Annotated in this window: 95 protein-coding genes, 1 tRNA gene and 1 pseudogene (1 of these 97 running past the window's edge); 57 read left to right on the forward strand and 40 right to left on the reverse strand. The window is 63.2% G+C overall.

What is annotated here, in order from left to right; all coding sequences use genetic code 11:
- Both IVB46_RS40940 and IVB46_RS44985 read right to left on the reverse strand, forming a co-directional pair.
- A pseudogene (locus IVB46_RS40940) lies at window positions 1–105 on the reverse strand (DUF1194 domain-containing protein); the annotation flags it as partial.
- Between the two features lie 93 nt (window positions 106–198).
- The gene (locus IVB46_RS44985) at window positions 199–327 is read right to left on the reverse strand and encodes a hypothetical protein (protein WP_256468713.1); all 129 of its coding nucleotides are present in this window, start codon (window positions 325–327) and stop codon (window positions 199–201) included.
- Between the two features lie 198 nt (window positions 328–525).
- Here IVB46_RS44985 and IVB46_RS45170 point away from each other — a divergent pair, with 198 nt between their 5' ends.
- The 7 genes from IVB46_RS45170 to IVB46_RS40975 all read left to right on the forward strand — a co-directional run bounded on the left by IVB46_RS45170 (window position 526) and on the right by IVB46_RS40975 (window position 11,351).
- Window positions 526–3,738 carry a DUF3237 family protein gene (locus IVB46_RS45170; protein WP_247314645.1) on the forward strand — a complete coding sequence of 1,071 codons (3,213 nt, stop codon included), beginning with the start codon at window positions 526–528 and terminating at the stop codon, window positions 3,736–3,738.
- Between the two features lie 672 nt (window positions 3,739–4,410).
- On the forward strand, window positions 4,411–5,286 hold the full coding sequence (locus tag IVB46_RS44990) for a DUF3237 domain-containing protein (RefSeq protein ID WP_256468719.1): 876 nt from the start codon (window positions 4,411–4,413) through the stop codon (window positions 5,284–5,286).
- Window positions 5,287–5,412: 126 nt separating this feature from the next.
- A complete protein-coding gene (locus IVB46_RS40955; protein ID WP_247314641.1) occupies window positions 5,413–6,312 on the forward strand; it encodes a family 1 encapsulin nanocompartment shell protein in 900 nt (299 codons plus the stop codon).
- Between the two features lie 128 nt (window positions 6,313–6,440).
- On the forward strand, window positions 6,441–6,947 hold the full coding sequence (locus IVB46_RS40960) for a hypothetical protein (RefSeq protein WP_247345454.1): 507 nt from the start codon (window positions 6,441–6,443) through the stop codon (window positions 6,945–6,947).
- Between the two features lie 286 nt (window positions 6,948–7,233).
- Window positions 7,234–10,200 carry an FAD-dependent oxidoreductase gene (locus tag IVB46_RS40965; RefSeq protein WP_256468714.1) on the forward strand — a complete coding sequence of 989 codons (2,967 nt, stop codon included), beginning with the start codon at window positions 7,234–7,236 and terminating at the stop codon, window positions 10,198–10,200.
- Window positions 10,201–10,388: 188 nt separating this feature from the next.
- On the forward strand, window positions 10,389–11,087 hold the full coding sequence (locus tag IVB46_RS40970) for a VOC family protein (RefSeq protein WP_247314635.1): 699 nt from the start codon (window positions 10,389–10,391) through the stop codon (window positions 11,085–11,087).
- Between the two features lie 9 nt (window positions 11,088–11,096).
- Complete coding sequence (locus IVB46_RS40975; RefSeq protein WP_208084989.1) at window positions 11,097–11,351, forward strand: hypothetical protein; 255 nt, start codon at window positions 11,097–11,099, stop codon at window positions 11,349–11,351.
- Here the strand turns inward: IVB46_RS40975 and IVB46_RS40980 are convergent.
- Window positions 11,341–14,724 carry an adenylate/guanylate cyclase domain-containing protein gene (locus IVB46_RS40980; protein ID WP_247314632.1) on the reverse strand — a complete coding sequence of 1,128 codons (3,384 nt, stop codon included), beginning with the start codon at window positions 14,722–14,724 and terminating at the stop codon, window positions 11,341–11,343. The two genes, IVB46_RS40975 and IVB46_RS40980, sit on opposite strands and share 11 nt — an antisense overlap.
- Window positions 14,725–15,085: 361 nt before the next feature.
- Between IVB46_RS40980 and IVB46_RS40985 the strand changes: the two genes are divergently transcribed.
- Entirely contained in the window at window positions 15,086–15,640 is a 555-nt protein-coding gene (locus IVB46_RS40985) for a helix-turn-helix domain-containing protein (RefSeq protein ID WP_247314630.1), read from the forward strand.
- 70 nt (window positions 15,641–15,710) lie between these two features.
- A complete protein-coding gene (locus IVB46_RS40990; RefSeq protein ID WP_247314629.1) occupies window positions 15,711–16,109 on the forward strand; it encodes an ester cyclase in 399 nt (132 codons plus the stop codon).
- A 142-nt stretch (window positions 16,110–16,251) separates the two neighbouring features.
- Here IVB46_RS40990 and IVB46_RS40995 read toward each other — a convergent pair.
- Window positions 16,252–16,327, reverse strand: a tRNA-Ile gene (locus IVB46_RS40995).
- Window positions 16,328–16,671: 344 nt separating this feature from the next.
- A complete protein-coding gene (locus IVB46_RS41000) occupies window positions 16,672–17,649 on the reverse strand; it encodes a tripartite tricarboxylate transporter substrate binding protein (RefSeq protein ID WP_247345458.1) in 978 nt (325 codons plus the stop codon).
- Between the two features lie 107 nt (window positions 17,650–17,756).
- Here IVB46_RS41000 and IVB46_RS41005 point away from each other — a divergent pair, with 107 nt between their 5' ends.
- A complete protein-coding gene (locus tag IVB46_RS41005; RefSeq protein ID WP_247314625.1) occupies window positions 17,757–18,734 on the forward strand; it encodes a TAXI family TRAP transporter solute-binding subunit in 978 nt (325 codons plus the stop codon).
- Window positions 18,735–18,804: 70 nt separating this feature from the next.
- Here the strand turns inward: IVB46_RS41005 and IVB46_RS41010 are convergent, their stop codons facing one another.
- Together IVB46_RS41010 and IVB46_RS41015 are read right to left on the reverse strand one after the other, a co-directional pair.
- Complete coding sequence (locus tag IVB46_RS41010) at window positions 18,805–20,034, reverse strand: ABC transporter substrate-binding protein (RefSeq protein ID WP_247314623.1); 1,230 nt, start codon at window positions 20,032–20,034, stop codon at window positions 18,805–18,807.
- A 98-nt stretch (window positions 20,035–20,132) separates the two neighbouring features.
- A complete protein-coding gene (locus IVB46_RS41015; RefSeq protein ID WP_247314621.1) occupies window positions 20,133–21,026 on the reverse strand; it encodes a helix-turn-helix transcriptional regulator in 894 nt (297 codons plus the stop codon).
- A 324-nt stretch (window positions 21,027–21,350) separates the two neighbouring features.
- Here IVB46_RS41015 and IVB46_RS41020 point away from each other — a divergent pair, with 324 nt between their 5' ends.
- From IVB46_RS41020 to IVB46_RS41035, 4 genes are read left to right on the forward strand one after another with little or no spacing between them, the layout of a single operon-like run.
- Window positions 21,351–22,184 carry a substrate-binding domain-containing protein gene (locus IVB46_RS41020; protein WP_063985272.1) on the forward strand — a complete coding sequence of 278 codons (834 nt, stop codon included), beginning with the start codon at window positions 21,351–21,353 and terminating at the stop codon, window positions 22,182–22,184.
- Between the two features lie 54 nt (window positions 22,185–22,238).
- Window positions 22,239–23,357 carry a molybdopterin-binding protein gene (locus IVB46_RS41025; protein ID WP_247314620.1) on the forward strand — a complete coding sequence of 373 codons (1,119 nt, stop codon included), beginning with the start codon at window positions 22,239–22,241 and terminating at the stop codon, window positions 23,355–23,357.
- A 12-nt stretch (window positions 23,358–23,369) separates the two neighbouring features.
- On the forward strand, window positions 23,370–25,319 hold the full coding sequence (locus tag IVB46_RS41030) for a molybdopterin biosynthesis protein (RefSeq protein ID WP_247345461.1): 1,950 nt from the start codon (window positions 23,370–23,372) through the stop codon (window positions 25,317–25,319).
- A 51-nt stretch (window positions 25,320–25,370) separates the two neighbouring features.
- On the forward strand, window positions 25,371–26,501 hold the full coding sequence (locus tag IVB46_RS41035; RefSeq protein WP_247314617.1) for an FAD-dependent monooxygenase: 1,131 nt from the start codon (window positions 25,371–25,373) through the stop codon (window positions 26,499–26,501).
- A 33-nt stretch (window positions 26,502–26,534) separates the two neighbouring features.
- On the opposite strand, the gene mobA is transcribed toward IVB46_RS41035, so the two are convergent.
- On the reverse strand, window positions 26,535–27,176 hold the full coding sequence (mobA, locus tag IVB46_RS41040; RefSeq protein ID WP_247314615.1) for a molybdenum cofactor guanylyltransferase MobA: 642 nt from the start codon (window positions 27,174–27,176) through the stop codon (window positions 26,535–26,537).
- A complete protein-coding gene (gene fdhD, locus IVB46_RS41045) occupies window positions 27,157–28,047 on the reverse strand; it encodes a formate dehydrogenase accessory sulfurtransferase FdhD (RefSeq protein ID WP_247314614.1) in 891 nt (296 codons plus the stop codon). Before fdhD ends, mobA begins: the two co-directional genes overlap by 20 nt.
- A 107-nt stretch (window positions 28,048–28,154) precedes the next feature.
- Here fdhD and mobB point away from each other — a divergent pair, with 107 nt between their 5' ends.
- The 8 genes from mobB (at window position 28,155) to ybaK (ending at window position 37,954) form a co-directional block, all read left to right on the forward strand.
- On the forward strand, window positions 28,155–28,682 hold the full coding sequence (gene mobB / locus IVB46_RS41050; protein ID WP_071916302.1) for a molybdopterin-guanine dinucleotide biosynthesis protein B: 528 nt from the start codon (window positions 28,155–28,157) through the stop codon (window positions 28,680–28,682).
- Between the two features lie 9 nt (window positions 28,683–28,691).
- On the forward strand, window positions 28,692–29,948 hold the full coding sequence (glp, locus tag IVB46_RS41055; protein WP_247314612.1) for a gephyrin-like molybdotransferase Glp: 1,257 nt from the start codon (window positions 28,692–28,694) through the stop codon (window positions 29,946–29,948).
- 43 nt (window positions 29,949–29,991) lie between these two features.
- Entirely contained in the window at window positions 29,992–30,255 is a 264-nt protein-coding gene (locus tag IVB46_RS41060) for a sulfurtransferase TusA family protein (protein WP_014497569.1), read from the forward strand.
- Window positions 30,256–30,574: 319 nt separating this feature from the next.
- Window positions 30,575–32,230: an OFA family MFS transporter gene (locus IVB46_RS41065; protein ID WP_247314609.1), complete on the forward strand. Its 1,656-nt coding sequence runs from the start codon at window positions 30,575–30,577 to the stop codon at window positions 32,228–32,230.
- 110 nt (window positions 32,231–32,340) lie between these two features.
- The gene (locus IVB46_RS41070; RefSeq protein ID WP_063985265.1) at window positions 32,341–32,613 is read left to right on the forward strand and encodes a hypothetical protein; all 273 of its coding nucleotides are present in this window, start codon (window positions 32,341–32,343) and stop codon (window positions 32,611–32,613) included.
- 152 nt (window positions 32,614–32,765) lie between these two features.
- A complete protein-coding gene (locus tag IVB46_RS41075; RefSeq protein WP_247314606.1) occupies window positions 32,766–34,469 on the forward strand; it encodes an NADH-ubiquinone oxidoreductase-F iron-sulfur binding region domain-containing protein in 1,704 nt (567 codons plus the stop codon).
- Window positions 34,466–37,234 carry a formate dehydrogenase subunit alpha gene (gene fdhF / locus IVB46_RS41080; protein ID WP_247314605.1) on the forward strand — a complete coding sequence of 923 codons (2,769 nt, stop codon included), beginning with the start codon at window positions 34,466–34,468 and terminating at the stop codon, window positions 37,232–37,234. Before IVB46_RS41075 ends, fdhF begins: the two co-directional genes overlap by 4 nt.
- A gap of 246 nt (window positions 37,235–37,480) precedes the next feature.
- Entirely contained in the window at window positions 37,481–37,954 is a 474-nt protein-coding gene (gene ybaK, locus IVB46_RS41085) for a Cys-tRNA(Pro) deacylase (RefSeq protein WP_247314603.1), read from the forward strand.
- A gap of 10 nt (window positions 37,955–37,964) precedes the next feature.
- Here ybaK and IVB46_RS41090 read toward each other — a convergent pair whose 3' ends face one another.
- On the reverse strand, window positions 37,965–38,648 hold the full coding sequence (locus IVB46_RS41090) for a GntR family transcriptional regulator (RefSeq protein ID WP_247314601.1): 684 nt from the start codon (window positions 38,646–38,648) through the stop codon (window positions 37,965–37,967).
- Window positions 38,649–38,798: 150 nt separating this feature from the next.
- Here IVB46_RS41090 and tcuA point away from each other — a divergent pair, with 150 nt between their 5' ends.
- From tcuA to IVB46_RS41110, 4 genes are all read left to right on the forward strand, one after another.
- The gene (gene tcuA / locus IVB46_RS41095) at window positions 38,799–40,190 is read left to right on the forward strand and encodes an FAD-dependent tricarballylate dehydrogenase TcuA (protein WP_247345464.1); all 1,392 of its coding nucleotides are present in this window, start codon (window positions 38,799–38,801) and stop codon (window positions 40,188–40,190) included.
- On the forward strand, window positions 40,177–41,283 hold the full coding sequence (gene tcuB, locus IVB46_RS41100; RefSeq protein WP_247345467.1) for a tricarballylate utilization 4Fe-4S protein TcuB: 1,107 nt from the start codon (window positions 40,177–40,179) through the stop codon (window positions 41,281–41,283). The genes tcuA and tcuB overlap by 14 nt, the downstream gene beginning before the upstream one ends.
- Window positions 41,284–41,353: 70 nt before the next feature.
- Window positions 41,354–41,512, forward strand: a complete 159-nt coding sequence (locus IVB46_RS41105) for a DUF5993 family protein (RefSeq protein WP_247314595.1) — start codon at window positions 41,354–41,356, stop codon at window positions 41,510–41,512.
- A 10-nt stretch (window positions 41,513–41,522) separates the two neighbouring features.
- The gene (locus IVB46_RS41110; protein WP_247345471.1) at window positions 41,523–42,089 is read left to right on the forward strand and encodes a disulfide bond formation protein B; all 567 of its coding nucleotides are present in this window, start codon (window positions 41,523–41,525) and stop codon (window positions 42,087–42,089) included.
- Here IVB46_RS41110 and IVB46_RS41115 read toward each other — a convergent pair.
- Window positions 42,082–42,774, reverse strand: coding sequence for an alpha/beta fold hydrolase (locus tag IVB46_RS41115; protein WP_247314591.1), 693 nt, complete (start codon window positions 42,772–42,774; stop codon window positions 42,082–42,084). The two genes, IVB46_RS41110 and IVB46_RS41115, sit on opposite strands and share 8 nt — an antisense overlap.
- Window positions 42,737–46,171, reverse strand: coding sequence for an acyl-[ACP]--phospholipid O-acyltransferase (locus tag IVB46_RS41120; RefSeq protein WP_247345474.1), 3,435 nt, complete (start codon window positions 46,169–46,171; stop codon window positions 42,737–42,739). Before IVB46_RS41120 ends, IVB46_RS41115 begins: the two co-directional genes overlap by 38 nt.
- Before the next feature lie 679 nt (window positions 46,172–46,850).
- Between IVB46_RS41120 and IVB46_RS41125 the strand changes: the two genes are divergently transcribed.
- Window positions 46,851–47,483, forward strand: coding sequence for a TetR/AcrR family transcriptional regulator (locus IVB46_RS41125; protein ID WP_231145213.1), 633 nt, complete (start codon window positions 46,851–46,853; stop codon window positions 47,481–47,483).
- A 13-nt stretch (window positions 47,484–47,496) separates the two neighbouring features.
- Here the strand turns inward: IVB46_RS41125 and IVB46_RS41130 are convergent, their stop codons facing one another.
- The 4 genes from IVB46_RS41130 to IVB46_RS41145 form a co-directional block, all read right to left on the reverse strand.
- Window positions 47,497–50,091, reverse strand: coding sequence for an autotransporter domain-containing protein (locus IVB46_RS41130; protein ID WP_247314588.1), 2,595 nt, complete (start codon window positions 50,089–50,091; stop codon window positions 47,497–47,499).
- 310 nt (window positions 50,092–50,401) lie between these two features.
- Window positions 50,402–51,715 (reverse strand): GGDEF domain-containing protein, encoded by a 1,314-nt coding sequence (locus tag IVB46_RS41135; protein ID WP_247314586.1) that lies wholly within the window; start codon window positions 51,713–51,715, stop codon window positions 50,402–50,404.
- Between the two features lie 246 nt (window positions 51,716–51,961).
- Window positions 51,962–53,266, reverse strand: a complete 1,305-nt coding sequence (pncB, locus tag IVB46_RS41140) for a nicotinate phosphoribosyltransferase (RefSeq protein WP_041955082.1) — start codon at window positions 53,264–53,266, stop codon at window positions 51,962–51,964.
- Window positions 53,267–53,346: 80 nt separating this feature from the next.
- Entirely contained in the window at window positions 53,347–54,276 is a 930-nt protein-coding gene (locus tag IVB46_RS41145; RefSeq protein WP_167768130.1) for a LysR family transcriptional regulator, read from the reverse strand.
- A gap of 95 nt (window positions 54,277–54,371) precedes the next feature.
- On the opposite strand from IVB46_RS41145, the gene pcaH reads away from it, so the two are divergent.
- Both pcaH and pcaG read left to right on the forward strand, forming a co-directional pair.
- On the forward strand, window positions 54,372–55,154 hold the full coding sequence (gene pcaH, locus IVB46_RS41150) for a protocatechuate 3,4-dioxygenase subunit beta (RefSeq protein WP_041955084.1): 783 nt from the start codon (window positions 54,372–54,374) through the stop codon (window positions 55,152–55,154).
- 4 nt (window positions 55,155–55,158) lie between these two features.
- A complete protein-coding gene (pcaG, locus tag IVB46_RS41155) occupies window positions 55,159–55,785 on the forward strand; it encodes a protocatechuate 3,4-dioxygenase subunit alpha (RefSeq protein WP_247314583.1) in 627 nt (208 codons plus the stop codon).
- A gap of 24 nt (window positions 55,786–55,809) precedes the next feature.
- Here pcaG and IVB46_RS41160 read toward each other — a convergent pair whose 3' ends face one another.
- Window positions 55,810–56,424: an NYN domain-containing protein gene (locus tag IVB46_RS41160; RefSeq protein ID WP_247314582.1), complete on the reverse strand. Its 615-nt coding sequence runs from the start codon at window positions 56,422–56,424 to the stop codon at window positions 55,810–55,812.
- Window positions 56,425–56,744: 320 nt separating this feature from the next.
- A complete protein-coding gene (locus tag IVB46_RS41165) occupies window positions 56,745–57,650 on the reverse strand; it encodes a helix-turn-helix domain-containing protein (protein ID WP_038936366.1) in 906 nt (301 codons plus the stop codon).
- A 51-nt stretch (window positions 57,651–57,701) separates the two neighbouring features.
- Between IVB46_RS41165 and pobA the strand changes: the two genes are divergently transcribed.
- Window positions 57,702–58,874 carry a 4-hydroxybenzoate 3-monooxygenase gene (pobA, locus tag IVB46_RS41170; RefSeq protein WP_231144289.1) on the forward strand — a complete coding sequence of 391 codons (1,173 nt, stop codon included), beginning with the start codon at window positions 57,702–57,704 and terminating at the stop codon, window positions 58,872–58,874.
- Window positions 58,875–59,051: 177 nt separating this feature from the next.
- Complete coding sequence (locus IVB46_RS41175; protein ID WP_247345478.1) at window positions 59,052–60,116, forward strand: SDR family oxidoreductase; 1,065 nt, start codon at window positions 59,052–59,054, stop codon at window positions 60,114–60,116.
- A gap of 26 nt (window positions 60,117–60,142) precedes the next feature.
- Here the strand turns inward: IVB46_RS41175 and IVB46_RS41180 are convergent, their stop codons facing one another.
- The 3 genes from IVB46_RS41180 to IVB46_RS41190 form a co-directional block, all read right to left on the reverse strand.
- A complete protein-coding gene (locus IVB46_RS41180) occupies window positions 60,143–62,293 on the reverse strand; it encodes an adenylate/guanylate cyclase domain-containing protein (RefSeq protein ID WP_247314577.1) in 2,151 nt (716 codons plus the stop codon).
- Window positions 62,294–62,311: 18 nt separating this feature from the next.
- Entirely contained in the window at window positions 62,312–62,983 is a 672-nt protein-coding gene (locus IVB46_RS41185) for a hypothetical protein (RefSeq protein WP_247314575.1), read from the reverse strand.
- 188 nt (window positions 62,984–63,171) lie between these two features.
- Window positions 63,172–64,311 (reverse strand): HD domain-containing phosphohydrolase, encoded by a 1,140-nt coding sequence (locus tag IVB46_RS41190; protein ID WP_247314573.1) that lies wholly within the window; start codon window positions 64,309–64,311, stop codon window positions 63,172–63,174.
- A 286-nt stretch (window positions 64,312–64,597) separates the two neighbouring features.
- Between IVB46_RS41190 and IVB46_RS41195 the strand changes: the two genes are divergently transcribed.
- The 12 genes from IVB46_RS41195 to IVB46_RS41250 all read left to right on the forward strand — a co-directional run bounded on the left by IVB46_RS41195 (window position 64,598) and on the right by IVB46_RS41250 (window position 76,775).
- Window positions 64,598–64,921: an STAS domain-containing protein gene (locus IVB46_RS41195; protein WP_247314571.1), complete on the forward strand. Its 324-nt coding sequence runs from the start codon at window positions 64,598–64,600 to the stop codon at window positions 64,919–64,921.
- Complete coding sequence (locus IVB46_RS41200) at window positions 64,921–65,286, forward strand: response regulator (RefSeq protein ID WP_008142319.1); 366 nt, start codon at window positions 64,921–64,923, stop codon at window positions 65,284–65,286. The genes IVB46_RS41195 and IVB46_RS41200 overlap by 1 nt, the downstream gene beginning before the upstream one ends.
- Window positions 65,283–67,370: a chemotaxis protein CheA gene (locus IVB46_RS41205; protein ID WP_247314569.1), complete on the forward strand. Its 2,088-nt coding sequence runs from the start codon at window positions 65,283–65,285 to the stop codon at window positions 67,368–67,370. Before IVB46_RS41200 ends, IVB46_RS41205 begins: the two co-directional genes overlap by 4 nt.
- Complete coding sequence (locus IVB46_RS41210; RefSeq protein WP_247314567.1) at window positions 67,370–67,825, forward strand: chemotaxis protein CheW; 456 nt, start codon at window positions 67,370–67,372, stop codon at window positions 67,823–67,825. The genes IVB46_RS41205 and IVB46_RS41210 overlap by 1 nt, the downstream gene beginning before the upstream one ends.
- A gap of 37 nt (window positions 67,826–67,862) precedes the next feature.
- A complete protein-coding gene (locus IVB46_RS41215; RefSeq protein ID WP_247314565.1) occupies window positions 67,863–69,560 on the forward strand; it encodes a methyl-accepting chemotaxis protein in 1,698 nt (565 codons plus the stop codon).
- Between the two features lie 36 nt (window positions 69,561–69,596).
- Window positions 69,597–70,073 carry a chemotaxis protein CheW gene (locus IVB46_RS41220; protein WP_063985241.1) on the forward strand — a complete coding sequence of 159 codons (477 nt, stop codon included), beginning with the start codon at window positions 69,597–69,599 and terminating at the stop codon, window positions 70,071–70,073.
- Window positions 70,074–70,133: 60 nt separating this feature from the next.
- Window positions 70,134–71,936, forward strand: coding sequence for a methyl-accepting chemotaxis protein (locus IVB46_RS41225; protein ID WP_247314563.1), 1,803 nt, complete (start codon window positions 70,134–70,136; stop codon window positions 71,934–71,936).
- A 138-nt stretch (window positions 71,937–72,074) separates the two neighbouring features.
- Window positions 72,075–72,929: a CheR family methyltransferase gene (locus IVB46_RS41230; protein ID WP_071916273.1), complete on the forward strand. Its 855-nt coding sequence runs from the start codon at window positions 72,075–72,077 to the stop codon at window positions 72,927–72,929.
- A gap of 16 nt (window positions 72,930–72,945) precedes the next feature.
- Window positions 72,946–74,037, forward strand: a complete 1,092-nt coding sequence (locus tag IVB46_RS41235; RefSeq protein WP_247314560.1) for a chemotaxis response regulator protein-glutamate methylesterase — start codon at window positions 72,946–72,948, stop codon at window positions 74,035–74,037.
- A gap of 5 nt (window positions 74,038–74,042) precedes the next feature.
- Window positions 74,043–75,770 (forward strand): chemotaxis protein, encoded by a 1,728-nt coding sequence (locus IVB46_RS41240; protein ID WP_247314558.1) that lies wholly within the window; start codon window positions 74,043–74,045, stop codon window positions 75,768–75,770.
- A 149-nt stretch (window positions 75,771–75,919) separates the two neighbouring features.
- The gene (locus tag IVB46_RS41245; RefSeq protein WP_247314556.1) at window positions 75,920–76,366 is read left to right on the forward strand and encodes a hypothetical protein; all 447 of its coding nucleotides are present in this window, start codon (window positions 75,920–75,922) and stop codon (window positions 76,364–76,366) included.
- A gap of 124 nt (window positions 76,367–76,490) precedes the next feature.
- Window positions 76,491–76,775, forward strand: a complete 285-nt coding sequence (locus IVB46_RS41250; protein WP_247314554.1) for a hypothetical protein — start codon at window positions 76,491–76,493, stop codon at window positions 76,773–76,775.
- 20 nt (window positions 76,776–76,795) lie between these two features.
- Here the strand turns inward: IVB46_RS41250 and IVB46_RS41255 are convergent, their stop codons facing one another.
- From IVB46_RS41255 to IVB46_RS41265, 3 genes are all read right to left on the reverse strand, one after another.
- Complete coding sequence (locus IVB46_RS41255; protein ID WP_014497531.1) at window positions 76,796–77,161, reverse strand: VanZ family protein; 366 nt, start codon at window positions 77,159–77,161, stop codon at window positions 76,796–76,798.
- Window positions 77,162–77,660: 499 nt separating this feature from the next.
- Window positions 77,661–77,912 carry a hypothetical protein gene (locus IVB46_RS41260; RefSeq protein WP_014497530.1) on the reverse strand — a complete coding sequence of 84 codons (252 nt, stop codon included), beginning with the start codon at window positions 77,910–77,912 and terminating at the stop codon, window positions 77,661–77,663.
- A gap of 224 nt (window positions 77,913–78,136) precedes the next feature.
- Window positions 78,137–78,310, reverse strand: coding sequence for a hypothetical protein (locus IVB46_RS41265; protein ID WP_166103634.1), 174 nt, complete (start codon window positions 78,308–78,310; stop codon window positions 78,137–78,139).
- Between the two features lie 765 nt (window positions 78,311–79,075).
- Here IVB46_RS41265 and IVB46_RS41270 point away from each other — a divergent pair.
- The 3 genes from IVB46_RS41270 (at window position 79,076) to IVB46_RS41280 (ending at window position 80,571) form a co-directional block, all read left to right on the forward strand.
- Entirely contained in the window at window positions 79,076–79,459 is a 384-nt protein-coding gene (locus IVB46_RS41270) for a hypothetical protein (RefSeq protein ID WP_247314550.1), read from the forward strand.
- A 392-nt stretch (window positions 79,460–79,851) separates the two neighbouring features.
- A complete protein-coding gene (locus tag IVB46_RS41275; RefSeq protein WP_063985233.1) occupies window positions 79,852–80,097 on the forward strand; it encodes a hypothetical protein in 246 nt (81 codons plus the stop codon).
- A 51-nt stretch (window positions 80,098–80,148) separates the two neighbouring features.
- A complete protein-coding gene (locus IVB46_RS41280; protein WP_028159056.1) occupies window positions 80,149–80,571 on the forward strand; it encodes a hypothetical protein in 423 nt (140 codons plus the stop codon).
- Window positions 80,572–80,599: 28 nt separating this feature from the next.
- Here IVB46_RS41280 and IVB46_RS41285 read toward each other — a convergent pair whose 3' ends face one another.
- Window positions 80,600–81,334: a metallophosphoesterase family protein gene (locus IVB46_RS41285; RefSeq protein ID WP_028154250.1), complete on the reverse strand. Its 735-nt coding sequence runs from the start codon at window positions 81,332–81,334 to the stop codon at window positions 80,600–80,602.
- A gap of 112 nt (window positions 81,335–81,446) precedes the next feature.
- Window positions 81,447–81,770, reverse strand: coding sequence for a hypothetical protein (locus IVB46_RS41290; RefSeq protein WP_167768126.1), 324 nt, complete (start codon window positions 81,768–81,770; stop codon window positions 81,447–81,449).
- A gap of 345 nt (window positions 81,771–82,115) precedes the next feature.
- Between IVB46_RS41290 and IVB46_RS41295 the strand changes: the two genes are divergently transcribed.
- The 3 genes from IVB46_RS41295 to IVB46_RS41305 all read left to right on the forward strand — a co-directional run bounded on the left by IVB46_RS41295 (window position 82,116) and on the right by IVB46_RS41305 (window position 85,971).
- Window positions 82,116–83,540 carry an undecaprenyl-phosphate glucose phosphotransferase gene (locus IVB46_RS41295; RefSeq protein WP_249807775.1) on the forward strand — a complete coding sequence of 475 codons (1,425 nt, stop codon included), beginning with the start codon at window positions 82,116–82,118 and terminating at the stop codon, window positions 83,538–83,540.
- Between the two features lie 142 nt (window positions 83,541–83,682).
- Complete coding sequence (locus IVB46_RS41300; RefSeq protein ID WP_247314545.1) at window positions 83,683–84,777, forward strand: hypothetical protein; 1,095 nt, start codon at window positions 83,683–83,685, stop codon at window positions 84,775–84,777.
- A 33-nt stretch (window positions 84,778–84,810) separates the two neighbouring features.
- On the forward strand, window positions 84,811–85,971 hold the full coding sequence (locus IVB46_RS41305) for an acyltransferase (protein WP_085402142.1): 1,161 nt from the start codon (window positions 84,811–84,813) through the stop codon (window positions 85,969–85,971).
- A gap of 1 nt (window position 85,972) precedes the next feature.
- Here IVB46_RS41305 and IVB46_RS41310 read toward each other — a convergent pair whose 3' ends face one another.
- The 6 genes from IVB46_RS41310 to IVB46_RS41335 all read right to left on the reverse strand — a co-directional run bounded on the left by IVB46_RS41310 (window position 85,973) and on the right by IVB46_RS41335 (window position 92,805).
- A complete protein-coding gene (locus IVB46_RS41310; RefSeq protein WP_247314543.1) occupies window positions 85,973–86,773 on the reverse strand; it encodes a hypothetical protein in 801 nt (266 codons plus the stop codon).
- On the reverse strand, window positions 86,757–88,967 hold the full coding sequence (locus IVB46_RS41315) for a GNVR domain-containing protein (RefSeq protein ID WP_063985227.1): 2,211 nt from the start codon (window positions 88,965–88,967) through the stop codon (window positions 86,757–86,759). The genes IVB46_RS41310 and IVB46_RS41315 overlap by 17 nt, the downstream gene beginning before the upstream one ends.
- A gap of 20 nt (window positions 88,968–88,987) precedes the next feature.
- The gene (locus tag IVB46_RS41320) at window positions 88,988–89,509 is read right to left on the reverse strand and encodes a hypothetical protein (protein WP_247314542.1); all 522 of its coding nucleotides are present in this window, start codon (window positions 89,507–89,509) and stop codon (window positions 88,988–88,990) included.
- A 419-nt stretch (window positions 89,510–89,928) separates the two neighbouring features.
- On the reverse strand, window positions 89,929–90,570 hold the full coding sequence (locus IVB46_RS41325; protein ID WP_247314540.1) for a transglutaminase-like cysteine peptidase: 642 nt from the start codon (window positions 90,568–90,570) through the stop codon (window positions 89,929–89,931).
- Window positions 90,571–90,714: 144 nt separating this feature from the next.
- On the reverse strand, window positions 90,715–91,365 hold the full coding sequence (locus IVB46_RS41330; RefSeq protein WP_247314538.1) for a hypothetical protein: 651 nt from the start codon (window positions 91,363–91,365) through the stop codon (window positions 90,715–90,717).
- A 39-nt stretch (window positions 91,366–91,404) separates the two neighbouring features.
- A complete protein-coding gene (locus IVB46_RS41335; RefSeq protein ID WP_247314536.1) occupies window positions 91,405–92,805 on the reverse strand; it encodes an O-antigen ligase family protein in 1,401 nt (466 codons plus the stop codon).
- 347 nt (window positions 92,806–93,152) lie between these two features.
- Here IVB46_RS41335 and IVB46_RS41340 point away from each other — a divergent pair, with 347 nt between their 5' ends.
- The 6 genes from IVB46_RS41340 to IVB46_RS41365 all read left to right on the forward strand — a co-directional run bounded on the left by IVB46_RS41340 (window position 93,153) and on the right by IVB46_RS41365 (window position 99,794).
- Window positions 93,153–94,343 (forward strand): acyltransferase, encoded by a 1,191-nt coding sequence (locus IVB46_RS41340; RefSeq protein WP_247314534.1) that lies wholly within the window; start codon window positions 93,153–93,155, stop codon window positions 94,341–94,343.
- Between the two features lie 5 nt (window positions 94,344–94,348).
- Window positions 94,349–95,701 (forward strand): hypothetical protein, encoded by a 1,353-nt coding sequence (locus IVB46_RS41345; protein WP_247314532.1) that lies wholly within the window; start codon window positions 94,349–94,351, stop codon window positions 95,699–95,701.
- 88 nt (window positions 95,702–95,789) lie between these two features.
- Window positions 95,790–96,842 (forward strand): acyltransferase, encoded by a 1,053-nt coding sequence (locus tag IVB46_RS41350; protein WP_247314530.1) that lies wholly within the window; start codon window positions 95,790–95,792, stop codon window positions 96,840–96,842.
- Window positions 96,843–96,890: 48 nt separating this feature from the next.
- Entirely contained in the window at window positions 96,891–98,345 is a 1,455-nt protein-coding gene (locus tag IVB46_RS41355; protein WP_247345482.1) for a lipopolysaccharide biosynthesis protein, read from the forward strand.
- 13 nt (window positions 98,346–98,358) lie between these two features.
- Window positions 98,359–98,928, forward strand: coding sequence for a serine acetyltransferase (locus IVB46_RS41360; protein ID WP_247314526.1), 570 nt, complete (start codon window positions 98,359–98,361; stop codon window positions 98,926–98,928).
- Window positions 98,929–99,056: 128 nt separating this feature from the next.
- Window positions 99,057–99,794, forward strand: coding sequence for a methyltransferase domain-containing protein (locus IVB46_RS41365; RefSeq protein WP_247314524.1), 738 nt, complete (start codon window positions 99,057–99,059; stop codon window positions 99,792–99,794).
- Window positions 99,795–99,852: 58 nt separating this feature from the next.
- Here IVB46_RS41365 and IVB46_RS41370 read toward each other — a convergent pair whose 3' ends face one another.
- Entirely contained in the window at window positions 99,853–104,214 is a 4,362-nt protein-coding gene (locus IVB46_RS41370) for an RHS repeat protein (protein WP_247314522.1), read from the reverse strand.
- A gap of 964 nt (window positions 104,215–105,178) precedes the next feature.
- On the opposite strand from IVB46_RS41370, the gene IVB46_RS41375 reads away from it, so the two are divergent.
- Entirely contained in the window at window positions 105,179–106,402 is a 1,224-nt protein-coding gene (locus IVB46_RS41375) for a glycosyltransferase family 4 protein (protein WP_247314520.1), read from the forward strand.
- Window positions 106,403–106,404: 2 nt separating this feature from the next.
- Here IVB46_RS41375 and IVB46_RS41380 read toward each other — a convergent pair whose 3' ends face one another.
- From IVB46_RS41380 to IVB46_RS41400, 5 genes are all read right to left on the reverse strand, one after another.
- Window positions 106,405–107,796, reverse strand: a complete 1,392-nt coding sequence (locus IVB46_RS41380) for a hypothetical protein (protein WP_247314519.1) — start codon at window positions 107,794–107,796, stop codon at window positions 106,405–106,407.
- Window positions 107,797–107,867: 71 nt separating this feature from the next.
- On the reverse strand, window positions 107,868–109,079 hold the full coding sequence (locus IVB46_RS41385; RefSeq protein ID WP_166350071.1) for a glycosyltransferase family 4 protein: 1,212 nt from the start codon (window positions 109,077–109,079) through the stop codon (window positions 107,868–107,870).
- A 57-nt stretch (window positions 109,080–109,136) separates the two neighbouring features.
- Window positions 109,137–110,483 (reverse strand): glycosyltransferase family 4 protein, encoded by a 1,347-nt coding sequence (locus IVB46_RS41390; RefSeq protein WP_247314517.1) that lies wholly within the window; start codon window positions 110,481–110,483, stop codon window positions 109,137–109,139.
- Entirely contained in the window at window positions 110,366–111,658 is a 1,293-nt protein-coding gene (locus tag IVB46_RS41395) for a hypothetical protein (protein WP_247314666.1), read from the reverse strand. Before IVB46_RS41395 ends, IVB46_RS41390 begins: the two co-directional genes overlap by 118 nt.
- 160 nt (window positions 111,659–111,818) lie before the next feature.
- The gene (locus IVB46_RS41400; protein ID WP_247345485.1) at window positions 111,819–113,042 is read right to left on the reverse strand and encodes a polysaccharide biosynthesis/export family protein; all 1,224 of its coding nucleotides are present in this window, start codon (window positions 113,040–113,042) and stop codon (window positions 111,819–111,821) included.
- Window positions 113,043–113,584: 542 nt separating this feature from the next.
- On the opposite strand from IVB46_RS41400, the gene IVB46_RS41405 reads away from it, so the two are divergent.
- Window positions 113,585–113,728, forward strand: coding sequence for a hypothetical protein (locus IVB46_RS41405; RefSeq protein ID WP_166084269.1), 144 nt, complete (start codon window positions 113,585–113,587; stop codon window positions 113,726–113,728).
- An 11-nt stretch (window positions 113,729–113,739) separates the two neighbouring features.
- Here the strand turns inward: IVB46_RS41405 and IVB46_RS41410 are convergent, their stop codons facing one another.
- Together IVB46_RS41410 and IVB46_RS41415 are read right to left on the reverse strand one after the other, a co-directional pair.
- The gene (locus tag IVB46_RS41410; protein WP_081369340.1) at window positions 113,740–114,900 is read right to left on the reverse strand and encodes a glycosyltransferase; all 1,161 of its coding nucleotides are present in this window, start codon (window positions 114,898–114,900) and stop codon (window positions 113,740–113,742) included.
- 98 nt (window positions 114,901–114,998) lie between these two features.
- Window positions 114,999–115,343 carry the 3' end of a glycosyltransferase family 1 protein gene (locus IVB46_RS41415; protein ID WP_247314513.1) on the reverse strand. It continues 771 nt past the right edge of the window, so only the last 345 of its 1,116 coding nucleotides appear in the window; its start codon lies beyond the right edge, outside the window — the gene reads right to left on this strand; the stop codon is at window positions 114,999–115,001.

Genomic DNA, 115,343 nt, shown 5'->3' on the forward strand with positions numbered 1-115,343 from the left:
GTTGTTAGACCCATCGCCGGAAATGTCGATGACGCGCCGCAACCCGCGATACGGATTCTCTTCGAACAGCTGCAGTGCGAAATTAATCGCACCGGAAATTGAGGTCGCGCGGCCGCGACCTCATGTGCCGCTAATGCAAGCCACCGCCCGCGCGGACTTGCGGGCTAGGCTTTCTGTTGGCGCTGGCGGCGTTGCTGTTTACACCTCCAGAAATTCCTCGCCGACGAAAGGGCCCACGCCGATCTGGCCGATCGCCTGGACATGTTTTGCCCTGCGAGACCAGGACATTCGACCTACCGCAGGCTTCGCGACGATCTCTTCGGGCATGTAGCGTTTTTGCCGTAGTCCTCCTTGAGGCCCAACACATACCTCAAGTCGGATCACTTCCAGGAGGTGGATAAGTGTGGCATTCGCAAGGACCAGCAGGATATTATAAATTCCGACATTCGCGCTCAGGAATAATGGTTCGAACGGACAAAGCGGCGCGGCTCCTGGCGCGGTTCATTCTATTCAAGGGAGACCAGCGTGGGCACAGCGATTCGTAGCAGCGGAATGATCCGCGAGGCCTCTCGGCTCGCCGCAGCCGGCGAGCTCGGAAATTCGGATGTCATTCGACTCTTGCAGATTCCTCATAGCAAAGAGGACGTTCAAGAAGTCCTTCGCACCTTCGAGCAGCAACTGTCCCGAGAAGCGAAGAGCAAGTTGACTTTGGACGCGTTCGTGCCGCCACCGTCCGATGTCGATAATGAGCGGTACGAACCACTCTTCGACAAGTACATCATCACGGGCAAGACCTATACGACCGCCAGCGGCGCAGTCGTGCCGAATGAGCTTCAGTATTATAACGGTCAAATGGTGCACCTCTACGGCGAGTGCTCCAATGTACCTCTCGTGAATGCCGCATTGGCCGGCAGTGGCTACAGGCCGATAACCTTGAAGTACGCGGACGGCAGGCACGCGGCTGTCGCACAGCTCTGGTCGAATAAGTTCACCGACACCTCGATCGGGCCGTATGCCGCTATGTTCATAGTGGTTGCTGCCGTGGCGGACAACGCTCCCGAAAGCCAGGCGTCCCTGAAGGCGGCCTCCAACGGCGCATCGAGCGTGCTTGTGATGCTTGATGGATCGTTCGATCCCGCAGCAGCGGTGTATGAGAACAAAGCGCGGATGTACATGTTCCGACTGCTCGATACGACCCAGGTTGCGATCGACGTCGGCCGCGAGCGCATGGGTACCGACAAGCGGCCCGGGACCATCGACATGGCGTGCATCGGTCGCCGGCTTCACTTGTCGATCAAAGACCAGCACAGACGTGGCGTCGTCCAGGGAGACCTGGCGCTTACCGGGGATCCGACGGCATACGAGTCAGTGGTAGCTCAGGCGGCCAAAACAGCCGGCGTCACGCTGCAGGCGCTTCCGCGCGGTGCCGAATGCGTCTACCCGGCGGTCGCGCGCATCGGGCAGGGGCCGGTCGTTTGCTGGCAGTGGCGAAGCGATGTCGCCCCTCGGCTGCAGCCGGTGATGCCAGGATCTTTGCACTTCGACCGGAGTTCGGAAGAAGGTCGGACCCTTCTCGCATGGGGCTTCACGCCCAAAGTGCTGGGTTTTTTTCCCAAGGTGCGGGGGGTGATCACCGGCCTGGCGGATCAGACCCCGCGTTGCGCCCGCGACAGTTCGGCTGCATGCGAGGGAATGGCAAACGCCGGCTCGCGCCTTCGTTGGGGGGCATCCGAAGAGGCCGCCTCTGCCCCATTCCGCTTGGCTTGGAATACGAGCTTCCTCGGATCATTGAAGGTGGTGCTCCGCAAAGAATTGGTCGGCCCAATGTCCGACGGCCTCCGGGTCAATTGGCACATCACGGAAGGGACCTTCGTTGGGCCGGGTCACGATGCCGTCGTGTTACCCGGCGCGGCGGACTGGATGCATATCCGCCCGGATGGAATTGCGATCGTCAACGTCCGGGCGTGTTTCGAGACGCGGGACCGTGTTCGCGTGTACGGCGCCTACGGCGGGGTCGCCGATTTTGGTCCCGACGGCTACGCTCGGGCGCTGCGCGGTGAGTATGACCAGCAAATCTCCGCCGTGGTCACACCGACATATGAGACTGCGGATCCGAGGCTCGAATGGCTCAACCGCGTCCAGTGCATCGGTGTGGGGAAGGTGGACATGAGCGCGCTTCGCGCGCAGTTCGACATGTACGTGGTGCGGGTGGGGGAGCGAGCACAAGAGGCGTCCAGCGCTGCAGCACAGTCACCGATACCGGAGCAGATCATCACCGCGGTTGAACGTTTTCGCGCCGCGATTCCTGCCAATTTCGATCCGATCTACGTCGAGAAAGTCGTCATACCGTTCTTCCTGACGAACGTTTACGAAGGGGAGCGGCCCCTGTTGCCAATGATTGACCTTAATTTCAGTAAGGAGAATGCACTCCCTCGTGATCGTTTTGGTCTCATCTATCGTGACTGGAAACCGACCCCTGAGGAGGGCGTGATGGTTTTCCTGCAAGGTCTCGAGAAGCGGGGTGAGAATAATCTTCGCAAGCGAATCTATTTTTCGGCGGTGACGCCCGATCTCTATAAGCCGATGTACTGCGCCAAAGTTACAGCTTTTTTTGACAAGCTCTTAGATCAGAAATTCGCTGACAGGCCATTCATGCAGCATTACCTCGACCACTATTTCGACCTCTATTGGGACCTTCACCTTGGACTTGTTGGCAGCGATATTCCCCGTGAGGTTCGTGAAATAGGAGCGGCGTTCAATACAGTCTTTGCGTATCGGGATCCCTTGCTGCCAATTACCTACCAAAACTATATGAAGGTTCGTGAGCTTCAGGATTTTCTCAAATCGTGGATCGGCAAACGCATCGACGATATCCAATCGGGCAAAATCAAAAATCCCGAGAGAACCATGGCCTGGCATTGGCTGAAGAATGCCCAGGACGGCGGTCATTTCAGCAAGAAGGACATGGTCATTGAGTGCCTCCACGATTTCGTCGCGCTAAGCCAATGGGGCAATGCGATTTTCCGGGTCATGTCGCTCCTGTCGGAAGACCGTGGCGATCAGGCCGTGCGGGCGTCATTTCAGAAAACAATGAGCGGAAATTTCGACGCTGCCGGGGGCGCGTCCTTCTCGCCACTTGAGCTATTCGTAATGGAATTGTTTCGCGTGATTTCGCCGAACAGTGGCAGCGTCTCCACCATCCATGATACGAGATCAAGCGGGGGGTCTCCGCAGCAAAAGTTGGGCCTACCGTTTGAACGGGACAGCTATGTATCCACGCCGCATGCCAGCACCAGCCTGGATCCGGTTCACTGGACGGATCCAAATACGTTCGATCCGCAACGGTATCTCCGCGTCCCGACCAGCGCGCAGATCAACGATGACAAGTGTCGGCAAATCGGCCTGGCACGGTGCCCGTTCGACATCACCAATTTCAAGGTCAAGGACGGACGAAACGCCCATATTACAAATAGCGGCTTCGGCACCTTATTTGTCGTTGCGGACGAACGAAGCTATCCGGTTTGTGACTATGCCGGCTTTGCTCCGTTCGGCTTTGGATACCGACGATGTGCGGGTGAACGACTGACAATTCTCGTATTTGAGGATTTTTTGCGAAAGGTCTGGCGCGACAAGATCGCGTTTCGGAAGCTTGATCTGGCAAATCCTGCTCGCGTACCAGTCGGACTGGACGCAGTGATCCAAGACGATATCGGGTTCTACAGATCCGCCTTGCGATAGCGTATCGCGCCGCTGGCAAGCGGTTTTTCGCCGTCGCAAGCGGGCTGGCGCCGGCGTGGGGAGATCCACCAGGTTGCCCAACTACCGGCAGCAGCCCCTGTCCTGTACACGCAATACAATGTAGTCTATTAGACAGAACCAGGATCCGAAGTCGGTCGAGCAAATGCAAGGCAAATGCTATGGATCGAAAAGCGCGGTCGAAGACTCGGGGCTCTCTCCTCCGGGGGCGTTGCCGCTGTCGCGTTTACCGGGACTTGCCGATGCGGCTGGCGTCCAGACCGGGGCGGCCCAAAAGCGCGGCCTTCTTCGACAACCTTTTGACGCGCTTCAATCGGTACGCCAAAACGCTGCGCGCTCGGGAGACTCCTCGGTGCGGCAGGCGGCGGCTTGCACACCCCCCATGGTGACCAATCCCGGCGATCTCATTGCGCGCGCACTCGAAATCCTCGCCGAGGAAGACGAAGCATGGCGGGTGCGCCGGGGTCTCGATCTCACGCCGCGGAGCGTCCGGTGAATTCCCCGTCGCGCGGATTCGTCGATAGACGGCCGTGCGTTTTCGCGGAAGCTGCGGCAAAGCCCTCGCCTATTCCGGCGTGTGACCGGTTTCTTCCGGCGCCTTCCCTGACGCTGCAAACGGATGAAGCTTTAGCTACGGCAGCATGCATGCCTTCGATGCAGCGCGCACGGGACGGCTCGGAGTTGCGATGGGGCGAGGCGGATACGCCCGTGCCGCCCGCGGTGATTTCTCCGGGAACCCCGGCATCGGTCACGGTAGCGGTCTCTCCAGTGCGGCCGGGTCACGCTGTCACGGTAGAGTACCGGGTGAACGGAGGCCCGGTCCGCCAGGCAATCGGGCAATCCGCGCCGCGCGTCCACGGTGCGAACGGTCGGCTATTCCGGGCGCTCCTGCCGGGCCAATCCGGCGGAACGGTGAAGTTTCTGCCGGTGCTTGGCTTTGCCGGCCAGCCGATCTCTCCGCGCCTACGGGAGTCCGCCAAATGTCCCCGGTATCAGGTGGGTTGCGGAGCGGCCCCGGTCGAGACCGCTGCTCTACCTGCGGGCGAGCCTCGCTGGGACTGGGATGCCACGTTCCTCTGGGCCGGCACGGTGGCCATCCGTACGGAGGTAATAGGCGTTATGCCGGATGGACTGCGGATCAACTTGCACGTCACGGAAGGACGCTTCGTTGGGCCGCGCTTCGAGGGGATCGTCCGGCCCGGCGGGGTCAACTGGCTGCGCATCCGCAAGGACGGTGTTGGAATAGTCAACGTGACGGAGTGTCTGCAGACGCGGTCTGGTGCGCGGATCGATTGCTTGTATGATGGCGTCCTTGACCTGGGTGCGGACGGCTACGCACGCGCCATCCGCGGCGACTTCGGTATACTGCCGCCGTTCGTTCTTGCTCCGACCTACGCGACCGCTGACAAAGAACTCGCCTGGCTCAACCGCGCCCAGTGTATTGGCGTTGGCAGAGTGGACATAAAGACGCTTCGCGCCTCGTACGACATATACGTCGTAACGGCGGGGGCAGCAAAACATGTAGAGTGAAGACTTATTCGAAGCCGCACTCGTGGAGTGCGCGCAGACGGTGTTTTGAGCTCAAGATATTTGCGTTCGTGCGCAAGCACAAACGACATCTCGTTCCCGATGTATCTGATTAGGGGGGCCTCTGAGATGACAACCGATAATCCGCAAGTGCCTTGGACCGACGAGCAGTGGGCTCGCGTCAACAAAGCCGTTCAAGAGGAAGCTAGCCGCGTACGGATCGCGGCGACATTCCTTCCGTTACTTGGACCGCTGCCCGGGGATACCGACTTCGTGAGGGAGGAAGTTATCCCGCGGGATGCGATAACTATTCGGGACAGGGATGTCATCCAGTTGGCGACGTTACAGGTAAAAGTGTTCGTGCGCGGTGCGCAGATGGCCGATCCGGAGATGACCAGCGTGCTGGCCTTATTCCGGCGCGCTGCCAGCGTGCTGGCTCGTCTTGAGGACGCCGTCGTCTTCAGGGGATTGGTGCCAGACTTGGCATTCCCGGGACAGTTTGCCCCTCCCATAGTTGTCGGCCCACGGCAAAGGGTCTGGGAAATCACCGGCGGGCAGGTAAGCCGTGGACTTTGGACAATCCCACGCCGATTCCCTGAGGTGCCGCAGGTGAACATTGCAGCGGTGCCGCTCAACACCAAAGACGCGCGGCTGGTGGTCGGGGTAGCCCAGGCCATTGGCCTCCTGGAAGAGCAGGGCCATTTCGGGCCGTTCGCGGTGGTGCTTGACCAGGCGCTGTTTCTTGTCGCTCAGACGCCAACGGAGGCTCTCGTATTGGCGCAAGATCGCATCCTCCCGTTTCTGGGCGGCGGTCCGCTGCTCCGCTCGTCCACGCTTAACGTCACTCCCGGCGTTGCGAACGGCGTGGTTGTGGCACTTGGCGGCGAGCCAGTCGAGCTAGTCATCGCCACAGACGTGTGCGTCCAGTTCCTGCAGGTCACAGCCGATCCGAATTTCGTCTTCCGTGTGTGCGAAAAGATGGCGCTCCGCATCAAGGAACCCGAAGCGATCGTACGGCTGATTGAATAGGCGCCGCGACTTCGGGGCACCATAGCGATTGACATTTCCGACGATCGCGGCGTGTACGGACAAATGTCTCGGGGGCTAAGCGCACTTGATCGCTACTCGCCTCGGTACAAAACTAAGAGGAGATAAAAATGCCAAAGCCGGCGAAGAAAGCGGCAAAGAAGGCTGCGCCGAAGGAGGCCGCCAAGAAGGTAGCTGAGAAAACCGCGAAGAAAGCGGCAAGGCAGGTTAATCGAGCAAAAAAGATAATACAAAAGCCAATCACAATAGACATTGAAGTTTTGGAATCGGTCCATGCGATGACGGAGGACAAGGCCCGGGAGACAATTGGCCAAACCAGAAGCGTGAGGATCAACGAGGACACGCCGAAAAACCAAAAAATAACTGTGACAGTCGAACCGGAAAACCAAAGAATAACTATGGAAGCGCCGACCGACATCGGTGACGGTCTATTGTTCATTGACTTAATTGACGAACGCGGGGCGCCCATGGCTACCCTCGCATACGATCTGAAAGCAGGAGAATTCCGTCAGCCTGTGCGCGAACCCGAGGCTTCCCCTCTGACCGATCTGCAGCGCGTCTTTGAGCTCGCGCTGCGGATCGTTAAAGGCCGCGCTCAGGGTGTTCTTGGAACATGATCCCAAGGGGCTCTACGCGGACTTGGCAAAGGCTAAGCTTAAGGAGATGCCGTGAAGGCCAATCGGTAAATTCGCCCAATTCCTAATACGGATCGCTTCGAGCTTCTCTACTTGGTCAAATACAGATGGCTGCTGGCGTACGTTTGGCAACTTTGGGCAATGAAGCTCGTGCTTGAAAGTGCTCGTCAGATCGTCGAGAGTGATCCGATGTATCGCGTCCCGCGCGCTCGGTGACGCCTCCAAAGCTGGCTAAAAGTCGGACTAAGTGGTCATGGCTCGGTGAAGCATGCCTACTAAAGTTATCGTCTTGGGCGGCGGTGTCGCCGGCATGAGTGCCGCGCACGAGTTGGTCGAGCGCGGCTTTGATGTCGTGGTGCTCGAGAGTGGCGATATTGCGGGAGGCAAGGCCCGCAGCATTCCCGTCTTCCACGAGGGCGAGGACACCAGCGGACATCAGGTCGCCGATGGCGCTGGGAGCTCGATCCAGCATCGGGTGCCCGGCGAGCATGGGTTTCGATTCTTCCCAGGTTTCTACAAGCACGTAATCGAGACCATGCGCCGCATACCGTCGTTTGACGGGAGCAAGGTGGCGGATCACCTGGTGCCGACCACGCGACTGGAGTTCACGCAATACGACGAGCCCCCGTTCGTCGTACCGGCGGGCTTTCCGCTCGCGCCCCGCGACGCCGGCACCATGTTGCGGGACATCCTGCTGTTGTTCGAACACTCCACTGGCCTCACTCCCGACGATCTGGCATTCTTCGGTGCGCGCGTCTGGCAGATACTCACGTCGTGCCACCAGCGCCGGCTCGCAGAATACGAGCGCACGAGCTGGTGGGAGTTCGTCGGCGCCGAGCAGCGGTCCGCGTCATACCAGAAGTTCCTCGCCACCGGCATTACGCGCTCGCTGGTGGCGTCCAAAGCGCGCAAGGCCAGTGCGCGCACCATCGGCGACATCTTTGTGCAGTTGGTGCTCACGATCCTGAACCCGATCGCGGGATCGACTGATCGCGTGCTCGACGGGCCGACGAATCTCGTCTGGATCGATCCGTGGCTTGCGTATCTCGAATCGCGCGGGGTGCGGTATGTCAAGAACGTGCGGGTCGAGGAGATCCTTTACGAGAACGGACGGATTACCGGCGTCGTCGCTCGCCAGCAAGGTCAGCGCATCATGGTGCATGGCGACCACTACGTGGCGGCGCTCCCGCTCGAGGACATCGTCCCCCTGGTGAGCGACCGCCTGGCGGCAGCCGACCCGACGCTCGCCAACCTGCGCGCGCTGGCTCCGAACCTGGAGTGGATGAACGGCGTACAGTTCTATCTGCACCGCGCGGTGCCGTCGGCGCACGGGCACGTGATTCACATCGACACCGAATGGGCGCTCACGAGCATCTCGCAGCTTCAGTTCTGGCGTGATGTGCCGTCTGAGCTGTTCCGAGACAGCGATGTGCACGGCATCCTCTCGGTCGATCTTTCCGATTGGACGGCGCCGGGATCGGACGGACGCCCAGCTATGCGGTGCTCGCGTGAAGAAGTGGTGCGCGAGACATGGAATCAACTGAAGCGCTCGGTCAATGATGCCGGTGATGAAGTGCTGCGCGATGAGGATTTGCATTCGTGGTTTCTCAGCGCGAACATTGAGAACGATCCGGTACGCCCGGGCTGGCTACGGAATTCCGAGCCGCTGCTGGTGAATCACGTCGAAACCTGGGCCTTGCGTCCCGAGGCGACCACCGCCATTCCAAACCTCTTTCTGGCGTCGGACTACGTTCGCACGCATACCGACCTCGCGACGATGGAGGCAGCCAATGAGGCGGCTCGGCGCGCAGTGAATGGGCTGCTTGACGCCGTGAAATTCGACGGAAGCCGCTGTGAGCTGTGGCCGCTGCACGAACCTGAAATCCTCCTGCCATGGCGGCTGCACGATGCTGCGCGATACCAGGCCGGCCTGCCGTGGGACGCTTCACTCGCGCAGGTAGCTGCCCACGCCTTACGCGGTGCGTCGCCGCTCCTGGAGCAGGCGAGCTCCCTGCTCGAGCAGGTATCGCCGTTCACCCATGCCGTCGCCGACACGCTCGACCCGCACAGTGCGGCCGCGGATGATGTCGGCGCGCTTGATACGGTCGACCCGGCGACGATGGCGCGCCGCTTGGTTGATGTGCCCACCCTGCAGGATGCGTTGATCAAGGTCGCGGACACTGTGCCATTGGCCGGCGAGATCGTAGGCCCGGCCGGCTTCCTGGACCGCCTGGTGTGGTATCGCGACATGCTGGCCGATATGCTCACAGAAGGTGTACCGACGTGGGAACCGCAGCGCCACCTGTATGGGCTCGTGACGGATTTCATGGGCCGGTCAGGCAAGGGCCTTCGTCCTGCCCTCTGCATCGCGACCGCGAGAGCGCTGGGCGGCCGCGCGGAGGATGCGTTTCCTGCCGCCGCCGGCCTGGAAATGCTGCACAATGCATTTCTCGTGCACGACGATATTGAAGACGGTAGCGACTGGCGGCGTGGCGTTGCGACAATGCATCGTCGCGCCGGGATTCCAATTGCCGTGAACACCGGCGATTCCATGAACGCACTCGCTATGCGCCTTTTCCGCAAGACCGGCGAGCGGCTCGGCCCGGTGACGGCGCTGCGCATCTTCGACGAAGTCGATCACATGGTCGTCGAGACCTTGGAGGGGCAGGCCAACGAACTAGGATGGGTACGAGACAATGATCTCACAGTTACGACAGACGATTATCTGCGGCTCGTGCTCAAGAAAACGGCCTGGTACAGCTTCATTCACCCCATGCGGATTGGTGCACTCGTTGCCAACGGCGAGGACCAGAATCTTGGTAGGTTTGATCGGTTTGGCTATCTGCTTGGACTGGCTTTCCAGATCACCGACGATGTTCTTAACCTGGTTGGCGACATTGGGCGTTACGGCAAGGAGATCGACGGAGATCTCTGGGAAGGCAAACGGACGCTTCTGCTCGCGCACGCCCTGGGTCGGGCGAATCCCACTGACCGTGCGTGGATTAGCACCTTTCTGGCGCGGCCCCGCGAGCGACGTTTGCCGCGCGAAGTGCTGAGGCTACATCAGATCATCGCGGACGGCGGGAGCATCCCATGGGCGCAGCGAGCGGCAGCCGAATTTGCAGAGGCTGCAGCGCGCGAATTCCACAACTCGGCGTTCGCCGGTGTGCCTGCAGGTCCAGACCTCGAATGGCTGCGCACTTGCATAAACTTCCTGACCCAGCGCGACGCGTAATCGGGTTCAGGTTGGAATGAATGGGGACATCGTAACCCGATTGCTCTTAGATCCCTTGATTGAGTCCCGCCAGGAAAGCTGCATCTGCGCGCGACCGCGGCACAGCCGTCCTACTGCAACTTTCCAGGGTTATAGTAGGTTGTCGCGGAACGTCTGCGCGACAACGTTCGGCAGCACCGGAGAATCGTATGGAGCGCCTCAGCAAGCCAATCGATGCGGACATCCCGTTGCTTGAGAAAAGCGCTGATCAGCTCGGCTATGTGGTGCCCGATCTTGAGCAAGCCATCAAGGGCTGGATAGACCAGGGTATCGGGCCCTGGCTCACGGTTGGTCCGGTGGTGGTCACTGATAACAAGTATCTGGAGAGGCCCTCACGCCCGCTGATCATGTTCGGATTCTGCCAGGTCGGCGGGGTGCAGCTGGAGCTTATTCAGCCGCTCGACAATGAGCCGTCAAGCTGGCGCGCCTTCCTTGCGGCCGGAAGGAGCGGTCTTCAGCACTGCGGTTTTTGCGTCGAGCCGCACGATTACCAGCGGTCCGTCGCGCAGACCAAGGCGTGTGGCGCGACGATCCAGCAGATGATGTCTTTTTCGGGCGCCCGCTTCACCTATTTTTCCCTGCCTGCTCGCGCCGGTCCTCTGATGGAACGAATTCGTCTTGGAGAGGTGGCGCCTGAAAAAGCAAACGCAGTGCGCAATTCCATCGCGGGGGGTTGCGAGATCGTAGAATTGATCGAGTTCCAGCCCCGTATCCGCGAGATGTTCGCAAAAGTTACGCAAGCAGCGGCCACTTGGGACGGCAAGGCCAGGCCCGTTCGTCACCTGATAGGGCCTGTCGCAAAGGCAGCAATCGGTTCGCACTTGCTCCGAACTATGCGATTCCGGTGATGTATTTTCGTGGCGGCGCGACGCACGGTATGTGGCGGCATGCTCGCCTTTGACGGCGGCGCATTGGCCTTGATCGCGATCCGCTGCACCGGCATCACGCCGAACGAGCGCGGCCGGTTTGCGAGGCTTGGCGGCCAAGCTCGATCCGCCGACATCGCGCGGCGATCCTTTGAAATCGATGGTTGCGGTCATGGCGGCATCGATGCGCGCGCCTGTTCGAGCGATCAATTGCGCGACGTTTCGCTGCTCTCGCTCATGCCTTGAGCTGCTCCAGCAGCGATTTGGCCTCCTTCAAGTCCAGCGTGTCGAAACCCTCGGTGAACCAACCATAGACCGGGGCGAGAATATCGTGGGCCTGCTGTCGTTTGCCCTGATCGTACCACAGCCGCGCCATGCTCACAGCCGCACGCAGTTCCCAGGACTTTGCCTGCTGCTGACGAGCGACCGCCAGCGCATGTTCGAAATATTCTTCCGCTTTCGTTGCGTTTGGGTTGGGCGACGATAGCTCGATTTCGCCTGCCACGCGCTTGATCTCGGCCTCAAACCAACTTTCCTTGGTTGTTTCTACCTGGGTCATCGCTTCGCGAATGCAGTCCCGTGCATCATCGAAGTGGTCGAGTTCAGCATGAGCGCCCGCCAGATACGACAAGCAGAATGGCACTAGCGCTGTTGCCGCCGTTGACCGACGTGCGATGATACCCGAGTCGATCACATGGACCGCGTCTGAGGCCTTCCCAGTGAGGGCCAAGACGCAACCTTGGACCACCATTCCGAGCGACCCCCAAAACAATGAACCTCTCTCGTCTGCCAGGGGGACAAGTTCATTAGCTTCGGCGCTTGCTGCCGCATAGTTTCCGCAGCAGATATGGGTAAAGGATGTATGGAACAGGGCATACATCAAAGTGGCTGCTTGGCCGATCTCGCGCGCTTCCTTGAGCGCCTGTTCAGCGTCTCTGCCTGCAGCCTCGGGGAAGCCAAGAAGCCATAGAGCCCAGGACCGATAGGAGAGGGCTGCGACCCTAATGTCCTGGCCAAATCGAGCCGCCAGCGTACGATGCTCGGCGGGTTTGTAGATCGCGATCGCCTGATCGTAATGTGCCAGACTTTCTGCAAGGACGCCCGTACACGTCAGAGACGTAGCCATAATACGATGCCCAAGCATGAGCGGAACCATTGTTCCCTGCTTCTCGGCAAGCGCCAAGCACTCTGTCGCAAGGTCGAGGAGAGCGTCGCTTTTGAACTTTATATAGTTCGTGACCCAGAACCCATAGAGGACTGAAAACAGGAGCAACGGGTCTTCAGGGGGCTCTCCGAGTGACTCCGCTTGCTCGATGAAGGCGCGGGCTCGATCGAGAGATGCGATAGTCTCAGGGGCCGCGTGGCCCTTGGTGTTCATCAAGGCATTCACAAGCGCGACCTCCAGTTTGATCTGGTCGCCACGCAGCGCTGGTGTGCCCGGCAGCGTCGCAATCTGTGAAAGAGCGCGGATTAGCTGAACCGTCGCCTCTACTAGCGCTGAACGCGCTAGCGACCGCTGTCCCGCCTTGCCCCATAAGGCCGCCGCCCTCTCGATCAGCCCGGCCTCAGTGCAGTGATGTGCTAGCCGTTCCGGCTGGCTCTCGGCTGTTTCGGCGAATTGGCTTTCAATTGCTTCGGCAATGCGTGCATGGAGCGCGCGGCGGGGCTGGCGCAGCAACGTGCTATAGGACGCGTCCCGCACCAAAGCATGCTTGAATAGGTAAGTTGCATTCGGCGGCGAGCCTAACCTGAAAAGCAAACCAGCCTTTATGAGACGGTTCAGCACTGATCCCAGTTCCGCCGCTGGCACGCGCACCACCGCCGCCAGGAGAGCATGCGAAAACTCCCGGCCGATCGCCGCGCCAATCTGTGCCACTTCTTTGGCGGGGCCGAGCCGGTCGAGCCGCGACATCAATGAGGCGTGCAAACTTGCGGGGACTGCCCAGGCCGGGGACGGAATGACGGCAATCGTGCGTTCGACTGCGCCGTGGCCCTCCGCCTCCAGCACTGCCTTCGTCATCTCCTCCACGAACAGGGGGACGCCATCGGTACGTTCGATGATGTCCTGCCTGATGCCCGCCGGCAGCAGCTTGCTGCCGACTACGCCGTCGATCATGGCGCCGACTTGGTGTTTCGTCAGCCGATTGATCGTCATGGCGGTCACGTGCTGCCGCCCGATCCAGGGCGGATCGAATTCCGGGCGGAATATCACAATCATTAGCGCGCGAAGGGTCTCAATCCTGGCCACGATCCGGCCGAAAGCTTCTAGGCTCGTAGGATCGGTCCAATGCGCATCCTCAAAGATTATCAAGACTGGGCTTTGCCGTGTAAGCGCTTCTAATTGTGAGATGAGCGCTTCGAATGTTCGCTGCCTGTGCTGCTGCGGGGTCAATTTGAGGGCGGGATAGCGTCCATCATTCGGAAGCGACAGCATCTCGGCAAAGAGCGAAGCGTCCCCGATCGAGGTCGAGGTCTGAGCGAGCAGGGTATCAAGCTTGTCGAGCCTCGCGTGCAGTGTATCGTCGTGCGCCAGCCCGGCGGCACGTTCCATCTGCCCAATGATCGGATATAGCGCGCTGTCGGTGTGCTGCGGCGAGCAGACATAGCGCAAACGCGTATGCGGCTCTCCGGCGAGTCGTTCCAGAAGCGCGGCAGTGAGACGCGACTTGCCGATCCCAGCCTCACCGGCGATCAGGACCGCCTGGCCTTCACCTGTCTTTGCCCTGGCCCAACGCTGTAGAAGCAATTCGAGTTCTTCCTCCCGCCCGACGAGGGCAGTCAGGCCAGTTGCGTGTAGCGCCTCGAAGCGGCTCTCCACGGAGCTCGCCCGCAACGCCACCCAGGCCCGCGTTGGCGCGGCGATGCCCTTGAGGTCCTGCGGCCGGAGGTCTTGTAGCTCGAAGAGGTTTCCGAGCAGCCTTCGGGTGCCTTCGGCGATGACAACCGTGCTCGGCTCAGCGATCCCCTGCAGACGAGACGCCAGGTTCGGCGTCTCGCCCACCACCCCGCGTTCCTGGGCCTCGCCGGCACCAACGAGATCGCCAACCACGACCAAGCCTGTCGCGACCCCGATACGCACCCGGAGCGGCTCCTGGATACCCAGATTGCCGATCGCCTCGATGATCGCCAGTCCTGCGCGGACGGCACGCTCGGCATCATCCTCATGAGCGTGGGGATAGCCGAAATAGATGAGCACCCCATCGCCCATGTACCTGGCCACGAAGCCGTCGAACCGGGCGACCGTCTCCGCGACGCACTTATGATAAGCGCCGATTACCGAACGCAGATCCTCTGGGTCGAGCGTGGTCGAGAGCGCGGTCGAGCCAACGAGGTCGGTGAACATCACCGTCAGTTGGCGACGCTCGGCGTCGTCTCGCCGAGTTGGCTCGATATCCACGAGTGCAGAAGGTGCCGTTACGGCAGCCGAGACGTTGCTGAGATCGCGGATCGCATGCAGCATTTTCAACCGGTGGCCGAGCGAAACGCCAAGGTCTTTGAGATGTTGGTCGGTCAAGTCGGGGAGAACGGCCATATCAATGTCGTTCTCGGCGAACCTCTGCGCATACTCGGACATGCCGAGCTTTTTGAGCCAGTCCGCAATTTGTTGCACCGCGGTCACCGTGATCCGTGCGTCGCCTATCTAAGTGTTGGCCCGACGACTACAGAAAGAGATTACACAAGAAAGACCGCGAAAGCACGTCCTCACGGGCGCGGAATCGCGATACCAATCGAGCCCTGAATGCCCGCCCTGTGCGCTAGCGATTGGTATAGAGGACCAACAAATCAATGCATGACGTACCGACGCTCGACATGGAGCAGGCCCGGGCGCTATTCCGACAGTTTGCCGAATCCGTGCCCGCGCGGACCTCGGACCAGCGAATTGCTGATCGATGCGCTGGCGAAGATCGCCTGCCCGGGGCCCCCCGGCAAAATTGATTTGCCGCTCGGGGCACCGGACCGTTCTCTGGAAGTCGACGACCTTGCTTCACGCAGTCGATGCAGATGAACACCGCATCGATCCAAGAGCGCAACTGCGTCCGCCCACACCCGCCGCAGTAGCGAACATGTCGCCCGCTAGACTAGGCAAATCCGCCGAGGCGCTTGGCGATGCGGTGCGGATGGCAAGTGATTTTGCTCAGCGCGTCGACATTGTCGAGCGCTGGGTCGGGTCGATGCTCGAAAGCGGCACGCAGGACTGCGCGATCGGCCTTTCGTCCCGGATGATGGTCGCCGCCGGCGGCCGCGCGCGGATCAAGGACTGTGTTGCAAAATCCGGCCTTAGCGCCAGTCAATTCCAGCGCCGGTTTGCGACGCAAGTCGGAATGGCACCAAAGCTGTTCGCACGCACCATCCGGTTCGACCGGGCGCTGGCGTCTCGTCGCAATACCCCGAGCCGTTCGTCGAAGGATATCATCCACGAACTCGGTTATTTCGACCAGGCCGATTTCATCCGCGAACGCCACGCCTTTGCCGGTCTGCCGCCTGGCGGCCTCGTCGGCGAGTGGGACAACATCTTTTTTCCGGCGGATGACTGAAATTTACAAGCGCACTTCTGGGTCCTCGCGCTAGGTCTGTCGTCAATCGAGCTGCGGGAGAGCGGTTGTCATGTTGACGAATCTGGCGCGCTTCAATGCCATCATAGAGCGCGGCTTTTCCCAAGGCGACCTCACGGACGCGGACGAAATCTGCGCCGAGAACCTCGTCGAGCACGAGTATCTGTCGCCCACCGATATTCCCGGTCCGCAAATCCTGAAGGCGCAAATCGAGGATGCGAGGCGTAGCATCAGGGATCTGACACTTGCGGTCGAAGCGGTCGTGGAGGCTGGCGATACTGTGTGGGCACGCAGCAAGGCAACGGGCGTCGATCCACGCTCGGGCAAGCCAGTCGCCATTGATGTCATGGACATCTGCCGCTTTGCCGACGGCAAGCTCGTCGAGCGCTGGGGGGGGCCGGACCGGTTTGCGCTTCTTCATCAGGTTGGAGCGCTGCCGCCACGTAAATAGGTCGAATGGGCCCATTTGAGTCGAAAAAAAACTCGCGATTCAATGGAATCCCGCGAGATCGCACCACAATTCTTTGGAATTCGACTCGTGAATCGTTGGAATCGAATCGGACCCAATTTGGCGCGACAGTGGTTGATTTGCTTGGTGGGCCCGGCAGGACTCGAACCTGCAACCAGACCGTTATGAGCGGCCGGCTCTAACCATTGAGCTACAGGCCCCGCCGCGGGACGGCCGCGAATGTGCGGCCGGCAACGGTGCGCGGTTCGTTTACAGGGATGGAGGCGGGGGTGCAATGCTGGCTCCGGCGGATGGAAACACCGGAGCAGCGCAGCCAGCAATTTTTGAATTACCGAAATTGACGATGATGCCCTTATGCTCCTGTTTTGCCCGACGAGTCAAATGACCCTCGCGAGGAGCCATTTTTCATCGTGCGTAACCCCTTGTAATCGCTGGCCTGTTCTACGGTGCATGGGGTTGTTTTCGCAGTTATTGTGTTGAGGGAGACCCTTGGGTCCCCCGAACGTCTTGCCAGCGGGCGGACGAAGCCGGCCGCGAGGTCTGCCTAGTCCACCGAAACCCCGGCGAACTCCACCACCTTCTTCCACTTCTCGGTCTCGTCGGCGACCAGCTTGCCGAACTCGGCTGATGTCATCGGCTTCGGGATGCCGCCATTCTCGGTCAGCCGCGCGATGACCTTCGGGTCCTTCAGGGCTTCGCCGACGGCCTTGTTGAGGATCTCGATCACTTCGGGCGGCGTGCCCTTTGGCGCGGAGATGCCGTAGAAGCCGACCGATTCGAAGCCCGGCACGGTCTCGGCGATCGCCGGCACGTCGGGCACGGTTGGCCAGCGCTGCGGCGAGGTGACGCCGAGGGCGCGGACAGTGCCGCCGCGCGACTGCTCGAGCGCGGAGGGGAGGTTGTCGAAGATCAGCTGCACCTTGTTGGAGATGATGTCGGGGAAGGCGATGGCCGAGCCGCGATAGGGCACGTGCACCATGTCGCACTTGGTCATCACCTTGAACAGCTCCGCCGACATGTGCACCGAGGTGCCGTTGCCGGACGAGGCAAAGGAGATCTTGCCGGGATTGGCCTTGCAGTAGTCGATGAACTCCTGAACCGTCTTCACCGGCATTGCGTTGGAGACGACCAGCATGTTGGTGAGCTGCATGATGCTCGCGACCGGCACGGTGTCGCGCAGGAAGTCGTAAGGCAGCTTCTTGTAGAGCGAGGTCGAGATCGCGTTGTTGGGCGCGACGAACAACAGCGTATAGCCGTCGGGAGCTGCGTTGATCGCGGCGGCGGCCGCGATGTTGCCGCCGGAGCCGGCGCGGTTCTCGACGATGAATTGCTGGCCGAGGCGATCCGAGAGCGCTTGCGCCATGATCCGCGCCACGATGTCGACCGGGCCGCCGGCGGCGAAGCCGATCATCCAGTGCACGGGGCGGTCGGGGTAGCCGGCGGCGGAGGCGGGAGGGGAGGCGTTGAGGAGAGTTGAAAGAAACAGCAGCCCAAAAACAGTGTTACGCAAAATTCGCAACATGACGTCTCCCATTGTTCTATTGTCGTTGGGCTGCATGCTTTCACAAAAACCGCCCGCTGCCTACATCGCCGCAAGTCGATGTTGACGCGGGGCGGCCGGGACTCATCATGAGATTCGCAATCACAATCCTTCTCGGCGCGGCGCTGCTCGCAAATCCACTCGCAAGCCCCGTTGCTGCTCAAACCGGAGGCAACGCCATTCCGACCACGACACTCAGCTTGGGTACCGCGACGCCCGGCGGCGGCTTTCCGCTCTATGGCAACGCCTTTGCGGAAGCGATGAACGCGGCCGATCCGCAAATCACCATCGCGCCCCGCAACACCAAGGGCAGCAACGAGAACATTCCGCTGCTGGAGAAGGGCGAGCTCGATCTCGCGCTGGTCGCGGGCGAGCCGGCCTACGAGGCGTTTGCCGGCATCGGCCGCGCGCCTGTGCGGTTGAAGATCCTCACCGCGATCTATTCCAACCCCGGCATGTTCGTGGTGCGGGCGGACAGTCCGTACAGGACCATTCGCGATCTCGTCGGCCAGCCCGTCGCGTTCGGCGCCAAGGGCTCGGGCCTGCCGATCCTGGCGCGCTACGTGCTCGATGGCCTTGGTCTGAAGCAGGACGAGGACTTCAAGGCGATCTATCTCGACCGCGCCGGCGATGGCCCCGCGATGGTCGAGGACGGCCGCGTCGCCGCGCTGTGGGGCGCCGGCATCGGCTGGCCCGGCTTTGCCGCGGTGGCATCGAGTGCGTCAGGCGCGCGCTTCATTGCGCCGACCGCTGAAGAGATCACGCGCATTCGTGCCAAGCATGCGTTCCTGAAGCCGCTGCGCGTGCCGGCCGGCTCCTATCCGAAGCAGGCCGAGCCGATCGCCTCGCTCGGCTCGTGGAGTTTCGTCCTCACGCGCGAGGATCTCCCCGATGACGTCGCCTATCGCCTCGCGAAGACGCTGCACGGCGCCGAGGCGGCGTTCTGCAAGCAGCTCGCGCAGGCCTGCGAGACCACGGCGTCGAACACGGTCGCGGCAGCGCCGAAGCCGGAGCTGATCCATCCGGGCGTGATGAAGTATTTTCGCGAGATCGGGGTCGTCAAATAGCGAATGGCGAGTGGTGAGTAGCGAATGGAAGCGTCCCCATTCGCCACTCCCTATTCGCCATTCGCCAATCTCACTTCTTCACCAGCGGACACGCTGGGTCCGGTGGGCCAAACGCCTTCTCGCCCGAGATGGTCGTGAGGATCTTGTAATAGTCCCACGGATATTTGCTCTCCTCCGGTGTCTTCACCTGCACCAGCCAGAGGTCGTGCACCATCAGATTGTCCTCGCGCAGTTTGCCGTTGCGGGCGAAGAAATCCTCGATCGGCTTTTCCCGCATCTTCGCCGCGACCTTGAGCGGATCGTCGGTGCCGGTCTTCTTGATGGCGTTGAGATAGTGCATCACGCTCGAATAGACGCCGGCCTGCCACATCGACGGCATCTTGTTCATCTTGGCGAAATAGCGCTTCGACCATTCGCGGGTCTTGTCGTCCATGTCCCAATAGAACGACGTCGTCAGCAACAGCCCTTGGGCGGCCTGCAGGCCGAGGCCGTGGATGTCGGTGATCAGCGCCAGCAGCGCCGCCATCTGCTGGCCGCCCTTGAACACGCCGAACTCCGAGCCGGTCTTGATCTCGTTCATGTTGTTGGGGGGACCTGCGGCAATGCCGATGATCTTGGCCTTGGAGGCCTGCGCCTGCAGCACGAAGGAGGAGAGGTCGGGGGTTGCCAGCGGCGGCCGCACCGAGCCCAGCACCTTGCCGCCATTGGCGGTGACGACGCTGGAGGCGTCGCGCTCCAGCGAATGGCCGAAGGCGTAGTCGTCGGTGATGAAGAACCAGCTGTCGCCGCCGCGCTTGACCACCGCATCCGCAGTGCCGACCGCGAGCGCGCGGGTGTCGAACACCCACTGGATCGCGTAGGGCGAGCAGAACTTGCCGTGGAAATCCGCCGTGCCGGTGGAGTGGGTGATGAACAGCCGCTTCTTCTCGTTGGCGATGTTCTGCACCGCGAGCCCGACCGCGGAAACCGGCACGTCGACGATCAGGTCGACCTGGTCGACATCGTACCAGCGCCGCGCGATGCCGCCGCCGATATCGGCCTTGAGCTGGTGGTCGCCGATCACGATGCTGATCGGCTTGCCGAGCACCTTGCCGCCGAAATCGTCGATCGCCATCTGCGCCGCCGTCACCGAACCCTGGCCGGTCGGCGCGGAGGCGGGGCCGTTCATGTCGGTGAGCACGCCGATCTTGACGATGTCGTCGGAAACCTGCGCCGACGCCGTACCCGGCAGCAGCGCCGCCGCCAAGAACGTCGCTGCAAAGCCGGCCGCGACCGGCAGTCCAAATCTCGTTGGATTCACGCTTGTCCTCCCCTGATCCGGCTCGTTGGTCGGTGTTGCCCGGGTATGGCCCGGCTGAATTGGTTTCTTTTGCAACTATTTGGGGGCGGGCGTCAACGTCAGGCCGCGAAGCGGACCTGCCCCGCCGGCGAGGGATCGTAGCCGGTCAGCTCCTCAGCGCGCTGTCGCAGCCGCCTTTCGCTGAGGAACCGGATCAGGGCCTGCATCGGCGGGCGGAAATAGCTGCGTTGCCGCATTGCGAGATCAAAATTCTCCCAGACCAGCGGCACGAAATCGAGCCCGGCCGAGCGCGCCGCCGCACGTGTCGCGATTCCGCAATCGGCTTGTCCGGCGCGGACGATCTCGGCGAGATCCGGCCCGGTGAGCGCCGGTGTCTCGATCCGGCGCAGATCGCGGGTCGAGGCGCCGGCGCGCTTCAACAGCACGTCGAGCAGCATCTGCGCGCCTGTGCCCTGTTGTCGCATCGCCATCCTGACACCGAGCGCAAGCACGTCGGAGAGGCCGCGCAGCCGTTTCGGATTGCCCGGCGGCAGCACGAGACCCTGCTCGCGGCGCACGAATGCGACCAGCACCGCATCATGCAGGTCAGGCGCGTCACGCAGCGTCGTCGCACTGGCGTCGGAGGCAAGATTGCCGTCGGCCTCCAGGCTGTGGAAGTGCACCGCCGCGGCCATCACCTCGTCGCGTTGCAAGCGCTCGAGCCCGCGCGCGCTGCCCTCGCTCATCGATCCCAGGCCCGAGCCGGATTCACGCAGGCTCCAGTCCAAAAGCTCGTCCTGGCTGCCGCCAACGACCGGCGGCGGCTCCGCAGTCAGCATGCCGGCCGGACGCGCCAGTCCCGACAGGACCCAGAGGTCGAGCTCGTGCCGCGGGAAGAGCCACTTCCCGGTCACCTTGGTGCAGGGAATCGCGCCGGTGGTGACGAGTTCGTAGAGCTTGCGTTCGCCGAGCCGAAGGTAGTCGGCGGCTTCGCTGGTCGTCAGGAATTCCATCCTGCATTCCTATGCAAATTCTTGCTTCTTTTTGGCGTTCGACGCAGGTGGAATTCTGCATTTCAATTTACGTCCGGCAGGACCATGCCCGATCATCTCGCTGCTTTGCAACACATCCTCACGCGCGATCTCTGCTTTGGTGAACGATCCTGAAGCACCCGCGTGGCGCGGGCCTTGCGGCCATCGCGCTCGCAATTGCAATCGACGCACCGCGCGGGCCGCATTGCCGAAATGTCCCGAGTGGGGAGCGCAATGAGCAAACGCGTCACGAGTGTGGCGCAATCGATCATCATCATGATTGCCATAGCCAATGGGAACCCGATCATGGTCGTCCGCCGCCTGTCCGTTGCACTCGCGCTTCTCTGCGGCCTCGCCGCGGGCGTGGCGGCGTCATTTGCGGAGGACCGCGCGATCGTGCTGGCCTCGACCACAGCGACACAGGAGTCAGGCCTGCTCGATCATCTGCTGCCGATCTTCCGCGAGAAGACCGGCATCGAGGTGACGGTGATCGCGCGGCGCGCCGATGAAGTGCTTGACGGGGCGCGCAGGGGCGAAGTCGACGTCGTGCTGATGCACGCACGGCCGCAGGAGGAGAAGTTCGTCGCCGACGGTTTTGGCGTGAAGCGCTTTGACGTGATGTACAACGACTATGTGCTGATCGGGCCGAAGAGCGATCCCGCCGCCGTGAAGGGCAAGGACATCGCCACCGCGCTGAAGGCGATCGAGGCCAAGGGCGCTCCGTTCGTGACGCGCGGCGATCGCTCGGGCACCCATGGCGCGGAGCTCGCGCTCTGGATCGTCGCCGGCATCGATATCGCCGCTGCCAAGGGCGCATGGTATCGCGAAGTCAAGCAAGGGATGGACGCAGCCCTCGACGCGGCGCGCACGGCGAACGCCTATGTGCTGTCCGACCGCGGCAGCTGGATCGCCTTCAAGGATCGCGGCGATCTCGACATCGTCGTCGAAGGCGACAAGCGGCTGCTCAATCAGTACGGCGCGATGCTGGTGAACCCGGAAAAGTTTCCGGACGTGAAGAAGGAGCTGGGGCAGACCTTCATCGACTGGCTGATTTCGCCGGAGGGGCAGGCGGCGATCGCCGGCTACAAGGTCGACGGACAGCAGCTGTTCTTCCCCAATGCGGCCAAATCCGGCGGCTGACCTTCGCATCGCCAGCGGTTGCCAAACCGGGCGATGCATGGTCCATCATGGCGCATGACCCAGCGCCTGCCGCCATCGCTGACGCCGCTCGACACTGCGCTCGCCGCGTTGCTGCGAGGCGTTGATCCGATCGCGACGATCGAGTTGCCCCTGACGGAGGCCGCCGGCTGCATCGCGGCGGGGACGCCGCTGCTTGCGGCCTTTCCGACGCGCGACATCGCGGCTGCGGATGGCTGGGCGCTCTGCGCCAACGATATTGTCGGCGCGTCCGCCTATTCGCCGCTGCCTCTGACGACGGCGCCCGTTTGGGTCGATGCCGGCGACGCGATGCCGCCGGGATGTGATTGTGTGCTCGATGCCGACGCAGTCGAGGTGTCGGGTCCACTCGCCCAAGTGCTGGCGGAGGGCGTGCCCGGACAGGGCGTCAGGCGTGCCGGAAGCGACATCGCCGGGCGCGCGCCCGCCGTGGCGGAAGGGCATTTGATCCATCCTGCCACACTGCTGCTCGCGCGCGCCGCCGGTGTTGAAAAGCTAAGCGTACGGCAGACGCGGCTGTGCATCGTCAACGTGCCGGGTGCCGCCGTGACGGCGCACATGATTGACGAGATCGCGCGCGCAGCAGGGCTGCAAGTGCAAGCGCGCGAAGCTGCCGCGCGAGATGCGGCATCGATCGCGGAAGCGCTCGGCGATCTCACTCGCGATCTCACTTGCGAGCTCGTCGTGACGATCGGCGGCAGCGGCGCCGGCCGCCGGGATGCCGCGGTCAGCGCGCTGGCCCGGCATGGTGACGTGCTCGCCCATGGCCTCGCGCTCCAGCCCGGACGCACCGCCGCGGTCGGGCGGCTCGGACCGGTTCCAATCGTCGCCTTGCCCGGCTCGCCCGATCATGCGCTTGCCGCCTGGCTCGCGCTCGTGCTGCCGCTCGTCGATCGCCTGTCGGCGCGGCAGTTACGCCGGCGCATGACCTTGCCGCTCGCGCGAAAAATCGCATCCAGTGTCGGCATCGCCGAAATCGCCCTGCTGGCCGAGGAACATCATGCGTGGCTCCCGCTTGCGGTGGGGGATTGGCCGCTTCAGGCCATTGCCCGGGCCGATGCATGGCTGCTCGTTCCCGCCAGCCACGAGGGATTTGCGGCAGGAACGCCGGTCGATGCCTATCTGATGCGGGAATGATATGGGTTTGGCATGACGATGATCCCGCAATCGCAAGACCGCGGCGCGCTCGAACAGGAGCAGTTCCTCAAGATCCTCTCGCGTGAGGATGCGCTGGCGCGCTTTGAAGCTGCGTTGTTCCCGCGCGCGGTCCCGAGCGAGACGCGCAAGCTTGCCGATGCGCTCGGCGCCGCGCTGGCCGAAGACATCACGGCGCCCCTCGACGTTCCGCCGTTCGACCGTTCCAACGTTGACGGCTTTGCCGTGCGCTCGGCCGATCTCGCCGCGGCCGGCGAAGGCGCGCCCGTTCGCCTTGCGCTGAACGGCGAGACCATTCACTGCGGCACCGCGCCGAAGCTGCAGGTGGCGACGGGAACTGCAACGCCGATCGCAACCGGCGGGCCGCTACCGCGCGGCGCCGACGCCGTCGTCATGGTCGAGCATACCCAGCCCGCCGGATCCGATACGATCGACGTCCGGCGAGCCGTCTCGCCGGGACAGTTCGTGTCATACGCAGGCTCCGACATCGCGCGCGGCGAGGCGCTGCTGCGCGCCGGCACGATCATCGGCTCGCGCGAGATCGGCATGCTGGCGGCGTGCGGCATCGCCGAGGTGACTGTCGCGCGCAAGCCGCGTGTTGCCGTGATCTCCACCGGTGACGAATTGGTTCAACCCGGCGAGGCGCTCGCGTCGGCTGCGATCTACGACACCAACGGCGCCATCGTCGCTGCCGCGATCGACGAGAATGGCGGCGAGGCGGTGTTCCTCGGCGCCATTCCCGACGATGAGGCAAAACTCGAAGCCGCCATGCGCCGCGCGCTGGCGGACGCCGACATGCTGGTGCTCTCGGGCGGCACCTCGAAGGGCGCGGGCGACGTGTCCCATCGCATCATCGGCCGGCTCGGCCAGCCCGGCATCATCGCGCACGGCGTTGCGCTCAAACCCGGCAAGCCGCTATGCCTTGCGGTGTGCGACGGCAAGCCGGTGGTGATCCTGCCGGGCTTCCCGACCTCGGCGATGTTCACCTTCCACGATATGATCGTGCCGGTGCTGCGCAGGATGGCCGGGCTGCCGCCGCGCTCCGACGCCAAGGTGAACGCGACCGTGCCGGTGCGCATCGTCTCCGAACTCGGCCGCACCGAGTTCGTCATGGTCTCGCTGGTCGGCGGCAAAGACGGCCTGATCGCCTATCCCTCCGGCAAGGGCTCCGGTGCGATCACGTCGTTCGCCCAGGCCGACGGTTTTCTGCGCATCGACGCGCTCGCCGACCAGATGCCGGCATTGACCGACGCCGAGGTGACGCTGTTCACGCCGCATGTGCGGGTGCCCGATCTCGTCATCGTCGGCAGCCATTGCACCGGCCTCGATCTCGTCACCGCACAGCTCGCGCATGCGGGGCTGACCGTGCGCTCGATCGCGGTCGGCAGCCTCGGCGGACTCGCGGCGGCGAAGCGGGGCGAATGCGATCTCGCGCCGATCCATCTGTTCGACGACAAGAGCGAGACCTACAACACGCCTTACCTCGTTGAGGGGCTCGAGCTCGTGCCGGGCTGGCGGCGGATGCAGGGCATCGTGTTCCGCAAGGGCGACAAACGTTTCGAGGGGCTCGGTGCGAAGGAAGCAGTTGCCGCCGCGCTCGCGGACCCCGCCTGCATCATGGTCAACCGTAACCAGGGCGCCGGCACGCGCATCCTGATCGACCGGCTGCTCGGCGGTGCGCGCCCGGAAGGTTACTGGAACCAGCCGCGCTCGCACAATGCCGTGGCTGCGGCTGTCGCGCAGCACCGTGCCGACTGGGGCATGACCATTGCGCCGGTCGCCCATGCGGTCGGTCTCGGTTTCATTCCGTTCGCGGAAGAGCATTATGATTTCGCGCTGGTGACGGCGCGCAAGCAGCGGCCGGCGGTGCAGGCTTTTCTCGATGCACTTGGTTCGACCGAAGCTAGAACGGCGTTGGAGCAGGCAGGCTTTCGGCCCGCCTAGACGACATACGACGACGCGGCGTTCAAGCCGCGCGACGGGGTGGGGGACGCGATGGCAAGGCCGCTTTCGGTTGCGATCGTCGGTGCCGGCATGGGCGGGCTTGCAACCGCCGCGGCGCTTCGACGCGTCGGTATCGATGTGATGGTCTACGAGCAGGCCTCCCAATTCGCCCGCATCGGGGCCGGCATCCAGATCGGCTGCAACGCGATGAAGGTGTTGCGCGCCCTGGGGCTGGAGGCGCGGATGCGCCAGCACTCGTTCTATCCACGCTCCTGGAACAACCGCGACTGGAAGAGCGGCGACATCAAGTTCGACATGATTTTTGGCGAGAGCGCGGAAGAGAAGTTCGGCGCGCCCTATCTGCTGGCCCATCGCAGCGATCTCCATGCGGCGCTGGCGAGCGTGGTGTCGAACGAATTTGTGCGGCTCAATCACAAGCTCGTTGGCCTCGACGAGACCGGCGATGGCGTCCGGCTGAGCTTTGCCGATGGCACGCGTGCCATCGCCGATGCCGTGGTCGGCGCGGACGGCGTCCATTCGACGGTCCGCGATCTCCTGTTCGACACCGCGCCGGCCAAATTCACCGGCCGCATCGCCTATCGCACCACCTATCCCGCCGCGCTGCTCGGCGGCGCAGGGATCGACGACTGCACCAAATGGTGGGGCGAGGACCGCCACATCGTGATCTATTACGTCAAGCCTGACCGCAGCGAGGTCTATCTCGTCACCAGCCAGCCCGAGCCGGACTTTCGCATCGAGTCCTGGTCGGCGAGGGGCGACGTGCGCGATCTGCGCGCATCATTCGAAGGCTTTCATCCGCAGGTCACTCAGGTGCTCGCCGCCTGTCCCGACGTGCACAAATGGGCGATCATGGACCGTGACGCGCTGGAGCACTGGGCCGATGGCAAGGTGACGCTGCTCGGCGATGCCTGCCATCCGATGACGCCCTACATGGCGCAAGGCGCGGCCATGGCAATCGAGGATGCCGCCGTGCTGTCGCGCTGCCTCGACGGTGTCGGCCGCGACGGCGTCGCCAATGCGTTCCGCCGCTTCGAGGCGACCCGCAAGGTGCGCACGACGCGGGTGCAGGAGACCTCGCGCGCCAACATCTGGCTTAAGGAGCGCACCGATACAAGCTGGGTTTACGGCTACGACGCCTGGCAAGTGCCGCTGGCGGCTTGAACCGTCTGCTCGCGCTTGCGCCGACGCTTCTTGTCAGGAGGCCGCATCCAACGCGGCCAGCCGCTCGGCTTCGGCGATGTCCTCGACCGTGTTGGCGTTGAAGAACGGATCGAGCGGCTCGGTCGGCCATGTCACCGTTGCGAGCGGATAGCGCGCGGTCCATCGGTCGATCTTGCGGAGGTCCTCGACGACCAGCGCGTGACGCAGCTCGTCGAGCAGGGCGACGCGCCACAGACCGATCACCGGATGTGACTGGTCGCCTGATGCGGCGACCGCGAGCTGGGCGTTCTCCCTCTCCCGCGCCTCGTGCATGCGCGCCACGAGATCGCGCGGCAGGAACGGGCAGTCGCCCGCGGCGCTCAGCACCCATTCGATGTCAGGCCGATTCGCCGCCGTCCAGTCGAGCGCGGCGAGAATGCCGGCGAGCGGACCGGGGAAGCCGGGGACGTCATCGGCGACAACGGGCAGGCCGAACGCCGCAAAGCGTGCGGGATCGCCATTCGCGTTGAGGATCAATGCGCTGCATTGCGGCGTCAATCGCGCAATCACGCGCTCAAGGATGGTGCGGCCGCCGATGGTCCGCATCGGCTTGTCGCCGCCGCCCATGCGCCGTGCGAGGCCGCCTGCGAGCAGCACGCCCTGCGTTGCCGGAAAGTCAGTCGTCACCACCTTCACCCTTGCGTTTGTGCTTCGTCGATTCCTCCTCGACGTAAGCAAGGTTCTGGTCGTAGACGATCCGCTCTTCGCCCGCGAGCGCGATGAAGCGCTTACCGCGCGTGCGGCCGACCAGCGTCAGTCCGACCTGGCGGGCAAGATCGACGCCCCAGGCGGTGAAGCCGGAGCGCGACACCAGGATCGGAATGCCCATCCGCACGGTCTTGATCACCATTTCCGAGGTGAGCCGTCCCGTGGTGTAGAGGATCTTGTCGGAGGCATCGACGCCGTGGCGGTACATCCAGCCCGCGATCTTGTCGACCGCGTTGTGACGGCCGACGTCCTCGGTGTAGCAGAGCGGCTCGCCCTCCCTGCACAGCACGCAGCCATGGATCGCGCCGGCCTCCAGATAGAGCGAGGGCATGGTGTTGATGGTCTGCGTCATCTGATAGAGCCAGGAGGTGCGCAGCTCAGCCTTCGGCAGCGCGACGCTCTCGACCGCCTCTAACAGGTCGCCGAACGCGGTGCCCTGCGCGCAGCCCGAGGTCTGGGTGCGCTTCTTCAGCTTGGCTTCGAAATTGGTGTGATGTGAGGTGCGCACCACCACCACCTGGAGGTCGTCGTCGTATTCGACCTCGGTGACCTCGTCATTATATTTCAGCATGTTCTGGTTGAGCAGATAGCCCAGCGCCAGATATTCCGGGTAGTCGCCGATCGTCATCATGGTGACGATCTCCTGCGAATTCAGGTAGAGCGTCAGCGGCCGTTCCATCGGCACCTTGATCTCGACCTTGGCGCCGGTCTGGTCGGTGCCGGTCACGCGCTCTGTCAGGCGCGGGTCGTCAGGGTTCGGAACGATCAGGGGCACTGGGGCTTTGTCGATCTTCATCATGGCCGCGACGTTAGCATGACATTCGGGTCAAGCCGATATAAGCATGCTCACGACGATGGAGAAGGCGGTTCCGGCCGCATGACACGGCCGGCGGAGATCGAGTTACGATGAAAGTCATCGGCCTTGCGGGCTGGAGCGGTGCGGGCAAGACCACGCTGTTGACGCGGCTGATCCCGCATTTCAACGCGCAAGGCCTGCGCGTCTCCGTCATCAAGCATGCCCATCACCAGTTCGACGTCGACGTGCCCGGCAAGGATTCCTGGCGCCACCGCGAGGCCGGCGCGGCCGAGGTGCTGGTTGCGTCGTCGAACCGCTGGGCCCTGATGCATGAATTGCGTGGCGCCGAGGAACCGCGGCTGCCGGAGCTCCTGGGCAAGCTGTCAAGCGTCGATCTCGTCGTGGTCGAGGGCTTCAAGCGCGAGCCGCACCGCAAGATCGAGGTGCATCGCGCCGGCAACGGCAAGCCGCTGCTGTTTCCCGATGATCCTGGAATTGTCGGGATCGCGACCGACATCGCCATTGAAACCCGCCTGCCGACCGTCCATCTCGATGATATCGAGGCTGCCGCGGCATTGCTGCTGCGTGCGGCGATGCCGGTCGAGGAAGCGGTGGCAAAAAGCGCCGCGACACGCTGACGAGGCACCATGGCGCAACTGTCGGACGATTGCTTTGCCTTCGGCGGACCGATGATGTCGGTCGACGAGGCCGTTGGTCTGATCACCACGCGCGTCAATGCGATCGCCGATACCGAGACCGTGGCACTCGTTCATGCGGACGGGCGCGTGCTCGCGCGCGATATCGCGGCGCCCCTGCCGCTGCCGCCCTTCACCAACTCCGCCGTCGACGGTTATGCCGTGCGCAACGCCGACCTTCCGGAAAGCGCGGAACGGGCATTCCCGCTCGACGGCCGCATCCAGGCCGGCGGCCTTGCGCAGGCGCCGATCAAGGCCGGCCACACTGCGCGCATCTTCACGGGCGCGCCGATGCCGCCTGACGCCGAGACCGTCTTCATGCAGGAAGACGTTCGCCTCGATGAGGCCGGTAGAATCGTGCTGCCGCCGGGGCTGAAGCCCGGCGCCAATGTCCGCCCGGCGGGCGAGGACATTCCGCAAGGGCACGTCGCGCTGCGGGCCGGCCAGCGGCTGCGGCCGCAGCATGTCGCGCTTGCTGCAGCATTCGGCCTGACCCGGCTCGACGTCGTCAGGCGCATCCGCGTTGCCGTGTTCTCGACCGGTGACGAGCTGGCTTCGCCCGGCGAGCCCCGCGCGGCCTCACAGCTGTTCGATTCCAATCGCTTCATGCTGATGGCGATGCTGCGCCGGCTCGGCTGCGAGGTCTCCGACCTCGGCATCTTGCGCGACGAGCGCAATGCGCTCGCGGATGGATTGAAGCAGGTTGCAGGCAGCCACGATCTGATCCTCACCACCGGCGGCGTCTCGACCGGCGAGGAGGACCACGTCAAGGCGGCGGTCGAGAGCATCGGCTCGCTGGTGCTGTGGCGGATGGCGATCAAGCCCGGCCGTCCCGTGGCGATGGGCATCATCGGCGGTACGCCGCTGATCGGCTTGCCTGGCAATCCCGTCGCCAGTTTTGTCACCTTCGTCCACGTGGTGCGGCCGACGGTGCTGGCGCTTGCGGGCAGTCTGCCGGAGCCGCTGTTGCCGATCCCGGTGCGTGCCGCGTTCACCTACAAGAAGAAGATCGGCCGCCGCGAATATGTTCGCAGCTCGTTGCGACGCGGAGAGGACGGTGCGTTGGAAGCGGTCAAGTTTCCGCGCGAAGGCGCAGGCCTGTTGTCGTCGCTGGTCGAGACCGATGGCCTCATCGAACTCGGCGACGACATCACGCGCGTCGAGCCGGGCCAGAGCGTGGGTTTCTTGTCCTATGCGGATTTGCTCTGAGCCTCGCGTTGACGCCATCGCCTCACCCCGCCATGTTGCGCCCATGACCAGAACCACGCTCGATCTCACCGGGCTGAAATGCCCGCTACCTGCCTTGAAGACGCGCAAGGCGCTCAAACCGTTACAGCCGGGCGATCAGCTCGAAGTGCACTGCACCGACCCCTTGTCGGTGATTGACATTCCGAACCTGATCCGCGAGACGGGCGACACGGTGGAGATCACCGAGCGCAACGAGGCGCGCATCGTGTTCTTGATAGAAAAGATCAATGGATCGATAGAGAAAACCAATGGTGCGCTGCGTTCGTAGTGCACGGTCACTCTGCTGATACCTACCTTTTGTCTATCGACATCAATCGTGGCTTCTGCCCCAATTGACAACCTCCGTGCAGGCGCGGAGGTTGAGTCTTGTCTGCGATACGCGGATGAACGGGCCAAGCTCACGAAGCCTGCACGGTGTATCGGCATAGAGCCCCGCTCGAGGGGTTAACGACTCGGATGCGCGTGACGATCCTGGCGCGCGTCAATGATTGTGCGGAGCAGCAGGGACCGTGGCTGCGCCGCAAGGGCTGAGGACCAGGATTGCAGCGGCAGGCTTGCTCAGAAGGGCAACTGCAGGGGAGGACTACATGGCAACAATCGAGAGCGCTGGAACACTTTCGGGTGCCGGCGCAGGTTTTCTGGATCGCGAGCGAACCATCGCGACCGCCGGCTTCAATCGCTGGCTGGTGCCGCCGGCTGCGCTCTGCATCCATCTCTGCATCGGCATGGCCTACGGCTTCTCGGTGTTCTGGCTGCCGCTGTCGCGCGCGATCGGGGTGACCGCGCCGAAGGCGTGCGCAGACATGTCGCTGTTTCAGGAGCTGTTCACGACCAGCTGCGACTGGAAGGTCGCCAGCATGGGGTGGATGTACACGCTCTTTTTTGTGCTGCTCGGTATCGCGGCCGCGGTTTGGGGCGGCTGGCTGGAGCGCGTCGGCCCGCGCAAGGCCGGCTTCGTCTCGGCGCTGTGCTGGTGCGGCGGTCTCTTCCTCGGTGCGATCGGAGTCTACACCCATCAGCTCTGGCTGTTGTGGCTGGGTTCGGGCGTGATCGGCGGCATCGGTCTCGGCCTTGGCTATATCTCGCCGGTGTCGACGCTGGTGAAGTGGTTTCCGGACCGCCGCGGCATGGCGACCGGCATGGCCATCATGGGCTTCGGCGGCGGCGCCATGATCGGCGCGCCACTGGCGAACCTGTTGATGAACTACTTCAAGACCCCGACCTCGGTCGGCGTCTGGGAGACCTTCGTCGCGATGGGCGTGATCTACTTCGTGTTCATGATGATCGGCGCGTTCCGCTATCGCTTGCCGCCGCCCGGCTGGCAGCCCGAGGGCTGGACCCCGCCGTCCAAGGCCAACGCGATGATCTCGAAGAGCAACGTCCATCTCAACGACGCGCACAAGACGCCGCAGTTCTGGCTGATCTGGTGGGTGCTGTGCCTGAACGTGTCGGCCGGCATCGGCGTGATCGGCATGGCCTCGCCGATGCTCCAGGAAATCTTCGCCGGCAAGCTGATCGGCCTGCCTGACGTCGGCTTCAACGCGCTCGACGCCGGGCAGAAGGCGCAGATCGCCGCGATCGCCGCGGGCTTCGCCGGATTGCTGTCGCTGTTCAACATCGGCGGCCGCTTCTTTTGGGCATCGCTGTCGGACAAGATCGGGCGCAAGAACACCTACTACACGTTCTTCATCCTCGGCATCGTGCTCTACGCGCTGGCGCCGACGTTTGCAGCGATGGGCTCGAAGCTCCTGTTCGTGCTCGGCTTCGGCATCATCCTCTCGATGTATGGCGGCGGGTTCGCCACCGTGCCGGCCTATCTTGCCGACATGTTCGGGACCCAGTTCGTGGGCGCCATCCACGGCCGGCTGCTGACGGCGTGGTCCACCGCGGGCATCATCGGTCCCGTCGTGGTGAACTACATCCGCGAGTTCCAGCTCGCGGCGGGCGTGCCGCGCGATCAGCTCTACAACACGACCATGTACATCCTGTGCGCGATGCTGATCGCGGGCCTGATCTGCAACTACCTGATCAAGCCGGTCGATTCGAAGTGGTACATGAAGGACGCCGACGTCGCCAAGCTGCAAGCGGCGAGCGCCAGCGCCGCTGCCGCGGGGCCGCACGGCTCCTACGGCATCGGATTCGGCGGGCTTGACGTCAAGGCGGCGCTGTTCTGGGCCTTCGTCGGCGTGCCCCTGCTTTGGGGTGTCTGGAAGACACTGGAGAGCGCGGTCAAGATCTTCTGATCGCCGTCGAGACTGCCGCGGGATGCTGATCATCGGCGTCCCGCGGCGTTCGCCTTTTAGACATCATCGAGAGTCGGACTTAATCAAGAGTGGGACTTAGGGGGATTGAAATGCTTCGCACCCGAATTTGCCTTGTGGCCGTGTTGCTTGTCGCCGGCCTTCATGCCGCATCCGCGCAGACGACGCCGCCGGCGGCGCCTGCCGCAACGACCGAAGCCAAGCCGGGCAAGATCAAGCTCACCATGCAGAAGCTGAAGGACATGAAGGCGAAGTGGGCGGCCAACAAGCCGAAGCTCAAGGCCTGCCGCGCCGACGTGAAGTCCAAGGGCCTCGCCGGCGACGATCGCTGGTTCTATATCGAAGAGTGCATGAGCAAGACGTGAGGCCACGCCACAAATCGAGTCGATGAAGGGGCATGGAGCCGGGCGGCTCCATGCCCCTTAAATGCTTATCGGAACGCATGAATTCTCTTGGCATCTGGTATGCCAACGGCTAGGGTTGGACTCGTTCTAAAGAAGAGATACGAGACGCATCGATGAGTCACGACGTGCACGAGGTCCGCTCGTTCGAACACCCGGGCGAGGGACGGAAGCGAGCCAAGGCCACGCCCAAGGGGCGGCAGGTCGATCCCACCGCCGCGCACGAAATCGAGCAGCTGCTCGGCGACAAGCCGCGGCGGCGCGATCTGCTGATCGAATATCTGCACCTGATCCAGGACAAATATCACCAGATCTCGGCCGCGCATCTCGCCGCGCTCGCCGACGAGATGAAGCTCGCCTTCGCCGAGGTGTTCGAGACCGCGACCTTCTACGCGCATTTCGACGTGGTGAAGGAAGGCGAGCCTGATATCGCGCCGCTGACGATCCGCGTCTGCGATTCACTGACCTGCGCAATGCTCGGCGGCGAAAAGCTGCTCGCCGATCTGCAGAGCACATCGGGTCCGGGCATCCGCGTCGTCCGCGCGCCCTGCGTCGGCCGCTGCGATACCGCGCCGGCGGCCGAGGTCGGTCACAACTTCGTCGATCACGCGACCGTGGCCAATGTGATGGCGGCCGCGAAGGCTGGCGATACCCACGCGCATCTGCCTGAGTACGTTGACTACGACGCCTATGTCGCCGGCGGCGGCTACAAGCTGCTCAATCGCGTGCGCTCGGGCGAATTGCCGAAGGACGATCTGCTGAAGGCGCTCGACGACGCCTCGCTGCGCGGCCTCGGCGGCGCCGGCTTCCCCACGGGCCGGAAATGGCGCGCGGTGCTGGGCGAACCCGGCCCGCGGCTGATGGCGATCAATGGCGACGAGGGCGAACCTGGCACGTTCAAGGACCGCGTCTATCTCGAAAGCGATCCGCATCGCTTCATCGAAGGCATGCTGCTCGGCGCGCATATCGTGCAGGCCTCCGACGTCTACATCTATCTGCGCGACGAATATCCGGCATCGCGCGAGATCCTCGAGCGCGAGATCGCAAAGCTTCCGCCGGGCGGTCCGACGCTGCACATGCGCCGCGGCGCCGGCGCCTATATCTGCGGCGAGGAATCCTCGCTGCTCGAAAGCATCGAGGGCAAGCGCGGGCTGCCCAGGCACAAGCCGCCTTATCCGTTTCAGGTCGGCCTGTTCGGCCTGCCGACGTTGATCAACAACATCGAGACGCTGTGGTGGGTGCGCGACATCGTCGAGAAGGGCGCGGACTGGTGGAAGGGCAATGGCCGCCATGAGCGTCACGGCCTGCGCAGCTTCTCGGTCTCGGGCCGCGTCAAGAACCCCGGCATGAAGCTGGCACCCGCCGGCATCACCGTGCGCGAATTGATCGACGAATATTGCGGCGGCATGGCCGACGGGCACCAGTTCTACGCGTACCTGCCGGGCGGCGCGTCGGGCGGCATCCTGCCGGCGTCCATGGACGACATCCCGCTCGATTTCGGCACGCTGGAGAAATACGGCTGCTTCATCGGCTCGGCCGCGATCGTGATCCTGTCGCAAAAGGACAGCGTGCGCGCGGCCGCGCTGAACCTGATGAAGTTCTTCGAGGACGAGAGCTGCGGCCAGTGCACGCCGTGCCGTGTCGGAACCCAGAAGGCGGCGCAACTGATGCAGAAGCCGGTCTGGAACCGCGCACTTCTGGAAGAATTGAGCCAGGCGATGCGCGATGCCTCGATCTGCGGGCTCGGACAGGCGGCATCGAATCCGCTGTCTACCGTGATCAAATATTTCCCTGACGAGTTCAAGGAAGCGGCCGAATGACCAAAATTACGTTCGAGCTCGACGGCAAGCAGGTCGAGGCCAAACCCGGCGAGACGATCTGGCAAGTTGCAAAACGCCAAGGCCGCGAGATTCCGCATCTGTGCTATTCGCCGGCGCCCGACTACCGCCCCGACGGCAATTGCCGCGCCTGCATGGTCGAGATCGAGGGCGAGCGCGTGCTCGCCGCGTCCTGCAAGCGCACCCCGTCGGTCGGCATGAAGGTGAAGACCGAGTCCGCGCGTGCGGTGTCCGCGCAGAAGATGGTGATGGAGCTGCTCGTCGCCGACCAGCCGGCGCGCGAGACCTCGCACGATCCGGATTCGAAGTTCTGGCACTGGGCCGAGACCACAGGCGTCACCGAAAGCCGCTTCCCCGCCGCCGAGCGCTGGGCGACCGACGACAGCCATCCGGCGATGCGCGTCAATCTCGATGCCTGCATCCAGTGCGGCCTCTGCGTGCGCGCCTGCCGCGAGGTCCAGGTCAACGACGTCATCGGCATGGCGTATCGCAGCCATGGCTCGAAGATCGTGTTCGACTTCGACGATCCCATGGGCGAGTCCACCTGCGTCGCCTGCGGCGAGTGCGTGCAGGCCTGCCCGACTGGCGCGCTGATGCCGGCCGTCATGTTGGATGAGAAGCAGACCCGTGTCGTCTACGCCGACAAGAAGGTGGATTCGCTCTGCCCGTTCTGCGGCGTCGGCTGCCAGGTGACCTACGAGGTCAAGGACGAGAAGGTGATCTATGCGGAAGGCCGCGACGGTCCTGCCAATCACAACCGTCTCTGCGTCAAGGGCCGCTTCGGCTTCGACTACATCCACCATCCGCATCGTCTGACCAAGCCGCTGGTTCGGCTGCCGAATGCGAAGAAGGATTCCAACGACCAGGTCGACCCGGCCAATCCCTTCACGCATTTCCGCGAAGCGAGCTGGGAAGAAGCGCTCGACATCGCGGCCAAGGGCCTCGTCAAGATCCGCGACGGGAAGGGCGTGAAGGCGCTGGCCGGCTTCGGCTCGGCCAAGGGCTCGAATGAAGAGGCTTATCTGTTCCAGAAGCTGGTGCGCACCGGTTTCGGCTCGAACAATGTCGACCACTGTACGCGACTCTGCCACGCCTCGTCGGTGGCGGCGCTGTTCGAGGGCCTGAGCTCGGGCGCGGTGTCGGCGCCGTTCTCGGCTGCGATGGATGCCGAAGTCATCATCGTGATCGGCGCCAACCCGACCGTGAACCATCCGGTCGCCGCGACCTTCATCAAGAACGCGGTCAAGCAGAATGACGCAAAGCTGTTCGTGATGGATCCGCGCCGGCAGACGCTGTCGCGCCATGCGACCAAGCATCTGCAATTCAAGCCGGGCTCCGACGTTGCCATGCTGAATGCGATGATCAACACGATCATCGCCGAGGGTCTGACCGACGACCAGTATATCGCCGGCTACACCGAAGGATTTGAGGACCTCAAGGAGAAGATCAAGGAATTCACGCCGGAGAAGATGGAGGCGATCTGCGGCATCCCGGCGCAAACGCTGCGTGAGGTCGCCCGGACATATGCGCGGGCAAAATCGTCGATCATCTTCTGGGGCATGGGCATCAGCCAGCACGTCCACGGCACCGACAATGCGCGCTGCCTGATCGCGCTCGCGCTGATCACCGGCCAGGTCGGCCGTCCCGGCACAGGTCTGCATCCGCTGCGCGGCCAGAACAACGTGCAGGGTGCCTCCGACGCCGGCCTGATCCCGATGTTCCTGCCGGACTATCAGCCGGTGAGCCGCGACGATCTGCGCGGCGCGTTCGAAAAACTGTGGCACCAGGATCTCGATCCCGTCCGCGGCCTGACCGTGGTCGAGATCATGAACGCGATCCATGCCGGCGAGATCACGGGCATGTATATCGAGGGCGAGAATCCCGCGATGTCCGATCCCGATCTCCAGCATGCGCGCCAGGCGCTGGCCATGCTCGATCATCTCGTCGTGCAGGATCTCTTCGTCACCGAGACCGCGTTCCATGCCGACGTCATCTTGCCCGCCTCGGCCTTTGCGGAAAAGGACGGCTCCTTCACCAACACCGATCGCCGCGTACAGCTTGCGCGCCAGGTGATCAAGCCGCCGGGCGATGCGCGGCAGGATCTCTGGATCATCCAGGAGATCGGCAAGCGGATGGGCCTGCCCTGGAATTATTCCGGCCCCGGCGACGTCTACACCGAGATGGCGGAGTTGATGCCCTCGCTCAAGAACATCAGCTGGGAGCGGCTGGTGCGCGAAGGGGCCGTGACCTATCCGGCCGACGATCCGAACAAGCCCGGCAACGAGATCATCTTCACCACGGGCTTTCCGACTGCGAGCGGCCGCGGCAAGATCGTGCCGGCCAAGGTCATCCCGCCGGATGAGCTGCCCGACGCCGAATATCCGATGGTGCTCTCGACCGGTCGCGTGCTCGAGCATTGGCACACCGGCTCGATGACCCGCCGCGCCCAGGTGCTCGACCAGATCGAGCCGGAAGCGGTCGCGTTCATGTCGCCGAAGGACATGCACCGGAAGAAGCTCGCGCCCGGCGATTTCATCCGGCTGGAGACCCGCCGCGGTGCGGTCGAGGTCAAGGTCCGCTCAGACCGCGACGTGCCCGAGAACATGGTGTTCATGCCGTTCTGCTACGCGGAGGCGGCGGCGAACCTGTTGACCAACCCGGCGCTTGATCCCTTCGGCAAGATCCCGGAGTTCAAGTTCTGCGCGGCCAGGGCCGAGCGTGCGGAGATGCGGGACGCGGCGGAGTAATACTGCGCCGTCGTTGGGCGGCGTAGCACCGTCAACGCCCACTGTCGTCCCGGCGAACGCCGGGACCCATACCGCGTGATCTCGCGATTGCGGACGGTCGCAGCCCCTAACGACTAGGCTTCGCCAAACTCCTTCTTGTGGTTATGGGTCCCGGCGTTCGCCGGGACGACGCTGAAGGTGTGGCGCGTATAGACATCCTCCTTGCCATGGCTTCGCTCGGAGCAATGACGGTGGTAAACGTGACCCATGTCCAAAGTCACCCCAGCCACGCGCGCGCTTGCAGCCGCCGGCGTTGCCTTCACCGTCCACACCTACGACTACGATCCTGACGCCGAGAGCATCGGGCTCCAGGCGGCGTCGGCCCTCAGGGAAGATCCGGCGCGCGTGCTGAAGACGCTGATGGCGCTGGTGGACGGAAAGCCGATCTGCGTCGTCGTCCCGTCCGACCAGGAAGTCTCCCTGAAAAAGCTCGCCGCTGCCGCGAGCGGCAAGTCGGCGCAGATGATGAAGCCGCCCGAGGCCGAGCGCGTCACCGGCTACAAGGTCGGTGGCATCAGCCCGTTCGGGCAGCGCAAACCGGTGCGCACCGTGATCGAGCAGAGCGCGCTCGCGCATGATCAGGTCTATCTCAACGGCGGCCAGCGCGGCTTGCAGGTTCGGCTGAAGCCGGGCGACGTGCGGGATGTCCTCAAAGCGGTCGTCGCAGATGTGCTCGCGTGAGCGCCGCGCGCTACTGCTTCTGCAGCAACTTGAGCCGGCAGCGCAATGCCTCGCGGATATGCGCCCTCGCAAGCTGCTCGGCCTTGTCGCCGTCGCGCGCGGCGATGGCGTCGATGATGGCCTGGTGCTCGCCGTGGCTGGTCGAGGGACGGCCCGTCACCGTGAAGGTGGTCGGGCCCAGCAGCGCGATCCAGTCCTGCAATTCGCGCGAGGCGTTGTCGAGATAGCGGTTGCGCGCGGCGCGGCAGATGGCTTCGTGGAAGGCGCGGTTGAGCCGCGCCATCTCGGCAGCGTCTGACGCCGACGCCTCGACAAAGGCCTGCTCGATATCCCTGAGCGCGTGGACTTCGGGAGTGGAGGCGTGCTCGGCGGCCAGGTGCGCTGCAGCACCTTCCATGATCTCCCGCATGGCGTAGAGCTCGAGCACCTCGGAAATATCGAGGTCGCGCACGATCAGTCCGCGGCCGCCGGCGGGCTCGACGAAGCCGCGGGCCGCGAGACGGCCAAGCGCCTCACGGACCGGCGTGCGGCTGACCTTGAGCCGCTGCGCGACCTCTTCCTCGCGCAGCCGGTCGCCGGCACGGTAACTGCCGGCCTGGAGCGCCTCGCACAGCGAGCGGAACACGGCTTCGCCCAGTGCCACGCCGCCGCCGCGTGCGATCGATCCGCCTGACTTTGCCACGCGCTTGACCATGTTTCCTCACGGCGCATCCTGCCCATGCAGAGATGCCACTTGCAGTGCCGATGTATATCTTTGTATACAAACGTACGCAATGGCTGCCCTGGGTCGATCGGGGTCCTCGGCGGCAGAATGTCTCTAACTTCGTCGCATCGGGCAGGCGGGATGAGCAGCAAATACGACGTGCTGGTGATCGGCGGCGGCAATGCGGCACTTTGCGCGGCGATCTCGGCGCGCCGCGGCGGTGCCTCGGTGCTCGTTCTGGAGGGCGCGCCAAAGTTCTATCGCGGCGGCAACACCCGCCACACCCGCAACATGCGCTGCGCCCATGATGCGGCGACTGAGATCCTGACCGGTCCCTACACCGAAGAGGAATTCTGGCAAGATCTGCTGCTGGTGACGGGCGGCCAGACCGACGAGGACCTCGCGCGCCACATGATCCGGGAGTCCAAGGACATCCTGAACTGGATCGTGGAGCAGGGCGTGCGCTGGCAGCCCTCGCTCGGCGGCACGCTGAGCCTTGGCCGCACCAACTCCTTCTTTCTCGGCGGCGGCCGCGCGATGTTGAACGCGCTCTATCTCACCGCCGAGCGGCTCGGCGTCGACGTCGAATACGATGCCGAGGTCACCGACCTCGTGATCGAGGACGGCATGTTCCTCGCCGCGCGCCTCAAGCGGCCGATCAATGGTGAGAGCGAGATCCGCGCGACGTCGCTGGTCGCCGCCGCCGGCGGGTTCGAGGCCAACATCGAATGGCTGAAGCAATATTGGGGCGAGGCCGCGGACAATTTCCTGATCCGCGGCACGCCCTATAACCGCGGCTCGATCCTGAAGATGCTGCTCGATAAAGGCGTGCAGGAGGTCGGCGATCCCACCCAGTGCCATGCGGTCGCGATCGATGCCCGTGCGCCGAAATTCGACGGCGGCATCATCACGCGCCACGACTCCGTCGTGTTCGGCATCGTCGTCAACAAGCATGCCCAGCGATTCTATGACGAGGGTGAGGACATCTGGCCGAAGCGCTACGCGATCTGGGGCCGGCTGGTCGCGGCTCAGCCCGACCAGATCGCCTACATCATCTTCGATTCGACCGTCGTCACGAGCTTCATGCCGACGCTGTTCCCGCCGATCGCCGGGCAGACCGTCGCCGAGCTGGCCGGCAAGCTCGAGCTCGATCCGGCTGCGCTGGAGAAGACCGTCACCGAGTTCAACGCGGCGGTGCGGCCCGGCACCTTCGATCACACCATTCTGGACGACTGCGTGACTGAAGGCATCACGCCGCCGAAGACGCATTGGGCACGCAAAATCGAGGCGCCGCCTTATCTCGCCTATCCGGTGCGGCCCGGCATCACCTTCACCTATCTCGGCACGCGCGTGAACAAGGAAGCGCGGATGCTGATGGCTGACGGAAAGCCGTCCGCCAACATGTTCGCGGCCGGCGAGATCATGGCCGGCAACGTGCTAGGCAAGGGCTACGCGGCCGGCATGGGCATGACCATCGGCAGCGTGTTCGGGCGGATCGCAGGACGGGAAGCGGCGAAACATGCACGGAACTAGAATTCTGGACGAAGCCGACCGCCTGATGACGGTCTGCAATTCCTGCCGCTACTGCGAGGGTCTTTGCGCGGTATTTCCCGCCATGGAGATGCGGCGCGCCTTCTCCGATGGAGATCTCAACTATCTCGCAAACCTCTGCCATTCCTGCGGCGCCTGCTACGTCGATTGCCAGTTCTCGCCGCCGCACGAGTTCAACGTCAACGTCCCGCAGACGCTTGCGGTCGCGCGTGCCGAGTCCTATGCGGCCTATGCGTGGCCGCAGGCGTTGTCCGGTGCCTTCGCCCGCAACGGGCTCGTCATCAGCGTCATCGCCGCGCTCAGCATGGCTGCCTTCATCCTCGGTTTCGCGGCCTTGAACGACCGCAGTGTGCTGTTCGGTGTGCACACCGGCCCTGGTGCCTTCTACAAGCTGATGCCGCACAACGCGATGGCCGCATTGTTCAGCGCCGCCTTCCTCTACGCGATCCTCGCGCTGGTCATGAGCGTGCGTGCCTTCTGGCGCGACATCGGCACCCCCATTGGCGGTCGCGCCGACGGCGGCTCGATTTTCCAGGCGATCCGCGATGCCGGCGAACTGCGCTATCTCCACGGCGGCGGCGTCGGCTGCTACAACGAGGACGACAAGCCGACCGACCGGCGCAAGCTTTTCCACCACCTGACGTTCTACGGTTTTCTGCTGTGCTTCGCCGCAACGTCGGTGGCGACGCTCTATCACTACCTCTGGAGCCGCGAGGCGCCGTATCCGTGGTGGGACCTGCCTGTCGTGCTCGGCACGCTCGGCGGCATCGGCCTCATCGTCGGTCCGATCGGCCTGTTCGTTGCGAAAACGCGCCGTGATCCGGCGCTGCTCGACGAGAAGCGCTATGGCATGGACGTCGGCTTCATCGCCATGCTGTTTCTGACCGGCTTCACCGGGATGGCACTGCTTGTCCTGCGCGAGACCGCCGCCATGGGGCCGTTGCTGGCCCTGCATCTCGGCGCAGTGTTCGCGTTGTTCATCACCATGCCCTATGGCAAGTTCGTGCACGGCATCTATCGCTTCGCGGCGCTGGTGCGTTATGCGCAGGAGCGGCGCAGCGAAGCCGGCTCTTGAGAGGCATGCGCGGCTGACGTATTTCTGGGCCGTTCGCGCACAGCGCGAATCGCTTAGGGAGTCCGCGCTCATGTACATGTTTCTGCCTTTTCTGCTGGCGCTCGCGGGCTGCGCGAGTGTCTGGCGTTCGCGCGCGGGACTAGGCTATGCGCTCTGGAGCGCAACAGTCGTGGTCACGGTCGCATGGTTCTTCCACCACGCGACCGATCCGCTCAAATTCTCGTTCTGACGGTGTCGAGATGAGCACTGCGGAGCTGAGCGAGCAACGGCCGGTCGGCGCGATCCTGAACATGCTTGGGCTGCTCGGGATCTCGTTGATCCTGACGGTGGCGTTCGCCTATCAGCTTGCGCTCGGCGAGCTGCCCTGTCCGCTTTGCCTGTTGCAAAGGGCCGGGTTCATCGCGGTCGGCATGGGGTTCCTGTTCAACATGCGCCTCGGTGAACGCGGGTCTCACTACGCGATGATCCTCGTGGCCAGCCTCGTCACCGGCTTCATCTCGATGCGGCAGGTATCGCTGCATCTTGCGCCCGGCGACCCCGGATACGGCTCGGCGCTGTTCGGCTTGCATTTCTACACCTGGGCGCTGATCGCGGCGATCGGGATCGTGTGTTATGTCGCGCTCGTCTTCATCCTGAAGGATGTGACCGGCAAGCGAGACGGGGACGCGCCTTTGAACGGTGCGGCATCGAACACGGTCTTCGCGATCTTTGCGTTGCTGGTCGCCGCCAATCTCTTGTCCACCGTGCTGGAGTGCGGCGCGGGGCAGTGCGACGACAACCCGGTTCGCTATCTCCTGCTCAAGTGATCGGATTGAAGCGGCCGTCGTGCAGGAACGCGATCGTCTGCTCGATCGCGACGGCATTTCGTGGAAGTCCGGTGTGCGATGCCTTGACGACGATGTGGTCGGCCATGTCGGCCAGTTTCGCGCTTTCGACGGAAACGCGTCCGTCATTGGGCCGCGGCAGGACAAAGGCCGAGGCGATTGGCGCGATGGTGCGGCATCCCGCGATGACGCCGATCGCATAATCGGGCGGCGGCAGGGCGGCGAGCACAGGGGGCTGGGCCGTCGAAAGCTGCAAGCCCGCCGGCCCGAAAACAGCGCGGTAGAGCGAGAGGTCCTTCAGGAGGTCGGCGACTTCGCTGCCGCCGTTGGGCGTGCCCAGCATCACGACGCGGCCGAGCCGCACCGGACGATATCTCGCGATGTAAACCCGGGCGAGCAGCCCGCCCATGGAATGGGCGACGAAGTGGATCGCGCCGTCGCATTGCTTTGCGAACGCGGCGACCGGCGCGTGGATGTCTTCCGCAAGCTCCTCGAGCGGCTTCTTGCGGCTGGGGTAGTCGAGATTGAGCGTGGCGAAGCCGTGACGCTGCAACGCTCGATCCACCTTCTTCAGCGTCCAGGAACCGACCCCGATGCCGTGAAGCAGGACCACGCCGTCGCACCGCGCACTAGCCGGTGCGACGGACGTGGGCTGGATCTCGCGCAACCTCACGCTCCGGCGAGGAGGCCTGCTCGCGGGCCATCGTCGTTGCCGTGACATAGTCGGTCTTGCCGGTGCCGAGCAACGGCACCTTGTCGACCACCATGATCGCCGCGGGCACGGTCAGCTCGGACGCGCCGATCGCCTTGGCCTGGCCCTGCATCGCACTGCGCTCGGCGGTCTTCTCCGTCGTCAGCAGCACGATGCGCTCGCCCTTGCGCTGGTCGGGGATCGACACGGCAACCGAGGCGGCCTGCGGCCACAGCGCCGTCGCGATGCTCTCGACCGCTGACAGCGAGACCATTTCACCCGCGATCTTGGCGAAGCGCTTGGCGCGGCCCTTGATGGTGATGAAGCCGGCCGCGTCGATCGCCACGATGTCGCCGGTGTCGTGCCAGCCCTCGGCGAGAGGTTCGAGCACGCCGGGATTTTCGGCCCTGAGGTAACCGAGCATCACGTTCGGTCCGCGCACCGACAGGCGTCCGCCTTCCTCGATGCCGGGGACCGGATCGAGGCGGCTTTCCATCAGCGGTGACAGGCGGCCGACGGTGCCGGGACGGTTGGCCATCGGCGTGTTCATCGCCAGCACCGGCGCGGTCTCGGTGACGCCGTAGCCTTCCAGGATGCGGATGCCGTAGCGTTCCATGAACACCTGACGTGTGCGATCCTTCACCGCCTCGGCACCGGCGATCACCAGGCGCAGCGTGCGGAAATCGTAGGCATGCGCCGAACGGGCGTAGCCGGTGAGGAAGGTGTCGGTGCCGAACAGGATCGTGGCGCCGGTCTGGTAGATCAGCTCCGGCACGATGCGGTAGTGCAGCGGCGAGGGGTACATGTAGATCGGAATGCCAGCGAGCAGCGGCATCATCATTCCGCCGGTCAGCCCGAACGAGTGGAACACCGGCAGCACGTTGAACACCTTGTCATTGGCGTTGGCATCGACCCGGGCCAGCGCCTGCGCCGCATTCGCAAGGATGTTGCGATGGGACAGCACCACGCCCTTGGGCGTGCCTTCCGAGCCCGAGGTGAACAGCACGACAGCCGGATCGTCGGCCTGGCGGGCGACGCGCGGCGCAGTGCCCGCGAGCAGCCCCTTGATCTTGTCGGCCGTACCGATCGAGGCGCGGACGTCCTCGAGATAGACGACGCGGGCCTCCGCGGAGATCGCGGCCATCAGCTTGTCGAGTTTGCCCTTCTCGATAAAGGCCTTCGACGTTAGCACGGTCTTGACCTGCGCGGCCTTCATGGCGGCGAGGACGTTGACCGGTCCGGCCGAGAAGTTGAGCATGGCCGGGACCCGGCCGATGCTTTGCAGCGCCATGAAGACGACGGCGACGCCTGCGGAATTCGGCAGCAGCACGCCGACATTCTCGCCGGCTGTGGTGCCGGCTTCGAGCTTGCGGCTCAAGACCTGCGCGCCGAGGATCAGCTTGCGATAGGTCAGCTTGGTGCCGAGCGCGTCCTCGATGATGACCTTGCCGGTGTCACGATCGCGATAGGCGTGTCCGAGTGCTTCGAACAGCGTGTGATCGAGCATGGCGTTCTTCACCATCGCATCGATCATCACGTCCTGAAGTGCGGCGCCCGCGGCATTGCGGCGTGCCTTGCCCTTCAGCGTCGGATCGACCGGAAGCTTGACCGGCGGCAGGATCGTGACCGTCACCCGCGGGAACCACGAGCGCTTGATCTGGCTGCCGTTGAGATAGCTGAGATGCGAGCGCTGCGCGCCCTCGATGCGAATGGGCACGACCACCGCATCGGCCTTGTCCGCGATCATCGCGGTGCCGTCGTAGACCTTCATCAGCGAGCCGGAGACGGTGATGCGTCCCTCCGGGAAGATCACCACGGGCTCGCCGGCGGCGACGAGCTTGATCAGGTCGCGGGCGGCCAGCGGCTTGGTCGGGTCCATGGTGTAGTGCTTGACGACGCGCAGGAACGGCTTGGCCCACCAGGCCTTGGAGATGCCGGTATCGACCGCGAAGCTTTCATCGATCGGCAGCACGGCGTGCAGCAGCGGGCCGTCGATCAGGCTGACATGGTTGGGCGCGATCAGCATGCGGGTGCCCGGAGGCGGCAGGTTCTCGAGCCCGCGAACCTCGGTGCGGAACAGCGCGCGGAACAGCAGCCCGCCGAAATCGCGGACGCCTTCCTTGCCCCACTTGGTCAGCACGAACCACACTGCGCCGAAGCTGGCGACGCCGAGGCCGAAGAAGATCCAGCCGACATGCAATCCGCCCGCCTGCAACAGCGCGACGAACAGCGAGCCTGCTACCATGAAGGCGGCTTGCAGCACGTTGCCGGCGGCGATGATGCGGGCGCGCTCGGACGGTGCCGACCAGGCTTGCACGGCAGCGAAGGAGGGAACGACGAACAGGCCGCCGCCGAACGCGAAGGCGACGAAGTCGATCAGCATGCGCAGCCCGGCGAACGAGGTTGCGAAGTCGACCGCGGCGATGTCCTGCCCCTTGGTGGTCACGGCGATGGCCCAGGCGAGATCGAGGCCGGCAAACCCCATGATGATGGCGCCGATCGGCACCAGAGCGAGGTTCGGGCGAACGTGGCTCAGGCTGGCCGCGAACAGCGAGCCGATGGCGATGCCGATCGCGAAGGTCGCAAGACACAGCGTCACCACGCCTTCGGTGCCGCCGACGACCTCCTTGACCAGCGCCGGCAGCAGCGACAGCACGATGGCGCCGACCAGCCAGAACCACGAGACGATCACGGTGCCGTCCCACAGCCGCTTGTCCGCGTAGAGCGTCTTCAACAGGCCGAGCGTCGAGGTCCAGGGATTGGCGTTGACGGGCAGGTCGGGGGCGGATGGCGTCGTCTGCGGAATGCGGGAGGCGAAGGCCCAGGACAGCAAGGCCAGCACGACCACGGCCGATGCGACCCAGCCCATATGCGCGGAGCCGGCCACGAACTGGCCGCCGGCGACGGTGCCGAGCAGGATGGCCATGAAGGTGGCGCCTTCGACCAGCGCGTTGCCGGTCGCGAGCTCTCCGAGCTCGAGCTGGTCCGGCAGCATGGCGTATTTCACGGGACCGAACAGGGCGGCGATGACGCCGAACAGCGCGAGCGCCGTGAACAGCAGCGGCACCGAGTGCAGGAAGAAGCCGGCGGCGGCAAAGGCCGCCGCAAAGATCTCCGCGAATTTGAGCCGCCGAGCAACGACGGATTTGACGTATTTGTCGGCGAGCTGGCCGCCGAGCCCCGACAGGATGAAATAGGGGAAGATGAAGACGGCGCCGGCGACCGTCACCAGCGCGTCGCCGTGACCGGTTGCGGCACTGTAAAGCAGAATGATGACGAGTGCGTTCTTGAGCACGTTGTCATTGAGCGCCGAGAAAAATTGCGCCCAGAACAGCGGCGCGAAGCGGCGTGACGACATCAATTCCCTGATCATGACAAGTCCTGTTTTGGGAAGGCAGCCTGAGATTGTTACGTTGTCGCTGAGGCGTCACGACCGGAAGCTTACGGAACGAACGATGGCTGGATGACGACGGTCGCCGGCCTGCTCTGTCCCCTCGATCCTTCCGATCCTGTTGGTCTCCAAATGGTCTCGTTAGGTTCGCAAATATCTGGTCGCAGCCGTGGTTGGGACGGACCGGCCGCGCTTTTTCGGATACCGCGCGGAGCGATGAGGAAATGTTGAACCGCATCGCCAAAGGCCGCGACATCGGCTGCGAATGTCGGGACATGGTAAGTCCTTCCTTGCAACCGGGTCTTGCATTCGAGCCGACCGGAACGTCCCGGGTGCGCCCGCCTCACGTGAGATGAGCGAGGTGGCGAAAGGGCGAGAGGCGGCCGAGCAGGCTGAACCGGCGGCCCGCGTGACGGCTACGGGCGCGGCTCGCCCGCCACATCCGGAAGGTCGCGCGGCGCTCGGTGAGCACGCCGGCAATGTCGCAGGCATTTGCGATGCGATCGACCGGTTGCATCACGAACTTGAGGACGGCCCGGCCAAGTCCGGTCACGAGAGCCGCGGCGTCGTCGACGAAGGTGGAGGCGATATCAACAGCGAGGGTTTGCATTTTGCAGATCTCCGGGTTAATTTGAACAATGTTCACATGAGTAGCTTGAAAATGAACAATGTTCAAGAAGAATCGCCACGCGACCAGAAAAAAAATCGGCGGAGGCTCCAGATCCTGGAGATCGCCCGCGACATTATTTCAGCTAAGGGGCTGAGATCATTGAAGGTTCGTGACGTTGCGGAGGCTGCCGGCTGCTCGGTGGGCAGCGTCTATAACGAGTTCGGCGACTTCGACGGGGTGATCCTGACGGTCAATCGGGAGACGGTTCAGGCGCTCACGGTGCGGCTCGGCGAGGTCCCGGGGGAAGATCCCGTTCGCCAGCTCTACGGGTTGGCCGCGACCTATCTCGAATTTTTCGCCGAGCACGCAAACCTGCTGCGCTCGTTGTTCGAGCATCGGATGGAGGACGACCGTCCTTATCCCGACGACATCCTTCAGATGGTGATGGACGCTTTCGCGCTGATGCATCCACCCCTGGTGCGGCTGCTACCGGCTGCGGACGACGTGCGGATCGCGCTGCTGTCGCGCACGCTGTTTTCCGCCGTGCACGGAATCATCTCGCTCGGCCTCGAGGAGCGCATGGTGGCGGTCCCGCCCCAGATGCTGCGCCAGCAGGTCGAGCAATTCGTCGATACCCATCTCGCCGGCCTCGGGATCGTGCCGGTCGGCGCACGGTCGCCTTGAGGAGGCAAAGCGGCTACCACGCGTATCGCAGGCTCGCGGTGCCGGAATAAGTGGTGCTGCGCGCCGCGAACTCGCCGTCGAACTTCGCCGACAGGGCAACGCCGTTCGAAAACTTCAGTTCGGCACCTGCGGATGCGAGCGCGGTGTTCTTTGCCGGCGTTGCGCCATTGACGATGAAGCTCGCGCCGGGCAGCGCCTGGAATGCAGCGACGAGCGTCGGGTCGCTCACCCAATCATGGGCCCAGGCCGCGCGGCCGCGCAACGTGAGGACCGAATTCGGCGTGACCAGCGTCGCGCGATCGAAGCGCGCGCCGAGCTCGCTCCGCGTGTCGGAGGCCGTGCGTCCCTGATAGGTCAGGCCAAAGCCGCTGCCGGCCAGATCGGCCTCGGTATAGGTCGGTGTGCGAAAAGCCTGCGCCTGCGCCGCCACATATGGCGTGAAGCCGCCAATCGGCGTGGCGAAGCGATAGCCGCCCTCGATGCGGCCTCCGACGGTTTGCGCGTCGAATTTGGCGGTGAGCTGGTTGCCGAACGGTGCGAGCCGATCTGTCGACATCCAATGATTGGCCACGGCGAGAGAGGCGGCAAAATAGGCCGGCCCTGTGCGCACGGCGGTGTAGACGCCGGCCTCGATTGCATCGCTCTTGCCGCCGCCGATCGCCTGCGCGAGATCCCATTTGGTGCCGCCGCCCGACAGCGCGAAACCGACCAGCGCATCGCGGCCGAAATGATAATCGGCGCCGGCCGCGACGCCGCCGGCGCGCGCGCTCAGGTCGTGACTGCCGATCACGACGGGGTCGCCGCTGGTGCGGTTGGTACCGCCGAACGCCGTGCCCCAAGCCGTCCAGCGCTCCGCAAAGGCTGGAGCCTTCATCGCCGGCGTCCCCAGCACCTTGTTGTAGGCGAGGGCGATATCGTCCGGCAGCGCGGCGCGTTCTGGGCTGAAGCCGAATGCCGTGCGACCCGCGTCGACGATGCCACTGCCGCGGCCATCGACGAATGGATCTAGCATCAGGCCGAGGAACTGGCCCGTGAACTGGAAGGCGCCTTGCCGCGCGCCGGTCGCAGCTTCGCCCGAGAGCTGATCGAGATTGTAACGGAGCTGGGCGTCGCTCTGGCCCGCGAAGGAGGAGAGGAAAGGCAGGTTGGGACCGAACGCGCTCAAGGCGCCGGCCACGGCCTTCTGGTTTTGCGTTTGGGCGATCGAGAGGAATGCAGCATTGTTGTAGTTGAGCGTCAGGAAGACGCTGAACCCGTCATAGCTGAGGAAGGAAGCGAAGAGCTGCGGATTGTATCCGCTGACGGTCACGCCCGAGAAGCTGCCGGTGACGCCAGTCGTCGTGCTCAGGATGGTATATTGCGTCGAGGGATTGTAGGCGCCCGCAAGCGTGGTGACGGCGACGGTGCCGCCGTTCAGCGTCGCGGTCACGGCGGCAATCTTGTCGGACTGTCCGGCGGCATTGACGGAGACCGCATAGGTCGAGCCAGTGTTGAACGTCGCATTGCCGTTGACGGCGAGTTGGCCGAGATTTCCGGGTGCGACCGTGCCGCCCGACAACACGTTGAGACTTCCGATCATGCCGCTGCCGCCGAGCGTGCCGCCGCTGACCGTGGTCGCGATGTTGGCCATCATGCCGTTGACGATGAGAGTGCCGGCCTGGACGTACATGGTGGCGGTCGCGTCCATCGTGATGCCCGTCAACGTCCAGCTGGAGCTCCCGGTCTTTTCCAGGACCTCGAATTCCTGGAATTGGCTGGAGAAGCCGAATGTGGCGAGGTCGAACGTATTGTTTGCCGTCCCGCCCAAGCGCAGCGTGTCCGTTCCGTTGCCGGCTTTGACATATCCCATGACGTTCGATCCGGCACGCAGCTCGAAGACGTCGTTGCCGTCCTTGAGATCGACGGCCGTGCTGGCGCTGGTCTGGATCGTGCCGACGTTGATGACGGTGTCCTGATTGTTCGAGCCGATGATGGCCGTACCCGAGGCGCTCGAAATCGTGCCCGCGTTGTTGATGACGTTGCCGTCGGCCGCGCCGCTGAGATCGATGGCGGCGACGTTGCCGGACTTCACAAAGCCGCTCGACAGGATGTTCACCTGGTTGCTCGCGGCTCCGGCGCCGATGCTGATCCCGATGGCTCCGAGAGCGACGCTTCCAACCGTACCGGAGATATTGACGACGTTGTTGCTCGAATTGGCCAGAGCGAGGCCCGCCGACGGGAAGGCTGTCGACCCAACCACAGCCCCCGCATCGATCGTTATGGTATTGTTGCTTCCGCCCGTCACGTCGATGCCGTCGTTGGTGGTAGACATGATCGACGCGTTGTCGAAAACCCTGATCGCGCTATTGGATGCCGCTTGGAAGACAATGCTGGCAAACGTGGGGTCATTCAGAGAGGTCGCGGTGCCGTCGCCAATGTTGACGGTGACACCGCTGACCACGGGCGCCGTCTTGACCTGGGTGTTGCCCGCCCCGGTGCAGGTGATTGAATCGCCCGACTGAAGCGCTGCCTGCGCGCCGCTTCCAGTCACCACACAGGCCGCCTCTGCCGGCGTCGCGAGCCACGGCAGCGCGCTACCTGCGGCAACGGCGCCGATCGCGGTGCTCAAGAGAAACGCATGCCGCCGACACGTCTTCGCGCGACGGATCTGGGGCGGGGTCAACAAACCATTCCAGGGCACCTGCAAACTCCTCTTTCGGCACGACCCGGGCGGGATTCGGGCCGCAACGTTGGCTGGTGCCATGCTTAGCGGGGGAGGTTCCGGCCATCGTGGATCAGCGCGCAAGGCGGTGTGGCGGAAAGCGAAAGACGCAGTTTTTTGGGGAGCAATGTGGCTGCGGCGTCACATAGCCGCGCCGTCGCGACGCCGTTGGACGATGTCTGCAATCGGATGCCGGGGCTGAGAGGGCCGGCGCCTATCAACCTCGCGCTGCGACGGCCTCGCGCGGCCGGGCTGCAACGACGACGACGTCCGGTCTGCCGTTGTCGACCTGTACCCGGTTGCGCCCCTTTTCCTTGGCGCGGTAGCAGGCGGCATCCGCGCGCCGCATGGCGTCCTCGAGCGTGGTGTTGCCGTCCGCGATACAGGCGACGCCGATGCTGGCGGTCACCGCGAAGCAACGATCGTCCCAGGCGAAGGTGAACAGCTCGAGCGATCTGCGCAGGCGTTCGGCGATATCGACGGTGGTCGAGGGGGAGCACTGCGGCAGGATCAGGCCGAATTCGTCGCCGCCGAGCCGGGCCACCAGATCATGCGGCCCCCGGTCCTGTTGCAGCAGGCGCGAGACCTGGCAGAGCAGGCGGTCGCCGGCGAGGTGGCCGCAGGTGTCGTTGACGCCCTTGAACTGGTCGAGGTCGAGCAGGATCAGGCCAAGCGAGCCCGCCGCGGTGGTGTCCAGCACGCTTTGCAGGCGCACCTCGAAGGCGCGGCGGTTGGACAGGCCGGTCAACCAGTCGTGCGATGCCTGCCATGCCAGGCGCTCCTTCTCGGCATGCAACGCATCCTCGAACGCCTGTCGTTGCAGCATCAAGCGCCGCGTGTGCCAGATCAGGAGCAGGATCAGCGTCGCGGCCGCCACGATGTTGATGCACGTCAGCGTGACCTTGATGGCGCGCGAGCCTTCGCCGAGGACGGTCGAGAACCGCTTTGCATGCACCGTGAACTGCGTGTTGAGCTCCGAGAGCCGCGACGACAGCAGCCGCAGGCGGTCGCGGTCCTCAATGGGTCCGTGCGCCAGCTCGGACCGGATGACCTCGCCGAACACGCTGAGCTCCAGCAGCATGGGATCGGTGGCCGCCCACTCGTGGATCGCTTCCTGGAGGAAGCTGACGCGGCTGAAATAACGGAACAGCCAGATCAATCCCGGAACGTCATCGGGATGGTTGCCGCCTTGCAGAAACCCGACGCGGGCGGCCTCGACGTCGACCGGATCGCGCTCGAGTGCCCAGCGCGCGAACTCATCGCCGATGGGAACGGCAAGGGACGCCTGGTAGTGGGTGAACTGGCTCGCCTCGCCTGAATGCAGATAGAGATTGAGGAAATAGACCGCGTTTTTCTGTGACCGCGACCACATCGCTTCGCCCGCGACATAGGCGCGGACCGATGACATCACCTCGAGGCTGAATCCCGCGATCGTTGCCTGGAGCACGACGACCATCACGAATGGCGAGACAAGTTTGATGACGTGAAGGAAACTACGCCCCTTCGTCGACGTCGCTGTTCTGCGAAACACCCTGCATTCCCCAAATCGATCAACGACCCCACCGGAGCGTCGCGCCTGCAACGCCAAGTAGAGGGGAAAGTTGCTTAACTCGACCCCAAAGAAGCAGGCGACTGCACTGCAGGGTGAAAGCGTCGTGAAGCGGATGCCCGCAGATCGTTGCAAATGCCAACGAACCGGAACCGATGCGGTCGTGGCGAACCAATGCCTCGCATTCGTCCTGCGCGGTTTACCTGATCGAGAGAGTTTGGTCCGGCGCTAGACCAGCACCGGCTTGCGCACCCGGCCAGCGTCGCCGAACACGCGCAAATAGCGTTCGATCTCGGATGGCATGCCGGTCGCCTTCTCCGGATTGTCCGAGAGCTTGACGGCCGGGTGGCCGTCAACCGACGACACCTTGCAGACCAGCGAGATGGGATCGAGATTGAACGAGCCGTCCGGCGGGCAGCCGACGAAATCATTGGTGAGGTTGGTGCCCCAGCCGAAAGAGAGCCGCGAGCGACCGGAGAAGTGGTGATAGGTCTCCTCGATCGAGCCGACATCCATCGCATCGGAGAAGACGAGCAGCTTGTCCTTGGGGTTGCGGCCCTTCTTTTCCCACCAGGCGATGATCTCCTCGCCGGCCTGGATCGGTGGCGCGCTGTCGGGGCGGAAGCCGGTCCAGTCGGCGACCCATTCCGGCGCATCGCGCAGGAAGGATTTGGTGCCGAAGGCGTCGGGCAGCGCGATCAGGAGATTGCCGCCATAGGTCTGGCGCCACTGGTCGAGAATGCGATAGGGCGCCCAGCGCAACTCCTCGTCGTCCTTGGCAAGCGCAGCCGCGACCATCGGCAGCTCATGCGCATTGGTGCCGATGGCTTCGAGATCATTGTCCATCGCCAGCAGCACGTTGGAGGTGCCGATGAAGGACGGGCCCAGGCCTTCCTTCACCGCCTCGACGCACCAGCGCTGCCAGAGGAAGCCGTGGCGACGGCGGGTGCCGAAGTCGGAGAGCCGTAAATTCTCGAGCTGGCGCAGCCGCTCGACCTTGGTCCACAGCTTGGCCTTGGCGCGGGCATAGAGCACGTCGAGCTCGAAGCGGCCGCGGCCCTTCATCGCGGCGCGCGACCGCAACTCGTTGAGGATGGCGAGCGCCGGAATTTCCCACATCGTGGTGTGGGTCCAGGGACCGTGGAAATGCAGCTCGTACTGGCCCTCGACCTTGCGCAGCTCGTATTCGGGCAGCCGGAATTCGGCCAGCCAGCGGATGAAGTCCGCCGAGAACATGTGGGTCTTGCCGTAGAAGGTGTTACCGGCAAGCCAGATCAGCTCTTTCTTGGCGAAGCGGATGGTGCGGGCGTGGTCGAGCTGGGCGCGCAGCTCGCCCTCGTCGATGATCTCGGCCAGCCGCACATGGCGCGAACGGTTGATGACCGAGAAGGTCACCTGCTGATCCGGATAGTCCTCCCGAATCATCTGTAACATCAATAGCTTGTAGAAGTCGGTATCCAGCAGGCTGCGGATGATGGGGTCCAGCCGCCAGCTATGATTGTAGGTCCGGCTCGCAATATCGGTCACTGTCATGGGACAATTCTAGCGTGGCGGCCCTCGCGCAACCAGTGGGTTTGGCGAAGGGCAGACTTCCCTGAAACCGTAACCGAGGCTCAGTCTCCGGCCGCCGTTGCCGCCACGGTTTCGAGCTGGCCGCGGATCCAGCGATGGGCCGGGTCTTTCTGATAGCGCTGGTGCCAGACCATGAACATCGGCAGCTCGGCCAGCGTCTTTGTCCGCGACGCTAGCGGAATCGGTACATGCGCGAAACCGCGCATCACACCGGAGGCGAGCAGGCTCGGCATGCTCGCCAGCATCTGCGAGCCGCGCAGGAAGGGCGGCACGCCGGAAAAGCTCGGCACGGAGATGGCGATGTCACGCAGAAAGCCGTTCGCCGCCAGCCGGCGGTCGAAGTCGAGCCGCTCGTTGTCGGTATAGACCACCGTGATGTGGCGTGCCGCGAGATAGGCGCTGCGGCCGGCTGGCGCGGTGCGCGCCTTGGGATCGAAGTAGCAGACGTAATGATCGCTGAGCAGCCGCTTCTGCACGATGTCCACGCCGGATGGCGGCAGTGGCGTGACCATGAGATCGCAGCGGTTTTCGCGCAGCATCGCGGGCGACGGCGACTGCGAGGGGATCACGCGCAGGTTCAGGCTCCTGACCTGTCCCGCGACATGATCGAAGAACCGCGGCAACAGCAAATCGCGCTGGAAATCATTGGCGGCGATCGTCAGCGATAGCTGTGCGCGCGCTGGCTCGAAGGTCACGCCGCCGGCAAAGCTGCGCATCTCGTCGATCAGCGCCCGCGCTTTCGCAGCCAAGGCCTGGGCATGGGCGGTGGCGACGATGCCGCGGCCGGATTTGGCAAACAGCGGATCGCCCGCGATCCGCCGCAGCTTGTTCAGCCCGTGACTGACCGCCGATTGCGTCAGACCGAGCCGCGTCGCTGCCGCCGTGACCGAGCCTTCCTCCAGCACGGCAAGGAACAGTTCGAGGGCGTGGCCGTCGAGCGCCAAATGATCGATTTCCTTCATGTAATTCATTATAATCGATCTATTTATCTTGAGAATAGATCGTCCCATGATCTCCCGATAAGCCGCGCCCCCGGACCCGGGCGCCACAGGGAGAGACAACGCCGATGAACGTCCAGGCGCCAGCCTTGCAGGATCCCCGCCTCAACCGACCCGAGCCGTTCACGCCGCGCGACGGCGGCTTCTTCCAGCGCGACCATTCGATCCATCCGCCGGCGCATGCGCCCGGCTACAAATCCTCGGTGCTGCGCTCGCCGCGCCAGCCGCTGCTGTCGATCGAGAACTCGGTCTCGGAGATCACGGGTCCGGTGTTCGGCCACAACGATCTCGGCCCGCTCGACAACGATCTGATCCGCAACTACGCCAAGGACGGCGATCCCGTCGGCGAGCGCATCATCGTCCATGGCCGCGTGCTGGACGAGACCGGCCGCGGCGTGCCGAACACGCTGGTCGAGTTCTGGCAGGCCAATGCCGGCGGCCGCTACCGGCACAAGAAGGACACCTATCTCGCCCCGATCGATCCGAATTTCGGCGGCTGCGGCCGCGCGCTGAGCGACGACACCGGCTACTATTATTTCCGCACCGTGAAGCCGGGCCCCTATCCCTGGCGCAACTTCGTCAACAGCTGGCGTCCCGCCCACATCCACTTCTCGGTGTTCGGCTCCGGCTTTGCGCAGCGGCTGATCACCCAGATGTACTTCGAGGGCGATCCCCTGATCCCGGTCTGTCCGATCCTGACGACGATCCCGGACAAGGACGCGCTCGACCGCCTCGTGGCGCCGCTCGACCTCAACGCCTCGACGCCGTTCGACTCGCTCGCCTACCGCTTCGACATCGTGCTGCGCGGCCAGCGTTCCACCTATTTCGAAAATCGCACCGCGGGGAACTGAGCCAATGCCGCAGCCGCTCGACTATCTCAAGGAAACCGCCTCGCAGACCGCCGGGCCCTATGTCCATATCGGCCTGATCCCGGCCATGGCCGGCTTCGACATTTTTGAGAAGAACTTTTCTAACGTGCTGGTGACGCCGAACACGCCAGGCGAGCGCATCACGCTGGAGGGCAAGGTGTTCGACGGCAGCGGCACGCCGCTGCGCGATGTGCTGCTCGAAATCTGGCAGGCCAACGCAACCGGCCGCTATAACCATCCGGCCGATCGCCCGGCCAGCCCGGTGGACAAGGAGTTTCGCGGCTGGGGCCGCGCCGGCTCCGATTTCGAGAGCGGGTTGGTGACGTTCGAGACCATCAAGCCAGGTGCCATCATCGACAAAGCGGGTCGCAAATGCGCGCCGCACGTCAATATCTGGATCGTCGCGCGCGGCATCAACATCGGTCTCAATACGCGACTCTATTTCTCCGACGAAGAAGCCGCAAATGCCGCCGACCCCGTGCTCAACCTGGTCGAGCCGCCGGTGCGGCGCGCGACGCTGATCGCTACGCGCGGCGAGCGCGCCGGCAAGGTCGTGTACTCCTTCACGATCGATCTGCAGGGGGCGGAGGAGACAGTGTTCTTCGACGTCTGACAATCCGGCGGTCGTCCCGCAAGATCATTCCACCTGGTCGCCTCGATTGACCGATCCGCGCGTGGCGGCCTGCGGTGGTTGCGGGCGCATCTCGCGCGATCCCGGCCGCTCGGCCGGGGCGCGCCCCACTCTTGGCTTCAGCTCCGTCAAATCGATGAAGACGTCGGCCTGCCGGCGCAGTTCGTCGGCCACCATGGGAGGCTGGCTCGCAAGCGTGGAGACGACCGTCACGCGGACGCCGCGGCGTTGCATGGCTTCCACCAGTGAACGAAAATCCCCATCGCCCGAGAACAGCACGATCTGATTGACGTGCTCGGCGAGTTCCATGGCGTTCACGGCGAGTTCCACATCCATGCTGCCCCTCATCTTGCGGCGGCCGGTCGTGGCGTCAACGAACTCCTTGGCGAGCTTTGTGACGACGGTGTACCCGTTATAGTCGAGCCAATCGATCAATGGGCGGATTGACGAGTATTCCTGATCCTCGCTCACGGTCGTGTAGTAGAAGGCTCGCAGCAGTGTACCTCGGCCGTGAAATTCGCCGAGCAGTCGCCTGTAGTCGATATCGAAACCGAGCGCCTTGGTGGCGGCATAGAGATTGGGGCCATCGATGAAGACCGCAATCTTCTCAAGCGAAGACATTATGCACTAATCCCCAGTTCCGCATTGAAGCCGGCAGGTTCAGCCGCCAGGGCTGTGTGCCGGCCGGAAAACGTCGAAGTCGCCGATGGCCCGCGGAAAAAGGCGGCGCAGACGGCCGGAGGGGGGGCCGTCCCGCGCCAGTTAAGGGAGGTTGCTGCTATCAGCGCCAGGATTCCGAATGCAGTCACGTTAAGGCGTGCGCATGCCACGCTCAATTGTACGGAGGTAAACGGCGCGTATCCAAAGGGTTGGATGCTCTATACGAAGGTAAGTGGCGCGCCGGTTCGGATCTCGACAGCCCGGCGCGATCACGAATGGCCTCAAGCTTCGCCGCCATGGAGCTGGGCGCGAAAGGCGCGCGGCGACAGGCCCGTGGCTGCGGCATAGACGCGGCTGAAATAGGCGGGATCCTCGAAGCCGAGCGCGTAGGCGATCGTCGAGACCGGCAAATTGGTGTAGACGAGGTTGCGACGCGCCTCGCGGATCAGCCGGTTGAGGATCAGGTGCGAGGCGGTGTCGCCGGTCGCTGCCCGCGTCAGCCGGTTGAGATGGGTCGGCGTGATCGACAGCGCGCCTGCATAGTCCGCAACGCTCCAGCGTTCCAGATGATGCTGTTCCAACAGCGCCTCGAAGCGGCGGAACAGCCCGCTTTCCGCCGTGCCGTTGCCGCCGCTCTCGCTGGTGAGCGCGCGGGCCACCAGCCCGATCATGGCCGCCGACAGTGCACGCAGCACGTGCGCGCGGCCGAAATCGCGTGCGGCGTGCTCGGCGAAGATCTGCTTCATGGTGGTGCGGATCTGCGGCGTGCCGCGCACCACGGCCGATCGGGACAGGGCGCCGCGCAGTCCTTCCGAGGCAAGCAGTGCCTCGTCCAGAATTTCCGCGGCGATGGTCAGCACCCAGCCCTGGGTATCGGGCTCGAAGCGGAAGCCGTGGACATGGCCGACCGGCACGTTGACGACCTGCATCGGCCGGAGCGGCACCACGCGCCCGTCGAGCGTCGCCTCGCCGCCGCCGCGCTCGATCAGCAGCACCTGGTGCAGCCGGGCATGGCGGTGCACGGCCAGCGTCCAGTCGTGCAGCACCGAGCGCGACGCGATCGTCTCGCAATGCACGACGTCGGGCAGATCGCCGGACTCGCCGAAGAGGTTGTAGACCCGGATTGCCGGGGCTGAGGCTGCGGTTCTCATGTTCGAATAGTACAAGACAAAGACGAAACCCTCCATCGGTTTGCGGCGCTGCATCTGCAAAAAACGCAGCGACGGGAGGACGTAAAAATGAAAGTTCAGGTCTGCATCATCGGCGGTGGGCCGTCCGGGCTGCTGTTGTCCCAGCTTCTGCACCTGAAGGGCATCGATACGGTCGTGCTGGAGAAATACAGCCGCGACCACGTGCTCGCCCGCATCCGTGCCGGCGTGCTTGAGCACGGCTTCGCCAGGTTGATGCGCGAGGCGCAGTGCGGCGAGCGGATGGACCGCGAGGGCGAGATCCACAACGGTTTCGAGATCGCGCATGACGGCGTGCTCTCCCATATCGACCTGCACAAGCATTCCGGCGGCAATTCGGTGCTGGTCTACGGCCAGACCGAACTGACGCGCGACCTCTACGAGGCGCGCGATCGCCTCGGCGGCAAGGTCGTGCACAACGCCGAAGACGTGACGCCACACGATCTGACGTCGGACCGGCCCTACGTGACCTATCGATCGAACGACGAGATCGTCCGCATCGATTGCGATTACGTCGTTGGCGCCGACGGCTTTCACGGCGTCAGCCGCAGGTCCATCCCGAAGGACGTGCTGCGCGAATACGAGAAGGTCTATCCGTTCGGCTGGCTCGGCGTGCTATCGCGCACGAAACCGGTGTCGCCCGAGCTGATCTATGTGAAGCATGAACGCGGCTTTGCGCTCTGCTCGCTGCGCTCACAAGTGCTGAGCCGCTACTACGTCCAGGTGCCGTTGACCGACAAGGTGGAGGACTGGAGCGACGATGCGTTCTGGACGGAGCTGAAGCGCCGCCTGCCGGACGAGGTCGCCGGCCACCTGATCACCGGGCCCTCGATCGAGAAGAGCATCGCGCCCCTGCGCAGCTTCGTCGCCGAGCCGATGAGCTACGGCCGCCTGTTCCTCGCCGGCGATGCCGCCCACATCGTGCCACCGACCGGCGCGCGCGGGCTCAACAGCGCGGCGTCCGACATCTACTATCTCTACCACGCCATGCTTGCGCATTATCAGCACGGTGACGATTCCGGCCTTGCGGGCTATTCCGCCAAGGCGCTTGCGCGGATATGGAAAGCGCAGCGTTTTTCGTGGTGGATGACGATGCTGCTGCATCGTTTTCCCGACCGTTCCGAATATGAGGACCGGCTTCAGCAGACGGAGCTCGAGTACCTGCTCTCGTCCGAGACGGCGCAGCGGTTGCTCGCGGAGAATTACGTGGGACTGCCGTTTTAGCGACGGTTTGTGACCGCTCAGCTGACGTTGCCGCTCCAAAGGGGAGCTCTCCTCGCGGCACCAGGCGAGTTCGCCCGTCAGGCCGGTTCCCTTTCAATAAGTGGTGACGGACGCCGAAATGCTCTGTTGCCTTGTGCGATCGTTCCTACCTCCTCAACCGAACAGGAGGGCGCAGCGATGACGAACACAGCGCTTGTGGTCGGCGCCAGCGGTATTGTCGGCAGCAATCTCGCCCGCCATCTCAGCGATCGCGGCTGGCAGGTGCTTGGGCTCGCAAGGCGCCCACCAAGCGACCTCGATGGTGTTCGTCCCATCGCGGCCGATCTGCAGGATCCGGCCTCGCTTCGCGACATCCTGGCGAGCCTTCGTCCCACTCACGTGTTTCTCGCCACATGGCTACGTCAGCCAACCGAGGCGGAAAATATCCGCGTTAACGCTGCGATGGTGCGCAACGTGCTGGGGGCACTTTCCGGCGCAGATACGCTTTCTCATGTCGCGCTGGTCACCGGGCTAAAGCATTACCTGGGACCGTTCGAGTCCTACGGTAAAGGCAGGCTGCCCGCGACGCCATTCCGCGAGGAGCAACCGCGGCTCGATGTCGAGAACTTCTACTACGCTCAGGAGGACGAACTATTCGATGCAGCCAGGCGCGGTGGTTTCAGCTGGAGCATTCACCGCCCGCACACGATCATCGGTTATGCGATAGGCAACGCCATGAACATGGGAACGACGCTTGCCGTCTACGCGACGATCTGTCGAGAAACGGGGCGGCCATTTCTCTTTCCAGGCTCGGCGATGCAATGGACCGGCTTGACGGATATGACGGATGCCAGATTGCTGGCGCGGCACCTGGAATGGGCCGCGATGACGACGGTCGCGCGAGACCAGGCATTCAACGTCGTAAATGGCGATGTCTTCCGATGGAGCTGGATGTGGGCGCGACTGGCCGGCTGGTTCGGGTTGCAGCCTGCCCCCTTTCCAGAGGAAATTTCGCCGCTTGAGCGTCAGCTTGCCGATTCAGGTCGTATATGGGCTGATATCGCGCTCAGGTATGATCTCGCCGAAAGCGACCTCTCCGTCCTTTCGTCGGCATGGCACACCGATGCCGACTTGGGCCGCCCTATCGAAGTCGTCACCGATATGAGCAAGAGCCGTAAGCTCGGCTTCCTTGAATATCAGGCGACGGACGACAGTTTTTTCGATCTCTTCAGCAGGTTGCGTGCCGCGAACGTCATTCCTTGAGCCTTCTGACGAAGAGTAAACAACCGCTACTTTCCTTCCAGCGTATTGACTGGCGTCCACTCTGGCGATGGTGGATTTGCGGCGAGGGCTTTTGCGCGCTTGGCGAACAGCGCCGACGCCGGGTCGATCTTCGCGACGCCGTCGAACGCCTCGGCCGCCTTCGCAAACTCCCTCGCCCGCCAGGAGGCGAGCCCCTCCGCATACGCCGCGGCCATCTTTGTTTGCGCCGCGCTCTCTGCGCCCTTGTCCGCCAGCGGCTCGAACACCTTGATTGCTTCGCCGCGGCCGAGCACCCTGATCGCATCGAGCTCACGCCAGGCGAAAGTGTCGCCGGTCTGTGCCATCGTCGTTTCCGAGGCCATGATGGCGGTGCCGTAATATTTGTTGGCGCCCTCGAGTCGCGAGGCGACGTTCACGGTGTCGCTCATCACGGTGTAGTTGAAGCGACGGCGCGAGCCGATATTGCCGACCACGGCCTCGCCGCTGTTGAGCCCGATGCGGTGCGACAGGCCGTGGCCTGCGAAGGCGGGATTGCTGGCGTTCAATTCCGCGAGCTTCTCGTGGCACTTCAGGGCGGCGTGAACCGCGTTGCGCGCGTGGGCGGGATCGTCGGCCGGCGCGCCGAACATCGCGACGATGGAATCGCCGATATACTTGTCGACATAGCCGCCATGGCTCTCGATGATGTCGGTCATGGCCGAGAGATATTCGTTCATCAGGGTCACCAGCTCGCCCGGCGTCATCGTCTCGGCGATCGAGGAGAAGCCGCTGAGGTCGGAGAAGAACATGGTGACGTTGCGCATCTCGCCGCCGAGCGCCGGCATCTTGCCGGAGGCAACCATGGTGTTGATCACTTCGGGCGCCAGATAGAAGGCAAAGCTCTGGCGCAGGAAGCGCTCGTCGCGATCGGCCAGCACGAAGCGGTAGCCGATCATCATCGCGAGCGCGGCAAGACTTGCGAGCGCAGGCTCGGTCAGCGGCAGCGCCAGCGCGTGTACGAACGCGGTGACGGCCGCGGCTGTGTAAGCGGCAGTGAGGCCGAGCCAGGCGATCAACGCGCCGCCCGGTGCGAGCATGGAGGCCGCGCAGGCGATGATCGCCGCGAACACGATCGTGAGAACGGTCCGCATGGGAAAGCCGAGCTCGGTCACTGCGTCGCGCTCGATCAGGTTTCGCACGACGGTGGCATGCACGAACACGCCTGCGACGTCGCTGCGGGCCTTTCGCAGGGTGTCTGCCGGCGCGGGCAGGGCGCATCGCGCAGCCGGCGTCCCGTCATGTCCGCCGGACAGTCGCATCGAGGTCAGCTTGCGGTCCTCGAAGTTGAGAATGGTGCCGAGCAGCACGACCTTGCCGTCGAAGGCGCGGCGGAAGAAATCGGCGTCGCCCTTTTCGAGGCAAGCCCGCAGGTCGGCGAAAGAATAGGTCGGGACATCGCGGCCCATGCCACGGTAGTTGAGCGTCAGCGTGTTCGGCACTGCGCTTGGGATGGCATAGCCAGACAATATCGTTGCGCCAGACGGCCCGATCTGCGGCGCTGCGCCGAGTGCGTGCGCAGCCAGCTCGACGGCCATGGCGGGCACCCGTTTGTCGCCGATGGAAAAGCTTAGAGGCATCCGCCGGATCACGTCGTCGGTGTCGGTATGAACGTTGAGGGCACGGACATTGTTTCTCACCGCAAGTCGCTGTGCGGGGTAGGGCACATCCGGATGGTCATTGCTGAGGATTTCGCCGAGCACCAGCTTGCCGTTGTCGGAAAGCTTCCGCAGCGCGATCAGATAGTCCCGGTCAAAGCCCTTCATGCGGGCGCCGATCGGCGCGTCACCAAAGGAAATCTCCGACTGCTCGATCGAGCTTGGAAAGATGACGTCGAAGCCGATCACCTTGGCGCCGCCGTCGGTGATGCCCGTGAGCACGCGGCCGATCTCGCGTGTCCAGGTCTGCGTCGGCGATCCCTTGAAGGGTGGGGTGTCGTAGGTCTCGCCGTCGATGGCCACGACGACGACCGGCGAATCGGCGGGATCGCGGCGATCGCCGACAAGCTCCCAGCGCAGCGCCGTGAGGATATCGAGCGAGAGACCTTGCAGCGTCTGAAGCGGCGGGGACGTGAAGACTGCGCCCGCAACGAGCGCAATCAGGATCGCCGCAACGATGTCCCGTCCCCCGATCCGCCGCATCGCCCCGTCGCAGACCGCCTATTCGAGCCGCAGCAGGCGACCGACGATCGGCGTCGGCGATGACGTGGCGTTGGCATCGACCTGGAAGGCGTAGCGCTTGGCGCCGAGGATGGCGAGATAGCTGCCGCCCGGGGTCAGTGTCTTTCCGGCCTTGGCAAAGTCGTAGAACTTGCCGCCGACCATGATCTCGCTCTTGAGCGGCACGCTGATCGTGGGCTCCTTGCCGTCGGTGCGTTCGATGACCAGCGTGCTGCCGCTCTTGGCCTGTATCAGCGGGGCGACGCCATAGAGCGTCGGCAGCTTGGCCGGCGGCGCTCCCTTGGCGTCCGATCGCATGGTGCGGAAGGTCGTTGCGGCGCTCTGGTTGGCCTCGCGCTCGGACAGTTTTGCTGCATTGGTATCGCAGGGCACCTTCTCGCGCTTGACCTCGCCGAGTTGCACGGTGCTCTGCTCGGCGCCGACCAGGACGACGCCTTCGCTGATGATCTCGCGCTGGCAGGATTTGAGGTAGCTGAGCGTGATGCTGGCCTTGGGCCCGAGCTTGATGATCTTGCCGGGCGCCACATAGTCCATGAACGCGATGCCGTCGACCTTGCCCTGGACGTCCTCGACGATCGCGGCCGGGGTCTCCGCCAAAGCGGGGGCCGCAAGACAGAACGCGCCGACACCAGCGCCGATCAGGCTTCTCATGGGAGTTCTCATCCAATTCGACCGATATATCGCCGGTCCCCGTCCTGGTCCGATGCTTAGCAGCGGCGCGTCCAGACAAATGTGACCGGAATCACTCTTGGTTGTTGGTGCACTCTAGCAGGAACAGGTTCAAACCTGCGACCGGAGAAAAGCGAAGCCGCGGCAAGCGGTTGGCCGGATGGATCATGTCAGGCGGCCGGGACGGGCTCAGCCAACCGGTCCTCGACCGCACAGCTCTCTGCCACACTCTCTATAATAGGCGCGAGAGGCGCTTCGGTCTTCTGATACGGCGTCGCCTGGTGACCGGCGGCGATTTCCACGACCTCGTCCCAGCGCGACAGGAAGGCCTCGACGCAGGCCGGGTCGAACTGCCGGCCCTGGTTCTCGACCAGATAGTCGCGCGCCACGTCGAGCGGCATCGGCTCTTTATATGGCCGGCGCGTCGTCAGGGCGTCGAAGACGTCGGCGACCGCGACGACGCGCGCGGCGACCGGGATCTCGTTTGCCTGAAGGCCGTTCGGATAGCCCGCGCCGTCCCAGCGCTCGTGATGGCCTGCGGCAATTTGCGCACCGAGCTGGATCAGCTCGCAGCTGGAGTCCGCCAGGATCTTTTCGCCGATCGTCGCATGGGTGCGGATCACCGCCATCTCATCGTCGGAGAGCCTGCCGGGCTTGAGGAGGATATGGTCGGGGATGGCGACCTTGCCGACGTCGTGCAGGGGCGCGGCCAGATAGATGTCGCGGCAGAGCCGGGGCGGCAGGCCGAGCTGCTCGGCGATGATGCGGCTGTAGCGCGCGACCCGCAGCGTGTGCTCGCCGGTGTCGTTGTCGCGGTATTCGACCGCGAGCGCGAGCCGCAGGATGATCTCCTCCTCGCGCTCGCCGAGCTTCTGGGTCGCGGCCGCGACCGCGCTCGCCAGATCAGCGGCACGGTCGTTCTGCTTGCGCACGGCTGCACCAAGGCGCACCAAATTGCGCAGCCGCACCGTCATCTCGACGCTCTGTGGCTGTTTCGGTAAGAAATCGGTTGCACCAACCTGCAGCGCTTCCATCTTGACGTCATCGGTCTGTCGCGACGTGATCATCGCGATCGGGATGTCGGCGCAGCCGGGCAGGGCGCGGAAGGCGCGGATGAAGCTGATGCCGTCCATATGCGGCATCTCGTAGTCGACCAGCACGAGGTCGAAGACGCGCTCGCGTGCGCAAGCCAGCGCCTCGACGGGATCGAGGAACGTCGTGGCCTCGACCAGGCCATCGGCTTCGATATGACGTTTCAGGAAATTGAGGACAGAGCGGCTGTCATCAACGAGAAGCGCTTGGGTCAGCATCGGCGGCCGGTCTCGTTCGGATGCGAGGCGTGACCTCCACGAATAGTCTTTGCGATTTAACGCGGAGCAAACGCCCGGGCTGCGGCGAACTGACTCAAGACTGCGCACAGCGCATGCGAATTGAGCGAACCATGCACGCCTGCATGCATGCGCGAAGTTCTTCGGTTTGTGACCCGTAGTTGTACGGTGATGCCCATTAGGGGTTTGCACACTCTCCCAAGCGAATAGTCGTCGCGCGAGATTCGCGTCATGCGTGCAGCGAATCCCGAGGAAATCTGGGGGACGAATGCCGTCTGATGTCACTGAGCCGAAGTGGTCCCTACGGCTGCCTGCAGATTGCAGCATCGCTGCGATCCGCAGCGTCTATGACCTGATCCGCGAAGCTTTCGGCCGGCAGGACCGGCTCGAGATCGATTGCTCGAGCGTCGACAAAGCCGACGTAACCTCGATCCAGCTTCTGCTGTCGACCGCCAGGACGGGCGAGGCCCAGGGCCGCCCGGTGGTGCTCACATCATTCTCCCAGTCTCTGCGCACCACCCTTCGCCGCGCCGGCTTCGCCAGCGATGCGATGATCGATCAGCACTTCCCGCAAAAGAAAGATGGCACCTGATGGCCACGATTCTCACGGTCGACGATTCCCCCAGCATCCGTCAGATGATCAAGGTCGTGCTCGAACCGGCCGGTCACAACGTGATCGAGGCCGGCGACGGCGCGCAAGGGCTCGCCAAGGCGCAGGCCGGCAAGCTCGACCTCGTCATCACCGACCTCAATATGCCCGTCATGAACGGGCTGGAGCTGATCCGGGCGCTGCGCAAGCTGCCGAGCGCGGTCGGCATGCCCATCGTGTTCCTGACCACCGAATCCAACGACACGGTGAAGCAGGAAGCCAAGAGCGCCGGCGCCACCGGCTGGATTACCAAGCCGTTCAAGCCGGAGCAGCTGCTCGCCGTGGTCGGCAAGCTGGTGCGTGCATGAACGCGATGGACCCGACAGAGGTCTTTCGCCAGGAAGCCAGCGAGCTGTTCGAGGTTCTGGAAGGGGCTCTGCTCGATCTCGGCCAGCGTCCCGACGACCGCGAGCTGGTCGATTCCGCCTTCCGCGCCCTGCATACGATCAAGGGCTCGGGCGCCATGTTCGGCTTCGACAAGGTCGCCTCCTTCACCCACGAATTCGAGACCGCGTTCGACCGCGTCCGCAAGGGCGAGATCAAGCCGACGCAGGAGCTGATCTCGGTCGCGCTTGCGGCCAAGGACTATATCCGCGCGCTGATCGAGGATCCGCAATCGACCGACGACATCATCGGCGAGGCCATTCTCGACGACCTCAAGCGCTTCGTGTTTCCCGACCAGCCTGCCGCTCCCGTCGCCGAAATCGCCGAAGCACCGCCGCTGGCACCCAGTGAAAGCAAGCAGGCCGGCTGGCACCTGTATCTGGAATTTGAATCCCACGTCCTGCGCAACGGCTCGAACCCGCTCGATCTGCTGGAAGACCTTTGCAAGCTCGGCCCGTGCTTCGTCGTGCCCGTGACCGACGGCATCCCGTTCCTCGATGAGATGGAGCCGGAAGACTGCTATCTGAAGTGGGACGTCAAGCTGCACGCCGCCTGCGACAAGGACGCGATCGACGACGTCTTTATGTTCGTCCAGGACGAGATGAAGCTGACGCTCTCGCCGCTTGAGCAGGTCGAAGCGCCCGCGCCGCTGCCGTTGTTCCAGCTCCTCGACGAGGAGCTGGCTCCCGTGGCCGAGATGGCCGCGCCGGTGGCCGAGGTCGCTGCCGCGCCCGTCGCCGCGCAGCCCGTCGCAAAGGCGGAGCCGAAGCCGGAAGCCAAGCCTGAATCCAAGTCTGAACCGAAACCGGAGGCCAAGCGTGACGATCGCGGCATCGCCACCGTCCGCGTCCAGGCCGAGCGTCTCGACGAGTTGATGGACCGGGTCGGCGAACTCGTCATCGCCCAGGCGCGGCTGACGCAGCTCGCCTCGTCCGGCTCGGATCTCTCGATCAAGATGATCGCCGAGGAAATCGAGCGCCTCGCCTCCTCCCTGCGCGACACCACGATGGGCGCGCGCATGGTACCGATCGGCTCGCTGTTCGGCCGCTTCCGCCGCCTGGTGCACGATTTGTCGCGCGACCTGTCGAAGCCGGTCGAATTCGTCACCACGGGCGAGGACACCGAGCTCGACAAGACCATGATCGAGTGCCTGGCCGATCCGCTGGTTCACCTGATTCGCAACGCCATCGACCACGGCATCGAGGACACCGCGACCCGCTCCGCCAACGGCAAGACGGAGCAAGGCCGGATCGAGCTCGCGGCCGTTCATTCCGGTGCGCAGGTGCTCGTCACCGTGAAGGACAATGGCGGCGGCCTCAACACCGCGCGCATCCGCGCGAAAGCGGAAGAGCAGGGGCTGATCGCCTCCGGCGCCGTGCTGACCGATCACGAGATCCACCAGTTCCTGTTCCACCCGGGCTTCTCGACCGCGCAGACCATCTCGGCGCTGTCGGGCCGCGGCGTCGGCATGGACGTCGTCAAGCGCACCATCGAGAACATGCGCGGCACGATCGACCTGTCGACCCGGCCGGGCCAGGGCACCACGGTAACGCTGCGCCTGCCGTTGACGCTTGCAATCATCGAGGGTCTTTTGATCCGCGTCGGCGAGGGCCGCTACATCATTCCGTTGTCGGCGGTGGAGGAGTGCGTCGAGCTGACGGCCGAGGACGAGCGCTCGCGCGGCCGCAACTTCCTCAACGTGCGCGGCAACCTCGTGCCGTTCCTGCGCTTGCGCGAGATCATGACCGCATCGGGCGCGCCTGACCGGCACCAGAAGACGATCATCATCTCGACCGGCGAGACCCGCGTCGGCCTGGTCGCCGACCAGATCATCGGCAACCACCAGACCGTGATCAAGTCGCTCTCCAAGCTGCACTCCGACGTCACGATCTTCTCCGGCGCGACCATTCTGGGCGACGGTACGGCGGCGCTGATCCTCGATGTCGCACAGCTCGTCGCGATGGCGCAGTCGAAGGTCGAGAAGCAGCACATCAGCGAGGCGGCGTGATGAACGAGGCGGGCGAACATCAGGTCGACGCGATGCAGGTCGTGATGATCGGCCTCGGCGAGGAGAAGTTCGCGCTCGATGCCGGCCTCGTGCGCGAGATCATCGATCCAGTGCCGGTGACCAAGGTGGCCGGCGCGCGGGCCTTCGTTCCGAGCGTCATCAACGTGCGCGGCAACGTCATTCCGCTCGCCGACCTGCGCATTCGCTTCGGCATGCCGCAGCTCGACGACTCCGCCGACACCCGCATCGTCGTCATCGAGCTCGAGCTCGACGGCGAGCCGGTGCTGGTCGGCGTCACCGCCGACAAGGTCTACGAGGTCACCGAGATATCGCAGACCGACGTACAGCAGACGCCGCGCGTCGGCATGCACTGGAAGCCGGAATTCATCCGTTTCATCGCCAAGTGGCGTGAAGAGTTTGTCATCGTTCCCAACATGGAACGCATCCTGAATTGAGATGAGGTCTCGGGCGAGACTGGGGTAGGGGCTGGAAATGAGATTTACGGTCAAGGCAAAGCTTGCCATCGCGTTCGGTGTGGTCCTGTCGCTGTCGATGGCGGCGGGTGGCCTCGCTTATGTGAAACTGAGCGAGATGATCGACACCGCCGACAGTCTGGTGTCGCGTGCCAACCGGATGGACCGTGCGGCGGAGATCGAGAAGGGTATCCTGCTTCAGGTTCGCGCCGAGAAGAACCTCATTCTCGCGCCTGAAAGCGAGGCGGATCGTTTTATCGCCGAAATCGCCAAGCAGCGCGAGACGCTCTCGAAGTTGAAGGAAGAGATCCAGGCCGCGGCTTCCCCCGAAGGCAAGAAACTCATGGAGAATTTCGGCGTCGCCTATGCGCGGATGAACGCCGTTCAGGACGACGCCCTCAAGACCGCCCGGACCGACAAGGCGAAAGCCGCCGAGCGCTCCATGACCGAGGTCCGCAAGGCGGTCGCCGAGGCCATGGAAGCCGCCAACGTCTACGTCACCAACGTCAAGAAGAACATGGCCGCTCAGGCGGCCCAGGCTCACGAGGACGGCAACCGGGCCCAGCTCCTGCTGATCTCGGCCGTGCTGGCTTCGCTTGTCATCGGCCTGATCGCCGCGATCTGGATTTCCTTGAGCATCTCCCGCGGTCTCGGCCGCGCCGTCGGGCTCGCCGGCGCGGTTGCCGATGGCGATCTCAGCCAGTCGATCAAGGTCACAAGCAACGACGAGATCGGCGATCTCGTCACCTCGCTGAACTCCATGGTCGAGAAGCTCAAGCAGATCGTCGCCGAAGCACTCACCGCGGCGCAGAACGTTTCCGCGGGCAGCCAGGAGCTCTCGGCCAGTGCCGAGCAGCTCTCGCAAGGCGCGACCGAACAGGCTTCGTCCGCCGAGGAAGCTTCTTCCTCGATGGAAGAGATGGCCTCGAACGTGAAGCAGAACGCGGACAACGCCAACCAGACCGAGAAGATCGCCGCGCAGTCGGCCAAGGACGCGGAAGCCAGCGGCGTCGCCGTGGGGCGTGCCGTCAATGCGATGCAGACCATTGCCGAGAAGATCACGATCGTGCAGGAGATCGCGCGCCAGACCGACCTGCTTGCCCTCAACGCCGCGGTCGAGGCCGCGCGCGCCGGTGAGCACGGCAAGGGCTTTGCGGTGGTCGCGTCCGAAGTGCGCAAGCTCGCCGAACGCAGCCAGGCGGCCGCGGCCGACATCGGTACGCTGTCGACGGAAACCGTGAAGGTCGCGCGGGAAGCCGGCGACATGCTGTCCAAGCTCGTGCCCGACATCAAGAAGACTGCCGAGCTGGTCCAGGAGATCACGGCGGCCTGCCGCGAGCAGGACGTTGGCTCAGCCCAGATCAACCAGGCGATCCAGCAGCTCGACAAGGTCGGCCAGCAGAACGCCAGCGCCTCCGAGCAGGTGTCCTCGACCTCCGAGGAGCTTGCCTCGCAGGCCGAGCAGCTTCAGTCCACGATCTCGTTCTTCCGCATCGAGCATGCCGGTCGCGGCGAGGCTGCCGCGCCCGCGCCGATCGACCGTGCGGTCACCCAGCTCCGCGCCAAGGCCGCGCACATGGCGGCAGCGGACCGCGGCGTCAAGAAGCCCGCGCCCGCCCGCAAGCCGGCGCGCGCGATGAAGGTCGCCAATGGCGGCGGCTTCGCCTTCGACATGCATGACGGCGAAGACGACCGCGACGCCGAGTTTCAGCGCTGACTGCAACTTGAAAACAATCTGACCCTGGACCGTACCATGGCCGCAACCTCGCAATATCTGACGCTCGGGCTCGCCGGCGAGACGTTCGGCATCAGCATCCGCAATGTCCGGGAAATTCTCGACATGCGGCCGATCTCACGGCTGCCGCATGCGCCGAATTTCCTGCTCGGCATGATCGACGTGCGCGGCAGCGGCTATCCCATCGTCGACCTCCGCACCAAGCTCGGCCTGCCGGCCGTGGAAGCGACAGAAGCGACCCGCATCATCATCCTCGACGTGCCGATGAAGGATCGTCTGGTCGGCGTCGGCTTCGTGGCCGATTGCGTGTTCGAGGTCACCGATATCGACGAGCAGGCGATCGAGCCCATCCCCGAGGTCGGCGGAAAATGGCAGTCCGACTATGCCGCCGGCATCGGCCGCAAGGGCGAGAAGTTCGTCGTCATCTTCGATCTCGCCAAGCTGATGGCGAACGACGAGATCCCGGAAGGGCGCGATACCTCTCGCGCTGCCTGAAGTTGCAAGCGTGAAGCGTGGTCAAGCGTAAGCACCCCAATTCGAACCAACGAGACTGACATGAGATTCACCGTCAAAGCCAAGCTTGCCAGCGCCTTCGGCGTCGTCATCCTGCTGTCCATGATCGCCGGTGCGGTCGGCTATTTGAAGCTGGCGGACATGGTCAGCACCACCGAGCTTCTGGTCAGCCGTGCGGGCCGGATGGAAAAGGCGGCGGAGCTGAAGGAAGGCATCCTGTTCCTCGTGCGCGCGGAGAAGAACGCGATCCTCGCAGCGTCCGATGCAGAGCACGAGCAATTCCAGGCCGACCTCATCAAGAACCGCGACGCGATCACCAAGTCGAAGGACGAGATCTACGCAGCCGCCAGCGAAAGCGGCAAGAAGCTGATGGAGGTCTTCAACGTCGCTTTCGCCAAGCTCAACGCCTATCAGGACGAGACGGTCCGGCTCGCGAAGACCGACAAGCCGAAGGCCCTGGATCGCTCCATGCATGATGGCCGCAAGGTCGTTGCGGACGCGATCGAAGCGGCCGACGTCTACATCAAGAATGTCAAGAAGAACATGGCTGAGCAGGCCGAGCAGTCCAAGCAGGACGGTGCGCGCGCCGAGATGCTGCTGATGAGCCTGGTCATTGCCTCGCTGCTGATCGCCGCGGTCGCGGCGACCTGGATTGCGCTGAACATCAGCCGTGCGCTGGCGCAGGCGGTGGGCCTCGCTGATGCGGTAGCGATCGGCGATCTCAGCCACAAGATCGAGTCCTCCAGCAATGACGAGATCGGCGATCTCATCAAGTCGCTGAACGCGATGACGGTCAACCTCAATGCGACGGCGGCGCTCGCCAACCAGATCGCACAGGGCGATCTCATGGTCGAGGCCAAACCGCTGTCGGACAAGGATACGCTCGGCCTCGCGCTCGAGCGCATGGTGGAGAAGCTCCGTCAGATCGTGTCGGAAGCCCTGACCGCGGCGCAGAACGTCTCCGCCGGCAGCCAGGAGCTCTCGGCCAGTGCCGAGCAGCTCTCGCAGGGCGCGACCGAGCAGGCCTCGTCCGCCGAGGAGGCCTCCTCTTCGATGGAAGAGATGGCCTCGAACGTGAAGCAGAACGCCGACAACGCCAACCAGACCGAGAAGATCGCCGCGCAGTCCGCCAAGGACGCGGAAGCCAGCGGCGCCGCCGTCGGCCGCGCCGTCAACGCGATGCAGACCATCGCCGAGAAGATCACGATCGTGCAGGAGATCGCGCGCCAGACCGACCTGCTCGCGCTCAACGCCGCGGTCGAGGCCGCGCGCGCCGGCGAGCACGGCAAGGGCTTTGCCGTGGTTGCGTCCGAAGTGCGCAAGCTCGCCGAACGCAGCCAGGCCGCCGCCGCCGAGATCGGCACGCTCTCGACTGAAACCGTCAAGGTCGCGCAGGAAGCCGGCAATATGCTCTCCAAGCTCGTCCCTGATATCAAGAGGACGGCTGAGCTCGTCGAGGAAATCACCGCCGCCTGCCGCGAGCAGGACGTCGGCTCGGCCCAGATCAACCAGGCGATCCAGCAGCTCGACAAGGTCGGCCAGCAGAACGCCAGCGCGTCCGAACAGGTCTCCTCGACCTCGGAGGAGCTCGCCTCGCAGGCCGAGCAGCTTCAGTCGACGATCGCCTATTTCCGCATCGAGCAGGGACGCGCCCAAGCCGCCGCGCCGATCGACCGGGCGGTGAACCAGCTCCGCGCCAAGGCGGCGACAATGGCGGCCGTCGAGCGTCCGGCCAAGAAACCGCAGGCGAGGCCGGCGCGCGCCGTGAAGGCGGCCGGTGGCGGCGGCTTCGCCTTCGACATGAACGGCGGCGAGGACGATCGGGACGCCGATTTCCAGCGCTGAGAGCCGTCAAGAGGTCGGCCCATCCTTCACCGGTGGGCCGATCCGCCGTCAGTGATCGAGTAAACGCGTGGGATTCAAGATGGCCGGTTCGGCCCGACATTCAGTGCAGGCGGCCATCGCGGATCGGGGCATTCAGCCATGATGCCCGCCGTGCAGGATACGGTCGTCCATCTGTCCGACCGCCACTTCCGGACCATCGCCGAACTGATCGAGGGCCAGGTCGGCATCAAGCTGCCGCAGGGCAAGCGGCTGATGCTGGAGGGGCGGCTGCACAAGCGCGTGCGTGCGCTGAACTTCTCCGACCTCAACGAGTATGTCGACAACCTGTTCGAGGCCGATCATTTCGACACCGAGCTGACCCATCTCATCGATGTGGTGACGACCAACAAGACCGACTTCTTCCGGGAGCCCCAGCACTTCACCTTCATGAGGGACGTCGCGATCCCGGCCCTGCTCAAGTCGCACGGGCGGAAGAACGCGAACCTGAAGATCTGGAGCTCGGCGAGCTCCACCGGCATGGAAGCCTACACCACCGCCATGGTGCTGGACGACATGACGCGGAACGGCTCGCGGTTTCAGTACCGCATCCTCGGGACCGACATCTCGACCGCGGTGCTGCGCCTTGCCAAGTCCGCGATCTACACCCGCGACGTGCTCGCCCCGGTGCCGGAGCCCTTCGTGAAGCGTTATTTCCTGTCGTCGCGGGACAAGTTGCGCGGCGAAGTGCGGGTGGTGCCGGAATTGCGGCGCATGACGCATTTCATGAGGATGAACCTCATGGATAAGTCCTACCCCGTCGACCGGGACGTCGACATCATCTTCTGCCGCAACGTCCTGATCTATTTCGAGCGCGAGACCCAGCGCAAGGTGATCGAGCAATTGTGCAGCCATTTGCGGCCCGGCGGCTATCTTCTGGTCGGTCATTCGGAATCGATGATTCACAGTGCAGTGCCGGGTCTGAAGCAAGTTCAGCCAACCATTTTCAAGGTCTAGCCGGAGCGCAACCAGAATGCCGAGGGAGAAAGTTCGCGTACTGATCGTGGACGATTCGGCGTCGGTGCGCCAAATCCTGCAAACGATCCTCAACGACGATCCTGACATCGAGGTGATGGGGACGGCCTCCGATCCGTTCGCCGCGGCGCGCCGCCTCCAGAACGAAATCCCTGATGTCATGATCCTCGACCTTGAAATGCCGCGCATGGACGGCATGACCTTCCTGCGCAAGATCATGGCGCAGCGCCCGATCCCGGTGATCATCTGCTCCTCGCTCACCGAGGAAGGTTCGAACGTGATGTTCGAGGCGTTCGAGGCGGGCGCGGTCGACATCGTGCCGAAACCGAAGATCGACACCCGGCAGGCGCTGCTCGAATGCTCGACGCGGCTGCGCGAGTCCGTGAAATCGGCAGCGCGCGCGCGGGTGCGTCCGCGGGCGGAGCGCCGTACGATCGAGAGGAAGCTGACCGCCGACGCCATCATCCCGCCGCCGGTGCAGGGCAAGGTCCGGCCGACGACTGAACGCATCGTGTGCATCGGCGCATCGACCGGCGGGACCGAAGCGCTCAACGACGTCCTCGAGATGCTGCCGCCGCACTGTCCTCCCATCGTCATCGTCCAGCACATGCCGGCAGGGTTCACCGCGGCCTTCGCCAGGCGTCTCGACAGCGTCTGCCAGGTCCGCGTCAAGGAAGCCGAGGACGGCGAGCCTGTGCTGCCGGGCTGCGCCTATATCGCGCCGGGCGCCCGTCACATGCTGCTCCAGCGCGTCGGCCTGCGCTACCAGATCGCGATCAAGGACGGCCCGCCGGTGTCGCGGCATCGCCCCTCGGTCGACGTGCTGTTTCGCTCCGCGGCCCAGCATGCCGGCGCCAATGCGCTCGGCGTGATCATGACGGGCATGGGCGACGACGGCGCGCGCGGCATGCTGGAGATGCGCAAGCTCGGCGCCTCGACACGCGCGCAGGACGAGGAGAGCTGCGTGGTGTTCGGCATGCCCAAGGAAGCCATCGCGCATGGCGGTGTCGAGAAGGTCGTCTCGCTGCATCATATCCCGCGCGAGATCATGCTCTGGTATCAGGCCGGACACGTTGCGGTGGCAGGTTGATTGCGATGTCCGTCATTCCGGCTAGCACACTCACCGAGGCGATCACCGCGATCGAGGATGTCTCGTCGCGGATCGAGGACGTCTTCGCGCGCGTCGGTCACGAGCTCGGTCGCGGCCACCTTATCTTCAAGGAGCTGAACCAGGGCCTCGCGACGCTTTCGGAGGAGCTCTCCGGCGCCGAGATCGAGGGCGCCGCGACCGCGCTACAGGAGATCGCCGCACGGCTGAGCGAACTGGCAGAGGCGCTGCCGGCCGAGAGCGCGCTGCTTGCGACCATCGGCAACAGCACGGCGGAGGCGTCCTCGCTGCTCAAGCCGCTGTTCAAGCACATCCAGATGATCACCATCATCGCGCGCAGCGCGCGGATCGAGGCGGCTTCGCTGGACGGCGACCGCGAGGGCTTTCTCGCCTTCACGCAGGAAGCCTACGACCTCGGCAAGGCGGTACAAGGTTCGATCGAGGGCTGCGCGCGGGACCAGCAGCGCCTGTCGGAAGCCGTTGCGACTGCCTCCGGTCGCCAGAAGGAATTCGAGAGCCGTTATCGGAATCAATTGGTGTCGGAGAGCGCCGAGCTCGGCGCAGCCTATTCCGGATTGCGCGGCCAGCGCCGCGACAGCAGCCAGCTCGCCGTCCTCGCGAGCACCAGCACCAGGAAGATTGCCGAGGCGGTTGGCGGCGCAATCATTTCCTTGCAGGCCGGCGACAGCACGCGCCAGCGCCTCGAACATGTCTGTCATGGCCTCGGTCGGGCGTCGGAAGCTGCGCCGGGCCTCGTTCCCGAACGGGGCGCGAGCGAGGTCGGCGCGCGCGCGATCTGCCAGTTGCAGGCGGCCCTGCTCAGGGACGCCCAGCGTGAATTCGGCGGCGACATCGGCCAGATCGTTCGCGCGCTCACGGCCATCCTGCACGATGCGGGCAATGTCGTCGGCCATGGCCGCACGCTGTTCGGCGGCGAGGATGGCGGCCCGTCATCGTTCCTGGCGCGCATCAAGCAGGCACTGGCACATGCCTCGACCCTGATCGCCACCTGCGAAAGCGCCGGCCGCTCGGTCGACGAGGCGCTCGCCATCGTCGAGGACACGCTGGCAAAGTTTCGCCAGGCCATCGCCGGGCTCGCCGAGGCGACCGTCGACATCACCCTGATCGGAATGAATGCCGGCCTGAAGGCAAGCCATCTGGGCAGTCGCGGCAGCGCGTTCGTCGTGATCGCCAACGAGCTCAAGGCGACCGCCGACCAGGTTTCGGCGGGCGCGGGGCGCTTGCGGCCTGTGCTCGACGGCATCGAGCGCTCTGCGAACGAGCTAAAGGAGCTCCGCGTCCGGGGCGATCCCACGCAGCTCGCCAAGTTCGAGCCGCAGATCCTCCAGGCGCTGCGCGAGGTCGAGGTCGGCAATGAACGGCTCGGCAAGCTGATGAGCCGGCTCGTCGATGAAGGCGCGGAATTCGAAGGCCTGATGAATTCGGCGCAAGGTCTGATGAGCTCGCTAGGCGAGAGCTCCGCAGCCTTGCCTGCGGTTGCCGCGCGGCTCGAGACCGCGAGCGCCGGCGCGCAGCGGCCGCAGCCGGAGGCGCAGGATCAGGCGATGCTCGATGATCTCTTCGCGCGCTACACGATGGAGCGCGAGCGGGACGTTCACCGCGAATTCCTGCAAACGCTTGGCCTTGCGTCGATCGCCGCCACGCGCCGCGTCGAAGCGGTCGAGACCGCGGATGACGGCATAGAGTTGTTCTGACGTTCGCCGCCGGCGTCGCGCGTCGGCGGCAATTCGACGGATTGGGTTTTCCGAGCATTAACCTTGCCCGAAGGGCTGGCCGTTAGGTCATTGTCGCGCCCCAGAGTTGGTCGCAAATACAGGGCGATCTTCACCTCGGAAAATTCCCCATGCTGAGAGACGGTAAATACGCTGCCTGGTTCAGGACCTCACGAGGTCAGGGCACCGGCATCGTGGATCTGGCCGAGGGCCGGATCTCGGGCCGCGACAGCTTCTTTACTTATGGTGGTTCCTACCGGGTCGATGAGCAGCACTTCTCGGCCGTCCTGACCGTGAACCGGCATGCTGACGGCCCGCTGAGCGTGTTTGGGCCTGATGAGGTCGAGGTCAAACTCTCGGGTGTGTGCAACGGCCTGGTGGCGAGCTGTTCGGGAACGGCCAAGGAAGCACCCGACGTGAAGTTCGAGGCGACGCTGATCTACAGCCAGGAAGATGCGCCGGCAGCCGACGCCAAATGCGCGGTCGTGAAGCTCAACGCCGACAAGCTGCCCAAGGGCCTCGACAACCGTTCCCGGCCGCGTCATCCGTTCACGCCGCCCAAGGCGCCTGCGTCGTAGGGTGCGGGTTTTTAGCTTTGCATTGACGCTGTTGTCGCGAAATCACGGCGCGACTGGACTGCGGCAACACTAGTTTTAGAGGTGAAATCTAGGTTGAGGCCCATAACAAAAGGCGGACAGGGACATGCCTCAGATCTGGATGACATATGACGAACTCGCGACCCTCAGCGGCTGCAGCGCTGCCGAGGCCAGGATGCAGGCGCTGCATCTTTCGCTCGATCGCCGCAAGAGCCGCGACGGGAACACCCGCGTCAAGCTGAACCTCGCCTTGATGGCCCGGTTCTGCGAGACCGTTCGCGAAGCCGAATTCGACCTCGATGACGCGATCACGGCGCTGCGCGATGCCCATCGGCAGATGTCCGGGGTTCTTTCGACCAGTCAGCCGAGCTTGCGGCGCGGAGTGGCGTAAGCCGGCGCCGGTGGCCAGCCTCAGGACGGCGGCCTCGGCAGGAAAGCCAGGATGGTCTGGGCCAGAAGGACGCCGACGGTGCCGCCGGCGGCCTTTTGCAGCACATCGATGAATCGTGGATCACGATCCGGCGTCACCGCCTGCAAGACCTCCAACCCGACTGCGACGGCGATCACGAACGCGCAAGCCAGCTTGACGCGCCCCGGTAGCAGGAAGGACAGCAGGAAGCCCAGCAGGCCGTAGGCGCTGAAGCGCTCAATCACGACGACCCAGTAGGCCTCCGCGTGGCCCATGAGTGCCGGCCGGCCCGCGAGCTTGGCCAGCGTCGCATAGACGATGAGCACGAGACAGATAACCGCGGCTGCGATGAGATGGTTGCGGCGCATTGCGCCAACATAGCCGGTCGACCGGCCGGCCGCTTTCGAAAGCCAAGAACATCGTTAAGGTTCACAAACCCTCGAGGGCATGAACCAAGGTTCACGGGCGAGCCGCGGAGCCGAGGCTACGGCCCAACCCGCATGCATGCAGTTGACGTCAAACGCGGCGGTGTAGTCGCGATCTCACGCGGACGGCGCTGAGTTGGCGAGGGCAGGCATTCATCTGCCAGTTCTTCGGCCTGGTGACCCAAAGCCGCACTGCCAAGAACAGGAAGTTGATGCCGAACCAGATCGACATCACGATAAGGAAAGAGCTTGCCATGGCGGCTCCGCCTCCCGCTTTCTTTCGAAAGCAATGCGGAGCGCGGCTGAGAGTTCCGCCTTCAGGGGAACGGGCAGGCGATCGTCCCTGCCCAAATTCTCGTCATCGACAAAACCAGGCCACCCCGGTCAGGCACAAAGCAACGCGCCTGACCGCATGACCAAGCCGTTCGTAGGGATCGACGTTTCAACGCCGATTGTAGGACCAGCCCTTGTCGACATTGGTCGGGTAGTGGGCTGCGAAGTACGGATTCTTGAGGCAGTTGCGCGCGGGATCGAAAATCCAGTCGGCGCATTCCCGGTAATTCAGGAATCGGCAATCGAAACCGAAGGCGCACCACGGCGCGCCGTTTGGAAATCCGAACCCCACGGGGACTTGCGCCGACGCTACTGAGGGCAGAGCCAGGAGCAGAGCTACGGCGAGCGCGCGGGACAACATGGTGCATTCCTCCAACAATCTAGCAAACTGAGACCGAAGCCGGTACGGCGACCGTTCTGCGCCGAAAAGGGACGATGTTCAATCTTCGTCGTTGGATAGTCTAGCAGCCGGGCGCGGAGAGATCGAGAGCGCTGAAAGCGATCGGCCCATGTCGATTGGCGGCTGCCATGCATCGATTGATGATGCGGACGCACCCGTCCATGACGTGTCGCGCGCGGCCGACGCTAGCCCTTCTTGGCGCCCTTGGATTTGAGCGACAGGCCGAGGCGCAAGGCCATACGCTTGATCGCATCGGGCGAGCGCCCGAGAAGTTTTGCTGCCTCTTCCAGCGAAGTCGAAGACTTGGCCAATTCCATCAGCCGGCGGTCTTCCTTGAACGACCAGGGCCTGCGCGCCATAACCGAAATCATCCTCTCGTCGAGACAAAGACAAAGCCGCCAAGCGGACCCACGTTCGCTCGACGGCTTTGCTTGGGTGGGGCCGGGCCTGGGGGAGCCCGGTGCGAAGATGGATATGCGATCCACTAAGGTTCGCAACAAACAACGCGGATTAAGCTAACTGCTCAACCTTACCGCGATGAAATCGGCGCGTTGCGCTCCGTATAACCACGGAGTTTCGCTAACCAAGATCGATCTGCACGCTGTGATGGTGGGGATCGAGGATGTTCTGCCACCACGTCCGGTTGTCGCAGAACCGGTGCACGGTCTTCGCAAGTCCGCGCTCGAAATCCTCGCGGGGGGCGCCTGCCGATATCCGAGACCCGACTTCGCGTCTCGACGCTGCGGCAAGACCCAGCTGCTCCGCCAATCCGCGCGGACTGTTCTGATGAGCATGGAAGAAGTGCCGATCCCCGAGCCGTCGCCGAGCAGCCGTCGAAACAGCGACCGGTCTTGCCGCGTGGTGGTGATGAGGATTCTCCTGAGGTCGGCGTACGTCAGGTCGGACCGCAGACACTGGATCATCGGCTTGCCGAAGACAGGCAGGAGCTGCTTGGACGCCATGCTGACGATGGAGGCGAGCAGGGAACTTGTTCCCTGCGATGTGGCCCTCAATGTCCTCCAAGCTCAGCCCGGCAACCTCCACTTGACAATGGATGGCACGGCGTTTCGGCGTCAGCATTTGTGCGCGATTAGGAATTAGATGCTTCGAGATCACGACATTGTTTGCTTCGAAATCACGACGTCGATTCGAGCGATCAACTTGAATTGAAACGGCGCCGGTTGGTCGCAACGGCATCGAACGAGAAAAAATCCAATCGCGATGCATGCGGCAGCGGTTTGACGAGCAGTATTATGCTTCTCTCGGTTGAGTCGTCACGAGATCGTCGAATTCGTTCGGCTATGGTGCGCGCGCACGAACAAATCAAAATCAACAAAATCAAGAAGACCGAGATGCTTCAAAAGGCGCGAGCGGCACTTCCTCTCACCAAGCTCAGAGAGCGGGCGTTTGAAGGCGCGTTTTTCAGCGTTGCGCTGATCGCGATGGCGGGCTGGGTGTATTTCATCACGCTGTTGCTGGTGCGATTGTTCCTCTGGTTTTTCGGCTGACGCACGAGCCGATCACTTCGCGTGCAGGGTGCTGCCCAAAAAATCCCTGGCATGACGAGAAAATCAGCGGCGGTGATCATGATCTCGACACAACTCGAGGATGAGACTGCCAGTATCACTGGAACGAATTGCGAATGATGCTGCTCGCGATCCTGGTCTCGCTCCTCGGTGGCTTTGGCGCAGGCTATGCGACGCGCGCGCTGCGGCCTCGCGAGCACGCAGAGCGTCATCCGTTCCACCGTCCCTACAGTCCCACCGCGTTCCGGCAGAACAGTTCATTGGCGAGGGCACGGCGTGCATTCTAAGGATTTACAACCGGCGTGCGGTTCTCGCGTTGCGGCTCGCATGGCGGCGGAGGGGAGTGAAGCATGACGGGATTTCGGGGAGACGCCATGACGAGCCCGACGTACAACGCGCCACGGCGGTATTTCGTCGACGGGGGAGGTCGCCGCGTCCTGATCGGCCTGACGCCCGAGGAGACGTTCGAGTTCGAGCGGCTCGACAGCGAGCAGGCGCAGGTCGCGCCCGATGCCGGCGAGCAGCGCAGGCTCGAGCTCTATGAGAAGCACGAGGGTGCCTGGAGGGCCTGGATGGCGCAAAGCCGCACCGAGCGGCGCGAAGGATTCAGCCTTTATTAACCATCGCGGGCCCATTTTCTGGTCTGGCGCCTCGAACCGGAAAATGCACGCATGTTTCAGCTCTTCCTGCGGGCCCGCACCCATAACTTCCTGAAAGACCGTTTCGGCGGAGAGCAGGTGTTCCGCGCGCGCTCGCCCGAGCGCGACGCCGAAACCGATCGCACCCGCATCGAAGCCATCATGATCGCGATCGATGACGCCCTGCATGCGGCGGAGCGCGAGCAGTCGGGTCTCAACCGCCGGGTCGAGGACGTGCTGGCGCGCGCCGCCGTGACGATCGGGAACGGCGACGACGAATATCTCGAGCGCGAGGCGCTCGACAATCACCACCAGGATCTGTTCGACAAGGAAATCCTGAACGGCCAGCGTCGGCTCAAGGAGCTCGGCGCCTCGATCGCCCATTTCAAGTTCCTGAAGGCGGCGATGCTGAGCCGTTTCCCGGACTACCGGCCTCCGGCGAGCCCCACCAACTGACGCTTGGTACGGCGCGCGAGCGAGGCCGCTAGATCGCGAGCATGCTGTTGCCCTGTATGGACAGCAGCGTCAGGTTTCCGGTGGCATAGGCCCCGGTATCGATGTTGGCCCGGTTCTCGAGCAGCTCGGCCTGCTTCACCGGCGTATGGCCGTGCACGACGTATTTGCCGAAGCGCCTATTGCTTTGCAGGAACTCGTCCCTGATCCACAACAGATCCTGCTCGCGCTGCTCGGAAAGCGGAATTCCCGGACGCACCCCTGCATGGACGAAGAAGAAGTCGCCGCACGTGAAGGTCGGCCGCAACTGGCGCAGGAACGCGATGTGCTCCGGCGGCATCACGGATGTGAGCTCGCGCACCAGATCGGGCAACTCGTCCTTGCCAAGGCCGGGCGCGGCCGACACGCCGTACGACATCAGGGTCTGGAGCCCGCCGAACTGAAACCATTCGGCGGCGCGGGCGGGATCTTCCAGCACCGAGGTGAAATAGGCCTCGTGATTGCCCTTGAGAAAGACGGTGTTGCGGCGGCGGCTGCGGTTGATCAGGAGATCGAGGGTATGACGCGAGTCCGGTCCGCGATCGATGTAGTCGCCGAGGAAGACCTCGATCGCGCGATATGGCCGGCTGTTCGCCATGTCCGCATCGATCACGGCGAACATCTGCTCGAGCAGATGGGCGCAGCCGTGGATATCGCTGATCGCATAGATGCGCACGCCGTTCGGTAGCTTCGGCCGCGGCGAATTTCGGGGCGCAATCATGGACATGGGGTGCAACTCTTTCAAAGAGCTTCGCCCGGGATGTCAATATGCTATCGGCGAATTTGGGTGTCCGAGCAGGTTTTTTTCTACCCCTGCCGGCAAGCCTGCGCCTGCCCGATCATTCACCAGCGTTGCGAATCACCCGTCCCCAAGCTTGCGCGAGGCTGGCCGAGTTGCCGCTGTCGAACGAGGGTGCGGCCTTGCCGCGATAGGCGGCCGCTCGCGCGCGGACCAGAACCGCGCCGCAGAAATAGCCAAGCTGGAGCACCGACGCGAAGACGAGAATCGTCACAACGATGTGAGCTGAATCATGTCCCTGCCAGGCGGAGCCCACACCGAGGATCGTCGCACCGAGAACGATGGCGGGCGGCAGGATGAAGATGCGGAATCGGCCTCCCAGCAACGATCCGATCAGCAGACTGAAAATGGCAACCGTACTCACGACGCAACTCCTCGAATTGGTCACGAGTGTTAATGGCCGCGGCCTAATAACGGCTTAAGCGGCATGGTTGAACAGCCGTTCAAATGCGCGCGACAATGCTGTGCGAAAATGACGCGATTTGGTGTGAAACGCGGCGTGATGCCTGCTTAATTGTCACGCGTGTGACAGTAGTTTGAGCATTGTTTTGCTGCGACGCTGCATTGCATGAAAATCGATTTGATTTTTTCGGTGCACTGCCGCAATGTCGCTTTGTTTAGTTAAGATATACTTCGGCGCACATCGAAAAAATTAGATCGATTTGCTCGCAATTCTGATTGCGAGTGGTGACGAGGCAGCGAGGTTCGGATGGCTGTAGCAACTTACGGTTCGGAAAACTATTATTCGGTTATCTCGAACCGACGCGGTGCCCTCCAAAGACCCCTGCAAGTGGCTTTGATCGCCGGAGACTTCGTCGCCGTACTGCTCAGCTATTTCGTGGCGAGCGGCCTGTATCGCGTGCTCGTGATCGAGCAGGACTCATCCGTCGGAGCAGGCTTGGTCGTCGGCGCGGTGTTCGTGACCATCGCTTACTTCCAGGGCGTCTACGATCACCATCGTCTGCTGAGCACGGTCTGGCAGCTGCGCAAGGCCCTGGCGGTCTGGCTGATCTCGCTGACCATTCTCGCCGTCGAGGCGTTCCTGCTCAAATCGTCCGCGGACCTGTCGCGCGGAACCACGCTGCTGTTCGCCGCGACCGGCGGCGTCGCCTTGGGCGGTCTGCGCGTGCTGTGGCGCCTGGCGCTGACCTCGAGCTACGCCAAGGGCCGTCTGGTGGACCGCAAGGTCGTGCTGCTCAGCCTCAAGCCTCTCGATTTCACCTCGACCCGGTTCAAGGATCTGCGCAAGCACGGCTTCAACGTCGTGCGACATTTCGTGCTCGATCCGTCTGAAGAGGGCGCGGGCTGGGATCACGAGATTCGCGACATCACCCGTCAGGCGCGCACGGCGGATGTGGAAGAATATCTCCTGGTCATCGACTGGGACGAGATGCCGCTTCTCCAGAAGCTGAGCCAGCATCTGCGCGTTGTCCCCCAGCCGATCCGCCTTCTGCCAGATTTCCCGATCGCCGATCTGGTCTCGCGTCCGTTCCAGCCCGTCAGCGGCACGGTCGCGATCGAGATCCAGCGCGCGCCGCTCAGCGTGTTCGAGCAGGCGCAGAAGCGCTGCCTCGACATCGGCCTTGCCTCGTTCGCGCTTCTGCTGCTGGCGCCGCTGCTGATCACGGCTGCGATCATGATCAAGCTCGATTCCAAGGGCAAAGTGATCTTCAAGCAGGCCCGGCGCGGCTTCAATGGCAAGCAATTCGATATCTGGAAGTTCCGCTCGATGACGGTGGCGGAGAACGGTCATGTGGTCACGCAGGCGACGAAGAGCGACGCGCGGGTGACCCGTGTTGGCCGTGCGCTGCGGCGGACCAGCATCGACGAACTGCCGCAGCTCTGGAACGTTCTGCGCGGCGAGATGTCGCTGGTCGGGCCGCGCCCGCATGCGCTCGCGCACGACAATTACTACGATCCGATCATCAGCAACTACGTGTACCGGCATCACATGAAGCCGGGCCTGACCGGTTGGGCCCAGGTCAACGGCTTCCGCGGCGAGACGCCGACCATCGATCTGATGGAAAAGCGGGTCGAGTACGACATCTGGTACGTCAGCAATTGGAGCATCTGGCTCGACTTCAGGATCATCCTGAAGACCGCGCTGGCGCTGATCCATCAGGAAGCCTACTGAGCCAGGCCGACGTCGGGCGCGCGTTGCCGCGCCCGACCCGCACGCCGCCCGTGCAGAGGGGAAACGGCCTGCATTTTGCAGCATGTGATTCGTTGCTGCCCCTTTGACGATTTGCCCCCCCAAAAACGCCGAGCCTTGCAGATTGAGCCATCGCCTCGCCAAGTTCGTCGCCTTGCCGTTGCTCGTCACCTGGGCGATCGCTGCCGCCTGTTCTCATGCGAACGCGTTGGAGTGGGGGGTCGGCGGACCGCCGCAAAAGCGCAGGGATCTCGCGCCGATCTTTCAGCTCATGAGGGAGCGCGGGCTCACGCAATACAGGACCGGTCTCAATCTGACGCAAGATGCCGAGCCGGGCGAAGCCGCGATGTTCCGGCAAACCATTGCGCTCGCCAGAAAATATTCGATCACGCTTCATCCTCTGATCAACTTCCCCTTCCGCTACGGTGACCGCACCGACAAGGGGCGGTACCCCAAGGGAGACCGGGACGCGCTCTACAGGCAGGGCTACGACCGCACCTACGCGTTCGTCCGGCAATTCAAGGACGATGTGTCCGACTGGGAGCTTGAGAACGAGATCAACCTGCTCGCGGTCGATTCCGACGGGAAGAAGCTGTTCGGGCGCGGGATGACCGCGGCGGACTTCGAAATGCCGGTGATGGAAGACTGGGCCCAGGTGTTGCACGGCGCATCCGATGCCGTCGACCAGATCAACCGCGAGACCGGAAGTCATCTGCGCAAGGTGCTGAACACGACGTCGACGATGCTGGGCTTCCTCGACTTCATGGAGTCCCGCGGCGTGAAATACGACGTGATCTCCTACCACTATTACGAGGTCGCGGGGCAGAACCCGCATCGGCACTGGAATGGACGCAATCCGCCCTTCGACCTCTTCAAGAAGCTGGCGTCCTATCACCGCCCGGTGACGTTCAACGAGGTCAATTGCGCCGAGATCTACAAGCCGGCCTATGGAAATCGGCCCGGCGATCCCCTGACGGAGCAATGCCTCCGCTCACTGCGGGACACCTTCCAGTATCTGAAGAACCAGAAAGACGTCGAGATCGAGAGCGTGATGGTCTACGAGCTGTTCGACGAGCCGCAGAAGAAGCCGCCGGAGAACAGGTTTGGTCTGATGTACGAGATCGACAGGCCCAAGGTTGCGCTCTTCCTTCTTTCGGAATTTGCCGGCGGCCGCCTGTCGGCTGAAGAATCGACTGAGTTGAGAACCAGGGGACTGTAGCTTTCGGTCTCCGTGCGAAGAAAAGAACCTGCAATGCCTTTACCTGGATCTGAGCGCGTCAACACCGAGAAGTCGGGCAGCATCTTGGGATTCAACGGGCTGCGCGGTCTCTCGGTCGTCCTGGTCTATCTCAATCACAAGTGCGGACTGCAGTTCTACTCGGGCAGCGTCGGCGTCTGGATATTCTTCATCCTGAGCGGCTTCCTGATCATCGGCGAGCTCAACAGGCAGCGAGGCAAGGTCGGGACGGCCGCATCCCGGCCCGCGGCGGAAATCGTCACCTTCTGGGTCAAGCGGGCGACGCGCATCTTTCCCGCATATTATGCGCTTCTCGCCATCCTGTTCCTGACCCGGTCCTATTTTCAGCACGCGGGGCCCGATCTCGGCTTCCGCTATCACGTCGTGTACCTGTCCAACTACTGGATCGGCAGCGTCATCGGCGGGACCGCTGGTCCCTTCGGCGTGCTCTGGACGCTCTCGGTCGAGCAGCAGTTCTACGTGATCGCGCCCTTCCTGTTCATCCTGCTTCCTCTGGAGCGCCATTTCGTCACCTGCATGAGTGTCGTCGTTCTCGGTGTGATCAGCCATTTCCTGATGTATTCGTCGGGCTTCAATCACACGGCCATCCATACCCTGTCGCCGTGGAATTTCAGCCTCATCGCGTTCGGCGGCGCGCTGACGATCTTGCATCTCCAGAGACGGGAATGGGCTCCGAACGGCAACGGCACGTTCGTCTGCCTTCTCATCGTCGGGTTCATGCTGTGCTCGAACGGCGTGATTTACGACGCCCCTTCGTATCTTTCCCCCGCGATCGACATTGCGATCGGGCTGTGCCTGGTCGCGCTGATCTGGTGGGTTCGCGCCAACCAGGACAGTATCTTTGTTCAAGCGCTGGAGTGGAAGCCGCTCGAGCATCTCGGGAAGATCAGCTACGGCTTCTATCTCGTTCACAACTTCATCCCGAACCCGCTCGGCAAGGCGCTCACGCTCTATGGCGGGATGTCGGTGCCCGACAGCGTGAAGATTACCGCGGGCGCAGCCATCGGCTTCGTCATCTCGTACGCTGTCGCGCATGTGTCCTGGAAGTACTTCGAATCGCCGATCCTGCGCAGCCGTCGCGGCCTGACCAAATTCTTCCTGCAATACCTGCCCGAAAATCCCTCGCAGGGCGTGCCGCGAACCGAGCTGAAATAGCCTAGCGGCTCATACGAAAGCCATCGCCATCGACTGGATAACAGCGATGGCGAATTCGCAGGCCCTTCTCCGCGACGAAATGCGAGAACAATTCCCGATCGGCTTCGGGCGCGGTGCAGGTACGTTCGAGCAGCGCGACGCGCGCCTCGGCGCCGGCCGCCTGATAGAACGTAGCTGCGCTTGGGAACAGGCGGGCCTGGAAGATATCGGCGAAGTCCTGGGTGGCGTAATCCCTGAGCTCGGGCGAGGCCGCATTGAAGGCGCGAAGCGCCAGTGGCGCGCGGATGAGTTGGAGCCAGGCCTCGTGTGGCGCGAAGCGATAGGAAAGACTCAGCAGTTCCGCTGTTCGCGGCCCAAAGCCGGCCTGGCGAATTTCGGCCCAGTAGCTGCCGAACCAGCCCAGTCCTTCAGTCGGCGCGCACGCCAGCAAGGCACGGCTCGTCGACGCGACGGCGTCTGCATCGAGGTCGGCCTGCTTCAGGTCGCCTGCGCGTGTCGATTCGTCGGCGATTGCGAGCTGGAGCAGCAGGAGTTCGCGCAGCGTCTTGGCGCTGCATAGGCGACGGGCGGATGGCAAATTGTCCGATACGATCCGTCTCAGGCGATCGACTTCATATCGCTCGCCGCGCGCGACGCGTCCTGCAATCTGCGGAACCGCGGGATTGGTCACATCCGGGGCGATAGCCGCGATCCACGCCAGCGCGGCTGCGGCCAGCGCGATGGTCGAGCCGCGCAGAAGCCAGCGATACGCGGTCCCCGCTGCCTGTGCCGCCGGCTCGGTGGCGCTAGGCTCCCTCGACATAGTAGCTGTTGTAGTGCGAGCCCTTATACGCCTCGATCCTCTTGAGCATCTTCGGATTGGCGCGATTGAGCACGGCGCCCAGAAGCTTCTTCTGAATGCCTTCGGAACTCGCCATCGACTCCTGGAGCGCGTTGCGGGTCGTACGGCCCCACTCGATGACGTAAACCATCGCATCGACGAGATGGCTGACAGCCTTGGCGTCGGTGACCGGCATCACCGGCGCCAGATCGATGACGATGTATTCGTATTCCTCGCGCACCACTGCAAGCAGGTCAGCCATCGACTTGGAGGCGATGACGTCTGCCGAGTTCACCATGCGCGATGCGACGACGGAGGGCAGGAAGTCGAGCCCGCTCTCCTTGCTGCGCTGGATATGATAGCCGAACGAGCGCGGATCCTTGAGGGCTTCGACCAGGCCGGTCTTGGAATGGGGGGCCAGCGCCCTCGTCAGCGAGCGGGTATGGAGGTCGCCGTCGATCAGTAGCGTGCGATGTCCGGTCAACGCGGTCAAATGACCGAAATTGGCGGCAACCGTCGTTTTTCCCTCTTTCGGCAAGGACGACAGGATTCCAATGATCTTGACCTCGCGCGACAGGCGCGCGACGTCGATCGACACCTTGATGTTCCGCAGCGTCTCCGCGAACCGCGAGAACGGGTGCTCGACGACGTAGCTGGATATGTTTCCTTCCGGATGATCTGCCGAAGCCCTCGCCGCGCGGATGTCGGGAAGAACGCCGAGGCATTTCACCCCGAGCTGATCCTCGACGTCGCTCGGAGATCGCAGCACGTCGCTCATCAGTTCCTTCGTGAAGGCTGCCCCGAAGCCGAAACAGAGACCGCCGAGCAGGCCGCCGACCAGCGCCAGCAGCGTCTTGGGCGAGCTCTTCTTGTCGGGTTTGACCGCCGTACCGATGATGCGTGCTTCGCTGATCGGGAAGCTCTGGTTCTGCGTCGCGTTCTGCAGCTTCTCGAGGAAGTTGTTGTAGAGGTTGCGATAGGTGTCCGCGGCGCTTTCGAGGTCGCGCAGCTTGACCTGCGCCTGACTCGTGCTGCCGGCCTGGGATACGAGATTCTTGAGATTCTCCTCAAGCGCCGTCTCGCGGCTCTTGGCGATCTCGTACTCGCTGCGATATGCGTCCGCGATACGACGGACCTCGTCCGCGATCGCCTTGCGCAGCTCTTCCATTCGGTTGGCGAGGTTGACGGCCGCCTGGTGGGTCTTGCCGTAACGGCTCGACCAGTCGGCATATTGCGCCGCCAGGTCGAGATATTGGGCGCGCAGGCGCGTGATCACCGTGTTGTTGAGTGCGTCCGTCACGGTCGGCTGCACGAGATCCTTGTCGAGCAGCGCCTCGATCCGGTCGAGGCGGGCCTTGGCCTCGGCGGTCGCGGCATGAGCGGCAATAAGCTGAGAGTTGACGTCCGCAAGCTGTTGCTCGCTCATCAGACCCCGGCTGGTGCCCACGATGTTGTTTTGCGCCTTGAACGTCTGCACGGCGCGGTCGCTCGCCGTCGCCTGTTCACGCAGCTCGGCGCTGCGTTGCTGGAGCCACTCGCCGGCGCGCTTGGTCGACTGATATTTCGCCTCCAGCGCGCCTACGATGTAGGCGTCCGCAATCGCGTTAGCGATCTGCGCAGCCTTGTTCGGATCGATCGAACGGTAGTTCATCGAGAGGACATAGGTCGTCAGCACGCGCTCGACCTTAAGGTTCTTCTGGAGAAGCTCGACCGCGCCGCGCTCGACCCGCTCTTTGCTCGGAGGACCGTCCGACCCGAACATCGAGATGACCTTGCCGATGACCAGCGGAATCAACCCGGGATCCGAGCCGTTGAACTCCGGATCCTCGGTGAGCTTCAGGCGACGGACGATCGACAGGAGGAGGTCGTCAGACTGGAGAATCTCGACCTGGCTGTCGACGAAGCCCGGGTCGATCAGCGCGTTGGCGGTTCCGCTGTCCTTGTCCAGTACCTGGGTTTGGCGTGTGTCCATCAGGATGCGCGCATTTGCCGTGTACATCGGCGTTGCCACGATCAGGTAGACGAGAACGATCGCGAGCGTACCGGCCACGATGGCGACGATCAGCGGCCATTGGCGGCGTACGATGTCCAGAGCGCGCTCGGCGCTGAGCGTCGTGCCACCGACCTCGATGGCATATCTCGGGCGTTGCGGAAACTGATCTCGTGGCTGAAACATCTCTGGGAATCTTGAGGTTGTCACTCGGGAAGGGGAACGGGTTTGAACGGGTCGGCGAGTTCGGTCTTCCACTCACCCGACATCAGACCGGCGCTTGCACCCGGACCCGCCGGTGCATTGCTGGCCGTGGCGGGAGCCGGGCTTCCCGGAACGGGCGCAGCCGCTGCGTCCTGATCCGTGAGATATCCTTTGAGGACGGACCCGTCGTGCAGCTTGGCAACGAATTCGCTGATCCGGCGCGCGACGTCGGGCTTGGTCGCGATGCAGCGCTCTTCGGCACGGTGAAGCCCGGCGCCGATTGCGACACGGTCGGCCTGGCTCGCCTGGCGCAGCATGTCCCGAACCGGATCGAGCGCGGCTATGTCGGTCACCAGCAATCCGGTGAGCCGGCCCGAAAGCTTGTCCCTGTCGTTCTTCGACTGTCGCAACAAAACCGAGGGGTCCGAGACGAATGCGCTGACCGCGGACGACGGCGCTCGTTCGGCGCGATCGACGCATTGAGCCTGTGCCGACAGCGTCGCAGACACGGCAACGGCGATCACTGCCGCGATCCGTAAAACCGGCAGGGAGCCACGCAACAAGCTATCGAGTTTGATTAGGATCGCGCTCATATCTCGTTGCAAACTAGCGATGACGTATGGATTTAGGCCCTAGGTCCTTGATGACCCAAAACTATGTCAAATTCTTGTGCGGCGCAAAATATAAACCAGTACGGACCAAATTGCCATCCTTGCCCGCTCTGCATCCCCGTTTCGCATGAACGAAATTCTTGCTGCGATCGGGCGCGGATTCGGCGAATGGTTGCGCGCGCTCGTATGCGATAAGCACGAATTTTAGGCAAGCGCCATGCCAAGGCCAAGCACCATGCCAAGGCAAAGGCGCGAGGGACGGTCTGGCAGACCATCGCCTCGCGCCTGTCGCAACCCGCGATTGAGGGCGGTAGAGCGAAACTTCGCGCGGTCTATTCGGAGGTCCGCAACATCGCGAGACGCGTGGCGCGCAGGCGCTCGCCATTCTCGTTGATCGCGACCCAGAAGCGCGGGTTGCCGGCGGACTGCATCGAGATCCACTCGTAATCCGCGGCGTTCCAGGGGCGCACCGAAGCGGAAAGATTGTCCAGAACGAAGTCGCCGTCGGCAAGTCGCGCGACCAGCACGAGATGGCCCTGGCCGCCATTGGTCAGGACCACTGCGAGGCGCAGTGCCGACTTGGGCCAGCCCATCTCGATCAGTTGATGACGCTTGGTGACCGCGTAGTCGTTGCAATCGCCGGCGGACGGCGAAAGGCTCCAGCGCGCCACCATCGGATTGGTCGATTTCTGCATCGGTGTGATCGACGCGTTCACCGAGCTGTTCACCTCGCGCAGCATGCTCATCGCCCGGTCGCCCGAAGGCAGTGTCCGGTCGGCGGCGTCGCTCGCGCATTCGCCGTCGTTGTTCATGCAGAACTTGACGAATTGCAGCGGCGCGAGCGCATTGTCGTACTCGCGGATGAACGCGCTCTTCGCCTGATTGAGCGAACTGTCGTTCAACATCTCGGCCTTGGCGGCGGTGCCGGTCGACGCGATCCCGATCGCGACCAGCGATTTGATAATCCAGCTCATGACATCCCCGTCTCGCGTTTTCTTTTTTGACGCTACGGGTATCTCACAAACGATTTGAGCTTTGGTTCCGCGGAAATTTACAATTGTAGCTAAATAGGCCGGTCACGGGACCGGCCTGGGAGGGGTGGTTAACGGTTCCAGCCGTCAGCGCGACGGGCTTACCGAGGTCAGAACGGCGGTCGACGTCGCCGCAAACAGCGTTTGCGTCTGTGACGCCGCACCGGGCCCGCTCTGGTTCGCGACCGTGGGTGCGGTCGAGCTTGCTCCGCCACCGCGTGCCTCCGCCGCGGTCGAACCAGGTCCGCCGCCGGCTGTGGTCTCGCCCGTCGGATCGGCGCCGTTGGTCGCTTCGGTCGGGATATCGCCGGTGATGCTGGTGAACGATTGGATCAGGTCGGGATTCTCGGTCTTGAGAACCGCCTCCTGGATCAGCTGGGCAACGCCGGGCTGCGACAGAACGCAAACCGATGCGGCGGTGCCGAGACCAGCGCCAATGGCGCGGCTTTGATCGGTGCTGCTGGCCTTCGCCAGCGAGACAATGCCATCGACTGTCTCGGGACGCGCGGTCAGAAGGTCGCGCACAGCCGAGGCGAGGCCGCCTTGTCCGTCCTTGAATTGGTCGAGCAGTCCGCCGGGATTGGCCAGAAAGTCGGTGGCGCGCTCGGCTGAAACAACGCCCGTGTTGGCAACGCAGCCCGAGCTGACGCCCGTTGCGCCGAATGCTGCCGGCATTCCGGCGAAAATTGCCAGCGCTCCGACGATCACGGTGAAGCGCCTACCAGAATTCCAGCTCATTGCCCTGCCCACTTCAATCAATTTGGCTTTAAACTTCAATTAATTTGACTTTAGCTCGACTTGCACGGATTTGCCACGTTCTTTTCGCATCTGTGATGGTAGCGATTGCGCGAGGCCGCACCCGACGATGGCTGCGAAAAACACGCCGTAACCGGGTATCTGCAACGAGAAATCGATGCAGCTATGTGCAACTCCCAATACAGCGACGCTGGCGCCGATCACGGGTATGTAGCGGTCGCGTTTTCGGCGCAAGCTTCCGGTAAACAGATGGTAAAGATACCAGAGGCAGGCCAGCGCGATGACGGCGAAGGCGGGGATGCCTAATTCGACGGCAATTTCCAGCGGCGTGCTGTGAGCGCGGTCCCAGATGCCGAGACTGCCGAGCGTTGCGGGTCTGATGGCGGGAAAAACAGCTTCGAAATTGCCCAGCCCGACACCGAGCAGCCGATGATCAGCGATGATCCCCAATGATGCCTGGTACGCAGCAAGCCGCTGCGGATCGATCAGCCCGTGTTCGACGATTCGCCCCGCCACGAGGCCGCCTACGAGCTGCAAGAGCACGAGCCCTGCTGCCGCTGAGCCGCCGAGGACCAGCCACTTCCGCGATCTGCCGAGCTCGAGCGGCACGAGATAAAGGATGATGGCCAGCACGAACGTGCCAACCGACAGCAGCAGACCCGCCCGCGATCCGGTCATGGCAAGCGCGATCGTGCAGATCGCGAATCCCGCACCGAGCGCCACCGGCGCGGAGAGGATTTGCTCGAGCTGCGATCGCCAATCCGGTTGTTCCGGCGGCCCGCCTTCCTGGCGGTGCATGGTGCGCAGAAGCGGCACCAGAAACAGCAGGGCGCAGGTGCCCCAGAACGTCGCCGCCGTGTTTCGATTGACGAAGGTCCCCGTGGCAAAGCCCAGGTAGGCTTCTTTCTGCCTGAACAGCACCATGTCCGGTGCGATCAGCTCCGCCAGAATTCCGTACAATGCGTACAGACATCCCGCCCATGCCAGTATGCGTAGCAGCGAGCGTGCGGCTCCCGCATCGCTTGCAAGAATCACGGCGCGCGTGAAGGCGAGCGACAGCAGCAAGACCGATCCGAACGCCAGCCACGTTCCGCGTGCGGTGACCGAGAGACGGTCAGGCAACACGAGGCCGAAAAAACGCCGCGGCAGTTCCCAGACCGCTGCTGATTCACTGGACGGATCGCTCCACGTTTGCAACGCCACGATGACAACCACCGCCGCGACCGCCACTGCCAATGGAATGAGCAACATGGCATTGCGACGGCTCACGGCCGAAAGATCGGCGGTCAGCAGGCTGCAGACGAGCAGAAAATTCCAGAAGCAAATCCACGCGAGGTCGAGGGATCCGAGCGGAAGTGGCGCCAGCACAAACACGGCTGTGGCGAAAAATCGCGATATCGCGCCCAAAGGCCCCTCTGTCATTCAACTCAGCCGCGATGGAGCTATCAGAACTTCGCGCGAGATCAAGTTAATGCGAGGCTAGGTCGTTGATGGCCATTCGCAACATTGCAAACAAGGCCGCAGCTCGCGCGTGCAGCCCTGATCTGTTCCAAACGCAATGCCCGTTGCCTCACGAAAGCTGAATTGAAGTCTATGAGCATGTCGTCGGAGCAAAGATGCCGACCGGCGTCTTGCTGCCGCATCTGTCGTGCACTGTCCTGGTCGAGATCGGCGCTTCGCGGCTCTTTTCAGTTGAATAAACCACCCGGTGGAGGCATTATATTGCACCGCAGCATTTCGCTTTGGTCGAATCGTAGAGCCTCTATCAAGTGCTAGCTCATCAAACAAAGGCGCACTACGTTCCGCTGGACAGCGTTCGTGGCCTCGCCGCCCTCTGCGTGGTCGTCCATCACTTCGTCGGATCGGATCCGCTCGCCGCTGCGCTGCCTCATCGCGCCTGGATCGACGTCGCGTTTTTTCACAATTCCTGGCTCTTCGTCGATTTGTTCTTCGTGTTGAGCGGCATCGTGATTTCGATGAGCTATGTTCAGTCCGAATTCAGCGGGTTCGACTTCCGAACGTTCACCTTGCGTCGTATCGCACGCATCTATCCGCTGCACATCGTCATGCTGTTCGCCTTTCTGGCGTTTCGGCTGATGCGGCTCACGCTCACCGAACTGGACCTGCTGCACTTCTCGACCAACGAGACGGCGGATCTCCAGGTTAACAATGTGTACTCGTTTGTCGCGAATGTGTTCTTGCTCCATGCTATGGGCGTGCTCGACTATCTGAGCTGGAACGGCCCGAGCTGGAGCATCAGCGCGGAGTTCTACACCTATCTCGTGTTTGGCGCCGTCGTCGTCCTGTCGCAGCGCCTTGGCTACATCAAGCTCGTCTATGTTTTCAGCGCCGTGCTGGCCGTGATGGGCGCGGCTCTCATTATCTTCGTGCTCAAGAATGAAACGCTCGACTTCCAGACCAACGCCTTCACCCGATGCTTCCTGGGCTTCTTCGTCGGCGTGCTCACGCTTCGTTTCGTCTCGGGAAAAGGTCGTTCAGTGAGCCCCTTCGTTCAGTCGGCCTGCCAGATCGGCGCGGCCGTCGTCGCCATCGTGCTGGTTTCCGTCGTCGGCTTCGACGAACGGCTCAGCTTCGTGGCGCCGATCGTTTTCGGCGCCCTGCTGGGCTCGCTGATGGCGTTTCCGGAGCGGCTCCTGCCGAAGCTGCTGTCCGTCCGTCCGCTGGTCTGGCTGGGCAAGCGCTCCTATTCGATCTACATGACGCATGCGCTGATACTTGTCCTCATCCAGTACTTCGCGCGTGGCGTAGGCACCGGGCGCCTGCAAATCGTGGACAACATTCTTCCCGGACTGGCAGCCTCACTGCTGCTCGCCGTCTTCGTGGCCGCCGTGCTCGTGCTCTCCAACCTCACCTACCTCTGGGTCGAGATGCCGGGGTCGCGGTTCGTGCTTCGGCTTTTCGATCGCCGCGCCGTTCCCGCTGTGGCCGCCGCGGAGTGACGGGCATGTCCAGCAACTCTTCGGCTCTACCGAGGTCGGACTGGCGCATGGTCGATCCCGTGGCCTTGCCCCGGCATCACCAGCAGGAGGGCAGTGCATTCTTCAGTCTCGAGGCAATCGCGCTCTTGCTTTATTTCTACCGCGATGCGCTCGCAGGCGCGCTGCGCTATTATCTGGCCGTTCTCAAAATCAGCCCGCTGTGGTTCCTGCCTGACATTTTCGCGCTGGTCTGCATTTTTGCCTTCGTGCAGCGCTACGTCCTGATGGGACGTAACATCGTCGCGATCCTCACGCTGTTCTACATCTGCTTTGCGCTTTACCTCGGATACGTGTTCCTGGGCTATTTCAGCGGCATGATGTCGTCGTTCAAGATGATCGCGCCGGTGTTCGTCGGCTTCTGCTTCTGCGGGCGCAATTTCGGCGACTACGATCGACTGCTGCGGTGGCTTCACCCGATCTTCTACCTGACGATCGTCGGGATCATATTGTCGTCCCGCATGCAGTTGCCTTGGGTGGGATATGCCTACGAGACTTTCGGCACGACGCGGCAGGCGACGCGGCTGTGGTGGTCGGCGTCCGAGACGCGCCTCGCCGGACTTGCCGCCGACAGCACGATGGCCGCATTCTTCGTGTTCATTTCGTTCACGATCAGCTCGGTGCGCCGGAGCCTGCTGTGGTGCCTGTTCTGGGCGCCCATCGGTCTCTACGCCATCAAATTGACCACGAACAAGACCTCGCTCGGCGTGATGGTGATCTACATCGCTTGCCTGATCATCGTTCGCCTCGTTCCCGAGCGTGAGAAGTTTCCCATGCTCCGGCGCATGGCGCTGCTGTCGTTCCTGTCGATCCTCGTGCCTGCGGTGCTGATCGCCCTGTTCTCCGGCAACGGGCTTGTCAGCATGTCGCGCGGCCTGTTCAGCCTGCAGGACCGCGTCAACAACAGCTGGCAGTTGCCGTTCGTCTACATGGCTGAGCTTATGCCGGTCGGCTTCTTCACCGGCTGCGGCCTCGGTTGCTTCAACTATCCGCAGCTGCTGTTCTCGAACAAGCTCAGCTATTACGTTCCGGTGGATAATTTCTACCTCGGCACCTACCTGATGTTCGGGCCGATCTTCGTGTTGTTCATGGTCATGGTCATCCTCGCGGTCGCAAGGACCAGGGACATCTACAAGCTGTCTTTCGCGGTCGCCATGAACCTCTTCACCATCACCGTTCTGGCCTATGGTCCGGCAAGCGGCTTGATCATGCTCGGCGTCGCCTTCAGCGAAGTCTTCGCCCGAGAGAGACGTGACGAGACCGTCGCGGACGCGGTGCCGCTCGCGCCTGACGTCGACGATCTGGTTTCTCGGCCGGCATGATCGCGATGTTGCCGCATGCAATGAGCTGCAATGCGCAGCACGGGCTCTGGTCCGCAACTTTCCTTCGTCTTGATATCGGATCGCGGCGGTGAGCGCAGACAGCAAGAATTTCGTGGAGGCGATCCAGGGGCTGCGCGGCGTCGCCGCGCTCACCGTGCTGATCGTCCATCTTCAGGACATGCCGCTTCTGGCAGGTTTCCTGCCTCCGATCTGGCCGTGGCTGGAAGCGACGGTCAACATGGGCGGGCACGGGGTCGAGCTGTTTTTCATGATCAGCGGCTTCCTTATTCCGGCGAGCCTGATGCGTCACCGCAGCGTCGGGAAGTTCTTTCTCGATCGCGCCCTGCGAATCCTGCCCGTGTTCGTGATCCTGCACCTGATCCTGTTCACGGCAGGCCCCCTGGTTGGCTACAAGTTCTTCAAGGGAATCGATCTGCCGACGTATCTCAAGCTGTTCTTCGTCAATCTGGCGTTCCTGCCGGACGCGCTGGGATTGCCGATCGGCCAGCAGAATGCGTGGACACTGAGCTACGAATGGGCGTTCTACATTCTGTTCGCGGTGATCTTCGTGATGTTGGTGCGGCGGAGGAACTGGCTGCTGGCGGCGCCGTTCATCCTGCTCGGTCTCGCGGGCATCGCCTTTCGGCCGATCGCCGCGTTCTTTCTGGTCGGGCTGTTGTTCAGCCTGATCGATTTGCGGATTCGCGTCGTCGGCTGGCCCGGATTGCTGGCGGGCATCCTTTGTGGGATCGCAATGTACGTGTCGATCGAATATGCGCATCCGCTGGTCGGGCTGTTGCCGGGCGCGCTGCTGTTTGGAATGGTCCTTGCTCCGGACTCCGGTATTGCCGCCGCTTTGAGCGGCAAATTCCTGCAGTTCCTCGGAAAGATCAGCTATAGCCTCTATTTGGTCCATCCTTTTGCGCTATTTCCGTTGCAGGTCATCGGAGTGAAGTTGGCCGCGCATGGCGTCAATCTCTGGCTCCTCTGGGCCGGGTTCGCGGGCCTCGGCCTGATTGCCGCACTGATAGCGGGGACGGTCAGTTACGAGCTGATCGAAGTGAGACTCCGCCGCTTGCTCGATCCGGCACTGCGGGGCCTGTTGTTCGGAGTGCACCGTGAAGCTCGCTATGTCGCCTGAGCGCATCCCTTCGCAATCGTTTCAGCCGGATCACTTACGAGAGACGTCATGATCATCAAGAATCTGCTCTCGATGTCGAGCGTGAACGTCGTGAAGTCGGCCGTTCAGTTCCTCATCACGCTGCTGATCACCTATTTCGTGACGCCCACGGAATTCGGGCTCGTGGCGTTTTCGCTGCCCTTCATCGCCTTCATCTCCATGCTGACCGACCTTGGGCTGTCGAGCGCGATGATCCAGCGGACGTCGCTCACCAGGGAGGAAGCCGGCGCGGCGACGACTCTGATGGTCGCGATCGGGATTGGTTGTGCTCTGGTGCTGGCCGCCGCCTCGAAACCGCTGGGGGCTGCCGTCGACATGCAGGGGCTGCCGTCCGTGCTGGCTGCTCTCTCCGGTTCGGTCGTCTTGTCCATTTCCGCGATGGGGCCGCGCGCGGTCCTGGAGCGCTCCCTGCAATATAAGACCATCGCCTTGATCGAAGCCGGCGCGGCTCTGGCTTCCGCGACGGTGGGCGTGGCCGGAGCGCTGCTCGGATGGGGGATCTGGGCGCTGATCGCATACTATGTCCTGATGCAGGCGGTGCGCGCCGTCGCTTTCTATGTGAACACCAGGCGCCATATCCATCTGTCCTTCAAATGGCGCGGCGTCGCGCTGATGCTGTCGTTCGGCGGTTGGGTGCTGGCCTCGAACGTCCTCAACTTCACTGCGAGAAACGTCGGCAATCTCATGATCGGCGCCAAGCTCGGCGCGGCGGCGGTCGGCCTGTTCGGTCTCGCCTTCCAGTTCATGACGCTTCCGCTGATGATCCTGTCATGGCCGGGCGGCGGCGTTCTGATGGCCACCCTGAGCCGGATGAACGGCGAGCGGGAACAGGAACGGCGCCGGTCGGCGATCTGCGCGGTGCTCGGCATGACCGCGATGATCACATTCCCGGCGATGATCTACCTGACATTCGGACTGAAATATCCCGTTGCGACGTTCCTCTCGCCGCATTGGCAGGAAGTCCTGCCGCTGATTGCCGTCCTCGCGCCCGCAGGCGCGGCACAGTCGATTGCGGCCTATGCCGGGCCGATTCTGCTGGCTCACAACAAGGCCCGGCTTCAGTTCTGGGCGAGCACCGCCAACAGTGCCAGCATGATCCTTGCCTTTGTCGTGGCGTTGCCGTTCGGGCTCACGGCTGTGGCGGTCGTGTACCTGATCGTATCGATCCTCGTTTGCGTCCTGATGCTGATGATTGGCGCCCGCAACTGTGCGATCTCCTATGCCTCTTTGTTGGGCGCCCTGATGCCGGCCACCGTCGCCACCGCGCTCGGCGCATTGTGCGCGGTCGTCGCCACGAAGGGAGACGTCGCAAGCCTGTCACATTGGCTGTTGGCGACGGCCGTCTATGCGCTGATCGTGCTCGGCAGCTACGTGATATTCAGGCGTCGTATCTGGAACAGCATGCAGTCGCTGCTCGGCGGCTCGGTTCCGTCGATACAGGCGAATGTTTCCTCGGCAGGTTAGTAGAGATCGTTTGATGTCATCAGTTGAGGGAATGAGCGGCAAGTCCCAGGCGGGAATTCCGTGGCGCGAGGACCTGATGGCAAACACCGGCAGGTCCGGTGTGGGTGCCGCTTTCGTCGCCATGCTGACGAGCCCGGGCTTTGCCGTGATCACGACCTGGCGCATCGCCAAGATGTTGCGATTCCAGACACGCTGGGGACATCAGATCACCTGGCTGCTCGTGCGGGCGCTGATGCGGCGCGGCTGCTACATCTCGGTTCTCGCGGAGATCGGTCCAGGGCTGATCTTGCCGCATCCGACCGGCGTCGTGATCGGCGAGGGGGCGCGGATCGGTCGTTCCGTGATGCTTTATCACAACGTCACGCTCGGCCGGCGTGCCTGGGATGAACCGGGTTGCCCGACCATCGGCGACGGCGCCGTCATCTACACCGGTGCCGTGATCGTTGGCCCGACTTCGATTGGTGCGGGAGCAAACGTTGCCGCCAACGCGGTCGTGACGCGTGACGTCCCGCCGCATTCCGTCGCCGCGGGAGCACCCGCGCGGATCGTGCGCTCGGAAGCACCAGGTCGCCTGCGCGCCTGACGGACCGCGAACCGACGGCGAGGTTCCGGCGATCCGCGGTTGGTCCGCCGGTTCAACCCGGTCACAATTCTGATTGCTTGCCATGTATAGTTGTGTCTGGAAACGTCTCGGACACAGGAAGCAAGCCCATGTCGTCGATCATTACCGATTTTTCGCAAGTCTATCCCTATCTCGACGGCTCCAAGTTCAAAGACACCATCGTCGTACAATATCGGGGCGATGGCGACGTCAAATACAGATGCGACGTCCTCGTGGACATCTGTCGGGGCAAGCGCGTCCTGCATGTCGGATGCTGTGATCATCTGCCGCTCATCAAACGAAAGATCGACAACCGGGACTGGCTGCATGGCCTGATCACCGAGTGTTCCGAATACACCGTCGGCGTCGACATCGATGCGGATGCGGTGCGGGAGGCGTCGCGGATTTCCGGGCTCGACAACATGGTCGCGGGCGACGTGACGTCCGGCCAGAAGATCGAGGCAATATCCGGCCGGAAGTTCGACATCGCCGTGTTTGGCGAAGTCGTCGAGCACATTCCGAATCCGGTCTCGTTCCTGTCGCGCTTCAGGGAGAATTACGGCGACGTCGTCGATCAGATCGTGATCACCGTTCCGAACGCCTTCAGGGGTGGCAACATCAAGGGCATCTTGAAGAACGTCGAGACGATCAACAGCGATCACCGGTTCTTCTTCACGCCCTATACGATCGCCAAGGTCGCAATCGACGCCGGCTATGCGCCGGTCGAGGTGAAGATGGCCACCTTCATGCGCGCCGGAAAGCTGAAGTCGATGCTGCTGCGGCGGCTTCCGCTGCTGGCCGAGGATATCATCTTCATCGGTGCGGCCACACCCGCGCGGCCGCACTGACCTTGCTTCCCCCGTCGTCCCGTTCAGCTGGCAGGGGGACCTGCCAGCTGGTTCGGCGTCAGACGAACAGGAAGTTGCCGTGATCCAGGTTGGCCGAATTCACATTCTTCAACAGGATGGAATCGGCCGAGGTGAGCTGGATCAGCGTGTCGGAACCTGATTGCGAAATCTGCAGGTGGCTGTAGTCGGCCACCAGTGATTTCAGGATTTCGATCGTGTCGTGGTTCGCCGCGGCTCCGGCGTGGAAGCTCTTGATCTGGTCGTTGCCGCCGTCGAACATGACGGTGGTCGTGCCCGGCGCCGCGGAGAAGACGTCGTTGCCGCTGCCGCCGGCCAGTGTCAGTCCCGCAGTCACCGCCGTGACAGCGTGGGTGCCATCGGTGTTGAGGACGTCGATCGAGAGCAGCGAGCCGCTGGTATTGTAGCTGTCGTGCTCGACGGCGCCCGGCAGGCCGGCGACCTTGAACTTGAAGACGTCGGACGTTCCATCGGCGTTGTTGATGGTTTCGGTCGCCTTGACCCCGGTGCTGTCGTAGACGTCGGAGACCTTGCTGCCGTCCGACTTGACGACCTGCGTGTAATCGAGCGTACCGTCCGCGTGCGACCGGGTGATCGAGGTCATCTTGCCCGCGGCGTCGATGTGCTGCTGCTCCGTGACGTAGCTCTTGCCGGTGATGTTGTAGATCGTGTTGTCGTGCGAGCCGTCGGCGTTATTGGCGTAGACCGCGGTCTTGACGCCCGACGTGAACACGGTGGTCGAGTTGGAGCCGTCCTTGTTCAGCACGTAGTCGCTGGTGAGGCTGCCGCTGCCGTCGAACAGCTTCGTTTCCTTGGTGCCGTCGGCGTTGACGACGTAGATCGACGAGTTCAATCCGTTCGCGTAGTTCGTCGTCGTCACGTCGCCGCCCGCCGTCTTGTGAACGTCCTGGACCAGAGCTCCCGACGAGTTGTACGTGTCCGTCGTGGTCGATCCATCGGTGGCGTTCAGGATCTCGCTCGTCTTGTGACCGGTGCTGTCGTAGAGGTCCGTGACCTTGCTGCCGTCGCTGTTGATCACCTGCTTGTAGGCAAGCGAATCATCGGCATGAAGGCGGGTCAGGGCCGTAAGCGCGCCGGCGGCGGTGAGGTGTTGGATCTCGGTCGTATAGCTCTGGCCCGTGATGTTGTAGAAGGTGTTGTCATGGCTGCCGTCGGCATGGGTGACATAGAGCTTCGTCTTGACGCCGGCGGAGTAGACCGTGTTCGAGGACGAACCGTCCTTGTTCTGGACCAGGTCGCTGGCGATGATCCCGCTGGAATCGTACAGCTTGGTGTCCTTTGACCCGTCGGCGTTGACCACGTAGACCGACGCCAGCTTGGCGCCGTTGTAGTTCGTCGTCGTGGTGTCGCCGGAGTTCGTCTTGGAGATCTCCTGCTTCAATGCGCCGGTCGATGCATCGTAGATGTCGGTCGTCGTGCCCGACGACGTGACGGTGATGACCGAGATCTTGTGGCCCGTGGAATCGTACTGGGTCGTGACCTTGCTGCCGTCGCTGTTGACCACCTGGCTATAGGCCATCGAGCCGTCGGCATGGGTACGGCTGACAAGAAGCAGCTTTCCGCTCGGATCGATGTGGTCGTGCTCGTTGGTATAGGACTGGCCGGTGATGTTGTAATAGTAGTTGTCGTGGCTGCCGTCGGCATTGGTGCCATAGACCTTGGTCTTGACGCCAGCCGTGTAGAGCGTGTTCGAGGACGAGCCGTCCTTGTTCTGGATCAGGTCGCTCGCGATGATGCCGTTGGAATCGTACAGCTTCGACTCCTTCGACCCGTCGGCGTTGACTACGTAGACCGACGCCAGCAGCGAGCCGTTGTAGTTGGTCGTGGTCACGTTGCCGGAGGTCGTCTGCACGACCTGCTGCTTGAGCGCGCCCGCGGTGGTATAGAAATTGGTCGTGGTGGCCGTCGACGTTATGGTGACGGCCGAGGTCTTGTGGCCGGTCGAGTCGTACTGGGTCGTGACCTTGCTGCCGTCGCTGTTGAACACCTGGCTGTAGGCCATGGTGCCGTCCGCATGGGTGCGGCTGACCGACAGCAGCTTGCCGCTCGCGTCGAGGTGATCGTGCTCGCCGGTATAGGACTGGCCGGTGATGTTGAAATAATAGTTATCGCGGCTGCCGTCCGCGTTGGTGACGTAGGCCTTGGTCTTGACGCCTGCCGTATAGAGCGTGGTCGACGACGAGCCGTCCGCGTTCTGGACCACGTCGCTCGCGATGACGCCCTTGGCGTCGTACAGCTTGGAGTCCTTCGAGCCGTCGGCGTTGACGACGTAGACGGACACCAGCAGCGAACCATTGTAGTTCGTGGTGGTCACGTTGCCGGAGGTCGTCTGCACGACGGTCTGCTTGAGAACGCCGGCTGTGGTGTAGAAATCGGTGCTGGTCGCCGTCGATGTCACGGTGACGACAGAGGTCTTGTGGCCCGTGGCGTCGTACTGGGTCGTGACCTTGCTGCCGTCGCTGTTGTAGACTTGGCTGTAGGCCATCGAGCCGTCGGCATGCATCCGGACGACTGATAGAAGCCTCCCGCCCGCGTCGAGCTGGTCGTGCTCGCTGGTATAGGACTGGCCGGTGATGTTGTAATAGTAGTTGTCGTGGGTGCGGTCGGCATTGGTGACGTAGACCTTGGTCTTGACGCCGTTCGAATAGAGCGTGTTCGAGGACGAGCCGTCCTTGTTCTGAACGAGGTCCGCGGTGAGATTGCCGCTCGTATCGTAGGTCTTGGTGTCCTTGTCGCCGATCGCCGAGACGGTGACGTCACGCACCATCTTGCCGCCGGTATAGGCGATGTTCTCCGACGAGCCGTCGGTATTGAGCGTCACCTTGCTGGTGATGACGCCGTCGGTGAAGTTGGACGTGCTGGTCGACAGAAGCTTTGCGGAGGAGTCGTAGACCCTGGTGACGCTCCAGGTGTCGGTCGAGTTGGTGACGGAGAACTGGTAGCCGCCCTGGATGGCTGCGAGCGCCTTCCCGTAATGCGAGATCATGTACGCCATGGTGGCATCGGAGGCGACCGGAAGCACGTGGGTGTCGGTGAGCGTGATGGTCTTAAGCGAATCCGAGGCGTTCAGGTCGGACATCTGCGACACGATGTCGGCGGCGGTTCCGCTGACGTCGGTCACGGCGGGCGGTGCAGAGCCGCCTCCTGCGGGAGCGTCGATCTCGATGATGAGCGGGTGGTCCGTGATCGGAACCACGATCTGGCTGACATCGGTGTAGGTCGCGATCGGCGAGCTGCCCTTTAGGGGGTCATAGACGTTGATCAGGTGGTGGACGCTGCCCAGGTTGACGGTAACCGATATCGTCGGATTCGCGATCTCGGTGTCGGTGGCGTCGTTCCAGACCTTGGGTTCCGCCCAGACCACGAGCTCATAGGCGCCGTTGCTCTTGCCGAGAACCATGCTGTTCCCGCTCGCCGGCATGTTGTCGAGCGTGTAGTTCAGCGAGGCAGTCGGCGTGTGGCCGCCCTTGCCGTCGTCGGCCAGGATCGACGTCAGATTGTGGACCGCGGTCGCCGCGAGCTTCGGGGTTCCGTCGGCGTTGAACAGGCCCCAGTGCGATTCGGGATCCGTAGGGTCGTTGCTCGCCGAGGCGTCCAGCAATTGATAGAGATAGGTGGTGCTGACGCCATCCTTGTAGGCATCGACCAGCGTGTTCAGGATCGATTTCGCCTGTACGTTCTCGCTGGCGCCGACATACGGGGTATCGCTCTTGGTCGTATATCCGGTCTCGGTGATCACGACCGGTTTGCCGCCGGTGACCGACGTGGCGTTACCGAGCAACTGCTCGAGGGCGGTTTCGGGTGTCAGGCCGGTGCTGACATAGGCGTGAGAGTTGGCGTAGTCGGTCGACCCCGACATGTTTCCGAGATTGGCGTAGTCGGCCGAGTCATTGTAGCCGATCGACAAATTGTAGACGGGAATGTCCTTGAGCGCGGCGTCCGCCTTGATGGCGCTGTAATAGACAGCCTGGAACTGCGCCGCGGCCGAGACGCTCGAACTCCCATTATAGCTGAAGCCCTGGATGTTGACCTCGTTGAGGCCTTCCAGTGCGATGACGCTGCCGGGATGGCTGGCCGCGAACTCTTTTACGGATTCCAGATAAGACTGGAGCGCAGCCGCGCCGCCGGCCGGAACGCCCGACGGAACCACGAGGTCGAATTTGTAACCGTCCTTCGCAAGTCCCTCGACGATCGGTTGCGCTTCCGGGCTCGTGGCGAGTCCGCCCCGCAGTTTCGTCACCCCGAGATATCTAAGATTGTCCTCGACGAGGGCGAGGTTGTCGTAGGCGCCCCAGGAATATCCAACGTGAACATTGACGCCGATGGAACTGACAAAGGTGCTCGCCGACAGGATCGTCTGATCTGGTGATGAGGTAGTCATCGGTATTTCGGAGCCTTTTCTGAAACGCGAGAGTTCGGTGCCGCCTGCGTCTGTCGTATCGGCCAATCTCTGTTTTTCGAGTTGGTGAGATCGGTAAAAATGGAAGCACCCGGAGATTTTCTCACCGACGCTTCCTGCGCGACGCCCACAGCGCACGAATCTGCGTGGACTGAGATTGATCGATGAAGACCACGGCAATGTGCTTGCAGCGTGACGTTCGAATGGCGATGCAACGACGATGTTCGATCGATGTTGTGCCGGTGCCTAATCGAAACGCATTTGCTTGTCGCGCGAGCAGCCTTGCTTCGAATCTATTGTGTTAAGCGCCGTTAAGCCTGTGGCGTGGGCGGATCGAGTTGCCCGAGAGTCACGACCGCAAAAAATATCGATCGAACTTCGAATGTGACAGTTGTTCGGGCGTTGAAGGCTTGCAGCACGCTTCCGAATTTTCCCGCGTGCATCGGGAAGTGAGAAAGTAAGTCTATGGAACTCGCTACCGGAGTTTTGCTTTCTCTGCTGGTCGCTGCGACATTCGTGTCGACGTCAATGCAGAAGGATATCGAGTCTGTCTTTGGCCGATGAAGAAACGCCTCGTTGATGTGCAGGGTCAGTCGACCGAACGACGCCGACCAGATGAGAGGTCCAATCTGTGTGCACGAGGGCCGCGATCGGTGCGTCGACGGCGGGACAATCGGTCGCGGACCCGGCGGGCAAGGGGCCGGGGGACGTTTCAACCGGGCGTTGCTTGCGGAATTTGAAGGGAACGCCGACTTCCGGCGGAAGCCGCGAACCCGAGAAGCGGACTTCGGACGTCGTCCGCGGTGCCGGGGCGGAGTGTCGCAGATCCGCAACGTCAATATGTTAGGCGCGCAATGCTGTTGCGGGCAAACCGCTGGCACGGCATGGAATTTGCCGCTAAGCACTGACCGAAATGTCGTCGATTGAACGGAGTAAGGCCATTCCCATGCAAGATCCCGCCCCGAATGTCATGTTTCTGGTTGAGGTCGTGAATTGCAATGACGGGATTGCATCCTATTGCGAGACCCTGGCCACGGGATTGCATGGCCGGGGCGTGCAGATCCACCTGGTCTCCGGTGCCGTGCGCTCGGACGAGAAGTCCGAATACAAGCGTCAGAAGCTGGCGGCGGCCGTCAAGGAATGGCACGTCATTCCGGGACTTCGGAAGTTGCCCTCGCTGTCGATCTTCATGCAGCTGTTGAAGCTGATCCGGAAGAACAACATCACGGTGATCAACGTCCACGGGCTGGGCATGCTGATGTGGGGCAGGCTGCTCGCGCTGCTCACCGGCGCGCGCTGCGTCGCGACCTATCATCCCTCGGTGCTCGGGAACATCGAGAAGGTGCAGAATGCGCCGCAATCGACCTTCAGCCCGGTCCAGGTCCTGTTCTTCAACCTCTTCTTTCCCCACACCCTCATCCTGATGTCGGAGGAATCGCTCCGGCATCTGCGCCGCTACGTGCTGTTCGGCAAGAACCGGATCGCCAAGGTCTATGGCGGCGTCGACACGGTTCATTTCCGCCCGCCCTCGGATGCCGAGCGCCGCGATGCGCGCGCGAAATTCGGCGTTGGCGACGGTGAGTTCATGTGCCTGTTGGCGGCCCGTCTCGCCTGGGTGAAGGGCCACGACCTCCTCATCAAGGCGGCGCGCAAGATCCGCGACGGCGCCAGTTCTCCGCCGATCGACATCAAATGCTACTTTGTCGGCAGCGGCGGAGCCGAGCGCGAGAAGGAAATCAAGTCGTTCGCTTATGCTGGCGAGAAGGACAAGGACACCTTCAAGTTCCTCGGGTTCATGGGCGACGTCCGCGAAATCCTCTGGGCCGCCGACGTGTTCGCGCTGCCGAGCCGGTTCGAGGGATTCCCGCTCGGCGTTGCCGAAGCCATGGCGACGGGCCTCGTTCCGGTCCGGACTCCGGCGGGCGGCGCGACTGATCAGATCATCCAGGGCCAGACCGGCTTCATCGTCCCGTTCGAGGACGTCGACGCGCTCGTCGGTGCGCTCGAGAAGGTGGCCGACCCCGCGATGCGCGCCGCGCTGTCGCGCAATGCTCTTGCGCGCGCCCAACAATATTTCGGTGTCGGGCCGATGGTCGACGAGACTCTCAGGATCTACGGTTTGACCGGCGATACCAGCGGCAACGCGCTGGCTCACGCGGTGAAGGCCTGATCCTAACTGCGTGCCGAGGCCAGCAGATCGCCTCGCCACGTCACCAGAACGACGGCGAGGCCGGCAAAGACGATCTTTCCCGCGAGCCAGGTCAGGGAGTCCGACGGAGCTGCCGCGAGCATCGCGATCGCGGCGGCCGCGACGGTAGCTTCCAGGATCAGCAGCGCCTTTGGCGCCGCCCTGAACCGGATCAGCGGACCGCTGGCGAAGAGGATGATGAGCGCGGTGGCCAATGCCGCGCTCGCGATCTGTCCCGCCACCGATATGTGCAGCAACGCGCCGATCGAGGACGCCGCCGACACGAGCAGCAGCTGGCACGCCGCAACGACCACCAGCCTCGTCGCCGATTTGGTCAGATGCGGCACGATCGCGAGCGTGGCCTGAAGGTGGGTGTGAAGGAAGTAGAAGATCGCCGCGACCGGCGCCGCGTTGAGGAAATCGACCAGCAGATCGGCGGGCACGAACAGATGCGCCGCGTCTGGCAGGAGGCCGATCAGCCCGCCCAGCATCACGATCGTCGCGCAGAGGATGAATTCGAGCATGCGGGCGGTTGCCCTGCGCGCTTCGCCGTCGACGCCGCGCTCGAACTGGACCACGACATTGGGATAGCAGACGGTGTGAATGGCGGCCACCAGGACCGAGAACGGTCGTTGCAGAAGGTCGATCGCCATCGAGAAGCCGGCCGCTCCGGTCGACGCCCGGCCGAGCGTGGCGATCACGATCAGGCGCAGGGTGACGGGTACGGAGAGATGAATGACGGAGGCGGCCGCAGCCATGATGCCGTAGCGGCAGAAATTGCCCCAGTCGGTCAGCATGGCGCGTCGCGACGCGCGCCGTAGCGAGGTGCGATGCACGACCAGGCTCAGGAGAAGCACCGCGCCGTAGCTCGCGGCCATGCCGCACAGCGTCGCTGCAGCCGTGCCGTGGAGCAGCGCGCCCGTGACCGCGCCGGCCAGAAGCACGCTGGCACGCAGGATCAGGAGGACGGACGCGGTCCCCAGCCGGTCGGATACGCGGACAATCATGAAATAAAGGTCGGTGGCGCCTTGCAGCACGGCCATCGCCAGCGCGAGGGCGACGACGCTCGTCTCGAGCGTGCCCAGCAGTCCCGCCACGCCGCCGACGAGCAGCAGCACCAGCGCGCTGAGCAGCCCGGCGCTGAACAGCGAGAACCGCAGGCGCGCGGCCTCTTCTCCGGAAGCTGCGGCGAGGAAACGAACGCCGGCCAGCTGCAGCCATTCGAACACGAAGACGCAGAACAACTGGCTCGTCGCCAGCGCCAGCGAGAACGAGGTGTACTGGGCCGGCGAGAGGATATGGCTGACGGCGAAGATCAGAATGATCGCGGACGCACTCTGGTAGATATAGCTGCCGAATGCGAGCAGGCTGATCATGTCTGGCAATGCGTGAGAAAGAACATGGCGGGATGGTTGAGGGCCATTGGCGGCATCTGCGTCAGCTTCGGCTATGTGCGAGGCGTGCCGCGGCCGCGCGTGAGCTCGTCGTAGACGTTGCGATAGCCGGCGACGACGTCGTCAAAAACCCATTTGTCGATGCCGGACTTCAATCGCTCGCTCATCTCCACGATCTGCTGCGGCGCTTCGATGATCGCCGAAATGCTCTTGGCGATCGAGGCGGGATCGGGCGACGTCAGCCAGCCGGTCACGCCAGGCTTGATCGCCTCCTGAATGCCGCCGAACGGCGTGCCGAGCAGGGGTTTGCAGGCGGCCTGCGCGTCGGCGACGACGAGCGGGCAGGGATCTTCCCAGACCGAGGGGACGACCACCACGTTCACCTGTTCGTAAAACTGCTTCGGCTGTACGAAGCCGAGAAATTCGATCCGTGCATTCGGAGCGAGCGCCTTGAGCTGCTTCTGCTGGCTCTCGGTTGTGTGGCCTGCGATGACGAGCCGAAACCGGTCAGGCGGAATCGTCGCGATGGCGCGCACGAGATTGTAGATGCCCTTCTCTTCGGTCAGGCGTCCGATGAAGCCGAACGTGACGGTGCCGTCGACCATCGCGGTGTCTGCGTTGCCGACGTCGGCGGTCGAGGCGTTTCGAATGACGATCTTCAGCGGTGTCTGCGTGAACAGGCCGAGCTGGGTATGGATGTCGAGAATGCGCTGGCTGACGCCGACGACGGCATCCAAATGTCTCGTCGCCCCGCGACGGCGAAGGGTCAGGATCTGACAGCTCATGCAGCTCGATTCGCAGGCATGTCCGTCCGAGAAGCGCGAGCAGCGCGGGCAGGTGAGATAATAGTCGTGAAGCGTGTGCAGGACCGGAATGCCGAGCTCGGCGGCGGTCCGCCACACCGCGGTCGTCAGGCCGGAGAGATTGTTCGAGTGCAGGATGTCAGGCTTGAAGGCCTTGATGCGCGCCGCAACGAGCTCCGACATTGTCTGCCAGTCCTCGATCGCGTGCCAGATGCCGCGCACCGGCGAACTGTGCTGCTTGGCGAAAGGGAAATAGATGTTGTGTACGGGCGCCGAATACACGTCGATGCCGTTGCAGGTCTCCATCTGCTGGTTCGATGCGGACGCGGCACGTATCACTTCCACGCCGTCGTTCTGCCCGACCAGGGTCTCGGCGAGGCGGCGGACGAACGTTTCCGCGCCCCCGACCACCTTCGGTGCCAATGGCGTTGGATAGAGGGATGACGTGATAAGGATCTTCATCGAAAAGGTCTGTCCAGCTATCCTGCCAAATGGCTTTGCTGAAATCTCCGTTTCGGCTTATTGCCGGTTGGTTCGATTGTTGTTCAAATAGACGTCCAAATATTGTCCTGTCACTGAATCCGCCGAAAACCTCTCGGCGAATCCTGGCTGCGGAGGCCGGGAGACTTTCCAGTGTGACCTTTCGTTGACGGCCTTCAGCATCAATTCTCCCAGTCGCCTATGATCGCTGGGCTCGTAGGACCCAACCATATTGGAAAACCCCGCGATCTCGGGAATCCCACCGGCCGTCGAGCAAATCGTCGCCCGGCCGGCGTTGATGCTTTCGATCAACGTGCGCGGCAGCGGCTCCGGCCAGACCGAACTCACCAGGCAGACGTCGATGCTGGCATAGAATTCAGCTGCCTTGGCAAAGCCAAGCCATTCGATCTTCTTTCCGCTGCGGCTTTTTAGCCCCCGCACGTAATCCTCAAGCCCTTTTCCGGCGATTTTCAGTTGCCAGCCCTCGTCGGGAAGCTGCTCGGCCGCCTTGAGGACTACCTCGATACCTTTTTCAGCCTCGAGCCGCCCGATGAACCCGAATATCAGATCATCCGAGCTCGAAGCTGGTGACGGCACCACGGAGCTTGGATCGGCGATGTTGAAGATGACGCGGCCATCGGTGCCGGGGAAATATTTCAGCCTGGTGTGCTGGTCGAGCACGAATTGGCTGTTCGAGACCACCGCATCGACCATACGCGAGGCTAGCAGATAAGGCGACGTCATGGCGGCGCAGACGGTGCAGCGCTGTGCGCATGTCGCATCGCCCCGAAACAGCGTCGAGCGTTTGCAGAGCAGGGAATAGTCGCGCAGGGTGTGCACGATCCTGATGTTGCGCCGCCTGGCTTCCGACCACAGCGAGACCGAGAAGCCCGTGAGGTTGTTGGTGTGGACGACGTCGGGCTTCTCGATGTCGAGAATTTCGGCGAACCGCGCCGCGGATTTGCGATTCCATGTGTCCTTGAGATGCCACTTCAGGCGCTGGACCGAGGAGGGCTTCCTGTCGTTGCCGAAAGGCCAGTAGTCGTTGTCCATCGGCACGCGGTATACGCGCACGCCCTTGAGTTCGTCGATCGTGCGTTCCTGCTTGTTCTGAAGGCAGACCACGGACACCTGATGGCCGCGCTGGACGAACGCCTCCGCGAGCAGCGACACAGACACTTCGGCGCCCCCGATGATCTCGGGCGGATAGAGCGTGTTAACGATCAGTATTTTCAAGGATAGCCTCGGATTAGCAGCCCGCCGCAGCGTCAGTTCGATGGCCGGATCTCGAAATCCGGCACGGCCGTGCCCTTGACGCTGACAAGCAACGGCGTTGTCGATAACGCCGTCCAGGCGCCGGCGGCAGGGCCCGGCGCTTGCTGACATACATATCTGATCTCGGCATTGGGTTCCGCATTTTTTAATCGAACTTCGAAGCGCTTCGACGCAGTCTCCGACCAAAGCGCGAGTTTCGTTTCCGATCCACTGTCACTGCGAATCTGCACGACGCCGGGCGCCGGCGCGGTTCGCGTTGCCTTCAGGCTGGTGCGGATGAAGGCCCAGCTTTCGCGAATGGAACACACGGCAGGCTTCGGCGAATTGTCGAAATGATAAATGCCGAAATTGTCCTCCAGTTCACCAGGCTTCGTCCCACTGTCCTTCAGCTCATAGAGCCATATCCCCTTGAGCCAGGGACCGGCGGTCGAGGCCCAGAGGATGATCTGCGCCATGTTGTCGGCGGCAAGCTGCTCGGTCACGCCGCATTTCGCGCTTGGTGTCGGCCAGCCCGTTTCGGTCAGATAGATCGGATAGTCGGGATTGCCGGTCGCCTGTGCGACGCGTTGATGAAGATTTTGCAGCCGTTCGATCGCCTCGGCTGCGGTCCGCCCGGCCGGTGACAGGCAATGGTTGTAGATGTGAATGGACATCCCGTCCGCGATACGAAGCAGGTCGGTCTTCAGCAGGGCGTCGGTCCATTTCCAGCCGGGATCGTCGCCCAGCGCTCCGACCACGAAGGGCGCGGACGGCGCCGCCTGCTTGACCGCGGGCTGCACCGATCGGGCGAGCGTCACATAATTTTCGACGGTGAACAGCGGCTCCGCGCGCGCTCTGAGATTGTACTCGTTCCACAATTCGAAGATCGGCTGCCGTGATGCGACCGCTTGCGCGGCTGTCGCGGCATAGGTGACGAATCTTTGGCGCGCTTCGTCGGTCGTCGGCGGATCGGAATTCGGGACGAGATGGTGGCCGGTCCCGAGAATGAGCAGCGGGATTCCGACGCCGGACCTGATCTGGGTCTCGAGGCGGCCGTTCAGGGCATTGAAGCCGAGCCGCTTGCCGGGCAGCTCGAAATCCGACCAGGGGAAGTCGTCGCGGAACGAGGTGACCCCCAGCTCCTTCATCTGCTTGATGGCGGTCGCGGGCACATAGCCGCGGGCGCTGGTGACGCCGCCGAGGCCCTGGTGCGTGCCGACGCCCAGCAGGAAGCGCTGATCGAGCGGCTGCGCATTCTGTGCGTCTGCAGGATATGAGAGGCCGGCCGCGACGCAGAGCCCGCACATCAACATCCGGAAACGACGCAGTGCGCGTTTCCTGTTTTGCTCGGTCACGCTCGTGTCCACTCCTGCTCGCGTCAACCCGACAAGGCTAATACTCTTCTGTGGCCCCAATGGGGTAGGGCCGCCTTGTCTGCACGCTCGTCATTGAGCGCGCTGAGTTGGGCTATTTGGAGTTCACGACCACCGAGCTGATGTTGTCCGCGTTGGCGGTTGCCGCGTTCAGCGGGGCCATGAGCTTGATGAATTCGATCGACGGCGATTCCGCCACCGAGATCACGTCGTGATCGCGCATCCTGAACGTATCCGCCTGGAACCAGCCGTCCGGCTTGCTCATGTCGAACTTGTAGACGGCAGGGACCGACTTGGTCGGGAACTGGGATACGGCGATGCCGATCCTCTCCAGCAGCGGCTTGGGCTCGAAACGGTAGACGTAGATGGACTTGGAGTCCGCACGGGCGCCGTCGAGACCGCCTGCCTTCGCGATGGCTTCAGCCAGCGACATGTTGTCGTTCTCGAACGTGAAACGACGGTTGTTGGTGCCGCCGATCGATCCCGGCGATGGCGTCGAACCGAACACCATGTAGACGCGCGGAATGCGGGTCAGGAAGACGACGTCGCCCGGGGCGAGCAGCGCATCCTCGTTGGGGTTGTGCACGACCGAGGACATCGTCTCGCTGTAGGTGCGGCCCTCGCGCTTGATCGTGATCGTGCTCTCGTAGGACGGATATTTCGGGCCGCCGGCGCGCGCGATCGCGCCCATCAGGCGAATCCCGCCCGGATCGACCGGGAAGCGGAGCGGCGAGTTGACTTCGCCGAGCACGCTGATCTGGTTGCCGCGCTGTTCCGCCACGCTCACGACGGCCTGTGGGTCGATGGCGCGATCCTTGAGACGCTCGCGGATGATGTTCGAAACGGCGCGCGGCGTCAGCCCTGCAACCTTGATCGATCCGGCGTAGGGGATGTTGATGTTGCCGGACTGGTCGACCTGCTGTCGCGGAATGTCGACGAAGTTGCCCGGCCGCACGCCTGCTTCGCGCGGAATGAACAGGCCGCCTGCCTGCGCTTCATACACGGTCACGGTGACGATGTCGCCGATGCCGATCGTGACGTCGCGGTAGTTGCCGCCGGGAAGGCGGGAGAACACCATTCCGGCGGAGTCCGTGAACGCGTTGGTCGCCTGCAGGATCGCCGGATTGACCGGCATCAGGGCATAGGCGAGCGGCGCGGTCGGCTCGGTGATCAGCGCTGCATTTGTTTGCGTCGCGACGGCATCAGGAGCGTCTAACGGAATGAAGCTACCGCAACCCGTCAAGGAGAAGCTGATCGCAGCAGCGGCCAGGATTCGGCTAATACCGAAATCAAAATCAAAACGTTCGGTCTTAGCCACCACTATTCCCTCGCACTCATCTAAAATCGGAATCACCGTACAAATCCCGTGCTGCGGAGTCACTGCTACGTCTTCGACTTTATGGTAAAGCACTTGTGGCTGTGACCTTATTGCCACTTGTGAACGTGGATACACGCCGAAATCTCTGTCCAAAATTTGTGCGGAACATCCTCTTAAATAAGCAGTTCGCAAACCATACATACACGTGTCAGATCGATGTCACGATTGAGACTGCGATCGAACCAATGAGCAGCGCGCGGCGACGGACTGCAGATGCGACGGCATTGTTGCGAGATGACATTGCCATGAACTTCAAGTGTTGGATCCCGTCCTGAGTGATCCTGCGTTGTGTTTTCGTCGTCCTGCGGCGGGCATGGCGCCAGAGCGGACGTTCTCGCCGGGTCATCGGACCAATGTTTCTGCGACGGGATTCCACCTCCGTTAACGCTTAGATTTGGAAGCTGGCGTCACGCTGGCGTCCGTAAGGTCTTCCTAATCCTGATCCGGCTAGTGGTCGGCCAAACAAAAGGAAGGCGAAGACGATGTTGCACACCGGATCACTGCTGTTCGCGGCCGGCTTTCTCACCTGCGCGATGATCGTCGCATCGGCCATTGCGTGGTCGTTCTCCGATAAACGCGTGAATGACGGCGAGTTCGCGCAGGGCGATGCCCGCCGGCTGGCCTGATCAGCCGGTCGCTACGATCGCAGATTGTTCGGGAAATCGGACTGCAGCTTCGCTTGCTGCCCGGATTCGCTCATCCGCACATGCACGACGTCGGCATAGACCTGGCTGAGCGTGCGGTGGGTCTGTTCGATGTCGTAGAGGCGGGTGAAACGCTCATATCCGGCACGGCCGACCGCAGCCAGGTCGAGCCTGGTTGCGCGTTGAAAACCTTCAACCAGCTTTTCGGCCGAGACTTCGTCGCACAGCACGCCCGTCGCATTGTCTTCGACGATTTCCGGCAGGGCGCCGATGCGGAAGGCAATGATCGGCTTGGCCGCCCGCATCGCTTCGATGGCGACCAGGCCAAACGCCTCCCAGCGCGAGGGAATCGCGACCATGTCGGCCTGGTCGAGCTCGGCTTCGATCTGGTTGCGGTTCATCCAGCCCAGAAACGAGACGTTGGCGGGCAGATCGCTTCTGCGGAATTTGCTGACGACCGAGGCGCCGATCAGGCGCACGTCGAGCTTGTCTCCGAGTGCGCGCGCCGCCTCGATCAGGAGATCGTAGCCCTTCTGACGGTCGAGGCGCCCGATGAAGAGGACCTTGATCTTCTCCGATCGCCATTGCGCTGCGCCCTTGTCGAGCGCAGGACGCTGCTTGGAAATCCCGTTGTGCACAAGAACCAGGCGATTCGCCGCGATTCCGACCTGCTTGGCGTCGGCCTGCTCGCTTTCCGAGATGCAGACGATGCGATGGGTGAATTTCGACAGCACGAGCTCGGTGAACTTCGTCACCTCGCGGCTGAGGCGGCCGGTTTCGCGGCCGAAGGCCCAGCCGTGCGGGCAATAGACGATGCGCGAGCGCCGATAGGTGAGCCAGAGCACCGGGCGCACCACGAGCCCGGCGAACGACGAGTGCAGGTGGATGACGTCAGGACGAAGCTGCCGGACCGCGCGCATGGTCGCAAACAGCATGCGAAACAGGCCGACCGCGTTGCGTCCGTCGCGCGGAAACGTGGTGACCGCGTCGTCCTCGATGTTCACCAGGTCGCTGCGATGGTCGGAGGGAACGACATAGTTGACGTTGCCGGGACCGAAGCTCGCGCTCTGATGCGGATGCAGCTCGTTGAGGTAGGTCGCGATGCCGCCACGGACCGTTTCGGCGACATGCAGAATCTTCAGGCCGCTGGACAACGGTCATTCCTTCCTTGTCTTGAAGGCGCCAGATATTGGAGACGCCGGATCTTGCAGACGCACGTCTAACCTCGCTAAGCAGCAATAATCGGGCCGCGTCATTGTTTCGCACGGTCGGATGTGGATCGGGATGCCGGTTTGGCGAGGAATTCGAGCATCGCTGCGGCGGACTTGGCCCAGGAATATGTCGTAAGGCGCTGCCGCTGCTTCTCCTGTTCCACCGGCGAGATCCTGCCGAGTTCGATTCTTTCGCGCATCCGTGCCGACAGCTGGTCCGCGTTGAGCGGATCGAAATAGACGGCGGCATCGTTGCAGGTCTCGCGCACGGCGTCGGCGGAACTCGCGATCACCGGACAGGCGAAGAACATCGCCTCCAGGGGAGGCACGCCGAATCCCTCATAAAGGCTCGGAAACACGAATGCGGCGGCCTGGGAGAACAGCGC

The organism is Bradyrhizobium sp. 61 (genome assembly GCF_023073075.1).
GTDB classification, from domain to species: domain Bacteria; phylum Pseudomonadota; class Alphaproteobacteria; order Rhizobiales; family Xanthobacteraceae; genus Bradyrhizobium; species Bradyrhizobium barranii.

Coding starts and splice junctions, on each gene's coding strand:
- IVB46_RS44985 (WP_256468713.1), bottom strand. CDS start 327: ATGCCCGAAGAGATCGTCGCGAAGCCTGCGGTAGGTCGAATGTCCTGG.
- IVB46_RS41165 (WP_038936366.1), bottom strand. CDS start 57,650: ATGGAGGGTTTCGTCTTTGTCTTGTACTATTCGAACATGAGAACCGCA.
- IVB46_RS41395 (WP_247314666.1), bottom strand. CDS start 111,658: ATGTGCGGGCTCTGCGTCGCGGCCGGCCTCTCATATCCTGCAGACGCA.
- IVB46_RS41175 (WP_247345478.1), top strand. CDS start 59,052: ATGACGAACACAGCGCTTGTGGTCGGCGCCAGCGGTATTGTCGGCAGC.
- IVB46_RS41125 (WP_231145213.1), top strand. CDS start 46,851: ATGAACAATGTTCAAGAAGAATCGCCACGCGACCAGAAAAAAAATCGG.
- IVB46_RS41060 (WP_014497569.1), top strand. CDS start 29,992: ATGACCAGAACCACGCTCGATCTCACCGGGCTGAAATGCCCGCTACCT.
- IVB46_RS40960 (WP_247345454.1), top strand. CDS start 6,441: ATGCCAAAGCCGGCGAAGAAAGCGGCAAAGAAGGCTGCGCCGAAGGAG.
- IVB46_RS41265 (WP_166103634.1), bottom strand. CDS start 78,310: ATGGCGCGCAGGCCCTGGTCGTTCAAGGAAGACCGCCGGCTGATGGAA.
- IVB46_RS41225 (WP_247314563.1), top strand. CDS start 70,134: ATGAGATTCACCGTCAAAGCCAAGCTTGCCAGCGCCTTCGGCGTCGTC.
- IVB46_RS41070 (WP_063985265.1), top strand. CDS start 32,341: ATGCTTCGCACCCGAATTTGCCTTGTGGCCGTGTTGCTTGTCGCCGGC.
- tcuB (WP_247345467.1), top strand. CDS start 40,177: ATGCACGGAACTAGAATTCTGGACGAAGCCGACCGCCTGATGACGGTC.
- IVB46_RS41305 (WP_085402142.1), top strand. CDS start 84,811: ATGCCTTTACCTGGATCTGAGCGCGTCAACACCGAGAAGTCGGGCAGC.
- IVB46_RS41370 (WP_247314522.1), bottom strand. CDS start 104,214: ATGACTACCTCATCACCAGATCAGACGATCCTGTCGGCGAGCACCTTT.
- IVB46_RS40990 (WP_247314629.1), top strand. CDS start 15,711: ATGTTGACGAATCTGGCGCGCTTCAATGCCATCATAGAGCGCGGCTTT.
- ybaK (WP_247314603.1), top strand. CDS start 37,481: ATGTCCAAAGTCACCCCAGCCACGCGCGCGCTTGCAGCCGCCGGCGTT.
- IVB46_RS41355 (WP_247345482.1), top strand. CDS start 96,891: ATGATCATCAAGAATCTGCTCTCGATGTCGAGCGTGAACGTCGTGAAG.
- IVB46_RS41020 (WP_063985272.1), top strand. CDS start 21,351: ATGGTCGTCCGCCGCCTGTCCGTTGCACTCGCGCTTCTCTGCGGCCTC.
- IVB46_RS41025 (WP_247314620.1), top strand. CDS start 22,239: ATGACCCAGCGCCTGCCGCCATCGCTGACGCCGCTCGACACTGCGCTC.
- IVB46_RS40970 (WP_247314635.1), top strand. CDS start 10,389: ATGGAGCGCCTCAGCAAGCCAATCGATGCGGACATCCCGTTGCTTGAG.
- IVB46_RS41365 (WP_247314524.1), top strand. CDS start 99,057: ATGTCGTCGATCATTACCGATTTTTCGCAAGTCTATCCCTATCTCGAC.
- IVB46_RS41245 (WP_247314556.1), top strand. CDS start 75,920: ATGCTGAGAGACGGTAAATACGCTGCCTGGTTCAGGACCTCACGAGGT.
- fdhD (WP_247314614.1), bottom strand. CDS start 28,047: ATGATGAAGATCGACAAAGCCCCAGTGCCCCTGATCGTTCCGAACCCT.
- IVB46_RS41390 (WP_247314517.1), bottom strand. CDS start 110,483: ATGTCAGCAAGCGCCGGGCCCTGCCGCCGGCGCCTGGACGGCGTTATC.
- IVB46_RS41030 (WP_247345461.1), top strand. CDS start 23,370: ATGACGATGATCCCGCAATCGCAAGACCGCGGCGCGCTCGAACAGGAG.
- IVB46_RS41280 (WP_028159056.1), top strand. CDS start 80,149: ATGTTTCAGCTCTTCCTGCGGGCCCGCACCCATAACTTCCTGAAAGAC.
- IVB46_RS41330 (WP_247314538.1), bottom strand. CDS start 91,365: ATGAGCTGGAATTCTGGTAGGCGCTTCACCGTGATCGTCGGAGCGCTG.
- IVB46_RS41185 (WP_247314575.1), bottom strand. CDS start 62,983: ATGAGAAGCCTGATCGGCGCTGGTGTCGGCGCGTTCTGTCTTGCGGCC.
- IVB46_RS41065 (WP_247314609.1), top strand. CDS start 30,575: ATGGCAACAATCGAGAGCGCTGGAACACTTTCGGGTGCCGGCGCAGGT.
- IVB46_RS41240 (WP_247314558.1), top strand. CDS start 74,043: ATGTCCGTCATTCCGGCTAGCACACTCACCGAGGCGATCACCGCGATC.
- IVB46_RS41295 (WP_249807775.1), top strand. CDS start 82,116: ATGGCTGTAGCAACTTACGGTTCGGAAAACTATTATTCGGTTATCTCG.
- IVB46_RS41260 (WP_014497530.1), bottom strand. CDS start 77,912: ATGTTGTCCCGCGCGCTCGCCGTAGCTCTGCTCCTGGCTCTGCCCTCA.
- IVB46_RS41285 (WP_028154250.1), bottom strand. CDS start 81,334: ATGTCCATGATTGCGCCCCGAAATTCGCCGCGGCCGAAGCTACCGAAC.
- fdhF (WP_247314605.1), top strand. CDS start 34,466: ATGACCAAAATTACGTTCGAGCTCGACGGCAAGCAGGTCGAGGCCAAA.
- IVB46_RS41015 (WP_247314621.1), bottom strand. CDS start 21,026: ATGGAATTCCTGACGACCAGCGAAGCCGCCGACTACCTTCGGCTCGGC.
- IVB46_RS41220 (WP_063985241.1), top strand. CDS start 69,597: ATGGCCGCAACCTCGCAATATCTGACGCTCGGGCTCGCCGGCGAGACG.
- IVB46_RS41105 (WP_247314595.1), top strand. CDS start 41,354: ATGTACATGTTTCTGCCTTTTCTGCTGGCGCTCGCGGGCTGCGCGAGT.
- IVB46_RS41005 (WP_247314625.1), top strand. CDS start 17,757: ATGAGATTCGCAATCACAATCCTTCTCGGCGCGGCGCTGCTCGCAAAT.
- pcaH (WP_041955084.1), top strand. CDS start 54,372: ATGAACGTCCAGGCGCCAGCCTTGCAGGATCCCCGCCTCAACCGACCC.
- pobA (WP_231144289.1), top strand. CDS start 57,702: ATGAAAGTTCAGGTCTGCATCATCGGCGGTGGGCCGTCCGGGCTGCTG.
- IVB46_RS41215 (WP_247314565.1), top strand. CDS start 67,863: ATGAGATTTACGGTCAAGGCAAAGCTTGCCATCGCGTTCGGTGTGGTC.
- IVB46_RS41250 (WP_247314554.1), top strand. CDS start 76,491: ATGCCTCAGATCTGGATGACATATGACGAACTCGCGACCCTCAGCGGC.
- mobB (WP_071916302.1), top strand. CDS start 28,155: ATGAAAGTCATCGGCCTTGCGGGCTGGAGCGGTGCGGGCAAGACCACG.
- IVB46_RS41345 (WP_247314532.1), top strand. CDS start 94,349: ATGTCCAGCAACTCTTCGGCTCTACCGAGGTCGGACTGGCGCATGGTC.
- glp (WP_247314612.1), top strand. CDS start 28,692: ATGGCGCAACTGTCGGACGATTGCTTTGCCTTCGGCGGACCGATGATG.
- IVB46_RS41160 (WP_247314582.1), bottom strand. CDS start 56,424: ATGTCTTCGCTTGAGAAGATTGCGGTCTTCATCGATGGCCCCAATCTC.
- IVB46_RS44990 (WP_256468719.1), top strand. CDS start 4,411: ATGCAGCGCGCACGGGACGGCTCGGAGTTGCGATGGGGCGAGGCGGAT.
- IVB46_RS41375 (WP_247314520.1), top strand. CDS start 105,179: ATGCAAGATCCCGCCCCGAATGTCATGTTTCTGGTTGAGGTCGTGAAT.
- IVB46_RS41145 (WP_167768130.1), bottom strand. CDS start 54,276: ATGAATTACATGAAGGAAATCGATCATTTGGCGCTCGACGGCCACGCC.
- IVB46_RS41120 (WP_247345474.1), bottom strand. CDS start 46,171: ATGATCAGGGAATTGATGTCGTCACGCCGCTTCGCGCCGCTGTTCTGG.
- IVB46_RS41360 (WP_247314526.1), top strand. CDS start 98,359: ATGTCATCAGTTGAGGGAATGAGCGGCAAGTCCCAGGCGGGAATTCCG.
- IVB46_RS41275 (WP_063985233.1), top strand. CDS start 79,852: ATGACGAGCCCGACGTACAACGCGCCACGGCGGTATTTCGTCGACGGG.
- IVB46_RS41385 (WP_166350071.1), bottom strand. CDS start 109,079: ATGAAGATCCTTATCACGTCATCCCTCTATCCAACGCCATTGGCACCG.
- IVB46_RS41200 (WP_008142319.1), top strand. CDS start 64,921: ATGGCCACGATTCTCACGGTCGACGATTCCCCCAGCATCCGTCAGATG.
- IVB46_RS41205 (WP_247314569.1), top strand. CDS start 65,283: ATGAACGCGATGGACCCGACAGAGGTCTTTCGCCAGGAAGCCAGCGAG.
- IVB46_RS41235 (WP_247314560.1), top strand. CDS start 72,946: ATGCCGAGGGAGAAAGTTCGCGTACTGATCGTGGACGATTCGGCGTCG.
- IVB46_RS41000 (WP_247345458.1), bottom strand. CDS start 17,649: ATGTTGCGAATTTTGCGTAACACTGTTTTTGGGCTGCTGTTTCTTTCA.
- IVB46_RS41315 (WP_063985227.1), bottom strand. CDS start 88,967: ATGTTTCAGCCACGAGATCAGTTTCCGCAACGCCCGAGATATGCCATC.
- IVB46_RS41110 (WP_247345471.1), top strand. CDS start 41,523: ATGAGCACTGCGGAGCTGAGCGAGCAACGGCCGGTCGGCGCGATCCTG.
- IVB46_RS41380 (WP_247314519.1), bottom strand. CDS start 107,796: ATGATCAGCCTGCTCGCATTCGGCAGCTATATCTACCAGAGTGCGTCC.
- IVB46_RS41180 (WP_247314577.1), bottom strand. CDS start 62,293: ATGCGGCGGATCGGGGGACGGGACATCGTTGCGGCGATCCTGATTGCG.
- IVB46_RS41325 (WP_247314540.1), bottom strand. CDS start 90,570: ATGAGCTGGATTATCAAATCGCTGGTCGCGATCGGGATCGCGTCGACC.
- IVB46_RS41255 (WP_014497531.1), bottom strand. CDS start 77,161: ATGCGCCGCAACCATCTCATCGCAGCCGCGGTTATCTGTCTCGTGCTC.
- pcaG (WP_247314583.1), top strand. CDS start 55,159: ATGCCGCAGCCGCTCGACTATCTCAAGGAAACCGCCTCGCAGACCGCC.
- IVB46_RS41075 (WP_247314606.1), top strand. CDS start 32,766: ATGAGTCACGACGTGCACGAGGTCCGCTCGTTCGAACACCCGGGCGAG.
- IVB46_RS41405 (WP_166084269.1), top strand. CDS start 113,585: ATGTTGCACACCGGATCACTGCTGTTCGCGGCCGGCTTTCTCACCTGC.
- IVB46_RS40965 (WP_256468714.1), top strand. CDS start 7,234: ATGCCTACTAAAGTTATCGTCTTGGGCGGCGGTGTCGCCGGCATGAGT.
- IVB46_RS41035 (WP_247314617.1), top strand. CDS start 25,371: ATGGCAAGGCCGCTTTCGGTTGCGATCGTCGGTGCCGGCATGGGCGGG.
- IVB46_RS41195 (WP_247314571.1), top strand. CDS start 64,598: ATGCCGTCTGATGTCACTGAGCCGAAGTGGTCCCTACGGCTGCCTGCA.
- IVB46_RS41210 (WP_247314567.1), top strand. CDS start 67,370: ATGAACGAGGCGGGCGAACATCAGGTCGACGCGATGCAGGTCGTGATG.
- IVB46_RS41190 (WP_247314573.1), bottom strand. CDS start 64,311: ATGCTGACCCAAGCGCTTCTCGTTGATGACAGCCGCTCTGTCCTCAAT.
- IVB46_RS41335 (WP_247314536.1), bottom strand. CDS start 92,805: ATGACAGAGGGGCCTTTGGGCGCGATATCGCGATTTTTCGCCACAGCC.
- pncB (WP_041955082.1), bottom strand. CDS start 53,266: ATGACAGTGACCGATATTGCGAGCCGGACCTACAATCATAGCTGGCGG.
- tcuA (WP_247345464.1), top strand. CDS start 38,799: ATGAGCAGCAAATACGACGTGCTGGTGATCGGCGGCGGCAATGCGGCA.
- IVB46_RS41090 (WP_247314601.1), bottom strand. CDS start 38,648: ATGGTCAAGCGCGTGGCAAAGTCAGGCGGATCGATCGCACGCGGCGGC.
- IVB46_RS40955 (WP_247314641.1), top strand. CDS start 5,413: ATGACAACCGATAATCCGCAAGTGCCTTGGACCGACGAGCAGTGGGCT.
- IVB46_RS41310 (WP_247314543.1), bottom strand. CDS start 86,773: ATGTCGAGGGAGCCTAGCGCCACCGAGCCGGCGGCACAGGCAGCGGGG.
- IVB46_RS41230 (WP_071916273.1), top strand. CDS start 72,075: ATGATGCCCGCCGTGCAGGATACGGTCGTCCATCTGTCCGACCGCCAC.